Annotated in this window: 102 protein-coding genes, 1 tRNA gene and 2 CRISPR repeat arrays (2 of these 105 only partly in view); of the genes, 46 read left to right on the forward strand and 57 right to left on the reverse strand. The window is 63.9% G+C overall.

All coding sequences use genetic code 11. From position 1 onward, the window contains the following. Positions 1–985: direct repeats of the CRISPR family, unit length 29 nt; unit sequence CGGTTCATCCCCGCAGGTGCGGGGAACAC (it extends 2,410 nt beyond the left edge of the window). Positions 986–1,097: 112 nt separating this feature from the next. From cas2e to cas3, 8 genes are all read right to left on the reverse strand, one after another. Beyond that, positions 1,098–1,385, reverse strand: coding sequence for a type I-E CRISPR-associated endoribonuclease Cas2e (gene cas2e / locus ACMG4O_RS14790; RefSeq protein WP_194855081.1), 288 nt, complete (start codon positions 1,383–1,385; stop codon positions 1,098–1,100). 2 nt (positions 1,386–1,387) lie between these two features. Further along, positions 1,388–2,305, reverse strand: coding sequence for a type I-E CRISPR-associated endonuclease Cas1e (gene cas1e / locus ACMG4O_RS14795; RefSeq protein WP_414434069.1), 918 nt, complete (start codon positions 2,303–2,305; stop codon positions 1,388–1,390). 6 nt (positions 2,306–2,311) lie between these two features. Continuing rightward, positions 2,312–3,007: a type I-E CRISPR-associated protein Cas6/Cse3/CasE gene (gene cas6e, locus ACMG4O_RS14800; protein WP_414434070.1), complete on the reverse strand. Its 696-nt coding sequence runs from the start codon at positions 3,005–3,007 to the stop codon at positions 2,312–2,314. Further along, positions 3,007–3,729 (reverse strand): type I-E CRISPR-associated protein Cas5/CasD, encoded by a 723-nt coding sequence (gene cas5e / locus ACMG4O_RS14805; RefSeq protein WP_194855078.1) that lies wholly within the window; start codon positions 3,727–3,729, stop codon positions 3,007–3,009. Before cas5e ends, cas6e begins: the two co-directional genes overlap by 1 nt. 9 nt (positions 3,730–3,738) lie before the next feature. Continuing rightward, positions 3,739–4,776 (reverse strand): type I-E CRISPR-associated protein Cas7/Cse4/CasC, encoded by a 1,038-nt coding sequence (cas7e, locus tag ACMG4O_RS14810; protein ID WP_414434071.1) that lies wholly within the window; start codon positions 4,774–4,776, stop codon positions 3,739–3,741. A gap of 27 nt (positions 4,777–4,803) precedes the next feature. Continuing rightward, on the reverse strand, positions 4,804–5,406 hold the full coding sequence (gene casB, locus ACMG4O_RS14815; protein ID WP_414434072.1) for a type I-E CRISPR-associated protein Cse2/CasB: 603 nt from the start codon (positions 5,404–5,406) through the stop codon (positions 4,804–4,806). Continuing rightward, positions 5,403–7,043, reverse strand: a complete 1,641-nt coding sequence (gene casA, locus ACMG4O_RS14820) for a type I-E CRISPR-associated protein Cse1/CasA (RefSeq protein ID WP_414434073.1) — start codon at positions 7,041–7,043, stop codon at positions 5,403–5,405. Before casA ends, casB begins: the two co-directional genes overlap by 4 nt. A 464-nt stretch (positions 7,044–7,507) precedes the next feature. Next, the gene (cas3, locus tag ACMG4O_RS14825) at positions 7,508–10,234 is read right to left on the reverse strand and encodes a CRISPR-associated helicase Cas3' (protein ID WP_414434074.1); all 2,727 of its coding nucleotides are present in this window, start codon (positions 10,232–10,234) and stop codon (positions 7,508–7,510) included. Positions 10,235–10,363: 129 nt separating this feature from the next. Here cas3 and ACMG4O_RS14830 point away from each other — a divergent pair, with 129 nt between their 5' ends. Further along, on the forward strand, positions 10,364–10,657 hold the full coding sequence (locus ACMG4O_RS14830; protein ID WP_414434075.1) for a type II toxin-antitoxin system Phd/YefM family antitoxin: 294 nt from the start codon (positions 10,364–10,366) through the stop codon (positions 10,655–10,657). Then, the gene (locus tag ACMG4O_RS14835) at positions 10,654–11,082 is read left to right on the forward strand and encodes a type II toxin-antitoxin system VapC family toxin (protein ID WP_194855072.1); all 429 of its coding nucleotides are present in this window, start codon (positions 10,654–10,656) and stop codon (positions 11,080–11,082) included. The genes ACMG4O_RS14830 and ACMG4O_RS14835 overlap by 4 nt, the downstream gene beginning before the upstream one ends. A 22-nt stretch (positions 11,083–11,104) precedes the next feature. On the opposite strand, the gene ACMG4O_RS14840 is transcribed toward ACMG4O_RS14835, so the two are convergent. Further along, positions 11,105–12,067: a helix-turn-helix transcriptional regulator gene (locus tag ACMG4O_RS14840; protein WP_414434076.1), complete on the reverse strand. Its 963-nt coding sequence runs from the start codon at positions 12,065–12,067 to the stop codon at positions 11,105–11,107. 703 nt (positions 12,068–12,770) lie between these two features. Then, positions 12,771–16,645: a CRISPR direct-repeat array (repeat unit 29 nt; unit sequence CGGTTTATCCCCGCCCGTGCGGGGAACAG). A 587-nt stretch (positions 16,646–17,232) separates the two neighbouring features. On the opposite strand from ACMG4O_RS14840, the gene ACMG4O_RS14845 reads away from it, so the two are divergent. Next, positions 17,233–17,361 (forward strand): type II toxin-antitoxin system RelE/ParE family toxin, encoded by a 129-nt coding sequence (locus tag ACMG4O_RS14845; RefSeq protein WP_414434867.1) that lies wholly within the window; start codon positions 17,233–17,235, stop codon positions 17,359–17,361. Between the two features lie 9 nt (positions 17,362–17,370). Continuing rightward, positions 17,371–17,667 carry a HigA family addiction module antitoxin gene (locus tag ACMG4O_RS14850; RefSeq protein WP_194855070.1) on the forward strand — a complete coding sequence of 99 codons (297 nt, stop codon included), beginning with the start codon at positions 17,371–17,373 and terminating at the stop codon, positions 17,665–17,667. A gap of 95 nt (positions 17,668–17,762) precedes the next feature. Here the strand turns inward: ACMG4O_RS14850 and ACMG4O_RS14855 are convergent, their stop codons facing one another. The 4 genes from ACMG4O_RS14855 to ACMG4O_RS14870 all read right to left on the reverse strand — a co-directional run bounded on the left by ACMG4O_RS14855 (position 17,763) and on the right by ACMG4O_RS14870 (position 22,276). Continuing rightward, positions 17,763–19,031 (reverse strand): OmpP1/FadL family transporter, encoded by a 1,269-nt coding sequence (locus tag ACMG4O_RS14855; RefSeq protein ID WP_414434077.1) that lies wholly within the window; start codon positions 19,029–19,031, stop codon positions 17,763–17,765. 229 nt (positions 19,032–19,260) lie between these two features. Continuing rightward, complete coding sequence (locus tag ACMG4O_RS14860; protein ID WP_142948896.1) at positions 19,261–20,406, reverse strand: acyl-CoA dehydrogenase family protein; 1,146 nt, start codon at positions 20,404–20,406, stop codon at positions 19,261–19,263. Positions 20,407–20,479: 73 nt separating this feature from the next. Next, positions 20,480–21,568, reverse strand: a complete 1,089-nt coding sequence (zapE, locus tag ACMG4O_RS14865) for a cell division protein ZapE (protein ID WP_414434078.1) — start codon at positions 21,566–21,568, stop codon at positions 20,480–20,482. A 78-nt stretch (positions 21,569–21,646) separates the two neighbouring features. After that, positions 21,647–22,276 carry an alpha/beta hydrolase gene (locus ACMG4O_RS14870; protein WP_142948898.1) on the reverse strand — a complete coding sequence of 210 codons (630 nt, stop codon included), beginning with the start codon at positions 22,274–22,276 and terminating at the stop codon, positions 21,647–21,649. Between the two features lie 86 nt (positions 22,277–22,362). On the opposite strand from ACMG4O_RS14870, the gene ACMG4O_RS14875 reads away from it, so the two are divergent. Then, positions 22,363–22,881 (forward strand): YhcB family protein, encoded by a 519-nt coding sequence (locus tag ACMG4O_RS14875; RefSeq protein WP_414434079.1) that lies wholly within the window; start codon positions 22,363–22,365, stop codon positions 22,879–22,881. A 153-nt stretch (positions 22,882–23,034) separates the two neighbouring features. On the opposite strand, the gene sat is transcribed toward ACMG4O_RS14875, so the two are convergent. The 3 genes from sat to ACMG4O_RS14890 all read right to left on the reverse strand — a co-directional run bounded on the left by sat (position 23,035) and on the right by ACMG4O_RS14890 (position 26,023). Further along, positions 23,035–24,249 carry a sulfate adenylyltransferase gene (sat, locus tag ACMG4O_RS14880; RefSeq protein WP_414434080.1) on the reverse strand — a complete coding sequence of 405 codons (1,215 nt, stop codon included), beginning with the start codon at positions 24,247–24,249 and terminating at the stop codon, positions 23,035–23,037. 121 nt (positions 24,250–24,370) lie between these two features. Then, positions 24,371–25,234: a diacylglycerol/lipid kinase family protein gene (locus ACMG4O_RS14885; protein WP_194855066.1), complete on the reverse strand. Its 864-nt coding sequence runs from the start codon at positions 25,232–25,234 to the stop codon at positions 24,371–24,373. A 30-nt stretch (positions 25,235–25,264) separates the two neighbouring features. After that, positions 25,265–26,023: a Nif3-like dinuclear metal center hexameric protein gene (locus tag ACMG4O_RS14890; protein ID WP_323745326.1), complete on the reverse strand. Its 759-nt coding sequence runs from the start codon at positions 26,021–26,023 to the stop codon at positions 25,265–25,267. 63 nt (positions 26,024–26,086) lie between these two features. Between ACMG4O_RS14890 and ACMG4O_RS14895 the strand changes: the two genes are divergently transcribed. Beyond that, the gene (locus ACMG4O_RS14895; RefSeq protein ID WP_414434081.1) at positions 26,087–27,220 is read left to right on the forward strand and encodes a S1C family serine protease; all 1,134 of its coding nucleotides are present in this window, start codon (positions 26,087–26,089) and stop codon (positions 27,218–27,220) included. A 140-nt stretch (positions 27,221–27,360) separates the two neighbouring features. Here the strand turns inward: ACMG4O_RS14895 and hisC are convergent, their stop codons facing one another. From hisC to ACMG4O_RS14925, 6 genes are all read right to left on the reverse strand, one after another. Next, positions 27,361–28,419, reverse strand: coding sequence for a histidinol-phosphate transaminase (gene hisC, locus ACMG4O_RS14900; protein WP_414434082.1), 1,059 nt, complete (start codon positions 28,417–28,419; stop codon positions 27,361–27,363). After that, positions 28,416–29,720 carry a histidinol dehydrogenase gene (gene hisD / locus ACMG4O_RS14905; RefSeq protein ID WP_414434083.1) on the reverse strand — a complete coding sequence of 435 codons (1,305 nt, stop codon included), beginning with the start codon at positions 29,718–29,720 and terminating at the stop codon, positions 28,416–28,418. Before hisD ends, hisC begins: the two co-directional genes overlap by 4 nt. Next, positions 29,717–30,370, reverse strand: a complete 654-nt coding sequence (hisG, locus tag ACMG4O_RS14910; protein WP_142948909.1) for an ATP phosphoribosyltransferase — start codon at positions 30,368–30,370, stop codon at positions 29,717–29,719. The genes hisD and hisG overlap by 4 nt, the downstream gene beginning before the upstream one ends. A gap of 24 nt (positions 30,371–30,394) precedes the next feature. Next, a complete protein-coding gene (gene murA, locus ACMG4O_RS14915; RefSeq protein WP_194855062.1) occupies positions 30,395–31,657 on the reverse strand; it encodes a UDP-N-acetylglucosamine 1-carboxyvinyltransferase in 1,263 nt (420 codons plus the stop codon). Between the two features lie 30 nt (positions 31,658–31,687). Beyond that, positions 31,688–31,942, reverse strand: coding sequence for a BolA family protein (locus ACMG4O_RS14920; protein ID WP_067605985.1), 255 nt, complete (start codon positions 31,940–31,942; stop codon positions 31,688–31,690). 131 nt (positions 31,943–32,073) lie between these two features. Further along, on the reverse strand, positions 32,074–32,724 hold the full coding sequence (locus tag ACMG4O_RS14925; protein ID WP_414434084.1) for a phospholipid-binding protein MlaC: 651 nt from the start codon (positions 32,722–32,724) through the stop codon (positions 32,074–32,076). A gap of 345 nt (positions 32,725–33,069) precedes the next feature. Here ACMG4O_RS14925 and ACMG4O_RS14930 point away from each other — a divergent pair, with 345 nt between their 5' ends. The 11 genes from ACMG4O_RS14930 (at position 33,070) to mgtE (ending at position 41,611) form a co-directional block, all read left to right on the forward strand. Then, the gene (locus ACMG4O_RS14930) at positions 33,070–34,038 is read left to right on the forward strand and encodes a KpsF/GutQ family sugar-phosphate isomerase (protein ID WP_414434085.1); all 969 of its coding nucleotides are present in this window, start codon (positions 33,070–33,072) and stop codon (positions 34,036–34,038) included. Positions 34,039–34,082: 44 nt separating this feature from the next. After that, entirely contained in the window at positions 34,083–34,541 is a 459-nt protein-coding gene (locus tag ACMG4O_RS14935; protein ID WP_414434868.1) for a KdsC family phosphatase, read from the forward strand. Continuing rightward, positions 34,538–35,095: an LPS export ABC transporter periplasmic protein LptC gene (gene lptC, locus ACMG4O_RS14940; protein WP_194855059.1), complete on the forward strand. Its 558-nt coding sequence runs from the start codon at positions 34,538–34,540 to the stop codon at positions 35,093–35,095. Before ACMG4O_RS14935 ends, lptC begins: the two co-directional genes overlap by 4 nt. Continuing rightward, the gene (gene lptA, locus ACMG4O_RS14945) at positions 35,070–35,660 is read left to right on the forward strand and encodes a lipopolysaccharide transport periplasmic protein LptA (protein WP_414434086.1); all 591 of its coding nucleotides are present in this window, start codon (positions 35,070–35,072) and stop codon (positions 35,658–35,660) included. The genes lptC and lptA overlap by 26 nt, the downstream gene beginning before the upstream one ends. Before the next feature lies 1 nt (position 35,661). Beyond that, positions 35,662–36,387, forward strand: coding sequence for an LPS export ABC transporter ATP-binding protein (gene lptB, locus ACMG4O_RS14950; RefSeq protein WP_142948916.1), 726 nt, complete (start codon positions 35,662–35,664; stop codon positions 36,385–36,387). 192 nt (positions 36,388–36,579) lie between these two features. After that, positions 36,580–38,028 (forward strand): RNA polymerase factor sigma-54, encoded by a 1,449-nt coding sequence (locus ACMG4O_RS14955; protein ID WP_142948918.1) that lies wholly within the window; start codon positions 36,580–36,582, stop codon positions 38,026–38,028. A 41-nt stretch (positions 38,029–38,069) separates the two neighbouring features. Further along, on the forward strand, positions 38,070–38,369 hold the full coding sequence (hpf, locus tag ACMG4O_RS14960; protein ID WP_142948920.1) for a ribosome hibernation-promoting factor, HPF/YfiA family: 300 nt from the start codon (positions 38,070–38,072) through the stop codon (positions 38,367–38,369). A gap of 4 nt (positions 38,370–38,373) precedes the next feature. Then, positions 38,374–38,847, forward strand: a complete 474-nt coding sequence (gene ptsN, locus ACMG4O_RS14965) for a PTS IIA-like nitrogen regulatory protein PtsN (RefSeq protein WP_142948922.1) — start codon at positions 38,374–38,376, stop codon at positions 38,845–38,847. 20 nt (positions 38,848–38,867) lie between these two features. Next, positions 38,868–39,722 carry an RNase adapter RapZ gene (gene rapZ, locus ACMG4O_RS14970; protein ID WP_142948924.1) on the forward strand — a complete coding sequence of 285 codons (855 nt, stop codon included), beginning with the start codon at positions 38,868–38,870 and terminating at the stop codon, positions 39,720–39,722. Continuing rightward, positions 39,719–39,988 carry an HPr family phosphocarrier protein gene (locus tag ACMG4O_RS14975; RefSeq protein WP_414434087.1) on the forward strand — a complete coding sequence of 90 codons (270 nt, stop codon included), beginning with the start codon at positions 39,719–39,721 and terminating at the stop codon, positions 39,986–39,988. The genes rapZ and ACMG4O_RS14975 overlap by 4 nt, the downstream gene beginning before the upstream one ends. Positions 39,989–40,246: 258 nt before the next feature. Next, a complete protein-coding gene (gene mgtE / locus ACMG4O_RS14980) occupies positions 40,247–41,611 on the forward strand; it encodes a magnesium transporter (RefSeq protein WP_142948925.1) in 1,365 nt (454 codons plus the stop codon). Here the strand turns inward: mgtE and ACMG4O_RS14985 are convergent. The 3 genes from ACMG4O_RS14985 to pmbA all read right to left on the reverse strand — a co-directional run bounded on the left by ACMG4O_RS14985 (position 41,608) and on the right by pmbA (position 44,771). Beyond that, entirely contained in the window at positions 41,608–42,546 is a 939-nt protein-coding gene (locus ACMG4O_RS14985; RefSeq protein WP_414434088.1) for a BPSS1780 family membrane protein, read from the reverse strand. The genes mgtE and ACMG4O_RS14985 overlap by 4 nt on opposite strands. Beyond that, positions 42,533–43,345 carry a BPSS1780 family membrane protein gene (locus ACMG4O_RS14990; RefSeq protein ID WP_414434089.1) on the reverse strand — a complete coding sequence of 271 codons (813 nt, stop codon included), beginning with the start codon at positions 43,343–43,345 and terminating at the stop codon, positions 42,533–42,535. The genes ACMG4O_RS14985 and ACMG4O_RS14990 overlap by 14 nt, the downstream gene beginning before the upstream one ends. Positions 43,346–43,415: 70 nt before the next feature. Continuing rightward, positions 43,416–44,771 carry a metalloprotease PmbA gene (gene pmbA / locus ACMG4O_RS14995; RefSeq protein ID WP_142948930.1) on the reverse strand — a complete coding sequence of 452 codons (1,356 nt, stop codon included), beginning with the start codon at positions 44,769–44,771 and terminating at the stop codon, positions 43,416–43,418. A 52-nt stretch (positions 44,772–44,823) separates the two neighbouring features. Here pmbA and yjgA point away from each other — a divergent pair, with 52 nt between their 5' ends. Next, entirely contained in the window at positions 44,824–45,360 is a 537-nt protein-coding gene (yjgA, locus tag ACMG4O_RS15000) for a ribosome biogenesis factor YjgA (RefSeq protein ID WP_214012208.1), read from the forward strand. A 151-nt stretch (positions 45,361–45,511) separates the two neighbouring features. On the opposite strand, the gene ACMG4O_RS15005 is transcribed toward yjgA, so the two are convergent. Genes ACMG4O_RS15005 through ACMG4O_RS15040 form a run of 8 tightly spaced genes read right to left on the reverse strand, consistent with a single transcriptional unit; the run spans position 45,512 to position 55,184 of the window. Beyond that, on the reverse strand, positions 45,512–45,976 hold the full coding sequence (locus tag ACMG4O_RS15005; RefSeq protein ID WP_414434090.1) for a cyclic nucleotide-binding domain-containing protein: 465 nt from the start codon (positions 45,974–45,976) through the stop codon (positions 45,512–45,514). Further along, positions 45,976–47,439 (reverse strand): metalloprotease TldD, encoded by a 1,464-nt coding sequence (gene tldD, locus ACMG4O_RS15010; RefSeq protein WP_194855052.1) that lies wholly within the window; start codon positions 47,437–47,439, stop codon positions 45,976–45,978. Before tldD ends, ACMG4O_RS15005 begins: the two co-directional genes overlap by 1 nt. After that, on the reverse strand, positions 47,429–48,304 hold the full coding sequence (locus tag ACMG4O_RS15015; protein WP_414434091.1) for a carbon-nitrogen hydrolase family protein: 876 nt from the start codon (positions 48,302–48,304) through the stop codon (positions 47,429–47,431). Before ACMG4O_RS15015 ends, tldD begins: the two co-directional genes overlap by 11 nt. Continuing rightward, positions 48,297–52,127 carry a YhdP family protein gene (locus ACMG4O_RS15020; protein ID WP_414434092.1) on the reverse strand — a complete coding sequence of 1,277 codons (3,831 nt, stop codon included), beginning with the start codon at positions 52,125–52,127 and terminating at the stop codon, positions 48,297–48,299. The genes ACMG4O_RS15015 and ACMG4O_RS15020 overlap by 8 nt, the downstream gene beginning before the upstream one ends. 15 nt (positions 52,128–52,142) lie before the next feature. After that, complete coding sequence (locus ACMG4O_RS15025) at positions 52,143–52,721, reverse strand: Maf family protein (RefSeq protein ID WP_142948937.1); 579 nt, start codon at positions 52,719–52,721, stop codon at positions 52,143–52,145. Between the two features lie 41 nt (positions 52,722–52,762). Beyond that, positions 52,763–53,257: a rod shape-determining protein MreD gene (mreD, locus tag ACMG4O_RS15030; protein ID WP_228547871.1), complete on the reverse strand. Its 495-nt coding sequence runs from the start codon at positions 53,255–53,257 to the stop codon at positions 52,763–52,765. Continuing rightward, positions 53,247–54,128 (reverse strand): rod shape-determining protein MreC, encoded by an 882-nt coding sequence (gene mreC, locus ACMG4O_RS15035; protein WP_142948938.1) that lies wholly within the window; start codon positions 54,126–54,128, stop codon positions 53,247–53,249. Before mreC ends, mreD begins: the two co-directional genes overlap by 11 nt. 18 nt (positions 54,129–54,146) lie before the next feature. Next, positions 54,147–55,184: a rod shape-determining protein gene (locus ACMG4O_RS15040; protein WP_067604874.1), complete on the reverse strand. Its 1,038-nt coding sequence runs from the start codon at positions 55,182–55,184 to the stop codon at positions 54,147–54,149. A 207-nt stretch (positions 55,185–55,391) separates the two neighbouring features. Between ACMG4O_RS15040 and gatC the strand changes: the two genes are divergently transcribed. The 8 genes from gatC to ACMG4O_RS15080 all read left to right on the forward strand — a co-directional run bounded on the left by gatC (position 55,392) and on the right by ACMG4O_RS15080 (position 63,253). Next, positions 55,392–55,679 carry an Asp-tRNA(Asn)/Glu-tRNA(Gln) amidotransferase subunit GatC gene (gene gatC / locus ACMG4O_RS15045; protein WP_067604856.1) on the forward strand — a complete coding sequence of 96 codons (288 nt, stop codon included), beginning with the start codon at positions 55,392–55,394 and terminating at the stop codon, positions 55,677–55,679. 4 nt (positions 55,680–55,683) lie between these two features. Then, on the forward strand, positions 55,684–57,138 hold the full coding sequence (gene gatA, locus ACMG4O_RS15050; RefSeq protein WP_142948940.1) for an Asp-tRNA(Asn)/Glu-tRNA(Gln) amidotransferase subunit GatA: 1,455 nt from the start codon (positions 55,684–55,686) through the stop codon (positions 57,136–57,138). Beyond that, positions 57,135–58,583 carry an Asp-tRNA(Asn)/Glu-tRNA(Gln) amidotransferase subunit GatB gene (gene gatB, locus ACMG4O_RS15055; RefSeq protein ID WP_414434093.1) on the forward strand — a complete coding sequence of 483 codons (1,449 nt, stop codon included), beginning with the start codon at positions 57,135–57,137 and terminating at the stop codon, positions 58,581–58,583. The genes gatA and gatB overlap by 4 nt, the downstream gene beginning before the upstream one ends. Positions 58,584–58,776: 193 nt before the next feature. After that, positions 58,777–59,583 carry a crotonase/enoyl-CoA hydratase family protein gene (locus tag ACMG4O_RS15060; protein WP_370201866.1) on the forward strand — a complete coding sequence of 269 codons (807 nt, stop codon included), beginning with the start codon at positions 58,777–58,779 and terminating at the stop codon, positions 59,581–59,583. A 97-nt stretch (positions 59,584–59,680) separates the two neighbouring features. After that, the gene (locus ACMG4O_RS15065; protein WP_414434094.1) at positions 59,681–60,469 is read left to right on the forward strand and encodes a Crp/Fnr family transcriptional regulator; all 789 of its coding nucleotides are present in this window, start codon (positions 59,681–59,683) and stop codon (positions 60,467–60,469) included. Then, positions 60,466–61,368, forward strand: coding sequence for a LysR family transcriptional regulator (locus tag ACMG4O_RS15070; protein WP_142948946.1), 903 nt, complete (start codon positions 60,466–60,468; stop codon positions 61,366–61,368). The genes ACMG4O_RS15065 and ACMG4O_RS15070 overlap by 4 nt, the downstream gene beginning before the upstream one ends. Positions 61,369–61,445: 77 nt before the next feature. Continuing rightward, a complete protein-coding gene (locus ACMG4O_RS15075; protein WP_194855046.1) occupies positions 61,446–62,522 on the forward strand; it encodes a putative urea ABC transporter substrate-binding protein in 1,077 nt (358 codons plus the stop codon). Then, on the forward strand, positions 62,519–63,253 hold the full coding sequence (locus tag ACMG4O_RS15080; RefSeq protein ID WP_335629026.1) for a cysteine hydrolase: 735 nt from the start codon (positions 62,519–62,521) through the stop codon (positions 63,251–63,253). Before ACMG4O_RS15075 ends, ACMG4O_RS15080 begins: the two co-directional genes overlap by 4 nt. On the opposite strand, the gene ACMG4O_RS15085 is transcribed toward ACMG4O_RS15080, so the two are convergent. From ACMG4O_RS15085 to hemA, 4 genes are read right to left on the reverse strand one after another with little or no spacing between them, the layout of a single operon-like run. Further along, a complete protein-coding gene (locus ACMG4O_RS15085) occupies positions 63,250–64,014 on the reverse strand; it encodes a HesA/MoeB/ThiF family protein (RefSeq protein ID WP_414434095.1) in 765 nt (254 codons plus the stop codon). The genes ACMG4O_RS15080 and ACMG4O_RS15085 overlap by 4 nt on opposite strands. Next, complete coding sequence (gene prmC / locus ACMG4O_RS15090; protein ID WP_414434096.1) at positions 64,007–64,828, reverse strand: peptide chain release factor N(5)-glutamine methyltransferase; 822 nt, start codon at positions 64,826–64,828, stop codon at positions 64,007–64,009. The genes ACMG4O_RS15085 and prmC overlap by 8 nt, the downstream gene beginning before the upstream one ends. Positions 64,829–64,837: 9 nt before the next feature. Beyond that, positions 64,838–65,929 carry a peptide chain release factor 1 gene (gene prfA / locus ACMG4O_RS15095; protein ID WP_194855044.1) on the reverse strand — a complete coding sequence of 364 codons (1,092 nt, stop codon included), beginning with the start codon at positions 65,927–65,929 and terminating at the stop codon, positions 64,838–64,840. Positions 65,930–65,939: 10 nt separating this feature from the next. Next, positions 65,940–67,232, reverse strand: a complete 1,293-nt coding sequence (gene hemA, locus ACMG4O_RS15100) for a glutamyl-tRNA reductase (RefSeq protein WP_142948954.1) — start codon at positions 67,230–67,232, stop codon at positions 65,940–65,942. Positions 67,233–67,367: 135 nt separating this feature from the next. Here hemA and ACMG4O_RS15105 point away from each other — a divergent pair, with 135 nt between their 5' ends. The 7 genes from ACMG4O_RS15105 to pth all read left to right on the forward strand — a co-directional run bounded on the left by ACMG4O_RS15105 (position 67,368) and on the right by pth (position 73,076). Next, positions 67,368–69,092 (forward strand): tetratricopeptide repeat protein, encoded by a 1,725-nt coding sequence (locus ACMG4O_RS15105; protein ID WP_370201862.1) that lies wholly within the window; start codon positions 67,368–67,370, stop codon positions 69,090–69,092. After that, entirely contained in the window at positions 69,089–69,670 is a 582-nt protein-coding gene (gene lolB, locus ACMG4O_RS15110) for a lipoprotein insertase outer membrane protein LolB (protein ID WP_300526075.1), read from the forward strand. The genes ACMG4O_RS15105 and lolB overlap by 4 nt, the downstream gene beginning before the upstream one ends. Before the next feature lie 2 nt (positions 69,671–69,672). Beyond that, positions 69,673–70,566, forward strand: coding sequence for a 4-(cytidine 5'-diphospho)-2-C-methyl-D-erythritol kinase (ispE, locus tag ACMG4O_RS15115; RefSeq protein WP_370201861.1), 894 nt, complete (start codon positions 69,673–69,675; stop codon positions 70,564–70,566). 24 nt (positions 70,567–70,590) lie between these two features. Continuing rightward, positions 70,591–70,666 (forward strand) — tRNA-Gln (locus tag ACMG4O_RS15120). A gap of 55 nt (positions 70,667–70,721) precedes the next feature. After that, positions 70,722–71,681 (forward strand): ribose-phosphate pyrophosphokinase, encoded by a 960-nt coding sequence (locus tag ACMG4O_RS15125; RefSeq protein ID WP_067610391.1) that lies wholly within the window; start codon positions 70,722–70,724, stop codon positions 71,679–71,681. 121 nt (positions 71,682–71,802) lie between these two features. Then, positions 71,803–72,480, forward strand: a complete 678-nt coding sequence (locus ACMG4O_RS15130; RefSeq protein ID WP_370201860.1) for a 50S ribosomal protein L25/general stress protein Ctc — start codon at positions 71,803–71,805, stop codon at positions 72,478–72,480. Between the two features lie 8 nt (positions 72,481–72,488). Further along, a complete protein-coding gene (pth, locus tag ACMG4O_RS15135; protein ID WP_142948958.1) occupies positions 72,489–73,076 on the forward strand; it encodes an aminoacyl-tRNA hydrolase in 588 nt (195 codons plus the stop codon). Positions 73,077–73,083: 7 nt separating this feature from the next. Here the strand turns inward: pth and ACMG4O_RS15140 are convergent, their stop codons facing one another. Beyond that, positions 73,084–73,824, reverse strand: a complete 741-nt coding sequence (locus tag ACMG4O_RS15140; protein ID WP_300526083.1) for a glutathione S-transferase family protein — start codon at positions 73,822–73,824, stop codon at positions 73,084–73,086. 165 nt (positions 73,825–73,989) lie between these two features. On the opposite strand from ACMG4O_RS15140, the gene ychF reads away from it, so the two are divergent. Continuing rightward, positions 73,990–75,081, forward strand: a complete 1,092-nt coding sequence (gene ychF, locus ACMG4O_RS15145) for a redox-regulated ATPase YchF (protein WP_300526085.1) — start codon at positions 73,990–73,992, stop codon at positions 75,079–75,081. A gap of 25 nt (positions 75,082–75,106) precedes the next feature. Continuing rightward, the gene (locus ACMG4O_RS15150; protein WP_414434097.1) at positions 75,107–75,961 is read left to right on the forward strand and encodes a DMT family transporter; all 855 of its coding nucleotides are present in this window, start codon (positions 75,107–75,109) and stop codon (positions 75,959–75,961) included. Here the strand turns inward: ACMG4O_RS15150 and ACMG4O_RS15155 are convergent. The 4 genes from ACMG4O_RS15155 to ACMG4O_RS15170 are packed head-to-tail and all read right to left on the reverse strand — an operon-like array spanning position 75,958 to position 79,226. Next, positions 75,958–76,671, reverse strand: a complete 714-nt coding sequence (locus ACMG4O_RS15155) for an extensin family protein (protein WP_300526089.1) — start codon at positions 76,669–76,671, stop codon at positions 75,958–75,960. The two genes, ACMG4O_RS15150 and ACMG4O_RS15155, sit on opposite strands and share 4 nt — an antisense overlap. A 53-nt stretch (positions 76,672–76,724) precedes the next feature. Continuing rightward, positions 76,725–77,633, reverse strand: coding sequence for a bile acid:sodium symporter family protein (locus tag ACMG4O_RS15160; RefSeq protein ID WP_414434098.1), 909 nt, complete (start codon positions 77,631–77,633; stop codon positions 76,725–76,727). A gap of 10 nt (positions 77,634–77,643) precedes the next feature. Beyond that, positions 77,644–78,414 carry a serine O-acetyltransferase gene (gene cysE, locus ACMG4O_RS15165; protein ID WP_142948969.1) on the reverse strand — a complete coding sequence of 257 codons (771 nt, stop codon included), beginning with the start codon at positions 78,412–78,414 and terminating at the stop codon, positions 77,644–77,646. 2 nt (positions 78,415–78,416) lie between these two features. Continuing rightward, positions 78,417–79,226, reverse strand: a complete 810-nt coding sequence (locus ACMG4O_RS15170) for an RNA methyltransferase (RefSeq protein WP_142948970.1) — start codon at positions 79,224–79,226, stop codon at positions 78,417–78,419. Between the two features lie 153 nt (positions 79,227–79,379). Between ACMG4O_RS15170 and suhB the strand changes: the two genes are divergently transcribed. From suhB to ACMG4O_RS15205, 7 genes are all read left to right on the forward strand, one after another. Continuing rightward, positions 79,380–80,201, forward strand: coding sequence for an inositol-1-monophosphatase (gene suhB, locus ACMG4O_RS15175; protein ID WP_142948971.1), 822 nt, complete (start codon positions 79,380–79,382; stop codon positions 80,199–80,201). 319 nt (positions 80,202–80,520) lie between these two features. Further along, positions 80,521–81,975, forward strand: a complete 1,455-nt coding sequence (locus ACMG4O_RS15180; RefSeq protein WP_370185927.1) for an NAD-dependent succinate-semialdehyde dehydrogenase — start codon at positions 80,521–80,523, stop codon at positions 81,973–81,975. 115 nt (positions 81,976–82,090) lie between these two features. Further along, a complete protein-coding gene (locus ACMG4O_RS15185; protein ID WP_414434099.1) occupies positions 82,091–83,248 on the forward strand; it encodes an isocitrate/isopropylmalate dehydrogenase family protein in 1,158 nt (385 codons plus the stop codon). A 68-nt stretch (positions 83,249–83,316) separates the two neighbouring features. Then, complete coding sequence (locus ACMG4O_RS15190; RefSeq protein WP_142948976.1) at positions 83,317–84,567, forward strand: aspartate aminotransferase family protein; 1,251 nt, start codon at positions 83,317–83,319, stop codon at positions 84,565–84,567. Between the two features lie 17 nt (positions 84,568–84,584). Then, positions 84,585–85,568, forward strand: a complete 984-nt coding sequence (locus tag ACMG4O_RS15195; protein ID WP_414434100.1) for a D-2-hydroxyacid dehydrogenase — start codon at positions 84,585–84,587, stop codon at positions 85,566–85,568. Between the two features lie 24 nt (positions 85,569–85,592). Next, positions 85,593–87,011 (forward strand): amidase, encoded by a 1,419-nt coding sequence (locus ACMG4O_RS15200; RefSeq protein ID WP_414434101.1) that lies wholly within the window; start codon positions 85,593–85,595, stop codon positions 87,009–87,011. Between the two features lie 26 nt (positions 87,012–87,037). Further along, on the forward strand, positions 87,038–88,240 hold the full coding sequence (locus ACMG4O_RS15205) for a pyridoxal phosphate-dependent aminotransferase (protein ID WP_370185923.1): 1,203 nt from the start codon (positions 87,038–87,040) through the stop codon (positions 88,238–88,240). Positions 88,241–88,441: 201 nt separating this feature from the next. Here the strand turns inward: ACMG4O_RS15205 and secF are convergent, their stop codons facing one another. The 7 genes from secF to ACMG4O_RS15240 form a co-directional block, all read right to left on the reverse strand. Beyond that, on the reverse strand, positions 88,442–89,368 hold the full coding sequence (gene secF / locus ACMG4O_RS15210) for a protein translocase subunit SecF (protein WP_370201855.1): 927 nt from the start codon (positions 89,366–89,368) through the stop codon (positions 88,442–88,444). Between the two features lie 7 nt (positions 89,369–89,375). Next, positions 89,376–91,256, reverse strand: a complete 1,881-nt coding sequence (gene secD, locus ACMG4O_RS15215; RefSeq protein WP_194855030.1) for a protein translocase subunit SecD — start codon at positions 91,254–91,256, stop codon at positions 89,376–89,378. 29 nt (positions 91,257–91,285) lie between these two features. Next, positions 91,286–91,615, reverse strand: coding sequence for a preprotein translocase subunit YajC (gene yajC, locus ACMG4O_RS15220; protein ID WP_142948983.1), 330 nt, complete (start codon positions 91,613–91,615; stop codon positions 91,286–91,288). Positions 91,616–91,638: 23 nt separating this feature from the next. Further along, positions 91,639–92,769, reverse strand: coding sequence for a tRNA guanosine(34) transglycosylase Tgt (gene tgt, locus ACMG4O_RS15225; RefSeq protein WP_370201853.1), 1,131 nt, complete (start codon positions 92,767–92,769; stop codon positions 91,639–91,641). Further along, on the reverse strand, positions 92,757–93,809 hold the full coding sequence (queA, locus tag ACMG4O_RS15230) for a tRNA preQ1(34) S-adenosylmethionine ribosyltransferase-isomerase QueA (protein WP_370201852.1): 1,053 nt from the start codon (positions 93,807–93,809) through the stop codon (positions 92,757–92,759). The genes tgt and queA overlap by 13 nt, the downstream gene beginning before the upstream one ends. A gap of 21 nt (positions 93,810–93,830) precedes the next feature. Beyond that, a complete protein-coding gene (locus ACMG4O_RS15235) occupies positions 93,831–94,304 on the reverse strand; it encodes an RDD family protein (protein WP_194855028.1) in 474 nt (157 codons plus the stop codon). A gap of 294 nt (positions 94,305–94,598) precedes the next feature. Then, complete coding sequence (locus tag ACMG4O_RS15240; protein ID WP_089033085.1) at positions 94,599–95,177, reverse strand: TetR/AcrR family transcriptional regulator; 579 nt, start codon at positions 95,175–95,177, stop codon at positions 94,599–94,601. Between the two features lie 231 nt (positions 95,178–95,408). Between ACMG4O_RS15240 and ACMG4O_RS15245 the strand changes: the two genes are divergently transcribed. The 3 genes from ACMG4O_RS15245 (at position 95,409) to ACMG4O_RS15255 (ending at position 99,678) form a co-directional block, all read left to right on the forward strand. Next, complete coding sequence (locus tag ACMG4O_RS15245) at positions 95,409–96,428, forward strand: hypothetical protein (protein WP_089033086.1); 1,020 nt, start codon at positions 95,409–95,411, stop codon at positions 96,426–96,428. Between the two features lie 44 nt (positions 96,429–96,472). Further along, positions 96,473–97,501: a putative solute-binding protein gene (locus ACMG4O_RS15250; RefSeq protein WP_067606972.1), complete on the forward strand. Its 1,029-nt coding sequence runs from the start codon at positions 96,473–96,475 to the stop codon at positions 97,499–97,501. A gap of 65 nt (positions 97,502–97,566) precedes the next feature. After that, entirely contained in the window at positions 97,567–99,678 is a 2,112-nt protein-coding gene (locus ACMG4O_RS15255) for a TRAP transporter large permease subunit (protein WP_089033087.1), read from the forward strand. A gap of 164 nt (positions 99,679–99,842) precedes the next feature. Here ACMG4O_RS15255 and ACMG4O_RS15260 read toward each other — a convergent pair whose 3' ends face one another. The 5 genes from ACMG4O_RS15260 to ACMG4O_RS15280 form a co-directional block, all read right to left on the reverse strand. Continuing rightward, a complete protein-coding gene (locus ACMG4O_RS15260) occupies positions 99,843–102,296 on the reverse strand; it encodes a LuxR C-terminal-related transcriptional regulator (protein WP_158672522.1) in 2,454 nt (817 codons plus the stop codon). 196 nt (positions 102,297–102,492) lie between these two features. Continuing rightward, a complete protein-coding gene (locus ACMG4O_RS15265) occupies positions 102,493–104,097 on the reverse strand; it encodes a GMC family oxidoreductase (protein WP_089033089.1) in 1,605 nt (534 codons plus the stop codon). 27 nt (positions 104,098–104,124) lie between these two features. Further along, positions 104,125–105,579 (reverse strand): aldehyde dehydrogenase family protein, encoded by a 1,455-nt coding sequence (locus ACMG4O_RS15270; RefSeq protein ID WP_089033090.1) that lies wholly within the window; start codon positions 105,577–105,579, stop codon positions 104,125–104,127. Positions 105,580–105,622: 43 nt separating this feature from the next. Then, positions 105,623–106,147, reverse strand: a complete 525-nt coding sequence (locus ACMG4O_RS15275) for a rubredoxin (protein WP_414434102.1) — start codon at positions 106,145–106,147, stop codon at positions 105,623–105,625. A 135-nt stretch (positions 106,148–106,282) separates the two neighbouring features. Next, positions 106,283–107,497, reverse strand: a complete 1,215-nt coding sequence (locus tag ACMG4O_RS15280) for an alkane 1-monooxygenase (protein ID WP_067604797.1) — start codon at positions 107,495–107,497, stop codon at positions 106,283–106,285. A 273-nt stretch (positions 107,498–107,770) separates the two neighbouring features. Between ACMG4O_RS15280 and ACMG4O_RS15285 the strand changes: the two genes are divergently transcribed. Further along, complete coding sequence (locus ACMG4O_RS15285; protein ID WP_233918110.1) at positions 107,771–110,347, forward strand: helix-turn-helix transcriptional regulator; 2,577 nt, start codon at positions 107,771–107,773, stop codon at positions 110,345–110,347. An 87-nt stretch (positions 110,348–110,434) separates the two neighbouring features. Here the strand turns inward: ACMG4O_RS15285 and ACMG4O_RS15290 are convergent, their stop codons facing one another. The 3 genes from ACMG4O_RS15290 to ACMG4O_RS15300 all read right to left on the reverse strand — a co-directional run. Further along, positions 110,435–111,064 carry a TetR/AcrR family transcriptional regulator gene (locus ACMG4O_RS15290; RefSeq protein WP_414434103.1) on the reverse strand — a complete coding sequence of 210 codons (630 nt, stop codon included), beginning with the start codon at positions 111,062–111,064 and terminating at the stop codon, positions 110,435–110,437. A 239-nt stretch (positions 111,065–111,303) separates the two neighbouring features. After that, positions 111,304–112,536 carry an NAD(P)/FAD-dependent oxidoreductase gene (locus tag ACMG4O_RS15295; protein WP_138774251.1) on the reverse strand — a complete coding sequence of 411 codons (1,233 nt, stop codon included), beginning with the start codon at positions 112,534–112,536 and terminating at the stop codon, positions 111,304–111,306. A 75-nt stretch (positions 112,537–112,611) separates the two neighbouring features. Continuing rightward, a protein-coding gene (locus tag ACMG4O_RS15300; protein WP_414434104.1) for a GMC family oxidoreductase crosses the window boundary here: on the reverse strand, positions 112,612–113,437 show its 3' portion. The gene runs 824 nt beyond the window's last position; only the last 826 of its 1,650 coding nucleotides appear in the window; its start codon lies beyond the right edge, outside the window; its stop codon occupies positions 112,612–112,614.

Here is a 113,437-nt window from a genome sequence, read left to right on the forward strand (position 1 = left end):
GGGGAACACCTGGAGATCGTCGCGACGCTCTCGTGGAAAACCGGTTCATCCCCGCAGGTGCGGGGAACACCAAGGTCATCTGGTCGAACATCCTCGATGCTCCGGTTCATCCCCGCAGGTGCGGGGAACACGGCGCCCACGTTGTTACGGGTCAGGAACACACCGGTTCATCCCCGCAGGTGCGGGGAACACGTTCTCGGCGCCCGTCCGGGCTTTCACGGCCTCGGTTCATCCCCGCAGGTGCGGGGAACACGCGAGCATCTGGGCCTCTTTCTGCTCCATCAGCGGTTCATCCCCGCAGGTGCGGGGAACACGTGGCCGTGTCCGAGACCGCGCCACGGGCGAACGGTTCATCCCCGCAGGTGCGGGGAACACTTTAGTTTTGCCGATCTTCACCAGTCCAGAATCGGTTCATCCCCGCAGGTGCGGGGAACACTATCTGCGTGGCTATAACGGTACTGAATTCATCGGTTCATCCCCGCAGGTGCGGGGAACACGTCCAGGGCGGCCAGAACCTGGGCGCTGGATGCGGTTCATCCCCGCAGGTGCGGGGAACACCGAGAGAACATCCGAGACGAAGACGGCGACATCGGTTCATCCCCGCAGGTGCGGGGAACACCTCAGACCGCTCTGCTTTGGCTTTTGCGATAGCGGTTCATCCCCGCAGGTGCGGGGAACACGTGGGCCAGGAGATTTCGCCGCATCAGGGTTACGGTTCATCCCCGCAGGTGCGGGGAACACGTAAGCGATGCGCGGCAGCACGGAGAAAGTCACGGTTCATCCCCGCAGGTGCGGGGAACACGCGTTTTGCGCCAGCGTCAGCACGTCCTCGCCCGGTTCATCCCCGCAGGTGCGGGGAACACTCCGCTGTGTGCGTCTTGAACAGCCGGTCCACCGGTTCATCCCCGCAGGTGCGGGGAACACACCCGGTCGCTGTTGCCGTCGTGCCAGGTGTTCGGTTCATCCCCGCAGGTGCGGGGAACACTCCAAGTGTAGATGGTTGTTTTTACTAAAGAAAATGCAGGTAGAAAAATCCACCAATCACTTAGATCAATAAATGACCATATTTTAAAGGAGCGAAAACTGCGGAAGGAGGCCTACTCAGCAGGTAAGAAAGACACTAACCGCAGGCCGTCATGATCGATAGGAACGCGGCGGTTCTCGCCGCAGGTTTGGAAGTCGAACCCGGATTCCGTGTTGGTCGCCCAGCAAAGCGCGACGTTGCCGTCGTCGACCAACGCCTGTGCTTGCTCCCAGATCATCTCGCGAACCCGTTTACTGACATCGCCGACATAGACACCGGCGCGAATCTCCAGCAGCCAGACCGCCAGCCGGCCGCGCAGGCGCGGCGGCACATTCTCTGTAACGACCACTAGCATGCTCATGCCTAGCTCCGGTGACCGCTGTCGGCCATCGACTTAGGCTCAGGGATGGCGGGTGGTTGGCTATCCTCCGGTGGCGGAGGAGGCTCGGTGCCGCCGGCGGCCAGTACGTCTTCAATGGCGGGGATGATGCGTCTGAGCAGCTTGGTCTGTCGGAAAATATCCCGACAAGCAACACGCACAGCGCGATCCGGAGTGGCGGGCCGGGTAGCGGCGATGCGAAAAGCAGCCGGGACCACGGTATCGAACTTGAATAGGTCGGCGATATCGTAGACGAAGGAGAGTGGCTTCCCCGAGTGCACGAATCCAACCGCCGGTGCATAGCCCGCGGCTAAAACAGCCGCCTCGGTAACACCATACAGGCAGGCTGTGGCGGCGCTCAGGCATTGATTCGCCACGTCTGCTTTATCCCATTCCTTAGGGTCGTAACGTCGGCCTTGCCAGGGTACGCCATATTGCTTTGCCATCATCTGATAAGTCTTGCGAACCCGTGCGCCTTCGATACCCCGTAGCTGATCCACACTACGCCGCTCCGGGGCCGGCTCGCCGAAGCGTAGCTCGAACATTTTACGGACGACCTTCAGCCGTAAATCCGGATCCAGTGCCAAGTTAGCCTGGTAGAGCAGTTTATCGGAGCGAGCCCCGCCCGGCTGACCGCTGGCGTATAAGCGCACGCCAGCCTCGCCAACCCAGATCAGCAGCGTCCCAGTGACGGCAGCCAGCTTTACTGCCGCATGAGACACCCGTGTTCCCGGTTCCAGCATGATGCAGGCCACCGAACCCACGGGAATATGCATGCGCTCACCATTGACGTCATCCACCACGACGAAGGCGCCGTCTTTCACGTCAATACGGCCGTAAGACACAAACATCATGGAGACCCGCTCCTTCATTGGTATCGGCTTCAAGGGTATGAAGGGCATCGTTGGCTAGCCGCGCTTTACCATGAACAAGCCACAACCAAAGGCACGGCTTCGGCCAACGCCGTGAAACAGCGCATCCCGCAACCGGTCCGGATCGGTCACCGTCATCACACCTTCGTAATCCACCGAGGAGAAGCGGATCTCACGCTTTTTGCGCCGTAACTGGTGCTGGCGGTAGCCGCCAAGCTGAGGGGACGTGGTCAGCTCAAACCCCCAGTCCGTGCTGCGGGCCCGAAGCCATTGCTCCGCACTTTCGTCCATGGCACGGCGAATGCTCCAGGGGTCCACACCGCTCTCGTTTCGGAATCGCCACTTGGCGTCCATAAGTACATCATGGCGACGCCCTCTGGATCCCTCAGCCTCCTTACGAGTGACCGTGGGATTGGCACGCAGCCGAAACAGGAGCCGATCTCCCACCGCCAGGCGAGGATCGAAGCGTTTGGGCTCGCACTGTAAAAGCCCTGGCAGCGGGTCCGGCTTGAGCGACGACAAGACGTAGAAGAGAGGCAAGCCTCGAGGCCCCACCTCGGCATCGAGCTGCTCGTTCTCCATCTCTTGCCGGAACAAAAACGGGCGCGACTCGGCTTCCGGAAACAGGCGCCATAGTAATTGGTGGTTGGCATAGGCATCACCGGACAAAAGCTTCACCAGGGCGTGGCGATCCAGCCCCTGGGTAGCCACTCTGACTCGGGACAAGTACATCAGCTTTCCTCCCTGATCCGAGCGTGATGCTCCTGGCGGCTGCCGAATTGCCAGCGCTCACGGCTGATCACTTCATCCGTCGGTTGCCGAGTGTCCTGCACGGCAATGTCACCGGCATCGCCTTCCCAGTAAAAATCCACACTGTTTTGGAGATGGAGCCAGCGGCCCTGCTGGTCGCAGATGCGTGGCGGCACCGCCGCAAAGGCTTCACGAAGGCCATTCGCCTGGACTTTTTGCGGGGCCAGGGGCGCTGCCAGTGGGCAGGCTTTGCGGCCTAGATAAGGCATGAATACCGGGGAGCGCAAAGCGCCTCCCAGTTCGTCCAGGCTCCAATCGCTTTGTGCATTAAGCAGCACCGCCACTTGCCACAGTCCGTCCTGGCGGTATTCACGGCTGGAAAGCACCGTGTTGAGCTTGTCCTTCGGCACGGCCAATTCGTCCTTACGGGTGAAGTAGCGGGCCTTCTTGTCTCTACCGGGCACCTGCACGGTGTGGTAATCACGCATCAGGCGACCGGCACTGTGTTGCTTCACAGCAAACCGCACTGACGAGGCCAGCGCCTGCTGACCCGGTCCGTCGTCCCGGCGAATACCCAGGGCCGACGCCAGCAGGCCCAGCAAAGCGGCACGGCCCGGATGATCGGAGCTCGGGCGAGTCTCACCCACCGCCGGCGCCCCCCAACTGGCCAGAGGGCCATAAAGTTGGAAAATCAACGCTTCCATGGGCCCCTCCTAGTCGTTTTTGAGAAATGCCATCAACTCTTGGAAGCTGCCTTCACCGGCATGGGCGTTGAGACTGTATCGCTTATCGGCACAGTCGCCATACACCTGATCAAAGCGTCGCGCCTGCTCTTCCAGGCCGGCAATGGCCTCCGCCGCCTGATCCTGTCCCTGCACCGGCTTAAGAAACGCGACTGACAGCGAGCGTGGCTGTTGTGTACCCTTCTCCGCCATCACATAGGACGCATAAGCACGTGACCCAAAGCTGTTCTGTTTACCGGTTGGCGATACTTTGATAGCCGCTTCCGACAGAGCGGCAATGGCTTTATCCGCCAGTTCCGCATCGCCACGGAGATTATCGATCAGTTGATCCCGGTTGATGCACACATAGCTGTAAAACAGGCCGGCGGCAAAGCCGGTTTCGCCGATGTGAGCCGCGCCTCGGTCTTCATCGCCGCTATTGAGGTCATCTACGGCGGTGAAGTAGTCGTCCTCGATCACCACCGGATGCACGGTGATGGCATGGGCCACCTGGCAGGCGGCCTCCACGTTAAAAGCCGGATCATCCGCCAACATTCGGCCAAACAGCCCGATATCCGCCGCAGAGGGATTCTTTCTAAGTAAATTCAGTTCTTCATCTTTCGGGGCCCGCTTTTCTTCGATCAGGGCATCCGTGAGCGTATCCACGGCCTGACGCTCTTCCGGGCTGATATGAGCCAGTTGTGACAGCTCGACGCTGTCTTTTTCCAGCTTGCCGAACACATCGGCAATCTTCCCTGCCCAATCTTTTGCTTTGCCTTCGGCGACACCGCCATCTAGCAAGCGCTGCATGACTTCCAAGCCCAGCCGCTTAGTACGGATGCCCAGGTTGCCCGCCAGGGCTTCTTGAAACAGGTCAGAGGTTCTCCAATGCCGCTTGAGCGATTGTGAGGACACCCGCAGCCGCTCGGCACCGCCCATGAAAGCGGTCTTCGGTCTGCCTAAGTCATCCCGGTTCAGGTTGGCCGGCGGATAAGACGTGAGAAGGTGGAGTTGAATAAAAGTGCTCATGATTTCAGTCCTTTGTGTTTCTCTTTCTCAACTGTGGGTTTGTTTTTCGTAGGCGCTTACCGCCGTGAAATAGTCTGTCGCCCAGCGCACCGCCAGGCGATCCGTAGGCGGGGCGTTCTGGTTGTCCCTTTGCTCGTAAAACCAATGCATAATATTGTCCGACAGGGACAGCACCGGGGCGGTCTTGTTGATCAACGCCAGGGCACGACGCACACGCATCAGAAAATCATCGCCGCTACGGCTTTTTTGCAGCTGAGCGAAGCGTAGTTCGCTCATGTAGGGTCTGCCGGTTCGTTCCTTTTGCGCGCCGAGGCATTGAGCAAACGTGGCGCTCTCGTTCATTGGCTGTTGGCGTACTTCCGCCAGTGCCGCCGCAACGCAGGCCCAGGCAAGCATGTCCCGCTCCCGGCACTGTCCCGTTTCGAGCAGCGCCTGCCACAGGTTCCGAAATCCCTCGGTTAGAAGCACCGCATCCAAACTTTTGCTGCGACGTAATTCAGCGCGCGCACCGCGCTGATTAGCCTGTTGTGGAGCAGCTGACTTATTGTCGATCCCATGTAGACGTGCCCACCACGTAGCGACCACTTTCCGAACCTGGTCGTCTCTCAGGTAATAGAATTTCCTGCTCATGCGCTTTCCCCTTGTCTTTCCCTGGACGCTTTAGGCTGACCTTTTTCATCCAGGCGCCCAATCTTACGGAGATCTTTCGCCTCCCTACCGGTATGGAGTTTCTTCCGGAAGCCATTACGCGCCTTGGTGATGCGTTTCATATCAAGCTGTTCCGGTGGACCACTAAGGGCCAACTCATCGAACAGAGAGGCCGCTTGACGAGTCACGGTGCGATACCAACTTGCCGCCATTTCGGCGGGAAAACGTTGCGGGGGCGTATCACTCCTCAACAACTCCCCCAATTCCATCACGCGCTGATAAAACGCTTGCTCGGTGACTTGCCATAGGGATGCACCGATGTAGCTCACATCCCCCTTGGCATCCTTGGGCCGGCTGAACCAGGCCTCCTTGACCTGGGCTTGCAACAACCGAGCGCTACTGTCCGTCAGCTCAATCATCTGTCGCAGCCAGAGCTGCGCCAGAGCACGGGCATCCTCGTCCAGGGCCAGAAGCGGCATATGCGCGCCGTACCAACATCGAGCTTTCATGTTGTCCATGTCATAGCCGAACGCCCACAGGCCGGCGACCACCGGCAACGCGACATCCATGTCATCCGCTGTGTCACACTTGAGCGCATAGTCGAGTACCACCCGCGCAGGCAGAAAGCCTTTCTCCTTCTTGTCCTCCATGGTCAGCGCTTCCCAGTGCCGGTAGCCCAGTCCATCCGTCTGCGCTTTGCGCGAATAGGGCAATTGTTCCGGCTTCTTGGGGTCAAACCGATAGGGCGTCAGAGGGTGGGTCCAGGGGCCATCATAGTTAAAACCATAGTTCTTCGTGCGCAGCGACGAGACAGAGTATTCGCTATGCCGCCCACACAGATCACACTCACAGCTCGCCGACTCAATATTCAGTCGCATACGCCGAGGCATGGCCCAATACGAGTGCAAAGCGTGAACGTCGTCCGGATAAGTACCCTGGCCCTTGTCACTGATCTTGGTTTCCCCAAGCCAGGGAAAAACCTTGGCGTCGGAAGGGTTGGGCCTTTCGTAAGCCCAGTCCTCTGTATCCAGAACGTTGAGCCAAAGCCGATGCCAGAGAGAGCGGGTTGAGTCGGCGGGCATCACCAGAGTGGTGAGGGGGCCACCGCCTCGCAACCCGGTCCTGTGACCTTTGCCGCCGGACGGAGCATTAATTTGCAAGGTGAACAATGCTATAGCGGCGCAGTCCAGGCACAGATGCTCTACCCGGCCCGCTTTAACGAAATGATCGGTGTTATTCTTGACGGTAGAGGCGCCCGGGGAGTCAATAAGCAAGGCGGCAATATCCGTCGCTTTCTCTTCCGCTAATGCATCACGATCTTGCATGAACGCCGGGCTACCACTGTCCAGCACAAATGCTGGCGCCCACTTTTCCAGCATTTCAAGGCAGGCCTTCGCGGAGGGCGGCGTTTGATACCACGCCACCCACTCGCTCTTGTCCTCCGGTGCCATCGCCGTTTGCAGCAGGCCAACCAGAAATTGGTAGGCCGCGCCCTGAAAATCCGCGCGCGGCAAAGCCAAATCGACAATGTCAGGGTCCACCATGGCGGTGACAGGAAGAAATTCCTGGCTACCGTCGCGGCGCTTGAATGGCAGCCATGGACTGGTTAGCAAATTCATGTGCGACTCCTTTTTGAAATAGTGCCCATCCCTGGGCACCTTTGTTACTTCCGGGGCTTCCTGCCGGACTTGGCTTTACCACCTATGCGGATGGGCCATGCTTTGTACCCATAATCACGGGCATCCAACACTTCACCCTTTCGGGTGATATATCGCCTGAAAATCACTTGTGGCTTTTTACTGGCCATGTCCCTCACCTCCTTAGAAACAGAGTTTCGCTCCAACCGCGACAGGCATTGCCAGAAAAGCGCTTAAGAACTACCCTTCCGGTGCTACCAACGCGCGCTGCGGTAACGCACCTGTTCCCAGCGCGTTTTTATGGAGCAAGGAAATATTAAAGGTTTTAGCTGTTGCATTTCAAGCCCCGTCCTTTACATGCTAAACTTGCGATCTCTTCCTCAAGCACTTGGGGATGAACCTGTTTTTGCTGTTGCCAGTAAAAACAGTCACTTACGTTCCCCGCGCTAGCGGGGCTTCTTGTGCAAGCCAAGGACGGCGCTGTAAGCGATTTCCCCAACCCCGGCATCAGCCAACCACAACTGGCTGAACTTCAAGCCTGGAAAGCGTTCCACCAGCGCATCGCGCTGAGCCGCTAGCGGCTGCGGCCAGTCGGGCAGACGTCTTGCGAGGGATTCGCGGGCTTGCAGTTGGCTTCGCTCCCAGGAAAACGGCCCCGCGTCGACCCAGGGCTTCAAGGCACCATCCTCATCTTGACGTACCAAGGTGACGGTGATGCTGGGCTCCTCGTTCAGACGGGTACCGATGTCGAGATGCAGGTCATCCATCCAGCCATGGCTAGCCTGGGTGCTGTAGCCCTGGTCCATTTTCAAACGGTTGAAGCCCGCCATGGCTCGGCGGCTGCTGCGCTCGCCTTCCTGATCCAGATGGCGTTGTTGCAACCCTTCGGGAATCCAGGACTCAGCGTCTTCACCGAACACGGATTCGATCAAGTGACGGGCGCGACCGGGCATATCAATGCCGCCCTCATCGAGCAGGGTCCGCAGGGTTAGCCAGAGCTGGCCGTGGTCGCGGTATACGGCACCGGTCCCCGGCAAATGGGCGGAAAGCCAGTCAGAGGCCGGCCGGCTTTCATACGGCGGCGTGAACAGATGCAGCACCGGCGATGGGCGCTGATCGTCAGTATCCACGGGATTGCCGCTGCCATCCCGGCGATGTCGGTGCAGACGCCCGGCGCGCTGAATCAGCAAGTCCATGGGCGCCAGGTCGCTGATCATCTGATCGAAGTCCAGGTCCAGGGATTGCTCCACCACCTGGGTGCTAATCAGAATCCAGCCGGCGCGGGTTTCGGCAGTGGACGTCTTGCCGAACCGTTCCAGTGCCGCTTGTTCTATGGTCTGGCGGTCCGCTATGACAAAGCGACTGTGAAAAAGCACGACTTTGTCCGGGTCCGGCGCCCGTTCGCGGAGAGCCTGGTACGCCCAGATGGCATCGTCCACGGTGTTGCGTATCCAGCAACCGCACTGGCCGCTCTCTGCCGTATCCAGCAGATGCTCGATCACCGCCTTCGGTTTGCTGAACATTTCCACCGCCACCCGGCGAATCACGCTGTCACGGGTGGCGAGAGGCGTCTGCTCCAGGCTCTGATCGGTAACCCGGGTGGCCAGCGGGAAAGATGGCTGTTCTTCCACGACCTCCGCAGCCAGGCCCCGGCCTTTTTGGTAAGCCGCAACCAGGTTGCGCTTCATGGAGTGGGGCAAGGTAGCGGTAAGCAAAATGGCGCTGCCGCCCTGTTGGGCGTGGGCCTGCAGGACGGCTTCCAGTAATCCGGCCATGTAGTCGTCACAGGCGTGGACTTCATCCACCACCAGCACCTTGTTGGCCAGACCAATCAAACGCAGGGTCTGGTGCTTGAATGGCAACACCGCCATCAGGGCCTGATCCACGGTGCCCACGCCGACATCCGCCAACAAAGCCTTCTTGCGCGAATCGGCGAACCATTGATTACAGGCAGCGGATGCCGTTTGCTCGCCGTCGCCATAAGCATGATCCCGCGCCTGCTCGGACACCACCGAGTGAGCGAAGTCAGTGTTCAGGTGACGCGCCCCATGGGCGAGTACCAGATTGGGCACCTGTTGTTCGTCGAACCAGCGACGGTAGATATCAGCCACGCGCCCATACATGGCGTTGGAGGTGGCCATGGTGGGCAAACCGAAATACACACCCCGCGCCTGGCCGTGCTCCAGAAGACGATGCACTAATGTCATGGCGGCTTCGGTCTTCCCGGCGCCGGTAACGTCTTCCAGAACAAACAATTGCGGGCCGGGCCGCCAGGGCAGATCCTGCGCCCACTGCTGCAACGGCGTCGGCTCAAAACCAAAGAAACGTCGTACTCCCGGAAAGGAAGACGGGGCAAGCGGCGCGCCAAAACCCAGTGCTGCCAGCGCCAGCTCAGCCCTGGGCAGCGCGCTGCCCTGCCAGTAATCACCCAGCGCCTGCGGCGTGGCCTGATAGGGGAATACGGACTGATCAGACCCCAGCCAGTCCGCCAACACCGCGAAACCCGCCAGATGCCAGGTCAGCCTTCTGAACTGCTTGAGCCAATTCCTATCCTGTACAAGCTGCTCAGGCCACTGCGGACGAAGCCAGCTCGCGACTTCGCATGTATATTCCCACGCGGCCTGATGGTCTTCGGAAAACCCCGGCGACGGTGTCCTATTGTTTCCGGCGTCCACCGGCTTGCCGTGGTGCCCGAATGCCATGCCCAACAAGACACGTAGAAAGCTTTTGGCATCACTGCCCGACGCACTCCATCCCCAGGCTCGCAGCCCCTCTCGCTTGAGTTCGTCTTTCAAGAAGGCTTTTAGGAACACGGCGCCCGCTTCACTGTGATGGGGCCATTCCGCCGTACCGTAAGCCAGGGAGGCATCTGGCTTAACCAGTTCCGGCAAGTCCGGGTCGGCCAGGGACTGAAACGCCCGAGCAAATTTACCCAAGTCATGCAGAGCCAGGCTGAATACAAACAGGGACCGTAGTTGTTCCGGCTCCAGCGACATCGCTGAGGCCAGTTCTTGGCAGCGAGCCGTATGCGGCGCCAGTAAGTGATAACCCACCGCCGCCACATCCAGACTGTGGAATGGCAGCAGGTGACAAGGATTCTCACCGTTCTGGTCTCCGCTCGGCTTCGCCTTCCCCCAGTAACGGAAGAAGCACGGTGCATCTTTCCAGTCCAAGTTCACGCCTCAATGTCCGTTGGTCGACAGCAACGTAGCACTCCCTCTGCCCACCAAACGGCATCACTGGATATCCTGCCAGTATTGTGGCTACAATATCGCAAATGTAGCCACAAGAGGGCTCTGTCAATGGATGTCTCGGTACGCGACCTTAAAAACCATCTGTCCGAATACTTGCGCCGAGTACAGGCAGGCGAGGACATCCGGGTTACCTCCCGTGGCCGCGTTATCGCGCGCCTGTCAGGTGATACCCAAGAAGCCGGCGACGAGTCAGACCAAGCGTTCATTGAGCGGCTTGAGTCGCAAACCTGGGTGAACCCCGCCACGACGCCCGGCGAGAAACCGCGCGGTGTTCGGCACCCCGCGCCGGCCCGGCCCGGCACCCCTAGCAGTGACGACCTGATTGATTGGGTACGCGAATGATCGTGTATCTGGACACGTCCGCGTTCTTGAAGCTGTACCTCGACGAAGATGGCGGCGACCGGACTCGGGAGGCGATCGATAAGGCGGGCGTAATCTGTACGCATCTGATCACCTACGTCGAAATGCGGGCGGCTCTGGCCAGAGCCCACAGGATGCAGCGCATCACCGACGCGGAACTGATCCAGTATCAAGAGCAATTTGAGCGGGACTGGATCACGGTGCGCACCGTCAATATCGACATACCCATGGTCCGCCGCGCCGGAGAACTGGCCGCCCGCCACGGGCTGCGTGGGTACGACAGTGTTCACTTGGCCGGTGCGGACCGGGTAAGAAGCATTAAACCGATACGCAAACCCATGATCTTCGCCGCTTTTGATAAAAAGCTTCTCGCGGCGGCCCAAGAGCTGGGCCTGTCCTCGTTGTAGCCCCATTTCATAGCCATCGCCCCTACTTATATACGTTCAAAGCGCGATCTAAGCGATCACGCACCCCCTCTCGTAACGCCTTCGGGCCCAACACCTCCACATCCGGACCGTAACGGAGCACCTCCATAGTCAGCTCGGTCGGGTCGGAATACGGTATTCGCAGGTGGTAACCGTCATCCCGCCACTCGCCTGCCTGATCCGGATGCCAGCATTCATCGGCCACCCAGCGCGCCGCCCGAGGCGAAAAGCGCAGGTGTGCCTCGGCAGCAGGCTCACCGGAAAACAGCCCGAAACTGTCGTCCATGAACTGATCCAATCGGTCCACGGAAACCTCACGGGCAGGCTCATCCGAGACCTCAAACGCGACAATCCGGTCCAAGGAAAACAGCCGTAAATCACACGCCTGCTCGCAATCGGCAAGCAGATACCAGTTATGCCGGTAATGCAGCAACCGCTGGGGATGCACGGTCCGCTCACCGTGGTGGTCACGGCTGCGTGGCATATAACGAATGATGAGACGCTTGCTAGCCAGGGTGGCATCGGCAGCGGAAATAAAGATGTGGTTGGCTACCGCACGCTGCTGTACGGCTTGCAGCCGCACTTTGTCGCTCAAACGCTCGGCGTGATCGCCCGCATCACCCAGCAAACGACGAACCCGCTGGCGCAAGGGCGTGAGCCGGTGGCCCATCAAACCAGGTTGCACGGATTCGAGTAGCTGCTCGCAGGCCAGCAGCGCGTATAGCTCGCTGGCGTTCATCCAGAAACCGGGCAGCTCGAATTCCGGGGCTTCCGGGTCGTAGTGGTGGCCGTTGCGTTCACGATCGTAGACGATGGGCGCACCGAAGAAGTCCCGTAGATACTGAAAATCCTGGGTGACGGTATTACGAGTTATCCCCAATTCTTCGGTAAAACGCCGCATGGGTACGGGACGCCGAGCGTGACGCAACATGCCGTGAATGCGATAAAAGCGTTCAAGGCGGGTCACGGCAAATCCTTATGCGTTTTTTATTAGTGGTTTGACTCTAGCTCTTTGTGACTTATGTCACAACTCCCCTGCGGACTGATCTATTCCTGGATCAGCGGGGCGAATTTCATATAATAGCGGCGGCTTGCGCATGTGCCGCCCCCGGCATTAGGGCCACCAGGTGCGCACGCTGCCCACGGGAGCCGGCCCGTGGGGTCTCTTTCGAGCGCTGGGCCAGCAAGAACCAGCAGCGTAATCCCTCCGATCTTTCTCGGCCACCGACTCAGCCTGAGTCTTTTTCTGCTCTCCCAAGAAACCAAAAGCCCGCCGAAGAGACGGGCCAGGTGGCGCTGATAATCCGATCTACCGGCGCAATCTAATGTGCTGTGACGTGCATTCAGCGGTCGACACCGTACCGGTGAAGGAATTGAACTTCACGGCGCACTTTTCGACGTTAACGCCATTATCCCCATCGCTGGAAATGTTCGTGACATAGGGTCCAGCAGTGCTACAACCAGCCAAAACAGCGCACGACGCCAGGGCAAGCAACATCCCCCTCATTGCATCCTCCTTTCGTTTATTGATGTATCGGCTCTATGGCCGCGCGCCAGTGTAAAGGTGCGAACCGGGCTACGAAAGGTCTGCTATATCGCCACGGCTCGCCCTTACTACCCCGCAAGTGCGGGGAACAGATCCGCCTGCGGCCGCTCACTGACGGCATCGACGGTTTATCCCCGCAGGTGCAGGGAACAGTCCTCTCAGGAGTTGTGCGAGGGCTTGTAGTCCGGTTTATCCCCGCAGATGTGGGGAACAGACCCGCGACCGGGCGTTTATCCGCCGGATGTTCGGTTCATCCCCGCAGGTGCAGGGAACAGACCAGCGCCGGCCTCACCAACAACCCCAACCTCGGTTTATCCCCGCCCGCGCGGGGAACAGGGCCAGCTTTTGATCAGGCGCGGCTCGTATTTCGGTTTATCCCCGCCCGTGCGGGGAACAGATGCCCGCCGAGACCAGCACGGCCTCGGACACCGGTTTATCCCCGCCCGTGCGGGGAACAGATCTGCGCGATGAGCTGCTGGTGGAGAATCCGCGGTTTATCCCCGCCTGTGCGGGGAACAGACTGTAATCACCATCAATCTGGACCTGATCGGCGGTTTATCCCCGCCTGTGCGGGGAACAGCGCCACATCACCGCCCGGGCGATCGCCGCCGGCGGTTTATCCCCGCCTGTGCGGGGAACAGTGCATGTGGCTCACGGGGCGGAAGTGGTGGCACGGTTTATCCCCGCCTGTGCGGGGAACAGCCCACAGGAACCCACCCCGACCGGTCATGTACCGGTTTATCCCCGCCCGTGCGGGGAACAGGCTAGTGGCGCGCGGGCGTCAGGATCAGGCATACGGTTTATCCCCGCCCGTGCGGGGAACAGAACCGGTGGGATCTGAAAAGCTACCCGGGCGGCGGTTTATCCCCGCCCGTGCGGGGAACAGAGCTTTTGCCTGCGCCTCCTGGCGGGCGGTTTCGGTTTATCCCCGCCCGTGCGGGGAACAGCTCGCGGCGGTACTCGCTATACCGAAATCATCCGGTTTATCCCCGCCCGTGCGGGGAACAGCGGATCCAGTAGTAGGTCAGCGAGCCCACCACCGGTTTATCCCCGCCCGTGCGGGGAACAGCAAGTAACACCGGCTGGCGGAGCGGAGTCCTCCGGTTTATCCCCGCCCGTGCGGGGAACAGACCACGCCGCAGACGCTCCAGTCGCCGTCTATCGGTTTATCCCCGCCCGTGCGGGGAACAGCATCGCGTAGGCCTGTTCGGCGGTGCCAAATCCGGTTTATCCCCGCCCGTGCGGGGAACAGTCGGCGCAGTTGTTGTGGTAGATGCAGAGGGTCGGTTTATCCCCGCCCGTGCGGGGAACAGGCGTCACCACGCAACAGGGCGGTGACGTTGAACGGTTTATCCCCGCCCGTGCGGGGAACAGGATTCGGCCTGATGATTGAGCGCGGAAAACCGCGGTTTATCCCCGCCCGTGCGGGGAACAGGCTGATCTGTTGTTTTGCGGGGTCCGCCCCGCCGGTTTATCCCCGCCCGTGCGGGGAACAGAGAACCGACAGAGCGATGGTGATCATGCGTGACGGTTTATCCCCGCCCGTGCGGGGAACAGGCACCCGTATGCACGGTATCTGAACCGCGAACCGGTTTATCCCCGCCCGTGCGGGGAACAGGTTAGGCTCGATCCACGATGTGGCTACCGTGCCGGTTTATCCCCGCCCGTGCGGGGAACAGCGGGGGCCAGCAACAGCACCTGCGTCCGGCCACGGTTTATCCCCGCCCGTGCGGGGAACAGTTCCGGCTGCCGCTCGGCCCGCTGTCCCTCTACGGTTTATCCCCGCCCGTGCGGGGAACAGTCGCGGCTCATCTCGATGAGCGTCACGAGCATCGGTTTATCCCCGCCCGTGCGGGGAACAGCGCTTCAAGCCCTCGAAACTGTTGACCGACCACGGTTTATCCCCGCCCGTGCGGGGAACAGGAAGGCCGCGCGCGGGTCGACCGCCTCGGCCTCCGGTTTATCCCCGCCCGTGCGGGGAACAGTTCAGCGGCCTCAGCGCGCGCGTCGAGTTCCGCGGTTTATCCCCGCCCGTGCGGGGAACAGGCGCTCGGTTTTATCCAGCACGAACCAGCCGGCGGTTTATCCCCGCCCGTGCGGGGAACAGGTCCTCTACCGCCTGGCGTGTCGACGTGCTGACGGTTTATCCCCGCCCGTGCGGGGAACAGGGGCGTCTGCGCGACGAACGGCGGCGCCTGGGCCGGTTTATCCCCGCCCGTGCGGGGAACAGGCCGCGATAATTACCTTTAGTAACCACAAGGTCGGTTTATCCCCGCCCGTGCGGGGAACAGGGAAGTACCGGGAAGGCTGCCATCCTGGAAGGCGGTTTATCCCCGCCCGTGCGGGGAACAGGCGTTGTACCAATCCGCCCCCACCTGGTAGTGCGGTTTATCCCCGCCCGTGCGGGGAACAGAATACACACTGAAGGAGACCGAGTATGAACGTCGGTTTATCCCCGCCCGTGCGGGGAACAGCTGACCAAGGGTCGGATGCCGCTGTTGGCAGACGGTTTATCCCCGCCCGTGCGGGGAACAGGAAGGTGTCGCTCTCCCCAAGATCATCACCGACGGTTTATCCCCGCCCGTGCGGGGAACAGGGCTTCCCGGAGCGATCCGCCCGCGCCAGCTGCGGTTTATCCCCGCCCGTGCGGGGAACAGTTGCGCGCCAATTCCTGGGACTCGTAGGCGCGCGGTTTATCCCCGCCCGTGCGGGGAACAGGGGTTACCCTGACGGGTACCCCTTCCGTGCTGCGGTTTATCCCCGCCCGTGCGGGGAACAGATTCAGGCGATGACGCAGGGTTAAAGCCGACGCGGTTTATCCCCGCCCGTGCGGGGAACAGACGCCGGCCACGGTATGCCGGCGCCGCGCCTTCGGTTTATCCCCGCCCGTGCGGGGAACAGGGTGACCGAAAGCCAGGAGGAGCTGAACGACACGGTTTATCCCCGCCCGTGCGGGGAACAGACTCGCTGCTCATAGTCGCAGCCTCCACAATACGGTTTATCCCCGCCCGTGCGGGGAACAGTTGGAAGAACGCGGTCTTTTCGGGACCGTTCACGGTTTATCCCCGCCCGTGCGGGGAACAGCTGCCGGTTCCGGGACAGCACCCGGCGCCATACGGTTTATCCCCGCCCGTGCGGGGAACAGCGGGAAATGTGGGAGGCCGGCGAGGTCGCCGCCGGTTTATCCCCGCCCGTGCGGGGAACAGCCGCCGGCCACGGTGAATTTTACCGCCTACCGCGGTTTATCCCCGCCCGTGCGGGGAACAGGTCAGAACCCCGGACCCCGGAAGGAGCTTCGCCGGTTTATCCCCGCCCGTGCGGGGAACAGAAGCCCGCCTCCCGCAGGATGGCCAGGTCGGTCGGTTTATCCCCGCCCGTGCGGGGAACAGTAACAAGTTCAACGCCTGGATTATGAACCGCACGGTTTATCCCCGCCCGTGCGGGGAACAGAGGGTTCTCGATGGGAAGGGATAGCGCCGCCTCGGTTTATCCCCGCCCGTGCGGGGAACAGGAGATCGAACAGCGGCCCTTTCAGCCCAGGCGCGGTTTATCCCCGCCCGTGCGGGGAACAGAAAAAGCCCGCCGGGTGGCGGGCTTCGTGACGCGGTTTATCCCCGCCCGTGCGGGGAACAGGCATCACTCCACCTCCAAGACGAACGATTGGGCGGTTTATCCCCGCCCGTGCGGGGAACAGTGCTGGCCGAGGGACTTGCGCTGTTCCTTTTCCGGTTTATCCCCGCCCGTGCGGGGAACAGTACACTCAACCCGCAGGTGTTCCTCCACCAGACGGTTTATCCCCGCCCGTGCGGGGAACAGGACCCGTCCAGAAGAACAACAGCTCCGGCGTGCGGTTTATCCCCGCCCGTGCGGGGAACAGCATGCCAATGGCGGTATCGTAGTGTGTCGCCTCGGTTTATCCCCGCCCGTGCGGGGAACAGGATGTACGGCTCCATCGAGCGACGAATGACGCCGGTTTATCCCCGCCCGTGCGGGGAACAGTCTAAATGTACATGATTGTTTTATAAGGAAAAATCGGGAGCGAGATTTTCCACCAAACATCCTGTACGAATTTTGACCGCATTTTTAAAGAGCATCTAACTCGTATCTCAGTGCAGTCAATGTTCTTTTGCAACCACAGACAGGTTGCGAGCCCATTAGATTGGTTCGGTCGGTCGCTTGAAATCCACCACGCTATTTCGGAGTACCTCAAGAGGAGAGCGCTGATTCCTGCGGCACCTGCGAACCTCCACAACGGGCCTGCCCTGGTCGGTCACCACCACGGTTAAACCGGATTCCTCAATCTTACGAAACAACTCCGAGGCCCGGCTCTTGAACTGTGACTTTGTCACCTGTTGAACATCCATTGCTCTACTCACTCCTGTTTGTATCTCGACGCGTTACACGATACAGTTGAGCCGCATTGATAGGGGAAGTCAATGATTAAGAGTTTTCACCATAAGGGACTGAAGAAGTTTCTTTACCACCGGCAGCACAGTCGGTATTCAGGCAAACCATGCCCCGAAGCTCCGCCGCCAACTGGCCCGACTCAACGTCTGTGCGTCGCCGAAGGAGATGGATTCTCCAGGATGGGGGTTCACTCGCTGAAAGGTGCCTTAGCCGGTCATTACGCCGTCTCGATCAGTGGTAACTGGCGGCTAACCTTTAAATTCGAGGACGGCGACGCCATCCTCGTTGACTATCAGGACTACCATTAGGAGGTCACCATGGATATGTTCAATCCTCCCCACCCCGGAGAAACCCTGCGTGAGGATGTTCTTCCAGCCCTGGGCCTCAGCGTTACCGAGGCGGCCCGTCAGCTTGGCGTGTCCCGGGTGGCCTTATCTCGCGTCCTCAACGGCAAAGCAGCCGTTTCCATTGATCTGGCCCGGCGCCTTGAGATCTGGCTCGGCGGCCCGAAGCGTGGCGCCCGGGCAGAAACGTGGCTTCATGAGCAGATGCAGCACGATCTTTGGAAAGCCCGCCAGCAAGGGGAGCCCGAGGACATTCGCACTGCGGTGTAGACGGTACCGGCACAAACAAAAAAGGCGAACCCTCGGGTTCGCCTTTTTGGTGCCCGGCAACGAGAACGCTGCCGGGCTCTTCTCAACAGTGTCGCTTAGAACTGGTAGTTCAACTGCGCGCCGATGACGTTGGCGTCCAGCTCGTAGGTGCCGTCGAGAACGGCGCCACGGCTGTTTTTAGAGATGTCGGCGTCGTCCACGAAGATGTGCGCGTAGGCGACATCGATGCTGAGGTTGTCGGCAGGCTTGAAGCCGGCGCCGATGGTGGCCCAGATGCGGTCCGAGTCCGGAGAGATGGCGGAGCGGTTGTCACTGCTCTGGGTGGACTCTTCCTTGGCCAGGCCGAAGCGCAGCACGGTGTCGTTCTGCAGGGTGTGCCGCACGCCCGCGGAGTAGCGGTTCGTATCTTCCCAACCAAACTCTTCAACACTATCGAAAGCAAGAGCGTCCGACTCCACGACCAACCGATCCAGACTGCTCCATTCCATGCGTTCCACACCCAACAGCAGCTGGGTATTTCCTGTCAGCTCCCCAACGTAAGAGAGCTGCCATGACGCTGGCAGATCCAGTGATGCTGTACCGTCATAAGACCCTGGGGCTACAGGATTCCCATTTAAAGTCGATGCCGTAGCGCCTGCCTGCGTATACGTGATGTCACCATCAACGTCATAACGCATCTCTGACCGATAGGCCACGCCGAAGTGGTTGTAGTCGTCCGGGCTGTAGGTCAGGCCAACGTTCCAGCCAAAGGCGTCGTCGTCGCCTTCCAGACGGGTGGCGGAGTTCTCGATATCAGCGTCAATCTGCTGGTAGTTCAGGCCGACGCCGAGACGCAGGTCATCGGAGATTTGGACGCCAACCGCTGGGTTGATGTTGAGGGTTTGTACATCGGACGTCTGAGCATAGGGGTCGCCCGTCGTCGGGAAAAGACCGGCTGTGAGACCGCCATTGACGTTACCCCAGTTGTCTTCGTATTCGATCTTGGTGCCGTAGGGGGCGTTGATGCCCAGGCCGAAGGTCACGCGGTCGTTGAACGGCAGGGCCAGGAAGGCGCTGCCAACGAACGGCTCCACGTCTTCGAAATCACCGGGGCCGGAGGCGCCGTTGGCTTCAAAGGTGGTGTCGATCCACACCTGGTGGGCGGCGATGGACACCTCGGCGGTGTTCAGGCCGGCCAGGGTGGCAGGGTTGTACCATTGGTTGGTGGCGTCCTCGCTGAGTACCGCGGAGCCGGCATAGGCGGTGCCCATGGCGGATACGGACTGATAAGACACGCCAAAACCTGAAGCGGCGGCGGTACCGGATGCCAGTGACAGCACGGAACCGGCGATCAATGCGCCTCTTATTTTCATAATGTTCTCCATCAAATCGAGCCTAAAACGGTGCCCTGCCCCGTCATTCCGCTGGCGCGGGGCACCATAAAATTACCGGGTTTTACACCGGTGGCGTAAGAATAAACTCGCACCCCGGTAGGGAGAAGGCGGGGAATGTAAAACTGGTGGTTTTTGATCAAATAAAGGCGACCGGTCGGTCGCATTTTTGGAAAGGCGGTGCCGCCCGCGGCCCCGGGGCGGGGCCGTGGGCGGCGCGGCATCAACCGGCCAGCAGGGCGCGGGCGATGATGGTTTTCATGATTTCGTTGGTGCCGCCGTAAATACGCTGTACACGGGCGTCGGCGTACATGCGGGCGATCGGGTACTCCCACATGTAGCCGTAGCCGCCGTGCAGCTGCAGGCACTCGTCGATGATCTCGCACTGCAGGTCGGTGACCCAGTACTTGGCGCCGGCGGCGGTGGGGATGTCCAGCTCTTTCTTGAGGTGCATCTCCAGGCAGCGGTCCACGTAGGCGCGGGCCACGTCGAGCTTGGTGCGCAGCTCGGCGAGTTTGAACTGGGTGTTCTGGAAATCAGCGACGCGCTGGCCGAACGCCTTGCGCTCTTTGACGTAGTCCAGGGTGTGCTCAAAGGCGCTTTCCGCCATGGCCAGGCCGTTGATGGCGATGCCGAGGCGTTCCTGGGGCAGTTCCTGCATCAGATAGATGAAGCCCATGCCCTCGTCGCCGATCAGGTTTTCCGCCGGCACTTTCACGTCCTGGAAGAACAACTCCGAAGTGTCCTGGGCCTTCATGCCCACTTTCTTCAGGTTCTTGCCTTTCTGGAAGCCTTCCATGCCCTCTTCGACGATCAGCAGGCTGGTGCCCTTGGCGCCTTTGCTGGGGTCGGTCTTGGCCACCACGATCACGATGTCGGCGTTCTGGCCGTTGGTGATGAAGGTCTTGGAGCCGTTAAGGATGTAGTGGTCACCGTCCTTCACGGCGTTGGTCTTGACGCCCTGCAGGTCGGAGCCGGCGCCCGGTTCGCTCATGGCGATGGCGCCGATCAGCTCGCCACTGACCATCTTCGGCAGCAGGCGCTGCTTCATTTCCTCGGAACCGTAGTGCTCGATATAGGGCGCCACGATTTCGGTGTGCAGGCCCCAGCCGATGCCGGTCAGGCCGGCCCGGGAGATCTCCTCGCTGACCACCACGCTATAGAGGAAGTCGGCGCCGATGCCGCCGTACTCTTCGCTCACCATGGGACACAGGAAACCCTGCTCGCCGGCCTTGCGCCAGAGCGCCTTGGGCACCTGGCCGGTTTGTTCCCACTCTTCGTGGTGGGGGACGGCTTCGTTTTCCAGGAACTTGCGGACGGTGTCGCGGAACGTCTCGTGGTCGGAACTGAACAGGGTACGGGGGATCATTATGCTCTCCGGTTGACTCGAACTGGAGACAGAGTGTCTAGCCCCCGGGAACCGGGGGCAATGACCAAAACGCTCAGGCCAGGTGCTCTCGCGCTAGGTACTCCTGCGATTGCATCTCCAGCAGGCGCGAACGGGTGCGTTCGAACTCGAACTCCAGACGGCCGCCGGCGTAGAGGTCCTCGATCGGGGTCTCCGCGGCCACCACCAGCTTCACGCCGCGGTCATAGAATTCGTCGACCAGATTGATGAAGCGGCGCGCGCGGTCGTCACTGCCGGCGCCCATGCGTTCCACGCCGGAGATCAGCACGGTGTGAAACTCCCGGGCGATTTCGATGTAGTCGTTCTGGCTGCGCGGGCCGTCGCAGAGCGCCCGGAATTCGAACCAGACCACATCGTCGGTGGACTTCACCGTGGCGATCTTGCGCCCTTCCACCAGAATGTTGCCCTGGTCGCGGTGGCGGCCGTGCTCCGGCGCGAGCGCGGCGAAACGCTCGGCCATGAAACGGTCGGCCTCGGCCCCCAGCGGGCAGTGGAACAGCTCCGCCTGCTCCAGCAGGCGCAGGCGGTGATCGTGACCGCCGTCCACGTTCATCACCCGGGTGTGGTGCTTGAGCGCTTCGATGGCGGGCAGGAAACGGGCCCGTTGCAGGCCGTCCTTGTACAGGCCGTCGGGCTCGATGTTGGAGGTGGTCACCAGGGTGACGCCCTGATCGAACAGGGTCTGCATCAGGGTGCCGAGAATCATGGCGTCGGTGATGTCGGTGACGAAAAACTCGTCGAAACAGAGCACCCGGTAGCGGGACGCGAATTCCCGGGCGATGCTGGTGAGCGGGTTTTTCTCGCCCTGGCGGTCGCGCAGCTGGCGGTGCACTTTCTGCATGAAGCGGTGAAAGTGCATGCGCCGCTTTTCCTCGAACGGCAGGCACTCGAAGAACACGTCCATCAGGTAGGTCTTGCCGCGCCCCACGCCGCCCCACATGTACAGGCCCTTGTAGGGCTGGCGCTTGCTCTTGCGCAGGCGCGCCAGCAGCCCCTTGGCGGGCTGGTCTTCAAGCAGGCGGTGGTACAGATGATCGAGCGCACGGACCGCCTCTTCCTGGGCCGGGTCGCGCACGAATTCAGGGCGGGCCAGATCGGCCTGATACTTCTCGAGAGGCGTCATGATGTCCCGGGATGATGAACGGCGGGTCAATGTAGCGTTCCCGGGCACGGGTGACAAGACGGCCCGGGACGCGCCGGTTCAGGGAAGCCGCGAAGAGGCCACCTCGCGGAGGTTGACCAGCTGGCCGTGGAAGAAATGGCCGCTGTCCGGGAAACGGATCAGATCCGGGGCCAGCGCAGTGCTCTCCGCCCAGCGGAACACTTTGTCCGCGGGCACCACCTCGTCGTCCTCGCCCTGTACCACGGTCACCGGGCAGCCCACCTTCTCGATGGTCTCGAAGCCGTAGTGATGCACCGGCGGGGCCACCAGGAACAGGGCCGCCGGCGCCTCGCCGTTGGCGGCCAGCACCTCGGCGCCGCGCGCCGCCACGAAGCTGCCGAACGAGAAGCCCGCCAGCCACAGGGGGGTGCCGGGGTACTTTTTGCTGAGCCAGCGGTGCACGGCGATCAGGTCTTCCACTTCGCCGATGCCGTCGCTGTAGGCGCCCTGGCTTTCGCCGACGCCGCGGAAGTTGAAGCGCAGGGCGGCGGCGCCCGCGTCCCGGGCGGCGCGAATCAGGGTGGTCACCACTTTGTTATCCATGGTGCCGCCGAATTGAGGGTGAGGGTGGCAGACGATGGCGATCATGGCAGGGTTCTCCGTTTCCCCTTCAAGCACCGCTTCCAGGGTGCCTTCCGGACCCTCCAGGGCCAGCCGGTCACGACTCATGGTTTCCTCCCGATACAATTTCCGGGCCGCTTTTCTTGGCGCGGCAACTAGGACTGTGCTGCAATGTGCTGGCTAAGGAGTATGACATGGATATGCTGACAACCCACCTGCTCTCTTTCCTCGCCGGCCTGGTGGCCGGCGCCGGTGTTTTATACTGGCTGCTGCCCGCGCGGCGCCAGGGCAGCCAACTGATTCGCGAGCGTGATGAAGCCCGCAACGCGCTTAATCACTACCGGGACCAGGTGGACCGCCACTTCCTGGAGACCGCCGATCTGGTCAACGACCTGACCCAGTCCTACCGGGCGGTGCATCAGCATCTGTCCCAGGGCGCCCACGGTCTGTGCAGCGAGGCAGGCCGGCGCAAGGCGGCGGCGAAGAACCTGGACGCGGCGTTCGAGCCGGATACCCCGGCCTCGCAGCCGCTGGATTACGCGCCCAAGGCCCAGGGCACGCTGTCCGAGGATTTCGGTCTGGGCAAGAAGAAGGCCGACGGGCCTTACAGCCCGGTGGGCCGGGATGAGGAAGAGCCCGCCGCGGTAGTGGCGCCGCCGCGGGATTACGCGGATGTGGGCAGTGATGACGATGACAGCGATAAGCCGCGCTGAGAAGCGAGTTAAATAGGGCTCTGGGATCCTGCCGGCCGGCTTTGCCGGCCTTTCGCGGGCGGGGCCCGCTCCCACAGGGGCCGCTCCCACAGCGAAGCCATAAAAAAACCCGGCTTTGAGCCGGGTTTTTTATTTGCCTGAAGAGCGCGGGGCTTAGCGGGCCGAGTGGCCTTTCAGCTCCACCTTCACTTTTTCGTGTTCCTGCAGGCCCTGGTAGTAGTTGCGCAGCACTTCCAGCACTTCCGGGCGGCTGAAGTTGTCCGGCACGTCGCCGCCTTCGCTGAGCAGCTTGCGCAGCTTGGTGCCGCTGACCAGTACGCGGTCGTCGGCGGTGTGCGGGCAGGTGCGCATGCTGGCCATGGTGCCGCACTTGTCGCACCAGAAGGTCCAGTCGATCTTCAGCGGCTGGGTGATCAGCGCGTCGTTGGGGATCTCGTCGAAGATGTGGTGGGCGTCGAACGGGCCGTAGTAGTCGCCCACGCCGGCGTGGTCACGGCCGACGATCAGGTGCGAGCAGCCGTAGTTCTGGCGGAACAGGGCGTGCAGCAGCGCCTCGCGGGGGCCGGCGTAACGCATGTCCAGCGGGTAGCCGGACTGCACTACGGTGTTCTCCACGAAGTAGTGCTCGACCAGGGTGCTGATCGCTTCCTGGCGCACTTCCGCCGGAATATCACCGGGCTTCAGGTTACCCAGCAGCGAGTGCACCATCACGCCGTCGCAGATTTCGATGGCGATCTTGGCCAGGTGCTCGTGGGAGCGGTGCATGGGGTTGCGGGTCTGGAAGGCGGCGACGCTTTTCCAGCCGCGCTGCTCGAACATGGCGCGGGTTTCGGTGGGCGTCATGTAGATGCCCGCGTACTTCTCCGGGAAGTCGCCCTGGCTGAATACCTTCACCGGGCCGGCCAGGTTGACGTCGCCCTGGGCGAGGACCATTTTCACGCCCGGGTGCTCTTCGTCGGTGGTCTTGAACACCTGCTGGCACTCGTGGGCCTTGTCGATGGTGTACTTCTCGTTCACCAACATGGAGCCCATGATGTCGCCGTTACCGTCGACCAGCGCGACTTCCTCGCCTTCGGCCAGACTGTCGGCGGTGGCCTGGTCGGTGGACAGGGTGATCGGGATCGGCCAGAACACGCCGTTGGCCAGCGTCATGTTGTCGCACACCCCCTGCCAGTCGGCTTTCCCCATGAAGCCGTCCAGCGGCGTGAAACCGCCGATGCCGAGCATGATCAGATCGCCGCGCTCACGGGAACTGAGGGTGATTTTCGGCAGCGCACTGGCCGCGGCCAGCGCGCTTTCCCGTTCGGCGCCTTCCAGCAGCCGGATGTTCAGCGTTTCGCTGCCGTGGGGTTTCACCAATTGCGACATGTTCGCTCCCTAATGGTCGGTTGTGTCTGTGATGGCGGCGGATTATACCGGCCCGCGTCCGGGGCCCTCCACCGCTGCTAAGAACTTTCGGTTTGGTGCTTATAGCCGCAAGCTCTGCGCGTTACGCCCAGGGCACGCGCAACTTGACCGGCGCCGGCTCCAGTTCGATCTCGGCGGGCAGCCAGCCGACCGGGTCGCCGTCCGCCTGCACCGGCTCCAGGCCGGGCGCGGTGACGGTGACCTTCTCGGCGCTCAGCGAAGCGACACCGTCGACCCGCTCCATGCGCCCCACCACCAGCGCCGCCAGGCAGCGCAGCAGGAAGCCAAGGCCCGGACGCTGGAACATCAACACCTGCAGGCTGCGCTTGGCCAGGCCCGCTTCGCGGCTGAGCACGAAGCTGCCGCCGTAGTAGCGGCCGTTGGTGATCACCGCGGAAAAGCAGTCCAGCGGGCGGCCGTCCACGGTGATCCGGTACTGCACCTGGCCGTAGCGGAACAGTTGGCGGATCATGCTGATCACATAGGCGAGCTTGCCGACCCGGCGCTTGAGAATCAGGTCCACCTGATCGACCACCCAGGCGTCGTAGCCGATGCCCGCCATCACCATGAAGCGGCGGCCGTTCAGCCGCGCCGGGGTGACGTTCAGGGTGCGGCCGTCGAGCACCACCTTGGCGGCGGCCTCCGGGCGGCGCGGAATCGACAGTTCCCGGGACAGCACATTGGCGGTGCCGATCGGAAACAGCGCCAGCGCCACGCCCGGGTTGAGGCCGTTGATGACGTCGTTGGTGGTGCCGTCACCACCGGCCGCCACCACCACCTCGCCCTGATCGGCCAGGCCGCGCAGATAACGGGTGGCGTCGCCGGGCGCGCGGGTGTGGTAAAGCCGCACCTTGCCGCCGCCCTCTTCCAGCGCGCGCACGAAATGGCGCAGCCGCCGCTCCCTGCCGCCCCCGGCGGTAGGGTTGTAAATCACCGTGATGTTCATGCGTTCCCGTACTGCCGAAGAGATGCCGCCCTAGACCGGGTTATCGATATCGATGAAGGTATGTTCCAGCCCGTACTCATTGGCGAGCCACTCCCCCACCGCCTGCACCCCGTAGCGCTCGGTGGCGTGGTGGCCGCAGGCGAAATAATGAATGCCGGTTTCACGGGCGAAATGGGTGGTGGGCTCGGAAATCTCACCGCTCAAGTAGGCGTCCACGCCGAGCGCCTGGGCCTGTTCGATAAAGCCCTGGGCGGCGCCGGTGCACCAGGCCAGGGTTTCGATTTCGTCCTCGCCGTCGCCGATGTGCAGCGCCTCGCGCCCCAGCACCGACTCCACATGGACGGCGAAATCGCGCGCGCTCATCGGGTCGTCCAGACGCCCCACGTTGCCGATGGAGAGCGGGTTGCCCGCTTCCATGCCGCCTTCGACGCGCAGCCCCAGGCGACGCGCGAGTTGCGCATTGTTGCCCAATTGCGGGTGCGCATCCAGCGGCAGATGGTAGGCGAACAGGCTGATGTCGTGGCGCAGCAGGCTCTGCAGCCGCTGCTTTTTCATGCCACGAACGCGCTGGTCCTCGTTTTTCCAGAAGTAGCCGTGATGCACGAAGATGGCGTCCGCTTCTTCGACGATGGCCGCGTCGATCAGCGCCTGGCAGGCGGTGACACCGGTCACCAGCCGCCGCACCTGCTCGCGGCCTTCCACCTGAAGCCCGTTGGGGCTGTAGTCACGGAATCGGTGAGGCTGCAGCTCGTCGTCGAGCACACGCAGCAAATGATCGCGTTTCAGCATGGAGGTCTCCCTGCTACTATTGCGCGCAGTCTACATGATTCGCGGGGGCGGAGGCTTGGATAAGTGTTAACAGGCCCGTTATTAAAACTGTTTCGATTTCTGGCATTGCCGGTGGTCGCCGGCCTGGCCGTGGGCCTGTCGGTGCTGTGGTGGTACGAGCACGGGCCCGGCGCCCGCGACACCACCGGCGCGCCGGCCACCGCCACGGCGCCCCGCGCGGACAGCTACTCGGACGCGGTGGCCCGGGCGGCGCCGGCGGTGGTCAACGTCTATACCACCCAGATCGTCACCCGCGGCGGCGAGCAGCTCAGCGACGACCCGCTGTTCAACCGCTTCATGGAGCGCCCGCGCCGCGAGCGCGCCCTGGCCAGCCTGGGCTCCGGGGTGCTGGTGTCCTCCGAAGGCTATGTGCTGACCAGCTACCATGTGATCCGCGACGCCGATGAGATCCTGGTGGCCCTGCGCGATGGCCGGGACGCCCCGGCGCGGGTGGTGGGCACCGACCCGGAAACCGACCTGGCCCTGCTGCAGATCGCCCTGGAAGACCTGCCGCAAATCGAACTGAACGGCCCGCAGCCGGTGAGCGTCGGCGACGTGGTGCTGGCCATCGGCAACCCGCTGGGCGTGGGCCAGACCGTGTCCATGGGCATCGTCAGCGCCACCGGCCGCACCCACCTGGGCATCGCCACCTTCGAGAATTTCATCCAGACCGACGCGGCCATCAACCGGGGCAACTCCGGCGGCGCGCTGATCAACACCCGTGGTCACCTGATCGGCATCAACACCGCCATTCTGTCCTCGGACGGCAACTGGCAGGGCATCGGCTTCGCCACCCCGGCGTCGATCGCCAGCGAGGTGATGTCCGACCTGATCGAGCACGGCCGGGTGATTCGCGGCTACCTGGGCGTCACCGTCCAGGACATCAACCCCACCCTGGCGGAAACCTTCGGCATGGACAACGTGGTCGGCGGCGTGGTCACCGAGGTGGTGTCCGGCAGCCCGGCCCAGGACGCCGGCCTGCAAGCCGGCGACGTGCTGATCGGTATCGACGGCAACACCATGAAGGACGGTTACGAGGCGATGAACCGCATCGCCGGCACCGAGCCGGGCACCAAGCTGACCCTCAACGTGCGGCGCAATACCCAGGAGCTGGAGCTGGACGTGACCATCGGCACGCGCCCACCGGCAAACGAATAATCGTAGGAGCGGGCCTAGCCCGCGAAAGGGTGGCTTATAGCCACCCGGCGGGATACCAGAGGCCTATCTAACAGCGGCACAAACAGCGTCTCTGGGATCCTGCCGGGAGCTTCGCTCCCTTTCGCGGGCAGGGCCCGCTCCTACAGGATTTCTTCCAGGGCTTCGGTGAGCTCCCGATTCTGATCGGGGCGCCCCACCGTTATCCGCAGGTGGTCGGCGATGCGTTCGGGTTTGCCGAAGTGGCGGACGATGATGCCGCGCTCGCGCAGCGCCGCCGCCAGGTCGGCGCCGGGGCGGGTGGCGTGGCGGCAGAACAGGAAGTTGGCCGCCGAGGGCAGCACCTGGAAGTGCATCGTTTCCAGCGCGTGGCGCAGGGTTTCGCGCTCCTCGATGACCAGCTCGCGGCCGCGCTGGAAAAAATCCTCGTCCTCGAAGGCGGCCTTGCCGGCGGCGATCGCCAGCCGGTCCAGCGGGTAGGAATTGAAGCTGTTCTTGATCCGCTCCAGCCCGTCGATCAGCTCAGGATGGCCCACCGCGAAGCCGATGCGCACGCCGGCCAGTGACCGGGACTTGGAGAGCGTCTGGGTGACCAGCAGATTGGGGTACCGATCCACCAGGGCGATGGCGGTGTCACCGCCGAAATCCACGTAGGCTTCGTCGATCACCACCACCGACTCCGGGTTGGCGGCCAGCACGGCCTCAATGGCATCCAGCGGCAGCAGCCGGCCGGTGGGCGCGTTGGGGTTGGGGAAGATAATGCCGCCGTTGGGGGCGGTGTAGTCCGCCGGATCGATGGCCAGGTCGTCGTCCAGCGGCACCGGGCGGTAGTCGATGTCGTAGAGCCCGCAGTACACCTTGTAAAAGCTGTAGGTGATGTCCGGGAACAGCAGCGGCCGGTCCTGCTTGAACAGCCCGAAGAAGATGTGCGCCAGCACCTCATCGGAACCGTTGCCGACGAACACCTGGGCGCGGCTGACGCCGTGGTAGGCGGCGATGGCGTCCTTGAGCTCGGTGGCGTCCGGGTCCGGATACAGGCGCAGGCGGTCGTCGGCGGCCGCACGGATCGCCTCGATCACCCTGGGCGAGGGGCCCAGCGGGTGCTCGTTGGTGTTGAGCTTCACCAGCCGCGCCATTTTCGGCTGCTCGCCGGGCACGTAGGGCTCCAGGTCGCGGACGAAGGGGCTCCAGAATCGGCTCATAGCGGCTTCTTGATCCTCATTTCGGCGCTGCGGGCGTGGGCGGTGAGGCTCTCCGCGCGGGACAGCACCGAGGCGATTTTACCCAGCTCGCTGGCGCCCTCCGGCGAGCAGCCGATCAACGAGCTGCGCTTCTGGAAGTCGTACACGCCCAGCGGCGACGAGAACCGCGAGGTGGCGCTGGTGGGCAGCACGTGGTTGGGCCCGGCGCAGTAATCACCGAGCGCCTCCGGGGTGTGACGGCCCAGGAAGATGGCGCCGGCGTGGCGCACTTTCTTCGCCCAGACCTCGGCGTCATCCAGGGACAGCTCCAAGTGCTCCGGGCAAATGCGGTTGACCACCTCCATGGCCTGATCCAGGTCGTCCACCTGAATCAGGGCGCCACGGTTGGCCATCGAGGTGCGGATCACGGTTTCCCGCTCCAGGGTCGGCGCCAGGCGCTCCATGGCCTCTTCCACCCGGGCGAGGAAATCCGCGTCCGGGCTGACCAGGATGGATTGCGCTTCCTCGTCGTGCTCGGCCTGGGAGAACAGGTCCATGGCGATCCAGTCCGGGTCGGTCTTGCCGTCGCAGACCACCAGGATTTCCGACGGCCCGGCGATCATGTCGATGCCCACCTTGCCGAACACCTGGCGCTTGGCTTCCGCCACGTAGATGTTGCCGGGGCCGACGATCTTGTCCACCGCCGGCACCGTTTCGGTGCCGAACGCCAGCGCCCCCACCGCCTGGGCGCCGCCCAGGGTGAAGAAGCGCTCCACGCCGGCCACCGCCGCCGCCGCCAGCACCATGTCGTTGAGCTCGCCGTCCGGCGCCGGGCTGACCATGACGATTTCGCCGACGCCGGCGACCCGGGCGGGCAGCGCGTTCATCAGCACCGAGCTGGGGTAGGCGGCCTTGCCGCCGGGCACGTAGATGCCGGCGCGGTCCAGCGGGGTCACCTGCTGGCCCAGCAGGGTGCCGTGGGCGTCGCGGTAGTGCCAGGAGTCCTGCTTCTGGCGGGCGTGATAATCGCTGACCCGTTCGGCGGCCGCTTCCAGGGCCTGGCGCTGCTCGGCGGGCAGACGTTCAAGAGCCGCTTCCAGCTGCGCCCGCTCCACGGTCAGATCCGCCATGGAGGTGGCGTCGCGGCGGTCGAAGCGGTTGGTGTACTCCACCACCGCGGCGTCGCCCCGGCCGGCCACATCACGCAGGATACCGCGCACCCGCTCACCCACTTCCTCATCGCGCTCTTCGCTCCAGGCGGTGAGCGCCATCAGGCGGGGAACGAAATCCGCGTCGTTGGCGTTTAAACGGTTGGTCTTCATGCTGTTTCCCGGCGTTGCTCCACGGCCTGCTCGAGTTTATCAAGAATCGCCTGAATCGCGGCGTGACGGGTCTTCATACTGGCCCGGTTGACCACCACCCGGGAGGAAATGTCGTCGGCGATGGTTTCGGTGGGCTCCAGGCCGTTGGCGCGCAGCGTGTTGCCGGTGTCGACGATGTCCACGATGCGGTCCGCCAGCCCCACCAGCGGCGCCAGTTCCATGGCGCCGTAGAGCTTGATGATCTCGGCCTGCTTGCCCTGCTGGGCGAAATACTGGCGCGCCACGTTGACGAACTTGGTGGCCACCCGCAGGCGCCCGCTCACCGGCGGCGCGTCCTTGAGCGCGGCCACCATCAGCTTGCAGCGGGCGATTTCCAGATCCAGCGGCTCGAAGATGCCTTCGGCGCCGTTTTCCATCAGCACGTCCTTGCCGGCCACGCCCATATCGGCGCCGCCGTGCTGCACATAGGGCGGCACGTCGGTGGCGCGGATGATGATGATCTGCACGTCATCGCGGGTGGTGTCGAAGATCAGCTTGCGGGACGCGGACGGGTCCTCCAGCAGCTCGATACCGGCGTGCTTGAGCAGCGGCAGCGTCTCGTCAAGTATGCGGCCCTTGGAGAGGGCGATAATCAGCGGTTTTTCGGACATGTCGGTTTCCATCGGCGCCACGCTTCAGCCGGGTACGCGCCGAATCACGGCGCCCAGCGATTGCAGTTTTTCCTCGATACACTCGTACCCCCGGTCGATATGGTAGATACGCTGCACGGTGGTGTCGCCCTCGGCGACCAGGGCGGCGATCACCAGCGACGCCGAGGCGCGCAGGTCGGTGGCCATCACCGGCGCGCCGGTGAGGCTGGCCACGCCGCGGCAGATGGCGGTGTTGCCCTGCACTTCGATGTCGGCGCCCATGCGGTTCATTTCCTGCACGTGCATGAAACGGTTCTCGAACACCGTCTCGACAATGGTGCCGGTGCCTTCCGCCACCGTGTTCAGGGCGGTGAACTGGGCCTGCATGTCGGTGGGCATGGCCGGGTACGGCGCGGTGCGCAGGTTCACCGACTTGGGCCGGCGGCCTTCCATGTCCAGGCTGATCCAGTTGTCGCCGGTCTCGATCTTGGCGCCGGCTTCCTTGAGCTTGTGCAGCACCGCGTCGAGCAGGCTCGGGTCGGTGTCCTTGCACTTGATGCGGCCGCCGGTGATGGCGGCGGCGATCAGATAGGTGCCGGTCTCGATGCGGTCGGCGATCACGTCATGGTGGCAGCCGCCCAGCTTGGGCACGCCTTCCACGGTGATGGTATCGGTGCCGGCGCCGCTCACCTTGCCGCCCATGCGGTTGATGAAGTTGGCCAGGTCCACCACTTCCGGCTCGCGGGCGGCGTTTTCCAGCACCGTGGTGCCGTCCGCCAGCGCCGCCGCCATCAGCAGGTTTTCGGTGCCGGTCACGGTGACCGTGTCCATCACGATGCGCGCGCCCTTCAGGCGGCCGTTGGATTTGGCGTGCACGTAGCCGTTGGCCACCACGATCTCGGCGCCCATGGCCTCCAGGCCGCGCAGGTGGATGTCCACCGGCCGCGAGCCGATCGCGCAACCGCCGGGCAGCGACACCGAGGCTTCGCCGAAGTGGGCGACCATCGGCCCCAGCACCAGGATCGAGGCGCGCATGGTTTTAACCAGCTCGTAGGGCGCGGTGAGCTCCTGGATGGTGGTGGGGTTCACCTCCACGTTGAGCTTGTCGTCGATCACCACGTGCACGCCCATGCGGCCGAGCAGCTCGATCAGGGTGGTCACGTCCTGCAGGTGGGGCAGATTGCCCACCGTGACCGGCTCCCCGGCCAGCAGGGTGGCGGCCAGGATCGGCAGCGATGAGTTCTTGGAACCGGAAATGCGGATTTCGCCGTCGAGACGCCGACCGCCAGTGATGATCAATTTGTCCATGGAGCTTCCTACGCGGAAAAGACGGTACGGTCAGGCAAGGCCCATTTTCTGGGCTTTTTCCCATTCGGCACGGGTAAAGGTCTTGATCGAGACGGCATGAATGGAGTTATCGGCGATCTGCGGGTTGATGCAGCTGTACACGAGCTGCTGTTTCTTCACCGGCATCAGGCCTTCGAAGGCATCGGATATCACGCGGATCAGAAAGCGGTCGCCTTCCCCTTCCACGGCCACATCGGCATCCTCGAAACCGGCTTCCACCAGCGCCTTCACGTCTTCCGATTTCATGATCACTCCTCGTTTCAATGAACGGGTAATGATACGCGAGGGCGCGGTGGCTTGTCATTGTGACGGCCGGCCATCCGGCGGCCGGCGCTCCGGGGGCCGGCCATCCGGGGGCCGGCCGCCCGGTGGCGGGGTCAGGCGCCGCTGCCGGTCTCCACGTCCACTTTCTCTTCCAGGTCGGCGCTTTCCGCGGACCAGCTGTCGATCACCTTGTCCAGGTCACCGAGCTGCTGCATGGACTGGGCGAACTGGGCCCGGTACACGTCGCGCAGATCCAGGCCGTTGACGTAGACATTGACCACTTTCCACTGGTCGTCGGACTGGAACAGGGTGAAGAACACCGGAATCACCTTGCCGTCGTTGGTGGTGCCTTCCAGGCGCACCCGGGCGTAGTTGCCCTTGCGGTCCTCCTCGCGCATCGGCAGCACGCGGATTTCCTGGCCCTGGTAGAGGGTCACGCCGGAGGCGTAGGTGTTGATCAGGCTGTTCTTGAACACTTCCAGGAACTCGTACTTCTGGTCCCGGCTGGCCTGGTCGAAGTGCTCGCCCATCACCATGCGCGTAATGCGCTTGAAATCCACCAGCGGCACCAGCTCCTCGCGGACCAGCTCACGGGCGTAACTTTCGTCCTTTTCCAGCCGCTCGCGCTCGGCGTCGATACGGCTGGTCATCCGCTCCACGGTCTCCTGGACCAGATCGCGGGGGTCCTGGGCGGCCTGGGCGAAGCCTGCCAGACCAAGCATCACCAGCGCCATTACAGTCGCCAAGCGTTGTTTAACGGTCATACGTCACTCCCTGTCGTGTCTGAGGATGCTAGTTTTTACGGCGTTCACTCCGAACTGTCCAGCCAAGGCCTCTACGAAGCACTTTTTGTGCGAGCGGGCCTCGCCCGCGAAAGGCAAGCGGCGCTTGCCGGCGGGATACCAGAGGCCTCTTTGATACCCCTTCCGCAGTTCCGGGAGACAACCATACAGGTCTCTGGAATCCTGCCGGCCGGCTTTGCCGGCCTTTCGCGGGCGAGGCCCGCTCGCACAATCAATTGGAACATCCAAACGCTTAAGGGTTCCAAGGGCAGTCAGCGGCGCTTCGGCCAGTGTATAATCTCCGCCAGCGAGGAGACACGAATCATTATGAGTCATAACCACATCGCCACCGCCCGCCGTGTTCTGGACGTGGAAGCGCGCGCGGTGGCCGCGCTCGGCGAGCGCGTCAGCGACACCTTCGAGCAGGCCTGCGAGCTGCTGCTGACCTGCAAGGGCCGGGTGATCGTGACCGGCATGGGCAAAAGCGGCCATATCGGCAGCAAACTGGCGGCCACCCTGGCGAGCACCGGCACCCCGTCGTTCTTCGTCCACCCCGGCGAGGCGTCCCATGGGGACCTGGGCATGATCACCACCGAGGACGCGGTGCTGGCACTGTCCAATTCCGGCGAAACCGGCGAAATCCTCACCATTATTCCGGTGATCAAGCGCAAGGGCGCGGTGCTGATCAGCATGACCGGGCGCCCTTCGTCGTCCCTGGCGCAGCTCTCCGACGTGCATCTCGACGTGGGCGTGGAAGAAGAGGCCTGCCCGCACAACCTGGCGCCCACCACCTCCACCACCGCCGCGCTGGCCATGGGCGACGCCCTCGCCATCGCCCTGCTCGAGGCGCGCGGCTTCACCGCCGAGGACTTCGCCCTCAGCCATCCGGGCGGCAGCCTGGGCCGGCGCCTGCTGCTCAAGGTCGACGACATCATGCACGCGGAAGAGCGCCTGCCCCGGGTGAACCGCGACGCCAGCCTGTCCGACGCCCTGCTGGAAATGACCCGCAAGGGCCTGGGCATGACCACCGTGGTGGACGACGACGGCCGCCTGATCGGCATCTTCACCGACGGCGATTTGCGCCGTACCCTGGAAAAAGGCCTGGATATCCGCCAGGCCGGCATTGCCGACGTGATGTCGCCGCGCCCGGTGACCATGCCGCCCGGGCACCTGGCCGCCGAGGCCCTGCAAATCATGGAGACGCGCAAGATCAACGGCCTGGTGGTGTGTGACGCCGACCAGCGCCCGGTGGGCGCCCTCAACACCCAGGACCTGCTGCGCGCGGGGGTGATGTAGTGACCTTGCTGGTGTCCAGCGCCGACGCGCGCAACCTGAAACTGATGGCCTTCGACGTGGACGGCGTGCTCACCGACGGCCGCCTCTATTACGGCCCCGACGGCGAAGCGCTCAAGGTGTTCAATACCCTGGACGGCCACGGCCTCAAGAAACTGGCCGCCAGCGGCGTCACCCTGGCGCTGATCACCGGCCGCGACACGCCCATGGTGGCCCGCCGGGCCGCCGAGCTGGGCATCCAGCATGTGATCCAGGGCCGCGAGGACAAGGGCGTGGCGCTGGCCGACCTGGCCGCCTCGCTGGGCGTGACCGCCCGCGAAACCGGCTACGCCGGCGACGACGAACCGGACGTGCCGGCCCTGCAGTGGGCGCAGATCGCCTTCGCCCCCGCCAGCGGCCACGACTGCGCGCGGGCGGCGGCCGACCACGTGACCCGCAACCGAGGCGGCGAAGGCGCGGTGCGCGAGATCTGCGACGCCCTTCTCGAACACCGGGGTGACGCGTGAAACGGCAGGGCCTGCTCAGCGCCTCAGGCATCCTGCTGCTGGGCCTGATCGTGCTGATGACCCTGCACGAGTGGGACAACCCCCTGGAGGAGGATCGCGAGGCGTTTCTCAACGCGCCGATGATCATCGCCGACCGGATCGTCGCCAAGGCCTACGATGAAGAGGACGGCCGGGTGCAGTACCGCCTGGTGGCGGATCACCTGGAGCAGTACGAACGGGACGCGCTCACCACCCTCACCGAACCGGTGTTGCGCATGGACAACAGCAACGGCCTGTGGACGATCCAGTCCCGCCGTGGTGAAGTGCGCGACAACGGTGACCTGATTGTCTTCACGGACCAGGTGGAAGCGCGCAGCGAAAGCAACGGCGTCACCCTGGACACCGAGGAACTGCAGTACCACAACGACACTAACCGCGTGGTCTCCCCCGGCGAGCTCGCCATGCGCCACCGCGACGGCCGCACCCGCGCCGGCGCCATGGAAAGCGATCTGACCAGCGGCGAAATGACACTCAAGCAAGGAGTGGTAAGTGAATTCACAGGCAGCACGGAATAGGTCCGCCCTGGGCAAGGCTCTGCTGGCTCTGGCGTTGACCGCGCTGACCGCCGGCGCCGCCGCCCAGCAGCCCACCGGCCCGGTGGAGGTGAGCGCCGATGAGGCCACCTTCGAACAGAGCGCCGGCACCGGCGTGTATCGCGGCAACGCCGAGCTGATCCAGGGCAAGCGGCGCCTGAACGCGGATGTGATCCGCCTGTTCACCGAGAACAATGAACTGATGCGGGTGGAAGCCACCGGGTCGCCGGTGCGCATGGTGGAAGGCAAGGAATTGAACGCCCGCGCCGACAAGCTGGTCTACGACCTGGCGCAGCGCAGCCTGGTGCTCACCGGCAACGCCCGCGTCACCCACCAGGGCAACACCTTCGAAGGCGCCAAGGTGGAGTACAACCTGGATTCGCGCCGCGTGGACGCCAGCAGCGAAGGCGACAAGCGGGTCCGCCTGGTGATCCCGGCCAAGAACGCCGAGCAGGCCAGCGAGGACGCCGAGCCGGAGGAGCAGGACAACGGCGAACCGGCCCAGGACGCCCCGGCCGCGCAATCCGACAATGCGGAGACCCCCTGAGATGGCACATCTGAGCGCCCATAACCTGGCCAAGAGCTACAAGAGCACCCGCGTCATCGAGGACGTCTCCCTGGAAGTGGAAGCCGGCCAGATCGTCGGTCTGCTGGGCCCCAACGGCGCCGGCAAGACCACCTGCTTCTATATGATCGTGGGCCTGGTGGCCGCCGACGCCGGCCGCATCGAGATCAACGGCAACGACATCACCCACCTGCCCATGCACGGCCGGGCCAAACGCGGCATCGGCTACCTGCCCCAGGAGGCGAGCATCTTCCGCCGCCTCACCGTGGAGCAGAACATCATGGCGATCCTGGAAACGCGCAAGAGCCTCAGCAAGGCGGAGCGCAAGGAGCAGCTGGAGAAACTGCTGCAGGAATTCCACATCGACCATATTCGCGACAGCATGGGCATGAGCCTGTCCGGCGGCGAGCGGCGGCGCGCGGAGATCGCCCGCGGCCTGGCCACGGACCCGGACTTTATTCTGCTGGATGAGCCCTTCGCCGGGGTCGACCCGATCTCCGTGAACGACATCAAGAGCATCATCCGCCATCTCAAGGACCGCGGCATCGGCGTGCTGATCACCGACCACAACGTCCGCGAGACCCTGGATATCTGCGACACCGCCTATATCGTCAGCACCGGCCATATCATCGCCGACGGCGACGCCGACACCATTCTCGGCAACCAGCAGGTGCGCGACGTCTACCTGGGCGCCGATTTCCGGCTCTAGTGGCGACAAAAGCGGCGGCGGGCGCCGCCGCGCCTTGCGCACCGCCCAAACCCTTGCATATAGTGGACGCCTTCCCGCCGCATCGCCCTACACCCTTCCGCCGGACAACACAATAGCTGGCATGATTATTGCTTAATTTCGATTGATGCTGCTATGCTCCAACCCTCGGGATCGAGCAACCAGACACGCAGCATGAAACCCTCCTTACAGCTTCAAATCGGCCAGCAGCTGACCATGACGCCCCAGCTGCAGCAGGCAATCCGCCTGCTGCAGCTGTCGACGCTGGACCTGCGCCTGGAGATCCAGCAGGCGGTGGAGACCAACCCGCTGCTGGAAATGGAGGAAGGCGCCGAGGATTTCAGCGCCGATGACGGCGAGTACGACGCCGACGCCGACCTGGATGTGGAGCGCAGCGACGCCCTGGAAGACCTGGTGGACGGCCCGGTGGAGACCGACAGCGACTGGGACGACCTCTACGTGGGCCAGAGCAGCCCCGGCGGCGAGAGCGAGGACGCCGACGCCTGGCAGCAGCGCCACGCCAACCCGGACACCCTGATCAGCCACATGGAGTGGCAGCTCAACCTGACGCCGATGAGCGACCGGGACCGGGTGATCGCCCAGATCATCATTGAAGCCCTGGACGAGCGCGGCTTCGTCACCGTGCCCCTGGAAGACCTGGTCACCACCGCCCATAACGAAATCGCCGACCCGGACGACCCGGTGGAAGACGATGAAGTGGTGGCGGTGCTGCACCGGCTGCAACAGTTCGACCCGGTCGGCGTGGCCAGTCGCGACCTGGCCGAGTGCCTGGGCGTGCAGCTGGCCCAGCTGCCCGAGGACACCCCGCATCTGGACCACGCCCGGGCGGTGCTGGCGCACCAGACGCTGCTGGAAAAACACGATTACGCCGGCCTGCGGCGGGCGCTGGGCGCCACCGAGGAAGCGCTGCTGGCGGCCATGGCCCTGCTGCGCGGCCTGGATCCGGCCCCGGGCCAGCAGATCGGCGGCGAGAGCGCCGATTACGCGGTCCCCGACGTGGTGGTCAGCGCCCACAAGGGCGGCTGGCGGGTGGCGCTCAACGAGGCGGTGCTGCCGCGCGTCAACCTCCACGCCCAGTACGCGCAGATGGCCCGCCAGGTGGGCGGCGAGGACGGCCAGTACCTGCGTAACTGCATGCAGGAGGCCAAATGGTTCCTGAAAAGCCTGCAAAGCCGCCACGATACCCTGCTGAAAGTGGCCAGCCGCATCGTCGAGGTGCAGCAGGACTTCTTCAACTACGGTGAAGAGGCGATGAAACCGCTGGTCCTGGCGGACATCGCCGAGGCCGTGGGCATGCACGAGTCCACCATCAGCCGGGTCACCAACCAGAAATTCATGCTCACGCCCAAGGGCGTGTTCGAGCTGAAATATTTCTTCTCAAGTCACGTCGACACGGACGGCGGCGGTGAGTGTTCCTCCACCGCCATTCGTGCCATCATTAAGAAGCTGGTCGCCGCCGAGAGTCCTCGCAAGCCGCTCAGCGACAACAAGCTGGCGAGCTTGCTGAATGATCAGGGGATCAAGGTGGCGCGCCGCACGGTCGCCAAATATCGCGAGGCGATGCGCATCCCGTCCTCGAGCGCCCGCAAGCGTTTGGTGTAGGCGCGCGGAGGATGGGTCTTAACGAGGTATAGGAGCCAGCCATGCAAATAAACATCAGTGGTCACCACCTGGATATCACCGACGCCCTGCGTGACTATGTGGACGAAAAGTTCGCCAAACTGGAGCGCCATTTCGATCAGATCACCAGCATTCAGGTGATCCTGTCTCCGGAGCCCAAATCCCACAAGGCCGAATCCACCATCCACATCTCCGGCGCCGACGTGTTCGCCACCGCCCACGCGGACGACATGTACGCGGCCATTGATGCGCTGACCAACAAGCTGGACCGGCAAATCCTCAAACACAAAGAGAAGACGGTGGACCGTAAACACGGTCATTAACCCTATGCGAGTACGTGAATTGCTCAGCGAAGACCGCACCTATAACGACGTGTCGGTCACCAGTAAAAAACGGTTGCTCGATCAGATCGCCCAGCTGGCCGCGGCCAGCTGCGGCGGCCTCAACGAGCAGGAAGTGTTCGACGCCCTGGTGGCCCGGGAAAAACTCGGGTCCACCGGCATCGGCGAGGGCATCGCCATTCCCCACTGCCGGCTGGGCCACTGCGAGGGCGCGGTGGGCCTGCTGTTGAAGCTGGAAGACGCGGTGGACTTCGACGCCGTCGACGGGCGCCCGGTGGATCTGGTGTTCGTGCTGCTAGTGCCGGAGCAGAACCCGGAACAGCACCTCAAGACACTCAGCCATCTGGCCAGCCTGTTCAACGACGATGACTACCGCAGCGACCTGCGACGGGCCCACAGCAACCAGCAGTTGTTCCAGGTGGCGGTGGAATCGGAAGCGGAACTACGCCTCGCGTCCTAGCCCTTACCGGTTGCCCCCTTATGAAGCTCACCATTCTCAGCGGCCGCTCCGGGTCGGGTAAAACCACCGCCCTGCAGGCCCTGGAGGACCACGGTTACTATTGCGTGGACAATCTGCCCCTGGGGCTGTTGCCCACCCTCACCGAACAGCTCGACACCGAGGAACACGCCCCCGAGCGGGTGGCGGTGGGCGTGGACGCGCGCAACCTGCCCCGCCAGCTGCTGGCGTTCAAAAGCATCATCAAGGCACTGAAAAACCAGCAGGTGGAGACCGAGGTGATCTTCCTCGACGCCGACCCGGGCACCCTGCTGGAGCGCTTCAGCGCCACCCGCCGCCGCCACCCGCTGAGCGACGACGACCGCACCCTGGCCGACGCGATTGAGTACGAAGCGCATCTGCTGGCCGACATCCGCATGCTCGCCGATCTGGTGATCGACACCAGCAGCCTGGACGTGCACACGCTGCGCAACCTGATCCGGCAACGGGTGGCCCGCCGCGACGTCAATCTGTCGCTACTGATCGAATCCTTCGGCTATAAAAACGGCCTGCCCCGCGACGCCGACCTGGTGTTCGACGTGCGCGCCCTGCCCAACCCGCACTGGCACAACGAGCTGCGGCCGCTGACCGGCCGCGACGAGCGCATCGCCGAATTCCTGCGCGGGCACCCGGAGAGCGAGCTGATGCTGGAAGACATTTTCCACTTTCTGAACCGCTGGCTGCCCACCTACGCGGCCAACGACCGCAGCTATGTGACGGTGGCCGTGGGCTGCACCGGCGGCCGTCACCGTTCGGTCTATATCACCGAGCAGCTGGCCCACCGGCTGCGTAACCAGGGCGTGCCCTTGCACGTTCGCCACCGGGAGCTGGATGGATGATTGAACAGGACCTGGCCATCACCAACAAGCTGGGCCTGCACGCACGCGCCGCCGCCAAGGTGGTCAGCGTGGCTTCGCGCTACAGCTGCAGTATTCAGGTGATTCACGGAGAACGCCGCATCGACGCCAAGAGCATCATGGGGCTGCTCACGCTGGGCGCCGCCAAAGGCATCACCCTGCGGGTGTGCGTGGACGGCGAGGACGAACAACCGGCCATGGACGAACTCACCGATCTGTTCCAGCGCAAGTTCGACGAAGGCGAATAAAGCTGGGTTGAATCGCGACCTTGTGGGAGCGGGCCTTGCCCGCGAAAGGCAAGCCAGCTTGCCGGCAACGGTTGCCCCGCGGAGTTCCAGAGATTTCTCAGCGATGGCACCGGCGATGTCTCTGGTATCCTGCCGGGCGGCCTAAGCCGCCCTTTCGCGGGCGAGGCCCGCTCCCACAATGAAACACCCACCGTTTTTCAGCCTTTGATCCTCCGGTAACGCGCGGTGATGTAAACTAGCGCGCTGAAGGAGGGAACCATGACCGCAGAACAAACCCGCCACCGCCGCAACCTGAAAACCGTCAACCGGGCACTGGCCAGCGGCGCGCTGTCCGAAGTCCGTCAGGTTTTGAACAATCTGCCAGGCGCGGAAGCCGCCCACCTTCTTGAGTCCTCCCCGCCCCGCGAACGCGAGATCCTCTGGCAACTGCTCAACCAGGAGCAGGAAACCGAGGTGCTGCAGTATCTCGGCGAGGAAGTGCGCGTGGAGCTGCTGCGCGACCTGCCCACCGAAGAGCTGGTGGAGCTGATCGAGGACCTCGACACCGACGATCTGGCCGACCTCCTTCAAGAACTGCCGGAACAGGTCACCAGCCGCGTGTTGGCCGGCCTTGACGCCCAGAACCGGGAACGCCTGGAACAGGTGATGAACTACCCGGAGGACACCGCCGGCGGTCTGATGAACACGGACGTGATCACGGTGCGCCCGGAGATCACCTTCAGTGTGGTGCAGCGCTATCTGCGGCGCCTGGGCGACATCCCCAAGACCACCGACAACCTGCTGGTGGTGAACCGCAAGAACCAGTTCGTCGGCGTACTGCCGCTGACCCGGGTGCTGATTTCCGACCCCGGCACCTCGGTGCGCGAAGCGATGATCACCGATGTGGAAGCGATCCCCGCCACCCAGGACGCCCACGAAGTGGCCAAGCTGTTCGAACGGCTGGACCTGGTGACCGCCCCGGTGGTGGACGAGAACGGCATGCTGGTGGGCCGGATCACCATTGATGACGTGGTCGACGTGATCATGGAAGAAGCCGAGCACTCGCTGATGGGCATGGCCGGCCTGGGCGAGGACGAGGACACCTTCGGCTCGGTGTGGCAGACGGTGCGCCGCCGTGCCCTGTGGCTGGGCATCAACCTGCTCACCGCCCTGGCCGCCTCGGCGGTGATCAGCCTGTTCGAGGACACCCTGGAGAAGGTGGTGGCCCTGGCGGTGCTGATGCCGATCGTCGCCAGCATGGGCGGCATCGCCGGCAGCCAGACCCTGACGCTGGTGATCCGCGCCATGGCACTGGGGCAGGTGCAGGCGGGCAACACCCGCTATCTGCTGACCAAGGAGTTGGCGGTGGGCGCCTTCAACGGCCTGCTCTGGGCGCTGGTGATCGGCGCCACCGCCGCGCTCTGGTTCGACGACCCGAGCCTGGGCGTGATCATCGGCTGCGCCATGATCCTCAACCTGGTGGTGGCGGCCGGCGCCGGCGCCATGATCCCGATGGCGATGAAACGCATGGGCATCGACCCGGCCCTGGCCGGGTCCGTGGTGCTGACCACCGTCACCGACATCGTCGGCTTCATGGCCTTCCTCGGTCTCGCCACCCTGCTCTACGCCAACCTGGTGGTCTAAGCGAGTTCGGGCGTCGCTTCCGGCTCGTCGTCGGCGCCGAAGATATCCCGGAACGAGGCGTACACCGACACCGTCAGCACCGCCATCAGGAACAGGCCCAGCACCAGCGCCAGCAGGCTCAACAGCACCATGGCCAGCGCCCCGGAGACACCCGGGCCCAGCAGGGTGCTGGCCAGCACGAACAGCAGCGCGAGCGCGCCGCCCACCGCCAGCATCACCAGCAATACCACCACGCTGTACCAGAGCATCGGCGCCCAGTTCTTGAGCACCGCGATCAGGCTTTCCCCCAGCGCCTGGAAGCCGTTGCGCCCGCCGAAGTAGACCAGCGGCGCCTGGAACCAGATCAGCGCCATGTAGGGCAGCGACAGTGCCGTCACCAGCAAGCCGGTGAGCGCCATCTTTGCGCCGTCCAGACCGGCGCTGATCTCCGGCACCGGCTCCAGGGCGTTGCCGAAGGCGGCGCTGAAGAAGGCGGCGATATCCGGGCCGAACGCCACCCACACCAGGGCCGCCATCAGCGCGGTGAAGCCGATCTGCAGCAGCAGCTGCATCAGCCCGGCGAGAAACAACGCCCCGGTGCGGTTGGAAAAGCCGGCGAACAGATCGCCGAACTCGAAGTCGTCGTCGCCCCAGCGCCGCCAGGCAAGATGGAACAGCCCCGCCGCCAGCACCGGCGAAAACAGGGTCGGCACGAAGCTGCCCAACACCGGCACGAACAGGCTCAACAGGCTGATGCCCAAAATCACCGCGAAGAACACCAGCACGGCCAGGCACCAGAGCACCCAGTTGGTGGCCACCAGCGACCAGGCCCGCTTCCACCACAGCCAGCCGTGCCCCACCGGACGGCGGCGGGCGCGGCCCACCGTCGCCTCGCCGGGGCGCGGCGTCTCCAGCAACGCCGCTTGTGGCCCCTGGTAGGGGTTATTCGGGTCCATGTTCGGCACCGTCGGCGGGGTTGGTAAGCACCTGCCGGAACGACACATAGTAAGCGCCGGCCAGAATCGGCATCACGAACAGCAGACCCAGCAGCAGCGGCAGGGCCGCCACCATGATGATCAGCATCACCACGATGCCGTAGACGATCATCGGCAGCAGGTTCTTCATGCAGGCGCGGAAGCTGACCCCCATGGCGCCGCCCAGGCCCATGCCGCCCAGCATGATCAGAGGCACGGCGAAGTAGAACAGGAACATCACCAGGGTGAACACGATCAGGAACAGCGGCAGCATGATCGCCATCATCACGCCCATGCCGCTGCTCATCGCCTGCGGGTCCATGGACTGCAGCGACATGGAGCCGCCCAGGGAGATCGCCATCAGACCGCCGACCACCAGCAAGGCGCCCAGATAGACGCCGATCTGCACCAGCGCCAGCAGCAGCAAAGGCCCGGTGCGCTCGGAAAAGCCGGCGAACAGATCGCCGAAATCGGAGCGCCCGTCGGTGGCGATACGGTGGAACAGCTTCACCAGCCCGGCGTACAGCAGGGTGGTGATAAAGGGCTGCGCCAAAGGCCCCAGGAACGGGATCAACTGCAGCCCCATGGTGATCACCATCACCAGTACCAGGGCGCCGATCACCACGCCCCAGTGGCCACTGAGCATTCTCATCCCCTCACCGAGCCAGCCCAGCGCCTGGCCCACGGTGACTTTGTGCGGACCGGCCAGCGTAAAGGTCCCCTCGCCTTGCGGGCTGGTCACGTTGGTTTCCGGTCCTTGGTAAGGATTCACTTCCGTCATGAATATTCCCCTGAGTTTCAAACGAATTAACAACCAATAGAAAAAATGGCGGGTGACGCCGCCGGCGACCTCAGGCGCCGGCGATTTTCATCGGGCTCAGCAACAGCGAGCCGCACGCGATATTGCCGCGGCGGTCCACGTCCGTGCCACTGCCCTGGATGCCGGCGAACATCTCCCCCAGATTCCCGGCAATGGTAAACTCCTGAAGCGGTTTGCGTATGACACCGTTCTCAATCCAGAAACCCGAGGCGCCCCGGGAGTAATCACCGGTGACCAGATTAACGCCCTGGCCCATCACCTCGGTGACCAGAATACCCCGGTCGATGCGCCGCACCAGGGCGTCGAAATCCTCGCCGGTATCCGAGATCGACAGGTTGTGCACGCCGCTGCCGTTGCCGGTGGGCGCCATGTCGAGCCGCCGCGCGGCGTACAGGCCCAGCGCGTAGCGGCGCAGCACCCCGTCTTCCACGAACGCCTGGTCCCGCGTCGCCAGACCGTCGCCGTCGAACGGCGCCGAGCCGTTGGCGCCCGGCAGCAGCGGTTGCTCGCGCACATCGATGCCTTGCGGGAACAGCCGCTCGCCGAGCCGGTCGCGCAGAAACGAGGCGCGCCGGTAGAGGCTGCCGCCGCTGATCGCGGAGATAAAATGGCCAAGCAGGCCGGCGGCGATCTCCGGCGCCAGCAGCACCGGCAATTCTGCGGTGTCGGGGATTTCCGCGCCCAGCCGCGCCAGCGTGCGCTCGCGGGCCCGCTCACCGACCTGCTCGGCGGAGGCCAGCAAATCCGCGCGGCGGCCGGCGTCGTACCAGAAATTACGCTGCATGCCCTGGTCGTCCTCGGCCACCACCGCGCAACTGCGCGAGTGCATGGTGCCGGCGTAGCCCTGCAGGAAGCCGGCACTGGTGCCCAGCACCCGCAGGCTGCTGCCGGTGGACACCGAGGCGCCCTCGGAGTTGACGATGCGCTCGTCGTCGCGGGCCACCGCTTCGCAGCGCAGGGCGTCATCGATGGCCTGCTCGGTGCTCAGCGCCCAGGGGTGGTACAGGTCCAGGTCCGGTATCCGGTCGGCCAGCTGCTCGGGGCTGGCGATGCCGGCGTACTTGTCCTCTTCGGTGTGGCGGGCGATGGCGCAGGCGGCGGCCACCGCGTCGCGCAGGCTCTGCGGGCTGTCGTCGGAGGTGGACGCCTGACCCTTGCGCTGGCCGAAGAACACCGTCACCGCGAGGCCCCGGTCGCGGTGAAATTCCACCGTTTCCACTTCGCCCAGACGGACGTCCACGGACAACCCCTGGGCCAGGCTCAGCTGGGCTTCGGCGGCGCTGGCGCCCTGGCGTTTCGCCTCTTCCAGCACCTGTGCCACGGTGTCGCGGGCGGCCCCCAGATGCTGCGGGCCGAGATTCGCTGTCACGCTGGCGTTTTCGGACATAAAATACGTTTTCCATTCAATGCATTATTGGAAGCGCTGCTTCCCTGGAATCATGACCGAGTATAACGATACCCCCGCCAGCAAAACACGCCGCAAGCAGGATATGCAGGCACTCCAGGAAGTGGGCTTGACCCTGATGGGCCTGAAACCGGAGCAGCGCGCCCGCCTGCCGCTCACCGACGGCCTCGAGAAAGCGCTCGACGAAGCGCGCCGCATCACCAACCTGGACGCCCGCCGGCGCCATGCGCTGTTCATCGGCCGCCTGATCTACGACGCCGACAGCGACGCAATCGTCAGCGCCGTGGAAGCCCTGCAGAACCCGCTGCGCCAGCAGCGCCTGCAACACTGGACCGAGCAGATCGCCGCCTGCGACGGCCCCAAGGAGGCGGAGCCGGTGCTGCAGCAGGTGCTCACCGAATACCCGGAGGGGGATCGCCAGGCGCTGCGCAACCAGGCCCGCAATCTGATCAAGGCCCGCCCCGCCGACCCGGACGCCGCCGACGCCGACCAGCGCGCCCGCTTCAAGCGCGAGCGCAAACGCTTCCAGAGCCTACTCAACGACCTCGAAAAGAACGCCCCGCTTTACTAATTGTGGGAGCGGGCCCAGCCCGCGAAAGGGAGCGAAGCTCCCGGCAGGATGCCAGAGACTCCTCTAAGGGCAGCACCATCAGCGTCTCTGGAATCCCGCCGGGTGGCTAGAGCCACCCTTTCGCTTGCAAGGCAAGCTCCCACAAGGCTGGCTAGCCCAGCGGGGGCATGAACTGGGCGAGGCGGGAAGAAGTCTGGCGCAGGTTCTCGCACAACAGGCGGGCGATGTTTTCCATCAGCACGGCGGCGGCGCGCGGTTCCCGGCGGCGCAGCTGCTCGAAGCCCTTGCGGGTGAGCACCACCAGGGTGGTGTCCTCGGCGGCGCGCACCGTGGCGGAACGGGGCTGGTGATCCACCAGCGCCATTTCGCCGAGGGAATCACCGGGGTTGAGATGGGCGATCACGGCCGCCCCACTGGCGTTTTGCGCCTTGAGGATGTCCAGGCGGCCGCGCACCACGAAACAGAGGAAGTCACTGCGGTCGCCCTCGCGGCAAACGGTGTCGCCGGCGGCGGCGCGATTAACGAACACCAGCTTCTCCGCCACAGCCAGCTCCTCGGCGTTAAGACCGTCGAACAGGCGCATGCGCGCCAGTACTTCGGGAACCGACACCGGCATCAGGCGGTGCCGCCCACCGTCAACGCGTCCACCCGCAGGGTGGGCTGGCCGACGCCCACCGGCACCGACTGGCCGTCCTTGCCGCACACGCCGATGCCGCTGTCCAAGGCCAGGTCGTTGCCGACCATGGAGATGCGATTCATCACTTCCGCGCCGCTGCCGATCAGGGTGGCGCCCTTCACCGGGCAGACGATCTTGCCCTTCTCCACCAGGTAGGCCTCGCTGGTGGAGAACACGAAGCGCCCGGAGGTGATGTCCACCTGGCCACCGCCGAAGTTCACCGCGTAGATGCCCCGGTCCAGGCTGGCGAGAATCTCTTCCGGGTCGGATTCGCCGGGCAGCATGTAGGTATTGGTCATGCGCGGCATCGGCAGGTGCGCGTAGGATTCGCGGCGGCCGTTGCCGGTGGGTGCCACGCCCATCAGGCGGGCGTTGGTCTTGTCCTGCATGTGGCCGACCAGCTTGCCGTTCTCGATCAGGGTGTTGTAGCCGCCCGGGGTGCCTTCGTCGTCGACGGTGAGCGAGCCGCGCCGGTCCGGCAGGGTGCCGTCGTCGACCACGGTGCACAGGCTGGACGCCACCTGCTGGCCCATCATCTTGGCGAACATGGAGGTGCCCTTGCGGTTGAAGTCGCCCTCCAGGCCGTGGCCCACCGCTTCGTGCAGCAGTACGCCGGGCCAGCCCGGACCTAGCACCACCGGCATGGTGCCCGCCGGCGCCGGTTCCGCGTCCAGGTTGAGCAGCGCCTGGCGCACCGCGTCGCGGGTCCAGGCTTCCAGCCGGCCGTCCTGGCGCAGCCAGTCGTAGGCCACCCGGCCACCGCCGCCGGCGCTGCCGCGCTCGCGGCGGCCGCCCCGTTCCGCGATCACGGAAATATTGAAGCGGATCAGCGGCCGCACGTCCGCCGCCAGGGTGCCGTCGGTGGCAGCCACCAACACCACGTCCTGCTCGCCGCTCAAACTGACGGTGACTTCCTTCACCGCCGGGTCCAGGGAGCGGGCCAGGCGGTCCATCTCCTGCAGCAGCGCCACCTTCATTTCGCTGCTCCAACCGGGCAGCGGGTCCAGCGCCGGATAGCGGGCGGGCATGGTCTTGGCGGCGCCGATGCGCACCGATTGGTCCTTGCCCTGACGGCCGATGGCGGCGGCGGCACTGCCCGCCTGGGTGAGCGCGTCCAGGGAAATGTCGTCGCTGTAGGCGAAACCGGTTTTGTCGCCACTGACCAGACGCACACCGGCGCCACGCTCCAGGTTGAAGCTGGCGTCGCGCACCAGGCCGTCCTCGAGAATCCAGGCCTCGTGGCGGCTGTGCTGGAAGTAGACGTCGGCGTAGTCGGCGCGCCCGGCCAGTTTGCCGCCCAGCAGGCTCTGCAGCTGGTCGGTGCCCAGTTGGGCCGGGGCCAGCAGAATGTCCGAGGCCAGGGAAAGCCGTTCGCTGTCGGAGGTCCGTTGGTTAGAGATCATAAGGACCGTTCACCTTGAATCGTTGATGGGTGTGCACCGGCAGGCCGGAGCGTACTTGATCGAGCACGGCGGGGTCGACGGTGCCGAACACCACGCCGGGGCGGTCCGCCTGGTCGCCTTCGGAGCCGGCCACCACCCGGCCCCAGGGGTCCACCAGCATGGAATGGCCGAAGCTGGCGCGGGTCTCGCTGTGCCGGCCGCACTGGTTGGCGCCCAGCACGTAGCAGCCGTTCTGCACCGCGCAGGCGCGCAGTAACAATGCCCAGTGCGCGGCGCCGGTGGTGGCGGTGAAGGCGCTGGGATAAACGATAAGACCGGCGCCCCGGTCCGCCAGCACCCGCGCGTGCAACGGAAAACGCAGGTCGTAGCAGATCGCCAGGCCCACCTGCAGGCCGGCGGCGGTGGCCACCACCGCCTGGTCGCCGGGCTCGAACACGTCCGATTCCCGGTACCGGCCCTGGCGGTCGCTCACGTCCGCGTCGAACAGGTGCAGTTTGTCATAGAGGGCGGTGATCTCGCCGTCAGGGCCGGCCAGCACGCTGCGGGTGCGCACCCGGGGCGCCGGCACCGGTTCGCCGCCGGGCCGGGTCAGCGCCGGGATGCTGCCGCCGATCACCCACAGGCCCAGGGTCCGGGCGCGCTCGATCAGCCAGCCGCACAGTTCGCCGTAGCGCTCGCCCAGGGCGCGGTAGTCGACGCCGTAGCCGGCGAAGTTCTCCGGCAGCACCGCCAGCTCGGCGCCGCCCTCGGCGGCGCGGGCCAGGGCCTCGCCGGCGGCGCGCAGGTTGGCGTCGGTGTCGGCGCCGCTGGTCATCTGCACGGCGGCCACGCGACAACGCGCCGTTGCGTCCTGCCTGTTACTCAAGAAAGCCCTCCGTCTCCTTCACCTGGGGATCCTGCCAGGGGCCGGATACCTGGTATGTGATGGTGGTGGTCTTATCCAGCTTATCACCCCAAAGGCGTTCCACCACAAAGATACCGGCGCACACCGCCGGGCCGGCGATGCAGCCGGCGTAGAGGTTACTGGACAGCGGCAGCGTCATGGCCACTTCCTGATTGAGGGTCTGCGCGGCCAGATCGGCCTGGCCGTTGATCTCGAAGGCGGCGGACGGCGATTCGATGGACACGTCGCGGGCGGTGAGCGCGGCGCCGTCGAACACGAAGTCGCCCTTGATGGAATCGCAGCTCAGACCCTCCTGGTAGAGATCGGAGAAGTCCAGACGCAGCCGGCGCTGAATATTGGCCACATTAAGCACCCCCAGCACGCGCAGCACCGAGGTGCGCTTTTGCGGATCGGGAATCAGGCACTCGCCGATGTCGAGCCGGGCGTCGCCGGTCAGGGCCAGATAGTCCGGGCTCAGCGGCCAGTCCGGCCAGGACAGATCCAGGGTGGCGCGGGCGTCGTCGCTTTCCAGCAACACCGGCAGGCCCCAGGCGGTGAGGGTGTCCTTGAGATCGCCCGAAACCACGCTGCCCTGGTAACGGGTACGCTGGGCGCCCGCGCCGGTCTCGGTCCAGGTGAGGTTGCCGTCCACCTGGACGCCGCGCCATTCGCCGCGCAGGGCCTCGGCGCGCGCGCCGCCGTCCACCGGGCGGATGCGGGTGGACCAGTCGCCCAGCACTTCGCGCCCGATGCGGGCGTCGGTAAGGGTCACGTCCATCACCGGTACGTCCGTGGGCGACGGGCGCCGGCCGTTGTCGCCCGCCTCGCCGTCGGCGCCACCGGTGAGCGGATTATCCGGCAGCCGCAGCCGGCTGATGGACAGCGTCATCGGCCGGTCGCCCCGGGGCCGATAGTTGGCGGGCAGGCGCAGCGTGCCGGCCAGAGCCGGCGCCGCCATATTGAATTCCCAGCCGCTCTGGTGGGGCGCGGCGATAAACCGGGCGTCCGACAGGGCCACGCCGAACAGGTCCAGATCGGCCACCGTGACCGCCACGCGGCGGACCAACGACGGCGACACGGGGCCACCGTCGCCCTGCCCGCCGCCTTTGTTCAGGCCCTGCACGAAGTCCAGCCAGTCGGCGGCCCTGGCGCGCTCCGCCCGGCCTTCGATCACCAGCCCCCGCTCGGGCAGCGACGGCGGCGCCACGCCGCCCAGGCCCAGGGCGCCGGCGAAGTTGTCGCCGGTGCGGAAGCGGCCGCGCGCCACCTCGCCGTAGTCGACGCTCAGGCTCTGCTCGCGGCCGGCGCGCCACACCAGCCGGCTGCCGCGCACGCTGCCGGCGCTTTTGCCCAGGGGCGCGGGGGCGTCCACCTTGACCCCTTCCAGGGTGGAACGCGCCTCCACGCGCAGCGGCATGCCCCGCCAGGGCATGCCCAGGTCCAGCTCCAGCGGCAACCGCCCGCTCACCGGCACCGGCCAGTCCATCCCCGACCAGTCGCGCAGCCGCGCCACCGGCAAGGCGCCGGTGAGCTGCATTTGGCTGTCCGGCCCCCGCGTCAGCCAGGAGCCGGTGAAGCGGCCGCCCAACGCCTTGCCCTCCAGGCTGGGCATGTTGATGCCTTCGCGCAGGTGGAAATAGACCGGCGCGGTGACATCGGTGACGGTGAGATCCAGGGACTCATTGGCCAGCGTGACGCCGTCGCCCCGGCCGTCGACAATCACCATCGGCTCGCTGCCGTTTTTGGTGAGCGGCAGATCCAGCAGCAGGTGCCCGCCCACCTGGCCGGCGCGGAACCGCCAGCCGAGCAGCCCGTCGGGCAGTTGCCCGGCGAGCGGCGTGTCGTGGAAAACACGGTCCAGATCGGTGGCCGGGCCCTGCACCTGCCCCTGGATCACCAGGTGCCGGCGCGAGGGATCGTCCACCGCCGGCAGGTCCACGGTGACCCGGCTCAGTTCGCTGTCGAACAGGCGTCCACCGGCGACCCGGCCGCTGACTTCGCGGCCGTCGATCAGCACGTCCGCCTGAATGCCGGTGGCCACCGGCCAGTCGGGCAGGAAGGACAGGGCCATATCCCGGCCCTGGAAGCGCATCTGGAAGGTGCGGTCCTGCTGCCGTTGCGGGTCGATTTTAATCGGCCCCCGGTAGAGGAAACGGCCTTCGTCCAGTTGCCCGCCACGGAACGCCTGGGCCAGCCATTCACTGAGCGGGTCGGGCAGCCTTTCCATGGGAATGTAGTGCGCCGCCCGCGCCGCGTCGCCGTCGTGCAGGTCGGCGAGCAGGCGCAGCTCCGGCACCGGCAGGCCGTCGCCGCCCTCCAGCCGGAACATGGCGACGCCCCGGGCGTCGGCGTTGGCGGCCATCAGGGTGCCGGTCTCCACCGACCAGCGGCCGGCGTCGCTGAACCAGCGCAGCACGCCGTTGAACCGGGTGCTCAGGGGGTGATCGTAGAGCCGGGGCACGGTGAGCTGCAGCGGGTCGCCGTTGACGCGCGCCACGCCGTGGCGGGGGCCGCCGGCCACCCAGCCGTTCAGCCCGCGGGCGCCGGGCACCCGGTCCAGGGCGTCGCCGGCGAGGCCGGCGAAACGGGCCTGGATGGCGTCCACGCGGCCTTCCACGCCGGCCAGATAGAGCTGCTGCAGCACGCCCCGGGGCTGATGCTCGCGCAACCGGTCGCGGATGGTGCCCAGCCCCTCGGGCAGCACGAATGGCCACTCCGACAGTTGCCGGCTGAGCGCGTGGATCGCCAGATCCTCGCCCTGGAAACGCCAGTGCGCGCCGCCTTCGCCGATCCGCCAACGGAGCGCCACCGGGCCCGGTGCCACCGCGCCGGCCGGCGTCTGGCCGCTCAGCGCGGTCACCGACAGCTGGCCGTCGCCGTTGGGCCGCCGGCTCAGCTGCGCGTCCAGATTGATATCGGTGAGCGGCCACGGCTGGTCGCCGTCGGTAAGGGTGACGGACGGCGCGCCCAGGCGCACCTGGGCGGAGCGCACCTGCCCCCCGGAAATGGCGGTCCAGGCGCGCACCCGGCCGTCCAGCCCGGCCAGATCCAGCGGCCAGTCCCGCGCTTCGGGCAACCATTCGTGCAGGCGCTCGCCGTTGACGTCCAGATAGCCGCGCGCATTGAGCTGGTCCAGGCTCAGCGGGTCGCCATCCACGCGCAGGCGGGCGTCCACCGAGAACGGCCGGTCGCGGGCTTCCACCCGCACCGACACCGCATGGCCGTCACCGCTGTTGTCCACGGCCAGGGTCAGGGATGACGCCGCCAGCGGCGGCAGGCCGGGCCAGTCCAGCGAGAAGCGCGCGTCTTCCACCAGAATGCGCTGCTGCCGGTAGAGCGCGCGCAGGCTGTCGGCCGGGTCGCCCTGCTCCCGGTCCTGCAGCGCTTCCAGGCCGCGCAGGCGGATGCCGCCGTCCTCGCCCCGGACCAGGTGCACGTCCACGCCCTTGATGCGCAATTCCCGCAGGTAGAGATCGCGGTGGAACAAAGTGGGCAGAATCGACACGCTGGCGGACACCTGGTCCAGGCGCAGCGCCGGCTCCCCTTCCGCGTGCGGCAGGGTCAGGCCGCGCACTTCGAAGCGCGGGGTCAGGCCGTCCATGCTGCCGTCCAGCTGCTCGATTACGATGGCGAAGCCGAGGTGCTCCTCGAGCACCGCTTCCAGCTCCTGGCGGTAATCGGGCACCAGCAGCATCAATTGGCGCGCCACCACCACGTAGGCCGCCAGCAACAGCACCGGAACCGCCACCAGCCACCATAGCCGGCCACGCAGGGGGGATCTCCAGCGAGGGCTTTCGTTTTTCACCGTGGCCTCAGTCGATCAACAGGGTTGCCAGTAGGGCACGCCGGCCCATTCCAGGAGCGGCACCGTTTCTTCCAGGGGTAAGCCGACCACCCCACTGTAGCTGCCGCTCAGCGACGCCACCAGGGCCGCGCCCAGGCCCTGGATGCCGTAGGCACCGGCTTTATCGCGCCCTTCGCCGGTGGCCACGTAGGCGCGCAGGCGCTCATCGTCGAGCGCGCGCAGCCGGACCCGGGTCTCGGAGAGCGCCAGGCGCGGGGTGTCGCCGGCCATCACGCAGACCGCGGAGAGCACCCGGTGTTCCCGGTCCTGCAGGTCGCGGAGCATGGCCAGGGCCTGGTCGTCGTTGTCCGGTTTGCCCAATACCCGCTCGCCGAGCACCACCGCGGTGTCGGCGCCCAGCACCGGCTCCGGGCCGGGCGCGGCGGCCCGGCCGGCGGCGGCTTTTTCCCGCGCCATGCGGGCGACATAGTCGCGGGGGGCTTCGCCGGCGTGGACGGTTTCGTCAATGCCCGGTGCTTTCAGCACCGTGAAGGGCACGCCGATTTGCGCCAACAGTTCCGCCCGCCGGGGCGAGCCGGATGCGAGGTAAAGCATGGAGCGCTCCTTGGTTCCGGGGGCTCAACGGGGCCGCGCTGTCAGCGCACCAGAAAGCGGTGCTGGGTCCAGCGCAGCGCCGTGCACAGCGGCCGCCAGAGCACCGCGCTGGCGGCGGCGGAATAGAGAATCGTATAGGGAGGATACAGGGTCCGGCCGACGGACTCCTGCACCAGGTAGGCGATCAGATTGGCGGAGCCCACCAGCAGGAACACCACGGCGCTTTGCTGCAGCAGCGGAAACACCCGCATGCGCTTGTAGGCGGCCAGCATGAAGTAGGCGCCGAAGGCGTAGGACAGGGCCCACTGGCCGAGGGTGGCGCCCACCAGCACGTCCAGGTAGAGCCCCACCAGAAAGCCCCACAGCACGCCGATGCGGTGCGGCAGCGACAGCACCCAGTACAGCAGCACCAGCAGCATCCATTCCGGGCGCACCCAGTCCAGCGTCTGGTTAAGGGGGATCACTTCCAGCAGGGCGGCGACCACGAAGGTCACCAGAATCACGCCGGTGCCGGCCGGCCGCTCGTTATTCATCATCGGGCAGCTCCTCGGGCGTCGGCTCATCGGAAGGCGACTCGGGGGCCACGTCCGGGATCGACACCGGTTCCATGGACTGCACCAGCAACACATGGCTGACCCGGTCCAGGCGGGCGGTGGGGCGCGCCTCGATGTCGGCGAAGGCGGCGCCGGACTGGTGGCTCACCCGGCTCACCCGGGCCACCGGGTAGCCGCGCGGGTAGAGCTGGCCGAGGCCGGTGGACACCAGCAGGTCACCCTCCTTGATGTCGGCGGTATCGGGCACGTACAGCAGCCGCAGCCGGCTGCCCTGCCCGGTGCCGGCCAGAATCGCGCGCACCCCGTTACGGTTCACCTGCACGCTCATGGCGTGGCTGGCGTCGGTGATCAGCAGCACCCGGGCGGACAGCGGCCCGGCTTCCACCACCTGGCCGATCAGCCCCTGGGATTCCAGCACCGCCTGACCCTGCAGCACGTCGTCCTGGCCGCCCTTGTTGATCACCAGCTCCTGGCGGTTGGGGTCCGGGTCGACGCCGATGATCTCCGCCACCAGCACCGACGCGTCCAGATTGGCGGAGGAGTTGAGCAATTCCCGCAGGCGCACGTTTTCCGCCTGCAGCACCGCCAGACGCTGGACCTTCTGCTCCAGGATCAGCACCTGGCGCTCCAGGCGCTCGCGGGATTCCATCAGGTTGGAACGGGTTTCGGACAGGCGCCCCAGCCAGCGGGCGGAATCCACCGGCAGGTGGGCCAGGTAGTGGACCGGGGCGGTCAGATAGCCGACGCCGTAACGCAGCGGCTCCACCCACTTACTGCGCTGGTCCAGGGCCATCAGAACGACGGCCAGCACCAGCGCGATCAGCAGGCGGTAGGTGGGGTTGGCGGAATACATGGGCGGCGGTGGGAACCGTTAGCCCATGGCCAGCATGTCCAGACCCTGGGTATCCATCAGCTCAAGGGCCTTGCCGCCGCCCCGCGCCACGCAGGTCAGCGGGTCGTCGGCGATGATCACCGGCAGGCCGGTTTCCTCGGTGAGCAGGCGGTCGATGTCGCGCAGCAGCGCGCCGCCGCCGGTCAGCACCAGGCCGCGCTCGGCGATGTCCGACGCCAGCTCCGGCGGCGAGGCTTCCAGCGCGTTCTTGACCGCGTTGACGATCACCGAGAGGGGGTCCTTGAGGGCTTCCAGGATCTCCTCGGAGTTGAGCGTGAACTGGCGCGGCACGCCCTCGGCCAGGTTACGGCCGCGCACGTCGATCTCGAGGATCTCGCCGCCGGGATAGGCGGTGCCGATCTCGTGCTTGATGCGCTCGGCGGTGGATTCGCCGATCAGCGAGCCGTATTCCTTGCGCACGAAGGCGACGATGGCCTCGTCGAAGCGGTCGCCGCCGGTGCGCACGGATTCGGAATAGACCACGCCGTTGAGGGAGATCAGGGCGATTTCGGTGGTGCCGCCGCCGATATCCACGACCATGGAGCCGCGCGCCTCTTCCACCGGCAGGCCGGCGCCGATGGCGGCCGCCACCGGCTCTTCGATCAGATAGACGTCACGGGCGCCGGCGCCGAAGGCGGAATCCTGGATCGCGCGGCGCTCCACCTGGGTGGATTTGCAGGGCACGCACACCAGCACCCGGGGCGCCGGCGGGAAGAAGCCGGTGTCGTGCACCTTCTTGATGAAGTACTGCAGCATCTTCTCGGTGACGTCGAAGTCCGCGATCACGCCGTCCTTCATCGGGCGGATGGCGGTGATATTGCCGGGGGTGCGCCCCAGCATCCGCTTGGCGTCGGCGCCCACGGCGGCGACGCTTTTCTGCGCGCCATGATGACGAATGGCCACCACCGAGGGCTCATCCAGTACGATACCGCGCCCGCGAACGTAAATAAGGGTGTTGGCGGTGCCAAGGTCGATGGAAAGATCGGTGGAGAACATCCCCCGAATGCGCTTAATCACGGACATCCTGGCCTGTTTCCTGAGGGTCGTGGAGAAAAGAGGGTGTTGCCGGCGGGCCTGTTCACGCCCTTGCAACAGAATGGCGCAACTCTAGCAACGGCGCCGGGTTTCGGCAAGCGAACCCGGTCCCATACGCTCTTCACGGTTTGTCCGCGCCCCGGTCTGTGGTAATTTTGCGCCCTTCCCCAGCCTTTGCGGAGAACGCCCATGGCCATTGATTCCAAGGTGGTGGCGCGCGCGGCCCACCTGGCCCGCCTGCGGGTGGACGACAGCGAGACCGCGGAGCTGTCCGCCCGCCTTAACGACATCCTCGGCATGGTCGACCAGCTCCAGCAGGCGGACGTGGACCAGGTCGAACCCCTGGCCCACCCCCTCGAGGTCAGCCAGCCCCTGCGCGACGACCGGGTCACCGAACCGGACGTGCGCGACAAGGTCCTGCCTCTCGCGCCGGCCAGCGAGGACGGCTGTTTCCTGGTACCCCGGGTGATTGAGTAACCACATGCACGATAAAACACTGACCGAACTCAAAGCCGGCCTGCAAGCCGGGGACTTTTCCTCCCGGGAGCTCACCGAGCACTTCCTGGAGCGCATCAAACGGCACGACGGCGAGCTCAACAGCTTTATCACCGTCACCGAGGAGCAGGCCCTGCGGCAGGCGGACGCCGCCGACCAGGCCATCGCCGCCGGCGACCATCGCCTGCTCACCGGCCTGCCGATCGCGCACAAGGATATTTTCTGCACCGAGGGCGTGCGCACCAGTTGCGGCTCGCGGATGCTGGATAATTTCATCGCCCCCTACACCGCCACGGCGGTGGAAAAAATGGCGGCCGAAGGCGCGGTGATGCTGGGCAAGACCAATATGGACGAATTCGCCATGGGCTCGTCCAACGAAACCAGCTTCTACGGCCCGGTGAAAAACCCCTGGGACACCGAGCGGGTGCCCGGCGGTTCGTCCGGCGGTGCCGCCGCCGGCCTGGCGGCGCGGCTGGCCCCCGGCGCCACCGGCACCGACACCGGCGGCTCGATCCGCCAGCCGGCGGCGCTGAACGGCGTCACCGGCCTCAAGCCCACCTACGGCCGGGTGTCGCGCTGGGGCATGATCGCCTTCGCCTCCAGTCTGGATCAGGCCGGCCCGCTGGGTCTGTCCGCCGCCGACTGCGCGCTGATGCTGCAGGCCATGGCCGGCCACGACGAGAAAGACTCCACCTGCCTGAACGAACCGGTGGACGATTACCTCGGTGCTCTGGATCAGAGCGTGGACGGCTTGAAAATCGGCGTGCCGGAAGAATTTTTCCCCGACAATCTGGACGGCGCGATCGCCGATAACGCCCGCGAAGCCATGCGCGAACTGGAAAAACAGGGCGCCAAGCTGGTCAAGCTGTCGCTGCCCAGCATCAAGCTGTCGGTGCCGGCTTATTATGTGATCGCGCCGGCGGAAGCCAGCTCCAACCTTTCGCGCTTCGACGGCGTGCGCTTCGGCTACCGCTGCGAGGATCCCAAGGACCTGGAAGACCTGTACAAGCGCTCCCGCTCGGAAGGCTTCGGCGCCGAAGTGAAGCGCCGCATCCTGGTGGGCACCTATGCGTTGTCCGCTGGCTATTACGACGCTTACTACAAGCGCGCGCAGAAAGTACGCCGTCTGATCCGCGATGATTTCTCCCGGGCGTTCAAGGACGTGGATGTGATCATGGGCCCCACCTCGCCGGAAACCGCCTTCAAACTGGGCGCCAAGGCGGACGACCCGGTCAACATGTACATGGCCGACGTGTTCACCATCGCCGTGAACCTGGCCGGCCTGCCGGCGCTGTCCATGCCCAGTGGCTTTATCAACGGTCTGCCCGCGGGCACCCAGGTGATCGGCAACTATTTCCAGGAAGGTCGCATACTGAACGTGGCGCACCGCTATCAAATGGCCACGGACTGGCATCAACAGGCGCCGGGAGGTTTCGCATGAGCCATTCAGGAAACTGGGAAGTGGTGATCGGCCTGGAAGTGCACGTGCAACTGGCCACCCAATCAAAAATCTTTTCCGGCACCAGCACGCAAACCGGCGACGACCCCAACCGGCACGCCAGCCTGATCGATCTGGGCATGCCCGGCACCCTGCCGGTGGTGAACCGGGAAGCGATCCGCAACGCTATCCGGTTCGGCCTGGCGGTGAACGCGGACATCGCCCGCCGCTCGGTGTTCGAACGGAAAAATTATTTTTATCCGGACCTGCCCAAGGGCTACCAGACCACGCAGCTGGCGGAGCCCATCGTCGGCGCCGGCGAAGTGGAAATTCAACTGGAAAGCGGTGACAAGAAGCTGGTGCGTATTCACCACGCCCACCTGGAAGAGGATGCCGGTAAATCCCTGCACGAGGACTTTCACGGTCAGACGGGGATTGATCTCAACCGCGCCGGCACGCCGCTGATCGAAATCGTGTCGGAACCGGACATGAGCGGCGCCGAAGAGGCGGTGGCGTTCGCCCGCAAGCTGCATTCCATCGTCACGTCTCTGGGCATCTGCGACGGCGACATGTCCCAGGGCAACATGCGTTTCGACGTCAACATTTCCGTGCGCCGCCCCGGCGAGCCGCTCGGCACGCGTACCGAAACCAAGAACCTGAACTCGTTCCGCTTCATGGAAAAAGCCATCGCCCTGGAAGTGGCGCGGCAGATCGACGTGCTCGAGGACGGCGGCGAAATCGTTCAGGAAACGCGGCTCTATAACGGCGAGACCAACACCGCCCGCTCCATGCGCACCAAGGAAGACGCCAACGATTACCGTTACTTCCCGTGCCCGGACCTGTTGCCGGTGATGGTCAGCGAAGAGGACATCCAAACCCTGCGCGATGAGCTGCCGGAACTGCCGGACGCCCGCAAGGCGCGCTACATCGAGCAGTATCAGCTGTCGGCCTACGACGCCGACCTGCTGTCCGGCTCCATCGCCACGGCGCGCTACTTCGAAACCGCCGCCGAGCACGGCGGCGACGCCAAGCTGGCCGCCAACTGGGTGATGGGCGAACTGGCCGCCAAACTCAACGCGGAAGACAAGGACATCGCCGACAGCCCGGTGTCCGCCGAGCATCTCGGCGAGCTGATCCAGCGCCTCAAGGACGGCACCATCAGTTCCAAGATCGCCAAGCAGGTGTTCGAAGCCTGCTGGAACGGTGACGGCAGCCCGGACCGGATCATCGAGGCGCAGGGCCTCAAGCAGATGAGCGACAGCGGCGAGCTGGAAAAAATCGTCGACCAGGTGATCGCCGACAGCCCCGCCCAGGTGGAGGACTACCGCAACTCCGACGACGCCAAACGGAAAAAGAAAATCGGCTTCTTCGTCGGCCAGGTCATGAAGGCCACCCAGGGCAAGGCGAACCCGCAGCAGGTCAACCAACTATTGCAGCAAAAGCTGTAGCTGAATGTGGGAGCGGGCCTTGCCCGCGAAAGGGCGGAGACCGCCCGGCAGGATACCAGAGACGTCGTTGAAGCCATTGCTATAGACGTCTCTGGTATCCTGCCGGCAAGCTGCGCTTGCCTTTCGCGGGCAAGCCCGCTCCCACAGGCGCGCCCTTTCAGCTTTGAACTTGCCGTCCCCAACAGGAACTGCCATGAACGAATCCCGCGTCACGCTCTCGATCAACGACCACATCGCGACGGTATCGCTGAACCGCCCGGAAAAGTACAACGGTCTTGATCTGGAGACGCTCCAGGCGCTGGTTCGCACCGCCAAGGTCGTGAAGAAAAACCGCGACGTGCGGGTGGTGATTCTGCGCGGTGAAGGCAAGGCGTTCTGCGCCGGGCTCGACTTCGCCACCGTTACCAAAACGCCGCTGAAAATGCTGCTGGCGTTCACCAAGTTCGGCGTCAAGAAAACCAACCTGTTCCAGCAGGCCTGCTGGGCCTGGCGGGAACTGCCGGTGCCGGTGATCGCAGTGCTGCACGGCTACTGCTACGGCGGCGGCCTGCAGCTGGCGTTGGCGGCGGATTTCCGCATCGCCACGCCGGACTGCGAGCTGTCGGTGATGGAAAGCAAATGGGGGCTGATCCCGGACATGACCGGAACCGTCACTTTGCGCGAATTAGTGCCCATGGATGTGGCCAAGGAACTGGCCATGACCGGCCGCCGTTTCGACGCCGTGGAAGCCAAAACCCTGCACCTGGTCACGCAGGTGGCGGAGCAGCCCGAACAGGCGGCGCGGGCCCTGGCCGACGCCATCCTCACCCGCTCGCCGGACGCGGTCAGCGCCACCAAGGCGCTGTTCCACAGCACCCGCCATGCCGCCGAGGACCAGGCTTTCGACCGGGAATCCAGCCTGCAGTTCAAGCTGCTGCGCGGCCGCAATCAGGGCGAGGCCATGGCCGCCAACCTGAAAAAGCGCGAGCCCCGCTTCCGTCCCCGCCAGCGGGACTACTGACGCCCAGCCCGTCACCGCGCCGCACCCGGGTCATCAAGATGGCATAATCTCTGCTTAGCCTTTTCAACCCGTCGCAAGCCGTGGAAGTACGCAACGCATGATACCCCTGGGCGAACCGCTGGAAGGCCTGCCCGCTCTGGCCCGACACTACAAACAACTGGGCGACGCCGTGATCCGCGGCCTGCGCCAAACACCACGGAGCCTGTCGCTGCCCGCCACCACCGACGCCCGCCGCGATGGCCTGGCCGCGCAGCGCCTGTACGTGGTGCGCGGCGGCACCCTGGCGGCCTGCTGCCAGGGGCGGCGCCTGTTGCTGTGGGACGAAGGCGACGTGATCGTCCCGGACCCGGACGACGGCGTCACCTTTCAGGCGGACGGCGCGGTGCTGCTGGCCGGCTATGATTTCGTCGACCTGCTCGAGGAAATCCTCGCCGTTCCCGAACGGGCGCGTCGCTGGAGCGAGTTGCTGATCACGCAGCAGGCGCTGCTGACCCGCTGCCTGGCCGCGCTGACGCCGGAGGAAAACCACACCGGCTCGCGCTTCGCCTATTTCCACCCCGGCGATCTGATACTGCGCCAGGGCGACCGCGCCGACGGCGTCTACAACCTGTTCGAGGGCGAAGCCGATGTGCTGGTCGACGACGTGGTGGTGGGCCGGGTCACCGAGGGCGAGCTGCTGGGCGCCATCGCGGTGCTCACCGGCGCGCCCCGTGGCGCCACCGTGCGCGCCCGCAGCCGCTGCGCGGCGATGCACATTCCCAGCGACGGTTTCCATCACCTGATCCGCGCCAAGCCGTCGCTGATCCACGGCCTGATGACCGACATGGCGCGCCAGATCACCGAACTGAACGCCCAGGTGGTGACGCTTTCCGGGAGAACGCCATGAAACTGGCCGGCGCCGACCTGAATTCGCTGCAGATTTTCTTCGCCGTGGTGGAAGCCAACGGCATCGCCAATGCCCAGGGGCCGCTCAACAAGGACGCCTCCACCATCAGCCGCGCGCTCAGCCAGCTGGAAAGCCGCCTGGGCGTGCGCCTGTGCGAGCGGGGCCGCCAGGGCTTCCGGCTCACTCCGGAAGGGGAAACCGTGCACCAGCAGGCGCTGCGGCTGTTCACCTCGCTGCGCGGCTTCGAACAGACCGTGGAGGGGCTGCGCGGCGTGGCCAGCGGGCAACTGCGGCTGGGCATTATCGACAACATCATCACCGACCCGAACTGTCCGCTGGTGCCGGCGCTGCGCGCCTTCCAGAGCCCGCCCCGCGATGAGGTGCGCCTGGGCCTGGAGGTGCTGGCCCCGGAAGAGATGGAGCGGCAGTTGCTGGAGAAACGGCTGGACCTGGCGATCAGCGTGTTTGAAAGCCGCCACGACCAGCTTCACTACCAGCCGCTCTATCAGGAAACCGACAACCTCTATGCCGCCGCCGACCACCCGATCGTCGGCGTGCCCGCCGGCCGGCGCCGCGACGTCCTGGCGAAAAGCCGCCTGGTGTCCCGGCGTTTTCTGCACGACCAGGAAATGGCGTTGCTCAATCTCGGCGAGCGCGAGCGCATTACCTTCACCGCCAACCTGGAAGCGATCGCCGTGCTGATTCTCAGCGGCGGCCACCTGGGCTTTTTGCCGGATCATTACGCCGCGCCCTGGGTGGCCCGCGGCGAGCTGGTCGCGCTGGACACCGAACGCCTGCGCCACGCCAGCGATCTGCAGGTGGCGATGCACCCGGACAGCGCCAGCCGGCCGGTTATCCAGGCGTTCGTCGAGGCACTGCTGGCGGCGGTGCGCACGTGAACCTGCAAGCTCCGTCATGTTAGCCGGGCCGCCCGCTTTTTATGGTGGAGGCTCGCTTACACTTTCGGGAGATCGTCATGCACGTTAGCGCCAAGCGCCTGACCCGGGGCCCCGCCCTGCTGCTTACCCTGTTGCTCGTGGCCGTCACCGGCCCGACCCAGGCCCGCGAATCCTACAGCGTCGCCTGGACCCTGTACGCCGGCTCCATGCCCCTGGCCTACGCCGAGGAAAACGGCATTCTGGAGAAATGGGGCGACCGCTACGGCTTCGATCTGGAAGCGGTGCAGATGAACGATTACGTGGAAGCCATCACCCAGTTTTCCCTGGGCCAGTTCGACGCGGTGATCGCCATGTCGCTGGACGCGCTCACCATTCCCGCCGCCTCCGGCGTGGACACCACCGTGATCATGCCGCTGAGCACCTCCAACGGCAGCGACGGCATCGTGCTGCGCGGCAAGGACAAAAGCGTGGCCGACCTGGAGGGCACGCGGATCAATCTGGTGGAGCTGTCCGGCTCCCACTACATGCTGGCCCGGGCTCTGCAGACCCAGGGCCTGAGCGAGCGGGACGTGACCGTGGTCAACACCTCGGACGCGGACATCGCCAGTGTGTTCGAGTCCTCGGATACCCAGGCCGTGGCCACCTGGAAACCGCAGCTCAGCGAAATTCTCGCCCAGTACCCGGACACCACCCTGGTGTTTGATTCCTCGGACATCTACGGCGAATTGCTGGACACCATGATCCTGCGCACCGAGGCAGTGCGGGATAACCCGGACCTGGGCCGCGCCATCGCCGGCGCCTGGTACGAAGCCGCCGCCCTGCTGGACCCGGAACACCCGCGCCACGACGCCCTGATGGCGTTCACCGCCGACACCCTCAACACGGACCTGGCCGGGGCCCGCAGCCAGCTGCGCACCATCGACTTCCTGGACCCGGAGCAGGCACAAGCTCTGATTACCGGCGAAGAGTTCGTCGCCACGCAGAAGCAGATCACCGGCTTCGCGTTCGAGCACGGCCTGCTCGGCGAAGGGGTGCCCAGCGCCGGTTTCGTCGGCATCGAAAGCGGCACCGGCGCCGTCATCGGCAACGCGGATAACGTCAAACTGCGCTTCCCCACCACCTGGCTGGAAGAGGCCGAGGGGAGCGACCAATGAACAGCGTCTCCGCTCCGAAGATACCGCTGGACGCGTTCGACAGCAGCCGCTGCAGCGTGCCCTACCCCTGGCCGGTGGCGGGCCGGTGGCGCGCCGACGACACCGCGCTGCTGGCCATCGACATGCAGAAGGACTTTCTTGATCCGCGCGGCTACTTCGCCAGCCTCGGTGAATCGCTGGAACACACCCGGCGCAGCGTGGCGCCGGCCCGCGACGCCCTCGCGGCGGCCCGGGAACTGGGCCTGACGGTGGTCCATACCCGCGAGGGCCACCGCCGTGACCTGTCCGACCTGAACGACTGCAAGCGCCTGCGCGCGGCCCGCGCCGGCGCCGCCATCGGCAGCCCCGGGCCGCTCGGCCGGCTGCTGGTGCGCGACGAGGAAGGCTGGGATTTTATTGACGAGATGCGGCCGCTGGACGGCGAGCCGGTGGTGGACAAGTGCGGCAACGGCGCTTTCTACGCCACCGACCTGGAGCAGATATTGCGCAGCCGGGGGATTCGCCATCTGCTGCTGCTCGGCGTCACCACCGACGTGTGCGTGTCCTCGACCATGCGTGAAGCCAATGATCGCGGGTTCGATTGTCTGCTGCTGGAAGATTGCTGCGGCGCCGCGCGCCCGGACCTGCATCAGGGAGTGCTGAACAGCCTGGAGCGGGAGGGCGGTATTTTCGGCGCCTACGCCGACAGCCGGGCTTTTTTTGAACAGTACCGGTCGGCCACCGCCGGCTAGCCAGCGCCGCACACCGGGCAGCCCGGGTCCTTCTTGAAGGCCACTTCGCGCCAGCCCAGGGTGCGGCCGTCGAAAACTCTCAGCACCGGCGCCACCGGGGTACCGGTGAGCAGATGAATGGCGAGCAGCGCCTGCAGGGTGCCCACGGTGCCGACCACCGGCCCGAGGATGCCCGCTTCGCTGCAGGCCAGGTCGCCGTCGGTGCCGGCGCCGTACACGCAGGCGTAGCAGGCGCTGTCCGGACGGCGCAGATCAAATACCGCCAGCTGGCCGTCGAGACGGATGGCGGCGCCGCTCACCAGCGGTTTGCGGTGCGCCACACAGGCGGCATTGGCGGCCTGGCGGGTGGCGAAGTTGTCGCTGCAGTCGAGCACCAGATCGACGTCGGGCACGTGCCGGTCCAGCCATTCACGGTCGGCGCGGGCGGCGTGGGGCTCGACCAGCACGTCCGGGTTGAGCGCGCGCAGCTGCGCCGCCAGCGCCCCGGCCTTGCCCTCGCCCACCTGGTCGCCGCGAAAGGCGATTTGCCGGTGCAGGTTGCTGGCGTCGACCCGGTCATCGTCCACCAACAGCAACCGCCCCACCCCGGCGCCGGCCAGATACAGCGACGCCGGATTGGCCAGGCCGCCGCAGCCCACCAGCAGTACGGTGGCGCCGGCCAGCGCCTGCTGGCCGTCGAGATCAAATTCCTGAAGCAGCAGCTGCCGGCTATAGCGCAGCAGCTGATCGTCGTTGAGGGCGTCGCCGTGGTAGTCAGACATGGCCCAAGGTTACCCTGTCGCGGCCTTCCAGGTCCTGCCGGGTGGTCACGTCCTGGAAACCCCGTTCGCCGAGCAAAGTGCGCACCGCGCCGCCCTGGTCGAAGCCGTGCTCGAGCACCAGCCAGCCGCCCGGCGCCAGGGTGTCGTGGGCCTGGGCGGCGATCACGCGCAGGTCGGCGAGGCCGTGATCGTTGGCGGCCAGCGCCGAGCGCGGCTCAAAGCGCAGGTCGCCCTGCTCCAGATGCGCGTCCTGCGGATCGATGTAGGGCGGGTTGCTGACGATCAGATCGAAGGGGCCGCCCAGGCCGTCGAGCCAGTCGCAGCACACCAGGCCGACCCGGGCGCCCAGGCGCTCGGCGTTGTCCCGCGCCACCGCCAGGGCCGGCCGGCTGGCGTCGGTGAGGGTCAGGCTCCAGGCCGGGCGTTCCAGCGCCAGGGTGACGCCGATGGCGCCGCTGCCGGTGCCCAGGTCCACCGCCCGCAATTCGCTCTCGGGGAGGGTTTCCAGCACCGCTTCCACCAGGGTTTCGGTGTCCGGGCGCGGGATCAGGGTGTGCGGGTTGACCAGAAACGGCCGGCCGAAGAATTCCCGCTCGCCGGTGAGGTGGGCCACCGGTTCGCCCTCGGCGCGGCGCCGCACCAGGGCCTGGAACACCCGCTGCTGGCTGTCGCTGAGGGTGCGCTCCGGCCAGGTGCGCAGGTAGGTGCGCGATTCACCGATCACGCGGCAAAGCAGCAGTTCCGCGTCCAGGCCCGGGCTGGGCGAAGCGGCCAGCTGTTCGCGGGCCTGGCGCAGGGCGTCGTCCAGTCGCACGGCGACCGCCTAGCCCTGCCCGTCGGCGAGGGCGGCGAGCTGGCCGGCCTGGTGCTCGGACAGCAAGGCACCAATCACTTCGTCCAGGTCGCCGGCAATGATCTCGTTGAGCCGGTACAGGGTCAGATTGATGCGGTGGTCGGTGAGCCGGCCCTGGGGGAAATTATAGGTGCGGATGCGTTCGGAGCGGTCCCCGGAGCCGACCATGGATTTGCGCTCGGCGGCCTGTTCGGCGTGGGCCGCGGTTTCGCGGGCGTCGAGCAGCCGCGCCTTGAGCAGCGACATGGCCTTGGCCTTGTTCTTGTGCTGGCTGCGCTCGTCCTGGCACTCCACCACCACGCCGGTGGGCAGGTGGGTCAGGCGCACCGCCGAATCGGTGGTGTTGACGTGCTGGCCGCCGGCGCCGGAGGAGCGGTAGGTGTCGATGCGCAGATCCTCGTTACGGATCTCGATGTCGCCGGCGTCCTCCGCCGCCGCCAGCACCGCCACCGTGCAGGCCGAGGTGTGGATGCGGCCCTGGGATTCGGTGGCCGGCACCCGCTGCACCCGGTGGGCGCCGGACTCGAACTTGAGGCGCGAATAGACGTCGTCGCCGGACACCTGGGCGATCACTTCCTTATAGCCGCCGTGTTCGCCCTCGCTGGCGCTGACGATCTCCACTTTCCAGCCGCGCTGGTCGGCGTAGCGGGAGTACATCTTGAACAGATCGCCGGCGAACAGCGCCGCCTCGTCGCCGCCGGTGCCGGCGCGGATTTCCAGATAGACGTCGGCGCCGTCGCGGGGGTCGCGGGGCAACATCAGGCGCTGCAATTCTTCGTCCAGCTCGTCGATGCGCTGCTGGGCGTGGCGGGCTTCCTCGGCGCCCATCTCGCGCATTTCCGGGTCGCCGTCGTCGAGCAGGGCGCGGGCGCTTTCCAGTTCCTGTTCGCTGGCCCGGTAGGCGCGGTAGGCCTTCACCACCGCTTCCAGCTCGGCGTACTCCTTGGACAGGCTCCGGAATTGCTTCTGATCGGCAATAATATCCGGATCGGAAAGCAGGCCGCTGACCTCCTCGAACCGCTCCATCAGTTTTTCCAGTTTGCCGTTCAGCGATGCTTGCATGGGGTTCCCGCTATTCTTGATCGGATTCCTGATCGGATGGCTGATCGTCCAGGTTATCCTGGTCGAGCAGTATTTCCCGCGCCATGGCGAGCGCCTCGGCGCGGCCTTCGGCGGCCAGCCGGCGCAGGCCCACGCTCGGCTGGTGCAGCCATTTGTTGACCAGGCTGTGTTTGAAGCGGCGCAGCACCTGTTCCGGGTCGCCGCCCTTTTCCAACTGCGCCAGGGCCCGCTGCAGCTCCTGGTCGGCCAGCTCGGTGCCCTGGCGCCGGTAGTCACGCAGCACCCCCACGGCCCGCTGTTCGCGGCGGCTGCGGTGGTGGCGGCGAATCGCCTCGTCGATCAGGGCGCCGGCCTGCTCGGCGGCTTCCTGGCGGGCGCGCACGTTTTCCTGGATCGCCTCCTGGAGGTGATCCACGGTGTACAGATAGACGTCGTCCAGTTCGCCGACTTCCGGCTCGATGTCGCGGGGCACGGCGATATCCACCATGAACATCGGCCGGTGGCGGCGGCGCTTGAGCGCCCGCTCCACGGTGCCCTTGCCCAGCACCGGCAGCGGCGAGGCGGTGCAGGAGATCAGAATGTCCGCGTGCTCCAGCGCCACCGGCAGCTCTTCGAGGCCGATGCCGCGTCCGCCCACCTGGGCGGCCAGGTCGTCGGCGCGGCCCTGGGTGCGGTTGGCGATCACGATTTCGTGCACCTGCTGTTCTTCCAGGTGCCGGGCCACCAGCTCGATCATTTCGCCGGCGCCGATCAACAGGGCGCGGCTCTGCTTCAGGTCGGCGAAGATATGCCGAGCGAACGACACCGCCGCGTAGGCCACCGACACCGGGTTGGCGCCGATGCCGGTTTCCGTGCGGATGCGCTTGGCCACCGAGAACACGTCCTGGAACACCCGGCCCAGCTCGCCGTTGATCAGCCCCGCCTCGTGGGCGCGGGCGTAGGCCTCGCGCAGCTGGCCGAGAATCTGCGGTTCGCCGAGCACCATGGAATCCAGGCCGCCGGCCACCCGCATCAGGTGCTCCAGGGCTTTTTCGTCCCGGTGGGTATAAAGGACCCGCCGCAGGGTCTCCACCGGCATGCGCCGGGCCTGCGCCAGCCACTCCCCGAAATCCGGCGTTTCGCCGTCGATCAGGCAGTACACTTCGGTACGGTTGCAGGTGGACAGCAGCGCCGCTTCGCGGATACCGGGAAGCTCGCGCAGGGCAACCAGGGCGTCATCCGCTTGAGCGGCGGAAAATGCCAGCTGCTCGCGCAGCTCCACATCCGCGGTGGTGTGATTAACGCCGACTGCGATGAGATTCATAAGAAATGATGACGACCCGATGGGGTTAGGCCCTGATACGCGCAAGGGTGTCGCATTTTGCGCGAAAGCGCCCCGCAAAACAACGTCGCCCCCGCCCTTGGGGCCGGCGCGCGGCTGTGCGATAGTAGCGGCTCAATGTCCTTTGATAGCCAGCCGATGAAATCACGCCCATCGCTCCTCGCCGCCGCCCTGTTCGCCCTGGCCGGCTGCTCGCAGATGCCATCCACACCGCAAGACCCCGCCCCGGCCGCGCCGCCCCGGGACCTCCCGCCGATCGAATACGACGGCGAAACCCTGGGCGATCTGCTGGTGGCGGAAAGCGCCGCCCAACGGCAAAGCCTGCGGGTCACCATGGCCTATTACGCGCGGGCGGCGGAAACCACCCACGACCCGGAAATCATCGCTCAGGCCACCAAGCTCGCCACCTATCTGGAAGAGCATGAGCAGGCCCGGCACCTGGCCGGCCTGTGGCTGGAGCGCCAGCCCGATAATGCCGACGCCCTGCGCCTGGCGGCGCTGGCCGACATCCAGTTGGAACGCCCGGAACAGGCCACCGAATCCATCGACCGGCTGCTCGCGGTGCACGGCAGCGAAGCGCTGATCCCGCTGGTGGCGGAGGCGCGCGGCCTGGACGAAGGCGCCAACCAACGGCTGCTCAACGCCCTGTCCGGGCTCGCCGAGCGCTACCCGGAGCAGGCGCCGCTGTGGTACGCCCGGGCCCTGGACCGGCGTCAGCAGAGCGACCTGGACGGCGCCCTGGAGGCGGTGGACACCGCCCTGGACCAGGACCCGGACCACGGCGAAGCCGCGCTGCTGCGCACCCAGATCCTGTTTGAGCAGGGCCGCCGTGACAAGGCGCTGAGCGAGCTCAGCGATATCGTCGACGACGCCCCCGAAGCGCGCCGCCCTCGGGTGGCCTATGTGCGCCTGCTGCTGGCCGCCGGCCGTTACGGCCAGGCCAACGAGCAACTGACCACTCTGGCCGAGCAAAATCCCCGCGACCTGGATCTGCAGTATTCCCTGGCTCTGCTGGCGCTGGAATCCGGCGCCATGGATTCCGCCGAGGCCATTCTGCAGCGGCTGCTGCGCCAAGGTTACCGCCCCAATGAAATGCGCCTGCATCTGGGCCAGGCGGCGGAGCAGCGCGGCAATACCAAAAGCGCGATCGATTACTACCTGAAGGTGAAAGGCGGTGAAAGCCTGCAGGCGCAGGTGCAGGCCGCCCGGCTGATGTACGCCGAGGGCCGCGGCGAGCAGGCCCACGCACTGATCACCAGCCTGACCCATCAATACCCGGAGCAGGCCACCCTGCTGTGGATCAGCGAGGCCGATATGCGCGCCGCCAACGGCGACCCGCAATCCGCCCTGGCCCTGCTCGACCGGGCACTGGAAACCGCCCCGGACAATCCCGAACTGCTCTACGCCCGGGCGATGACCGCCGGCAACCTGGACGATTATCAGGCCATGGAAGCGGACCTGCGCCGGGTGCTGGAACAGCAACCCGACGACCCCGCCGCGCTGAACGCCCTGGGTTACACCTGGGCGGATCAGGGCGTGCATCTGGAGCAGGCCCACGAGATGATTCGCCGCGCCCTGGAACAGCAGCCCAACGACCCGGCGATTCTCGATTCCATGGGCTGGGTGCTCTACCGGCTGGGCCGGCCTGAGGACGCTCTGCCGTTCCTGCGCCGCGCCTACGCCCAGTTCCCGGACCCGGAAGTGAGCGCCCACCTTGGCGAGGTGCTGTGGGTGCTGGGTGAAGAAGACGATGCGCGCCGGGTGTGGGCCACGGCGCTGGAGCAAAGCCCGGACGCCGAGCGGATACTGGAAACCCTGCAACGCCTGGAGGTAACACTTTGAGCAACGCGAGCCGTTTTTGGTGGCTGCCTTTGGCGCTGTTTCTGAGCGCCTGCCAACAAGCCCCGCTGGCCCCCACCGACTTCACCCGCGCCGAGCAGATCCAGCGCTGGGAAATGAGCGGCAAGCTCGGTTACCGCACCGCCGACGACGGCGGCTCCGCCAGCTTCGACTGGCAGCAGGCCCCGCGCTACGGCGAAATCCGCTTCTCCGGCCCGCTCGGCTTCGGCAGCGCGGCACTGACCTGGCAGCCGGGCATGGCCCGCCTGGAAACGTCCCAGGGTGAATGGCAGGCCCGCACGCCCGGCGAACTGGCCTGGCACCTGACCGGTTTCTGGCTGCCGGTATCGGCGCTGGAATACTGGAGCCGCGGCCTGGTGTGGCCGGGCGCACCGGCGCAGTCACAGGAAAACGACGAGGGCCGGCTGATCCAGCTGAGCCAGCTGGGCTGGGATCTGGAATTCGACCGCTACGAGACCGTGGGCCGGGTGGCGCTGCCCCACCGCATCAAGGCGCGCCAGGGCGCCGACAGCTTTACCCTGCTGATCCGCGAGTGGCAGCCGCTGCCCAGCCAGCCCTGATCATGGCTCCGTTTTCCCTGCCGGCGCCGGCCAAACTGAACCTGTTTTTGCACATCAACGGCCGGCGCCAGGATGGCTACCACCTGCTGCAGACCCTGTTCGTGCTGCTCGACCACGGCGACACCCTGGATTTCGCCCCCGCCGACACCCTCAGCTTGCGTTGCGACAACCCGGCGCTGCCGGTGAACGACGACAATCTGGTGCTGCGCGCCGCCCGGCTGCTGCAACAGGAGACCGGCCACACCGCCGGCGCGCGCCTGCACCTGCGCAAGAGGCTGCCCGCCGGCGGCGGCGTGGGCGGCGGCTCCTCCGACGCCGCCACCGCGCTGTGGGGGCTGAATCTGCTCTGGGGGCTGGACCTGGACGTGGACACCCTGGCGCGGCTGGGGCTGAGCCTGGGCGCGGACGTGCCGGTGTTCGTGCGCGGCCGCAACGCCTGGGCGGAGGGCGTGGGCGAGCGCTTGCAAGCCGTTGAATTGCCGCCACTCTGGTTTCTGGTGGTCGATCCCGGGGTCTCCGTTTCAACCGCTCGAATTTTCGGCGACGGGGAATTGACAAGGCACACCCCCGCCATTACATTACCGGCCTCGCTTGGGGCGGCCACTTTCGAGGCCTTCCTGAAGGAAGGGCACAACGACTGCGAAGCCGTGGCCCGGCGCCTTTTTCCCGCCGTGGATAAAGCGCTCGACTGGCTCCAAAGCGAAGCGGGCAACGCCCGCATGACCGGTACCGGCGCTTGTTGTTTCGCACACTTCGCCGACCAGCAAGACGCGCATAACGCACTGCGGCACTTGCCGGAATACTGGACAGGTTTTGTGGCTCGAAGCACTGAAATCTCACCTCTCCATGAGGCACTGGCGACGCTTCGAGCCAGACAGAATTCAGGGCCGGCGTGACACGCCACCTGAGCAAGTTAGTGTTGGGGTATAGCCAAGTTGGTAAGGCAGCGGGTTTTGATCCCGTCATTCCCAGGTTCGAGTCCTGGTACCCCAGCCATTTCTTTCCGTAAGGACAAACCCTAAATTCATTACTTGAAAGCCAGGGGACGCCAGTGTCCAAACTCGTTATTTTCGCCGGCAACGCCAATCCCGAACTGGCCAGCTCCATGGCCGAGCAGATCAACATTCCCCTCGGCGATGCCGACGTCGGCGTTTTCAGCGACGGCGAAGTGGCCGTGGACATTCAGGAAAACGTGCGCGGCAAGGACGTGTTCATCGTCCAGTCCACCTGCCAGCCCACCAATAACAACCTGATGGAACTGCTGGTGATGGCCGACGCCCTGCGGCGCTCTTCCGCCGGCCGCATCACCGCCGTGATCCCCTACTTCGGTTACGCCCGCCAGGACCGCCGGGTGCGTTCCGCGCGGGTGCCGATCACCGCCAAGGTGGTCGCCGACATGATCACCGCCGTGGGCATCGACCGGGTGGTGACCGTGGACCTGCACGCCGACCAGATCCAGGGCTTCTTCGACATCCCGGTGGACAACGTCTACGGCACGCCCCTGTTCGTGGCCGACATCGAGCGTCAGAAGCACGACGACCTGATGGTGGTGAGCCCGGACGTGGGCGGCGTGGTCCGTGCCCGCGCCCTGGCCAAGCAGCTCAACGACGCCGATCTGGCGATCATCGACAAGCGCCGCCCCAAGGCCAACGAATCCCAGGTGATGCACATCATCGGTGAGGTGGAAGGCCGCACCTGCGTGCTGGTGGACGACATCGTCGACACCGCCGGCACTCTGTGCAAAGCCGCCCAGGCCCTCAAGGACCACGGCGCCGCCAAGGTGATCGCCTACTGCACCCACCCGGTGCTGTCCGGCCCGGCCATCGACAACATCAGCAACAGCGCCATGGACCAGTTGGTGGTCACCGACACCATCCCGCTGTCCGAGCAGGGCCGTCAGTGCGACAAGATCCGCGTGCTGCGCCTGGCGCCGATGCTGGCGGAAACCATCCGCCGGGTGAACAACGAGGAATCGTTGTCCGCCATGTTCGACCGCCTGGAACTGGTGTAGCCCGGGGATTTCCGGCATAATCCGCCCCCTCCCCGTTCCGGGGACGCCCGTTTCGGGCTTATCGCAACCTTTTCGGTGCGCCTGGTCGCGGGGTGCCGGAGAGCTTAATGGAGACAGGACCATGTCCAACGAATTCGAATTGACCGCTGAAAGCCGCAGCGACACGGGGAAAGGTGCGAGCCGCCGCCTGCGTCGTCTGCACGGTCGCGTACCGGCCATTATCTATGGCGGCCACGCCGACCCCGTGATGATTTCACTGGAGACCCGTGAGCTGAAGAAAGCCCTGGAAACCGAGGCCTTCTACAGCCACATCCTGACGCTGAAGCTGGACGGCAAGAAGCAGCAGGCGGTTCTGCGCGATCTGCAGCGCGATCCGGCCCGCGGTTTCCCGATTCACGCTGACTTCATGCGCGTGGAAGCCGGCCATGAAATCACCATGACCGTGCCGCTGCACTACACCAACGAAGAAGCCTGCATCGGTGTGAAGAAGCAGGGTGGCGAAATCCACCGCAACATTTCCGAAGTGGAAATCAGCTGTCTGCCCAAGGATCTGCCGGAATACATCGAGGTGGACCTGATCGCCGTGGAGCTGGACCAGGTGCTGCACCTGTCCGACATCAAGCTGCCCGCCGGTGTGACCCTGACCCAGCTGGCCTACGGTGAAGACCACGACCAGCCCATCGTTGCCGTACACACTCCGAAAGTGCGTGCCAGCGACGACGATGAGGACGAGGACGGTCAGGAAGACGCCGCCGAGAAAGACGGCGGCAAAGGCGAAGAGAAGCCCTCCGAAGACTGAGCGCGATGATGGCGGAACCGGTACGACTGATCGTGGGCCTGGGCAATCCGGGCCCCGAATACGACGCCACCCGCCACAACGCCGGAGTCTGGTATGTGGATGCCCTGGCCCGTGCCCAGGGCATCTTTCTTAACGAAGACAAGAAATACTTCGGTGCCACCGGCACCTTCACCTTCGAAGGCGAAACCATCCGCCTGCTGGTGCCCACCACCTATATGAACCGCAGCGGCCAATCCACCTCGGCCCTGGCGAACTTCTTCAAGATTCCCGTCACGCAGATGCTCGTGGCCCACGATGAACTGGACCTGCCCCCGGGCGTGGCCCGCTTCAAGCAGGGCGGCGGACACGGCGGCCACAATGGTCTGCGCGATATCGTTGCCCGCCACGGCAACAGCAAGGACTTCTACCGTCTGCGTATTGGTATCGGCCACCCGGGCAGCGCCCAGCTGGTCACCCCCCACGTATTGAACAAACCCTCCGCCGCCGACCGTGAGCTGATCGAACGGGCCATCGACGAAGCGGTGCGGTTTACCCCGGACATGCTGCGCGGCGAATTCAGCCACGCCATGAACGGCCTCAACGGCTTCCGCGCCTGAGCCAGGTTTACCGGTCCTCGGCGTAGCGTGCCAGCACCCATTGGCCCGCCGGGCGCTCGCGCAAATCGTCGAGCTGCTTCTGCAGCGCCGCCGGCAGCGTGCCTTCCTCGAAAATGTCCCAGGGCGTACCGGCCGGGCTGACCAGCGGCGCCAGCAGCCCGGCGGCGGTGATGTCCGCCAGGGTGAGCCGCTCGCCCACCAGGTAGCGGCCGTTGCCGCGCCGCAAGGTCTCCTCCACCAGTTCCAGCCCCTCTTCCAGCCGTTGCCCGGAGTGGGCCACCGCCTTGGGTTCGATGCGGTACAGGCGGCGAACGCCTTCCCGGGTGACCGGCGCCAGGACCTTCTGCACCGGTGACGGCAACCGGTAGGGATCGAGCATGGCGTCCATCACTTCCGGACGGTCGATAATCTGGCCGTAGAGCCAGCGGCGCACGTGCACCGCCACCCGGTCGAGTTGCTGTTCCAGCTCGATGACCCGGGCGCGGGACTCCGCGTCGGTGGGAATCAGCGAGCGTTCCGGGTAATGCTTTTCCAGGTAGTAGGCGATTTTGGTGGAATCCCCCACCACCCGCTGGCCGTCACGCAGTACCGGCAGAGTGTTAATGCGCGCCATCCACTGGGTGCGCAGCCGGTGCGGCCCCGGCAGCAGGTTGCGGGTGCGGTATACCAGGCCTTTATAGTCGAGCTGCCAGCGGGACTTTTCGCAGTAATGGGATATCGGAAATTGATAGAGGATGCGTTCGGTCATGGTGTCCTTCCCTCCTTTATGGCGCCAGTCTAGCGGTGCCCCCGGCCGCGCTGAGCGGCGGCAGCGCCCCCCGGAGCCGGCTCCCTGGCAACCCGTCGTTTCTCGCCTGTCGCATTTTGGCCCGCGCTTGAGTAGCATTGCGCCCTCGAAAACGGAGGTGCAGTTATGGGTATTCAGTGCGGTATCGTGGGCCTGCCCAATGTGGGCAAATCCACCCTTTTCAACGCCTTGACCAAGGCCGGCATCGACGCCGAGAACTTCCCGTTCTGCACCATCGAGCCGAACACCGGCGTGGTCCCGGTGCCGGACCCGCGGCTGGACAAGCTGGCCGCCATCGTCAGCCCGGAGAAGGTGATTCCGGCGACCATGGAGTTCGTCGACATCGCCGGTCTGGTGGCGGGCGCCTCCAAGGGCGAGGGCCTGGGCAACCAGTTCCTGGCCAACATCCGCGACACCGACGCCATCGCCCATGTGGTGCGCTGCTTCGACGACGAGAACGTGATCCATGTGGCCGGCAAGGTATCGCCGCTGGATGACATTTCCGTGATCAACACCGAGCTGGCGCTGGCCGACCTGGACTCCGTGGACCGCGCCCTGCAGCGCGCCCAGAAAGCCGCCAAGGGCCAGAACAAGGACGCCCAGGCGCTGATCCCGGTGCTGGAAAAGCTGCTGCCGCTGCTCAACGAGGGCGAACCGGCGCGCGCCGCCAACCTCAGCGATGACGAGCGCAAGGCAATCCGCAGCCTCAACCTGCTCACCCTCAAGCCCACCATGTACATCGCCAACGTGGAAGAGGACGGCTTCGACAACAATCCGTTGCTGGACCTGGTGCGCGAGCAGGCGGCGAAGGAAAACGCCTCGGTGGTGCCGATCTGCGCCAAGATCGAATCCGAGATCGCCGAACTGGACGACGAGGAGAAAGCCGACTTCCTGGCCGACCTGGGCATGGAAGAACCCGGCCTCAACCGGGTGATCCGCGCCGGCTACGAGCTGCTCGGCCTGCAGACCTACTTCACCGCCGGCAAGAAGGAAGTGCGCGCCTGGACCATCAAGATCGGCGCCACCGCGCCGCAGGCGGCCGGCGTGATCCACACCGACTTCGAGAAGGGCTTCATCCGCGCGCAAACCATCGCCTACGACGATTACGTCGCCGGCAACGGCGAACAGGGCGCCAAGGAAGCCGGCAAGATGCGCGCCGAAGGCAAGGACTATGTGGTCAAGGACGGCGACGTGCTGAACTTCCTGTTCAACGTCTGACACACCCCATTCCGGAGGGCGGGGCATGGCTTCCGACACACAAAAAGGCACTGCCCTCGCCCTGCTCGCCAGCGCCCAATGGGGCGCCACTGGCATCTGGGTGGCGCTGCTGCGCGACCTGCCCACCGGCACCACCCTGGTGTTCCGGTTTCTCACCGCCGCGCTGCTGCTCACCGTCCTGCTCACCCTGACCCGGGGTTTTCAGCGTCCCAATCAGCGGACGCTGTACGGCGGTGTGCTGCTCGCCGCCTACTATGTGCTGGCCACGGTGGGGTTCTATCTCAGTGACGTGGTGAGCGTGTCGTTGCTGGTCTCCACATCGCCGTTCTTCGTGATGCTGCTGAGGGTGCTGCGCCGCCAGCCGGTGGCCGGCCGCGAGGTGCTGGGCGGTCTGCTGGCGTTCGCCGGGCTGGCGGTGGTGTTGCTGGGCGGGCCGGTCACGGCCCCTGAGGCCGACCAGGGCCGCCTGATCGGCGACGCCTGCGGGCTGGCGGCGGCCCTGGCCATGGCGCTCTACTCGCAGGCCGGCACCCGGCTGCAGGGCCAGGGCTGGAGCGTGGTGCTGATCGGCTGCGTGCTCGGCCTGCTGGTGAGCGTGCCGTTCGCCAGCCCGGCGGCGGCGGTGCCCGATGCCGGCCAGTGGGGCCTGTTCCTGGGCCTGGCGGCGGTGTCGACGCTGGCGCCGGGCTATCTCTACCCGCTGGCGTGCCAGCACATCACCCCCACCGCCGCCACCGTGGTGCGCCTGTCCACGCCGTTCTTCACCGCGCTGTTCGCGTTCCTGGTGCTCGGCGCCGCGCTCGGCGGGCACCATCTGCTGGGCGCGCCGCTGCTGATTGTCGGGGTGTACCTGACGCTGCCCCGCGAACGGCACGGCTAGCGGCAGATCCGGAAGCCCCGCAGGCCCAGGTGGAAGTGGTCCGCGTGGGCCTGGTTGTAGTCCGGCCCCAGCACGGTACCGAAGTACTCACAGGCCCGGTTTTGCAGGCTGCGCAGGAACGCGGCCTTGTCGCCCTCCCCGTCCCAGTCGTCCTGCACTGAAATGCGGGTGCCGTCGGCCAGGGTCAGCGCGGCCAGGTCCAGCGCCGAGGCGGTGGCGTGATCGCTGCGCCGGTCCTCTTCCCGGTTGTAAATATTGCGGCAGGAAAAGGTGCCGTAGTGCCACACCGTCCGGACCGGCTGATCGAACTGTTCGCGGGCGGCGGGCTGCAGGCCGTGGCGCTCGAACATCACCCAGGCCAGCGCCAGCGGGCAGCGGGCCACGAAGCTGTTGTTGAAGGTGACCCCGGTGCGGCGCACCCGCACCACGTTGGTCAGCGGGCAGCTCTCCACCGGGGTGTAGTCCTCCAGCGGCAGGTGGTCGAGGGCGTCCTCCGGCGCGGTGTTTAACGCGTCCAGGCAGGCCTGCGGCCGGCCCTCCAGTCGCGACAGCTTCCAGCCGGTCACCGGCGTCACCGGATCGGTGACGTGCAGCGGCATGAAGGGGTTCCAGTGACGCGGCTCCGACCACCACTGCTGGTGCAGGCCGAGCACGAACAGCGGCGCGGCGATCAGCAGCAACAGCACGAGGATTTGGGAGAGACGTTTCATTAAGGGTCAGTCTGCCAGCCCGACGGCGCTCCGGCAGGCCGCATTACCGTCTTTTACGGTTGCCGGCGCCGCCAGTACCAGGCCAGCACCGACCCGGACAGATTGTGCCAGACGCTGAACAGCGCCCCGGGCAGCGCGGCACCGGCGGAGAAATGCTTCACCGCCAGCGCCACGCCCAGGCCGGAATTCTGCATCCCCACTTCGATGGCCAGCGTGCGGGCGCGACGCGGGTCCAGACGCATCAACCGCGCGCCGCCGTACCCCAGCGCCAGCCCCAGCCCATTGTGCAGCACCACCGCCAGCATCACCGCCGCGCCACCCACCGCGATGCGGTCCCGGTTGAGCGCCACGATCACGCCGATCACCAGCACGATGGCGGCCACCGACAGCAGCGGGAATACCGCCCGCACCGGCTCCAGCGGGCGATGAAACAGGGAGTTCAGCAAGGTGCCGGCGATCACCGGCAGCAGCACGATCTGCACCAGGGAGCCGAGCATGGACATCACCGGCACTTCGATGCTCTGGCCCTGGTAGACCCACACCAGCAGCGGCGTGGCCACCACCGCCACCAGGGTGGACACCGAGGTCATGGTGATGGACAGCGCCACGTCCGCCCGCGCCAGATAGCAGATCACATTGGACGCGGTGCCGCCCGGGCAGGCGCCGACGATCACCAAGCCCAGCAGCAGCTCCGGCGGCAGCGCCAGCAACAGACCCACCGCCAGCGCCACCAGCGGCATGACCAGGAACTGCAGCAGCACGCCCAGGCCAATCACCGCCGGGCGCCGCGCCACATCCGCGAAATCCGCCCAGGTGAGCGTCATGCCCATGCCGAACATGATCAGCATCAGCAGCGGCACGATCGCCCAGGACAGCTGCGCCAGCCCACCCGGAAACAGAAACGCGAATACCGAAAACAGCACCGCCCACAGCGGGAACAAGCGCGTCAGAGTCTGAATCATCCAGGTGTCTTCAGTCGGTGCCGCCGCGCGCCTTCACCGGCTCGAAGTCCTCGGCGTTGAGCTCTGGCAGTTTCTCGTCGCAACCCTGGATGCCCTGGCGCTTGAGGTTGTCGCACACCCGGTCGAGCTTGCCGTCCACCGCGTGCATGTGGTCCAGCAGCGCGCCGATGGCCTCGGCCACCGGGTCGGGCATGTCGTTGCTGACGCCATAGGCCTGGAAGCCGATTTTCTCAGCCATTTCCTGGCGGTTCTTCTCCTGCTCGCTGACCGGCCGGCCGATCACGCGGCCGGGGATGCCGACCACGGTGGCGCCTTCCGGCACCTCCTTGGTGACCACGGAGTTGGAGCCGATCTTGGCGTTCTTGTGCACGGTGAACGGGCCCAGCACCTTGGCGCCGGCGCCGACCACCACACCGTCTTCCAGGGTCGGGTGGCGCTTGCCCTTGTCCCAGCTGGTGCCGCCCAGGGTAACGCCGTGGTAGAGGGTGACATCGTCGCCGATTTCCGCGGTTTCACCGATCACCACGCCCATGCCGTGGTCGATGAAAAAGCGCCGGCCGATCTTGGCGCCGGGGTGAATCTCGATGCCGGTGAGCCAGCGGCTGAAGGTGGACAGGACCCGGGCCAGCTGTTTGAGGTTGTGGTGCCACAGCCAGTGCGCCAGACGGTGGAACAGCACCGCGTGCAGGCCCGGATAGTTGAGCAGCACTTCTAGGGTGTTGCGCGCCGCCGGGTCGCGGCTGAAAACCGATGCGATGTCCTCTTTCACTTGCTTGAACATAATTACCTCTGCCTGGTCCCCGGCTCGTCGTCGCGGGGCGTGTCCGCCGCCTGGCGAGCGGCGTGCTTCTGTATCGCCACCAGCGTACCGCGCAGGATGCTGATTTCCATTTTGTCCGGACGAGCGCGCAGGAACAATCGCCGCATGCGCGTCATCACCTGACCGGGCTGCTCCGGGTTCAGGAAGCCGCTCTCGGTCATCACCTGTTCCAGGTGATCCAGAAAGCCGGCCACCGCCTGGTTACTGGCCGGCGGCTCATCCCAGAACATTTCCGGCAGCGGCATGGCCTCGCGGCGGGCGCGGGCCTCGGGCAGGTCGGCGTCCTCGCCGACCAGCGCCAGCCGCAGTTCATAGGCGATCAGCTGCACCGCCGACGCCACGTTGAGCACGCCGTAGTCCGGGTTGGCGGGCACCGTCACGTGCAGGTTGCAGCGGCGCAGTTCGTCGTTGGTCAGGCCGCGGTCCTCGCGCCCGAACAGCACCGCGATGCGGGTGCTTTCCGGCTCGCGCTGCAGCTGGGCGCTCAGTTGGCGCGGCGTCAGGCAGGGCCAGGGAATGCGCCGCTGGCGCGCGCTGGTGCCGATCACCAGGGTGGCGCCTTCGAGGGCTTCGTCCAGGTCGGCGCAGACCCGCGCGGCGCTGAGCACATCGCCGGCGCCGGAGGCGCGGGCGGTGGCCTCGGCGCTGGGATAGACCGCCGGGCTGACCAGACGCAGGTCCGCCAGCCCCATGGTCTTCATGGCTCGGGCGGCGGCGCCGATATTGCCGGGGTGCGTGGTTTCCACCATCACCACGCGCACGTTCTCTAACATGAGGTATCCGAATCCGGGAATGGAGAGCGCGTTAGTCTAGCAGATTCTGATCTGCCCTCCTCCCTCCGGCTCTGTTACAATCCGCCTCCCGAAACGCCCGCCGGCCCCGCCGCAGCGGGTGATCGCGCTCTTTGAACCCGACAGGATGATTGCATGCACGCGCCGCAAGTGAACATTGCCCTGCGAGCCGCCCGCCAGGCCGGCAACCTGATCCGCCGCGCGGCGGAGAACAACGACCCCCTGTCCGTGGACCGGAAGGCGGCCAACGACTTCGTCACCCAGGTGGACCGGGCCGCGGAAGCACGCATCATCGACGCCATCCGCAAAGCCTACCCCGAGCACGGCATTCTCGCCGAGGAAAGCGGCGAGCAGCCGGGCACCGGCGCCGGCGCCGATTACCTGTGGGTGATCGATCCGCTGGACGGCACCACCAACTTTATCCACGGCCTGCCGCAGTACGCGGTATCCATCGCCTTGAAAGTCAAAGGCAAGGTGGAGCACGCGGTGGTCTACGATCCGCTGCGCGAGGAAGAATTCACCGCCAGCCGGGGCCGTGGCGCGGCCCTCAACGGCCGCCGCCTGCGCGTCACCAACCGGGCCGGCCTGGATGGCGCCCTGATCGGCACCGGTTTCCCGTTCCGCAACGACCAGATGGCCTACATGGACGCCTACATGGGCATGTTCCGGGCGGTGGCGGAATCCACCGCCGGCCTGCGCCGGCCCGGCGCCGCGGCGCTGGACCTGGCCTGGGTGGCCGCCGGCCGCCTGGACGGCTTCTTCGAGCTGGGCCTGCAGGAGTGGGACATGGCGGCGGGCACGCTGCTGATCACCGAGGCCGGCGGCCTGGTGGGCGACGTGGCCGGCGGCCACAGCCACCTGCAGCGCGGCAACATCGTGGCCGGCACCCCGAAAGTGTTCAAAGGCCTGCTGCAGAAGATCAAACCCCACCTGACCGACAGTCTTAAGCGCGGCTGAGCCGGGCCTGTGGGAGCGGGCTGTGGGAGCTTGCTTGCAAGCGAAAGGCCGGCAAAGCCGGCCGGCAGGATCCCAGAGGCGTCTCTAACGGTGGTGCCAACAAGGCCTCTGGTATCCTGCCGGGTGGCCAAGGCCACCCTTTCGCGGGCAAGGCCCGCTCCCACCAGGCCACTCCGTAGCACGGCCTGCTTGCAGCTGTTTCTTCCTCTCGCCCCGATGCGTAAAACCCATCCATAAGGGATAGGCCTGGGCGCCGAGCTCTGCTAGCGTTGAAGCATTGATTTCTTTTGCGCTAAGAACGCTTTCAGGAGAGCTCCCGATGACCCAGTTCAACCTCAAGGATCCGTCCCTTTTCCGCCAGCAGTGCTTTATCAACGGCCAGTGGTGCGACGCCGAGGACGGCGCCACCATCGACGTGGACAATCCCTCCAACGGTGAGATCATCGGCACCGTGCCGCGCATGAAGGAAGCGGACACCCTGCAAGCGATCGCCGCCGCCGACAACGCGCTGCCGGCCTGGCGCGCCAAGACCGCCGGCGAGCGGGCCGACCTGCTGTACGCCTGGTACAACCTGATGATGGAGCACCAGGACGACCTGGGCGCGCTGATGACCCTGGAACAGGGCAAGCCGCTGGCGGAATCCAAGGGCGAGATCGCCTACGCCGCGTCGTTCATCAAGTGGTTCGCCGAGGAAGCCCGCCGCGCCTACGGCGACACCATCCCCGGCGCCAAGCCCGGCCAGCACATCATCGTGATCAAGCAGGCCATCGGTGTGACCGCCGCGATCACGCCGTGGAACTTCCCGGCGTCGATGATCACCCGCAAGGCCGGCGCCGCCCTGGCGGCGGGCTGCACCATGGTGGTCAAACCCGCCAGCGCCACGCCCTATTCCGCCTTCGCGCTGGCCGAGCTGGCCCAACGCGCCGGCATCCCCGCCGGTGTGATCAACATCATTACCGGCTCCGCGGCGGCCATCGCCGACACCATCACCAGCTCGCCGGTGGTGCGCAAGGTGAGCTTCACCGGCTCCACCGAGGTGGGCAGCCAGCTGATGGCCAACTGCGCCGAGCACATCCAGAAGGTATCCCTGGAACTGGGCGGCAACGCGCCCTTCCTGGTGTTCGACGACGCCGATCTGGACAAGGCCGTGGAAGGCGCCATCGCCAGCAAGTTCCGCAACACCGGCCAGACCTGCGTGTGCGTGAACCGTTTCCTGGTGCAGGACGGCGTGCACGATGCGTTCGTGGAAAAACTCAAGGCGGCGATGGAGAAACTGAAAGTCGGCGACGGCTTTGAAGAGGGCGTCACCCAGGCGCCGCTGATCAACGCCGGCGCCGCCAAGAAAGTGCTTGAGCATATCGAGGACGCCAAATCCAAGGGCGCCAAGGTGGTGCTCGGCGGCGGCGCCCATGAGCGCGGCGGCAACTTCGTTCAGCCCACACTGATCACCGGTGCCACCGCCGACATGGAATTCTGCCACGAGGAAACCTTCGGCCCGCTGGCGGCGGTGATCCGTTTCCAGGACGAGCAGGAAGGCATCCGCATCGCCAACGACACGCCGTTCGGTCTGGCCTCCTATTTCTACAGCGAGAACATCCACCGCGTGTGGCGCGTGGCCGAAGCGCTGGAAGCCGGCATGGTGGGCATAAACGAAGGCCTGATTTCCAACGCGGCGGCACCGTTCGGCGGCGTCAAGGAGTCCGGCCTGGGCCGCGAAGGCTCCCACCAGGGCATGGAAGAGTACATGGAGGTGAAGTACCTCTGCATGGGCTGAAAAAACGATGCAGGTTGCAGGATTCAGGATACACAGGAGTCCCCTGTATCCTTCATCCTGAATCCTGTATCGCATTTGGCCCACCACGAACGGACAGCCATTTGGGGAGAGGCGCATGGTCAACACATTGCGAGTAGCGCTGCTTCCTGGCGACGGCATCGGCCAGGAGGTGATGGCCGTAGCCGAGGCGGTGCTCAAGACGCTGATCCACGGCCACGACCTGCCCCTGGCGTACGACGTGCTGCCGTGGCCGGCCACCGACTGGCACCGGCGCCACGGCGCCATGATGCCGGAGGACGCGCTGCCACGGCTGCGTGAGTACCAGGCCCTGCTGCTGGGCGCCCTGGGCGACCCGGGGCCGCTCAGCGACCCGCAACGTTACTGTCTCCCCGACGGCGTCTCCCTGGCGCCGCTACTGACCCTGCGCAAGGGTCTGGACCTGTGGGCCTGCGAACGGCCCGCCCGCTTCTACCCCGGCACCGTTCAGTACCTGGCCGACGACCGCGCCCGCGATCTGGACATGCTGGTGATCCGCGAAAACAGCGAAGGCGAGTACGTCGGCCAGGGCGGCCGGCTGCGCGCGGACACCCGTGAGGAAATCGCCACGCAGCTGGAGGTGTTCACCTACACCGCCACCGAGCGGCTGATACGCCACGCCTTCGAACGCGCCCGGCAACGGGCGGCTGAACGGGCCGACTCAAACAGCCCGCGCCGCTTCGACGGCGCCGACGGCGAGCCCCGTGAATCGCAGGTATGCCTGATCACCAAACGCAACGCCCAGGCGTTCTGGGGCACCCTCTACGACCGGGTGTTCGAGGAAGTGGCCGCCGACTACCCGGACGTGGCCACCCACCACGAGCTGGTGGACGCGGCGGCGATGAAGTTCGTGCAGGCGCCGTGGCGCTTCGACGTGGTGGTGGCCAGCAACCTGCACGGCGACATTCTCACCGACCTGGCGGCGGTACTGGCCGGCGGGCTCGGGGTGGCACCGTCCGCCAACCTGAACCCGGCGGACCCGTCCCAGCCGGCCCTGTTCGAGCCCACCCACGGTTCCGCGCCGGACATCGCCGGCCAGGGTATCGCCGACCCGCGCGCGACCCTTTTCAGCCTGGCGTTGATGCTCGACTGGCTCGGCGAAAAAGAGCCGATTTTTTATGGCGCGGCCCGGCATTTGCATGAGACGCTGGTGTCGGACCTCGCCGCCGGGCACCCGGCGTGCGGCACCGACCAAATCGGTGCGCGGATTCAAGGCGCCCTGGGCGGGGGCCGCTGAACCGGTCTTGATCACAAGGCGGGTCCAGCGCGTACCTCCCCCGGGAATCGGGTATGGAGGAGCAAGCCATGAATCATCTGTCTCCACTTTTGGTGCAGTCCAGCGGGATCTGCGCGGAACGGGGCGAAGGAAGCTGGTTGTTTGACGGCGAAGGCCGTCGCTGGCTGGATTTCACATCGGGCATCGGCGTTACCGCCACCGGCCACTGCCACCCCAAGGTGGTGGAAGCCGCCCGCGATCAGGTCGGCAAGCTGGTGCACGCCCAGTACGCCACCGTCACTCACCCCAATATGCTGCGTCTCACCGACCGGCTCTACGAGCATCTGCCCCGGCACCTCGACGCGGTGGCATTCTCCAACTCCGGCAGCGAAGCGGTGGAGACCGCCCTGCGTCTGGCCCGCCAGGCGACCGGCCGGCCCAATATCATCGCCTTCACCGGCGGCTTTCACGGCCGCACCCTGGCGGCGGCCTCGATGACCACCTCCACCACCAAGGTGCGCACCGGCTGGCAGCCGCTGATGGCCGGCGTCAGCTTCAGCCCCTTCCCGCACAGCTACCGCTACGGCTGGAGCGAGGACGACACCGTGGACTTCTGCCTGCGCGAGCTGGACCACGTGCTGATGACCCAGTCCGCGCCCTCGGACACCGCCGCCATGATCATCGAGCCGGTGCAGGGGGAATACGGCTACTACCCCGCCACCAAGCGCTTCATGCAGGGCCTGCGCGAGCGCTGCGACAAGCACGGCATCCTGCTGATCGCCGATGAAATCCAGGCCGGCTACGGGCGCACCGGGCGGTTCTGGAGCCACGAGCATTTCGACGTTCAGCCGGACATGCTGATCACCGCCAAGGGGCTGGCCAGCGGCTACCCGCTGTCCGCCGTGGCCGCCAGCCGGGCCCTGATGTCCAGCGGCGCGCCGGGTTCCCAGGGCGGCACCTACGGCGCCAACGCGGTGGCCTGCGCCGCCGCCCTGGCCACCCTGGACGTGATGGAACAGGAGGAGCTGGTCAGCCACGCGGCCACCGAGGGCGCCTACCTGTTCGAACGTCTGCGCACGCTGCGGGACAGTCACGATTGCATCGACGAGGTGCGCGGCATGGGCCTGATGCTGGGCATGGAAATCGTCAAGGCGCCGGGCCAGCCCGACGGCGAGCGCGCCGCCGCCCTGCTCAAGGCCTGCGAACAAAGCGGCCTGCTGCTGCTGCGCTGCGGCATCCACGGCCAGGTGGTGCGCTGGCTGCCGCCGCTCACCGCCAGCCGGCAAGAGATCGATCAAGCGGTGAACCTGTTCCAGGACGCGCTCGAAGAAACACGCTGATTTGAGAAGGAGACGCCATGAGCGCAGGCGCATTGCATGAACCCCGGGTCACCGTCCTGTTGGCGGAGGACGAACCCGCCCTGCCCGGCCTGGACCGGCTGCGCGGGGACATCACCCTCCGCGAGGTGCGGGGCGACAACGGTCTCGCCGAGGCGTTGGCGGAAACGGACATCCTGGTGGTCACCGATTTCCGCGTCGAGGCCCTGGAAGCCGCCTGGCCCGACCCCTGCCCGATACGCTGGGTGCACGCCACCAGCGCGGGCGTGGACGCCCTGATGATTCCACCGATCAAGAACGGCGATTTCCCGGTCACCAATGCCTCGGGCATTTTCGACCGGGGCATCGCCGAATACGTGCTCGGCGCGGTGCTGCTGTTCGCCAAGGACACCCTCACCAATCTGGCGCTGCAACGGGAGCGGCGCTGGCAGCACCGGGAAACCGCCATGATCCGTGGCGCCCGGGCATTGGTGGTGGGGGCCGGTTCGATCGGCCGGGAAATCGCCACCGTGCTGGGCGGCCTGGGCATGGAGGTGGTCGGCACCGCGCGCCGGGCCCGCCAGGATTCGGCCTTTGCCCGGGTACACCGCCAGGAAGACCTGCCGGCCCTGCTCGGCGACGCGGATTACGTGATCGTGGCGGCGCCGCTCACCGACGACACCCGTGGTCTGTTCGACGACCGCCATTTCCGCTTGATGAAACCCGGCGCGGTCTTCATCAACGTGGGCCGCGGCGCCGTGGTCCGCACCGGCGCCCTGCTCGGGGCGCTGGACAGCGGCCGGCTGGCCGGCGCCGCCCTGGATGTGTTCGAGGAAGAACCGCTGCCGCCGGAGCACCCGCTGTGGCGCTACCCCAACGTGATGCTGTCCGCGCACATGGCCGGCGATTTCGTCGGCTGGCGGCGGGCCCTGGGCGACCAGTTCGTCGACAACTTTCAACGCTGGCGGCGCGGGCAGCCGCTGGCCAACCCGGTGGATAAGGCACGCGGCTACGGTCGCCGCTGAGAGGCTGAGAGAGGAGGCACATCCATGAGTGAGGAACTGCGGACCCTGAGTGCGCTGGAACTGAAGAAGGCGTTCGAACGCCGGGAGCTGTCACCGGTGGAGGTGGCGGCGGATCTGCTCGATCATGTGCAGCATCACGACCATGCCCTGAACGCCTGGTGCCTGATCGACCGCGAGACCACGCTGGAGATCGCCAAGGCCTCCGAGCAACGCTATCTGAAAGGCGAGGCTCAGGGGTTGCTGGACGGCATCCCGGTGGCGGTCAAGGATGTGTTTCTCACGCCCATGTGGCCCACCCTGAAAGGCTCGCGCACCATCGACGGCGCCAGCACGCTGAACAAGCGCTCGCCGGCCACCGCCGCTTTGGAGCGCCACGGCTATGTGCCGCTGGGCAAAACCACCACCCCGGAGTTCGGCTGGAAGGGGGTCACCGACAGCCCGTTGTGCGGCCCCACCAACAACCCCTGGGACCCTTCCAAAACCGCCGGCGGCTCCAGCGGCGGGTCCGCCGCGGCGGTGTCCGCCTGCATGGCGCCCCTGGCCCTGGGCACCGACGCCGGTGGCTCGATCCGTATTCCGGCCGGGTTCTGCGGCATCGTCGGCCACAAACCCACCTTCGGTGAAGTGCCGCACTGGCCGGCCAGCCCGTTCGGCAGCCTTGCCCATGCCGGGCCCATGACCCGCACGGTGGCGGACGCCGCCCTGATGATGCAGGTGCTCAGCGAAACCGACCCGCGCGATTCCCAGGCGGCGCCACGGCGCGGCACCGATTATCTGGGCGCCCTGGAGGGCGACCTGTCCGGGCTGCGCATCGCCTACAGCAATAACCTGGGTTACGTGGACGTGGACCCGGACATCGAACGGGCCTGCGCCGCCGCCGTGGAGGTGTTCCGCGACCTGGGCGCCACCGTGGTGGAAGTGGACCCGGGCTTCAGCAACCCGCTGGCCGCCTTCGGCCACCTGTTCTACGGCGGCGCCGCCAACGCCTGCCGCGACCTGACGCCGCGCCAGCGCGAGCAGATGGACCCGGGCCTGATGCAGGTGGTGGCCAAGGCCGAGCGCCTGTCGATGCTCGACTATCTGGCGGCGGTGAACGAACGCATGGCGCTCTCGGAGCGGATGGCCGTGTTCCACCAGAAGTACGATCTGCTGATCACCCCGACCCTGCCGATCACCGCCTTCGAGACCAACCGGGAGGTGCCGCCGGACTGGCCCAACACCCGCTGGCCCACCTGGACGCCGTTCACCTACCCTTTCAACATGACCGGCCAGCCGGCGCTGTCCGTGCCGCTGGGGCTGGCCGGCGACGGCTTGCCCATGGGGCTGCAGATCGTCGGCCGCCGTTTCGAGGACGAGCAGGTGCTCAAGGCCGGGCATCTGTTCGAACAGCTCCGTCCGTTCACCGACCGTCCATCGCTGGCCCTGGCCGGCGCGACCGCATGAACCGTCTTTAACAAGGGAGCGGTGATATGAGCAGCATCAACCTGGACACGGACTTCTACGAAACCGAAGACCCGATCTGGAACCCGGCCCTGCTGACCATCCCGGTGCCGGGCATCCGCCGCATGGTGAACCTGGCGTCGACCATGGAGGACGTGATCCATTTGTCCATCGGGCAGCCGGACCTGAAGCCGCCGGAACATGTGGTGGAAGCGGCGGTGGACGCCCTGCACGCGGGCCAGACCGGCTACACCATGGACGCCGGCCTGCCCGAGCTGCTGGAAGCACTGGCGGAATACTACGGGGAACGCTACAACCGCACCCTGGTGCCGGAAAACATCATGATCACCACCGGCGCCACCGAGGCGCTGTACCTGGCGCTCACCGCCACCTCGGCGCCGGGGCGGGAATTCATCGTCCCGGAGCCCTCGTTCATGCTCTACGCGCCGCTGATCCGCATGAACGGCGGCGTGGTAAAATCGATCCCCACGCACGCGGAGAACCAGCACCAGCTGGACCCGCAGGAGGTGATCGACGCCATCGGCCCGAACACCTACGCCATCGTGCTCAACTCACCGAGCAACCCCACCGGCACCATCTATCCCCGCGACACCGTGGAAGCGATCGTGCAGGAAGCGGCGTACCGGGGCGTGTACGTGATCAGCGACGAGGTCTACGACCACCTGGTGTACGACGGCAAGGAGTACCCGAGCGTGCTGTCCTGCTGCTCGGACCTGGACCATGTGATGGTGATCTCCAGCTTCTCGAAAACCTTCAGCATGGCGGGCATGCGCATCGGCTGGTTGATGGCCAGCCAGGGCGCGATCAAGAAATTGCGCCGCTACCACATGTTCACCACCACCGTGGCCAACACGCCCTGCCAATGGGCCGGGGTGGCGGCGCTGCGCGGCGAGCGCACCTTCATCGACAACATGCTGGTGGAGTACCAGCGCCGCCGCGACCGGCTGGTGGACCTGGTGAAGGCCACACCACACCTTACCGGTTACCGGCCGGACGGCGCCTTCTACCTGTTCCCGTCGCTGCCGGAGGGCGTCAACGGCGGCAACGTGGCGCTCAAACTGCTGCGCGAAACCGGCGTCTGCACGGTCGCCGGGGAAACCTTCGGCGACAGCTGCAGCAACGCCCTGCGCATCAGCTACTCCACCTCCCTGGACCAGATCGAAGCCGCCTTCGAACGCATCATCCCCTGGATGGAAAAACAAGATTGGTGAGGAGGGCAGTTAATAGTTAACAGTGAACAGTGAACAGTGAACAGTGAACAGTGAACAGTTAATAGTTGGCCGGCATAGCCGGCCCTGGGGAAAACAAAAAGGCCGTGCCAGCGTTCATTCGCGGGCACGGCCTTTTCGTTGGTAACGACGCTCGTCGCGTCTTTTAGCTGTTAACTATTCACTGTTAACTATTAACTGCTTTTAGGGCATTTCGTCGATTTCTTCTTTTTCGACGACCAGGAAGTCTTCCTTGGTGACGTTGAGGGTGAAGATCAGGTTGGCGACCACGTAGATGGACGAGTAGGTACCCACAACGATGCCCACCAGCAGCGCTTCCGAGAACGAGCGCATTACTTCGCCGCCGAAGAAGAACAGCGCCAGCAGCACCAGGGCGGTGGTCAAGGAGGTGTTGATGGTGCGGTTGAGCATTTCGTTGATGGCGTCGTTGACGATTTTTTCCGGGTCGGTTTCCCGGGTGTTGCGGAAGTTCTCGCGTATCCGGTCAGCGACCACGATGGAGTCGTTCAGCGAGTAGCCGATCAGGGCCAGGATCGCCGCCAGCACGGTCAGATCGAAGTGCCACTGCAGCAGGGAGAACAGGCCCAGCACGATGATCACGTCGTGCAGCAGCGCGGCCACGGTGGCGACCCCGAACTTGTTGGTGAACCGGAACCACACATAGACCAGCATCAGGCCCAGCGCCATCAGCATGGCGAGGCCGGACTGGTCACGCAGCTCGTCGCCCACCTGGGGGCCGACAAACTCCACCTTGAGCAGTTCAAGGTTGTCGATCTCGGCGTTCACCGCTTCGAACACCATGCCGCCCACCTGGTCGGCTTCCACGCCTTCGGTGGGCGCCACGCGGATGCTGACTTCCCGGGCGGAGCCGTACTGCTGAACTATGGCGTCGCTGAAGCCGCGCTCGGCGACGGCGCCGCGCACCTGGTCGAGGTCCAGATCCTGCTCGCTTTTCACCACCACCGAGGTGCCGCCGGTGAAGTCCAGGCCCAGGTTCAGACCGCGGGTGGCGAGCAGCGCGATGGAGATCACCACCAGGGTGATCGACAGTATGCCGAGCACCTTGCGCGGCGCCATGAAGTTGATGTGCTTCGCGGGAGCCTTACTCATAACCGCCTCAGATACTCAGTTTGGCCGGCGCGCGGGCGCCCCGGCCGTAGGTCATTTCCACCAGCGCGCGGGTACCGATGATGGCCGTGAACATGGAGGACAGAATGCCGATGAACAGCGTCACCGCGAAGCCCTGCACGGAGCCGGTGCCCGCGGAGAACAGGATCACCGCCACGATCATGGTGGTGATGTTGGCGTCCAGAATGGTGGTGAAGGCGCGGCCGTAGCCCTCTTCGATCGCCTCGCGCGGGCGCCGGCCGTTACGCAGCTCCTCGCGGATACGCTCGTAGATCAGCACGTTGGCGTCCACCGCCATGCCCACGGTCAACACGATACCGGCGATACCCGGCAGGGTGAGCGTGGCGCCGGGAATCAGCGACATCACGCCGACGATGATCACCAGGTTGCCGAGCAGCGCCACATTGGCGAACAGGCCGAACACCTTGTACCAGATCACCATGAACAGCAGCACCAGGGCCATGCCCAGCGCCATCGACTTGAGGCCGGCCTCGATATTTTCCTGGCCCAGGCTGGGGCCGATGGTGCGCTCTTCAACGATGGTCACCGGCGCCGCCAGGGAACCGGCGCGCAGCAGCAGGGCCAGCTCCGAGGCTTCCGCCGGGCTGTCCAGACCGGTGATCCGGAAGCGGCTGCCCAGGGTGTCCTGGATGGTGGCCACGTTGATCACGTACTGGTCGGTGGTGCTTTCCGGCACCTGACGGCGCTCGCCGTCCTCGTCCTCGACGGTTTTCATCACCGTCTTGGTCTCGATGAACAGCACCGACATGGGGTTGCCCACGTTCTTGCTGGTCACCCGCTGCATGCTGCGCGCGCCGGTGGAGTCCAGCTCCACGTTCACCTGGGGCGTGCCGCTTTGCTGGTCGAAGCCCATCTGCGCGTTGGTGACCTGATCACCGGTGGCGATCTTGGATTTCTCCAGAATCACCGGCCGGTCGTTCTGGGATTTGAACGGGAAAATCTCGGTGCCCGGCGGCGCGATGCCGGTGCTGGCCCGGCTGGAGGAGTACTGGTCGGCGACCAGACGGAATTCCAGGGTCGCGGTGCGGCCGAGAATACGGCGCGCCTGGGAGGCGTCCTGCACACCGGGCAGCTGCACCACGATGCGGTCGGCGCCCTGGCGCTGCACCACCGCGTTGCCCACGCCCAGCTCGTTGACCCGGTTGTTCAGCGCGGTGCGGTTCTGGTCGACGGCGTAATCCTGCAGCTCATCCAGCGTGCTCTGGTTCAGCGTCAGGGTCAGCCGGGGCCGTTCCTCGGACTGGTCCAGGGTGAACTCCGGCAGCGCGGTGCGCAGCGGCGCCCGCGCCGCGTCGGCGGCGATCTGGTCGTCCAGGGTGATGACCAGCTTCTGGCCTTCGATGTCCACGCTGCGGTAGCGGATGCCCTCGTTGCGCAGCGTCAGCTTGGCCTGGCCGGACCAGGCGTCCATGCGCTGCTCGATCACCGTGGCCATGTCCACCTGCAGCAGGAAGTGCACCCCGCCACGCAGGTCCAGGCCCAGGTTCATGGGCGAGGCGCCCACCGCGCGCAGCCAGTCCGGCGTGGTGGGGGCCAGATTAAGCGCCACCACGTACTCTTCGCCGAGCAGGCTGGAAATACGCTCGCGGGCCCGCAGCTGCGCGTCCGTGCTCTCCAGGCGCACCATCCAGGAATTGTTGATGGTTTCGCCTTCGCCGTGTTCGATGCCGGCGTCGTCGAGGGCGCCCAGCACCCGGTCACGAACCGGCACCGGCACCTGGCCGCCGGCGTCGTTGGCACTGATCTGAATGGCCGGAACGTCCGGATAAAGATTGGGCAGCGCATAGAGGCCGCACCCCAATAGCACGGCCAGGAGCAGGAAAAATTTCCAGCGCGGATAGCGGGTCATAATGGTCTTCCGGTTCGGCCGGCGAGGACTTATATGGATTTAATGGTGCCTTTGGGCAACGTGGCCTGGACACTCTGTTTCTGCAGTTTGATCTCGAGGTTGCCGCTGATTTCCAGTACCACGAAATCGTCGGTGACCTTGGTCACCCGGCCGAGAATGCCGCCGCTGGTGATCACTTCGTCGCCTTTGTTCAGGCTCTGGACCAGATTCTTGTGTTCCTTGGCGCGCTTTTGCTGCGGACGGATCAGGAAGAAGTAGAACACCGCTACCATTACCACCAGCATGATCAGCTCGATACCGCCGCCGCCAGGAGCGGCCCCACCGGTTTGAGCGTGCGCGGGTGAAATCAACCAGTTCATGACGTTACTCCACGTTATCGTCGTTAAATCGCGGGTACGGGACGGCCCAAAGCCGCGTAGAAGTCGCTAATAAAGGCGCTCAATGTACCCGCTTCGATAGCCCCCCGCAATCCGGCCATCAGCCGCTGGTAATGGCGCAGATTGTGGATGGTATTGAGTTGCGCGCCGAGCATCTCGTTGCAGCGATCCAGATGGTGCAGATAGCTGCGCGAAAAATGCCGGCAGGTATAGCAATCACAGTTTTCGTCCAGCGGCCCCAGGTCGTGCCGGTGCCGGGCGTTGCGGATCTTGAGCACGCCTTCGCCGACGAAAATATGGCCGTTGCGCGCGTTGCGCGTGGGCATCACGCAGTCGAACATATCCACGCCGCGCCGCACCGCTTCGACGATGTCCTCGGGCCGCCCTACCCCCATCAGATAGCGGGGCCGGTCCTCGGGCATGTGCGGGGTCAGCGCGCCCAGGGTGCGCAGCATCTCTTCCTGGGGCTCGCCCACGCTCAGGCCGCCCACCGCGTAGCCGTCGAAGCCGATATCCACCAGCCCGTCCAGCGATTCGCGGCGCAGGGCGTCGTACATGCCCCCCTGTACGATGCCGAAACAGGCCGCATCGTTCCCCAGATCGTCGAAATGGGCCTGCTTGGAGCGTTTCGCCCAGCGCAGGGAGAGGCGCATGGAGTCGGCGGCCTCGGTCTCGGTGGCCGGGTACGGCGTGCATTCGTCGAAAATCATGCAGATGTCGCTGTCCAGATCCGCCTGCACGCGCATGGCGACTTCCGGATTCAGCTCAATGCGGTCGCCGTTGATCGGGCTCTGGAATACCACGCCCTGCTCGGAAATCTTGCGCATCTCGCCCAGGCTGAACACCTGGAAGCCGCCGGAATCGGTGAGGATCGGCCGCTGCCACTGCATGAAGCCGTGCAGCCCGCCGTGGGCGCCGATCACTTCGGTGCCGGGGCGCAGCATCAAATGGAAGGTATTGCCGAGGCAGATTTCCGCGCCGATGTCCTCCAGGTCCCGGGGCAGCATGCCCTTGACCGTGCCGTAGGTGCCCACCGGCATGAACGCCGGGGTTTCCACACTGCCGCGCGGGAAGGTCAGCCGCCCGCGCCGGGCGGCGCCGTCACTGGCCAGATGCTGGAAGGTCATTCGGGACATGAAAAGCCTCGCTGCGCGTCGGGCGCTCTTTCAATGAACATGGCGTCGCCGTAACTGAAGAAGCGGTAGCGTTCACGGATCGCCTCCTCATACGCCGCCAGCACCCGCTCACGGCCGGCGAAGGCGCTCACCAGCATCAGCAGGGTGGAGCGCGGCAAATGGAAGTTGGTGACCAGCGCGTCCACCTGGCGGAACCGATAGCCCGGATAAATAAAGATGTCGGTTTCCGATTCACCGGCCTCCAGCGCGCCGCCGGCCGAGGCCGCCTCCAGGGTGCGCAGGGCGGTGGTGCCCACCGCCACCACCCGGCCGCCGCGGGCGCGGGTGGCGGCGACCTGCTCCACCAGGGTGGGCTCGACGCGGAACCGTTCGCTGTGCATGGGGTGGTCCTCGACCCGCTCCACGCGCACCGGCTGGAAGGTGCCGGCGCCCACGTGCAGGGTCACGAAGCCGGTTTCCACCCCCATTGCCTGCAGATGCTCCAGCATCGGCTGGTCGAAGTGCAGGCCGGCGGTGGGCGCCGCCACGGCACCGGGCTCGCGGGCATACACGGTCTGGTAGCGCTCCTGGTCCGCGCCCTCGTCGGGGCGGTCGATGTAGGGCGGCAGCGGCACATGGCCGATGCGTTCCAGCGCCTCCAGAGCGGTCTCGCAGCCCGTGAAATCCAGCTCGAACAGCTCACCACGGCGGCCCTCGACCCGGGCGCCGATGCCCTGCTCGAACACCAGCCCGGTATCCGGCTTGGGCGACTTGGAGGCGCGCACATGGGCCAGCGCCCGGGTGCCCTCCAGCAGCCGCTCGATCAGCACTTCCACCCGGCCGCCGGAGCTTTTGTGGCCGAACAGGCGGGCCGGAATCACCCGGGTGTCATTGAACACCAGCAGGTCGCCGGGGCGCAGATGATCGGCCAGATCGGGAAACCGCTGGTGTTTCAGGGCGTCCACGGTGAGCGCCAGAAGGCGGGCGTCGCGGCGCCGCTCCGGGGGATGGCGGGCGATCAGCGCTTCCGGCAGGTCAAAATCAAAGTCGTCGACTCTCACGCGGTTATTCCTCCACCCCGGTCAGACCGCCTTGGCGCCCTTGGGCAACACCACGGTGGCGGTGAGCGACAGGCGGTCATGCAGGGTCTGGTGCGGGTGCACCAGCACCACCAGATAGCCGGCGCCGAGGGTCAGCCAGGACAGCCCGGCGGCGGCGAAACGGGCCACCGTCTGCCAGAAACGCATGGGGCCGCCCCGGTAGTCGCGCACCTGCAGGCGCCAGGCGCGCATGCCCAGGGTCTGGCCGCCGTGCAGCCAGAACCAGGCGTAGAAGGCCCAGGTTTCCAGGATCAGCAGCGGGAACAGCACGCCGCGCAGCACCATCGGGTCGGCGCGGGTGACGCCGTTGATGTCCTGCACCGGCAGGCCGGTGTGGTTATAGAGAAGCACGAACAGGCCGGCGCTGACGAACCAAAGGGCGATCACCAGGAAGCCGTCGTAAACCAGGGCCATAAAGCGTTTGAGCAAACCGGCGGGTTTGGCGTCTTCAATCATGGGGGCTCCGACGGGCGGACCAGCGTCTGGCGACGAACGGATACGGAATAAAAAGCCCGCGTTTAGCGGGAGCTTCGTTTCATGCTGGGTAGCAGAGCGGGACTTGGCCCAATGCGCGAGTGTAGCAGAAACCGATTCAAAACCGCCAATGATCCGCCACCGGGCGCCTCTTGCCCAGACCCACTTCTGGCGAACTTTCTGTCGTGATCAATCCAAAGACCGCGCCTTGCCGGAGCGGGGTTCACCGAGGCGCCGATGCTCCGGGGCCTGACGTTAGAGCCATAGGGGCGCCGATCAACCGTATTCAGTCCGCACATCGTGCCGGCGCTCCTTTAGCACCGCGTCCCGGATCATGCGCCAGACAAAATCACCTATCTCCTCTAGCGTGTAGCGACCATCGTCGCTAAACCAGGTGGCTACCCAGTTGAGCGCGCCGAGGCCTATAAGCCGCAGCAAATCAAGATCCACTTCCTTTCGAATTACCCCTTTCTCCGCCAGTGACTTGAGCATAGTCGCCCAGAGGGACTCATAACGGTCGCGCAACTTGATCATCTCCTTACGTGCCTCGCCGCGCAGAGAACGCCACTCAAACAACAGTACATAGACCATGTCCGAGCCGCTGACCAGCATCTGAAGGTGCGCATTGATGCCTCTACGCAACTGCTCCACGGGTTCCGCCGCACCGGCCACGGCTTCGGAGACAGCAGTCGAGGTTTGCTCCAAACCAAGGCGCATCAGATCAACAAGAATATCCTCCTTGGCCTGATACCGGTAATGAAGGCTGCCGGGCAGCAAATTACACGCTTTTGCGATTTCCTTCACCGTGGTCCGGTCATAGCCCTGCTCACGAAACAGTCGAGCGGCGGATGTCAATACAAACTGACGATCAGACCGGGCCGGACCGGCCGGGCGCTTTTAGTGGCACTGCACGCCGCGAACCAGGATCACCGTCACCTTCTTTACAAATCACCCACACAGACCCAACTTTTGATAGGCTCCCCGTCCCCTACCCGCTCTTATACTATGTCCTCGCATGGCCTGCCATGCTGGCGGGTTATATCCGCCTCCAACAATAAAAACACACCTATTTCCGGAGCGTGCATCATGAAGGTCCCACTCCTGTCGCTGTCCCGTGTTATCACCCTCGCCGCCACCCTGGTCCTGTCCGGTTGTGCCACCGTGTACCCGCCGCTTGGCTGGACGCTGGGAGCTTATGCCGAAGACGAGGTGACGCCCTATGTCCTCAGTGAGGATGACCCCAATCTGGCGGCATGCGGTACCGGCAATGGCCTGACGCAGCTGATGGCCTCCTTCAGCCGCGTGGTGGAGAGCCCAGATTACGTATTGTTTTACACCCATCTACTAACTGGTCTGTGCGCAGAAGAGCATGCCTACGAAGCAGATCGGCGATATTGGCGTGCACGCCAGCAGGGCCAACCCGTGATCGCTCGCGACGAGCTGTTGCAGGCCCAGCGCTGGCATGCGTTGGCTGCGGAACGCCGCATGAATTCAGTAACTGCGCTGACCCGCCGTTACGGTGATCTGGATGAGCCCCGCTGCCCACGCCTGCGCAGCCGTAATGACGAGCTAGCGTACATGGTGGGCTTGGTCACGGCGCTGCAAGCAGTGCGCAGTGATCTGTTGTCCGGCGGGCAAGTAGGCGTGCCGCGTGATCTGGCAGTGCAGGCCATGCGCGCGTCCACTTGCCTGGACAACGAAAGATGGTGGGGTGTGCCGCAGGCAATCCGCGCCACCGTGTGGTCCTTCGTGCCGGGCAGCGCGCCGGACGGTGCAGACGTTTGGCAGGCCTACCGTCAGGCCGGCGCCATCGCCGCACGCAATGGTGCCACACTGCCTCTGACGCTGTTTGCTCTAGGAGCGGGCAACCAGGGCCATGACGATGAACTGCGCGAGGCGCTGCGCCAGGCCGCTGCCATCCTTGATGCGGAAATGGCGCCGCCGAAACCTTACGCGCTGGTTGATTTCATTTCCCGTGGACAATTGCTGTACCTGTCTGACCAGATCTGGATCGAACAGACAGGTGCGCGGACACCCGCCGGTGCGCTGGGGACTTTCCCAGGAGAGAGCCGCCGCCCGGCCCCCAACATTCAGGATTTGCTGTAACTGTGCCCGGCTTTTGCCACTTAAGAACAAAAAGGAGAAAAGACATGCTGAAAAAATTGACCCTCGCCGCCCTGCTCACCGGTGCTCTGGCGCTCTCCAACAGTGCTGCGGCCATGGTTGATCGGACCCTATGCGTGTTCGATGTGGTGGGTGCCAACGGCGACACATACCAAATGATGAAACAGTACGTGTTGGCTGCCCAGCAATGGGGCGTGAACTTCGAACTCAAGCCCTACACCGACGAAGCGTTGGCAAAGAGTGACTTCAGGGCAGGTCACTGTGACGCGGTGGAGCTATTCGGCCTCGCCACCCGCAGCATTCTGAAATTCCCAGGATCGTTGGACATGATGGCGGCGCTGCCGAGCTACGACGGCCTCAGCACCGCCGTCGCGGCTCTATCGGACCCAAACGCGGCGCCGCTGATGAAGGAAGGCAGATACGAGAACGCCGGCATCATTCCCGGCGGGAAGGTATACCTGTTTTCCCATGATCGCAACATTCTGGACGACTGGGAAAAACTGGCCGGCAAGCGCATCACGGTGATCTCTGAGGATGAGCAGGCAGTAGAGATGATCAAGTACATCGGCGGCACCGTGATGCCGGCGTCGGTTAGCACCTTCGCCGGCATGTTCAACAGTAATAGCGCCGACCTTTCCTACGCACCGGCCTTTGCCTACCAAGCGCTGGAAATGTACAAGGGCCTCGGCGAGAACGGCGGCATCCTGCGCTACAATCTAGGCATCCTTACTTTCCAGGTAACATTGAACCACGACCGCTTCCCCACTGGCTTCGCCCAGCACTCACGCGCCTGGGTTTACGAAAACATGTGGGATGTTGGCATGCGCTTGGTGAAAAAGGCGGAAGCTACCATCCCCACAAAATACTGGGTAAACCTGAGCACCAACAAAGAAGCACGCTACAACGAGATGTTTTCCAACGTGCGCCAGCGACTATATGACGCCGACAGAGTCTACTCACGGCGCATGCAGCGCATGCTCAAGACCATCCGCTGCCGCGAACTACCGGATAACGCTGAGTGCACCCAGGACACCGAAGGCGGCCCGGCAATCTGAGCCCCGGCCCTACTGCATACGCAGCGGGGCTCTGCCCTGCCCCTACGTCTGTCAGGATTTTCCCGATGCTAGCCACCCATCAAACTTACACCCCCAAGAACGGCTACAGTGCGCCGCGTTCACACCCCTTGTGGTCGGTATTGCCCACTTCATTAATTCTATTGTTGGCGATCACTTTCGGCACCAGCTCTTACCTGCATTCCCAATTGCTGACGTTAGGCCAGTCGATCTGGAACGACTACGGCATGCTGCGACACGCCATGCAGGAGCCCAGCTGCGACGTTGATTTCGATGTAGAGCGACGCATAGCTGCCCAGATCGCTCGCGCAGAAGAACAGACGACGAACAGCATCTTGCCGCCTCGTCCACCCAACCCAAACAGCATCCGCCGGTCGCTGGAAGCCCAGCGGCTGCAATGCGCCGAGCGGCATCAGACCTACTCCCACAACCAATCTCTGCGCCAATCGTCATTGCTTCTGGTCTCCTACAGCAAGGTGGAGTCGGCGGTGGGCGGCGTGGCGGAGATGGGTCTCGATGCCCAGAAATACCTGTTGGTAGGCATCATCCTGTTGTGTGCTCTTGTGGGTACGTTGCAGCACAGTCACATCTCCCTACGCGCCATCCGTACCCGGCGTGACGCCCAAGTGTCCGCGCTGTTCCAAGTGGGCGCCAACCTGTTATTGTTGCTCAGCGCCCTGCATTGGCGTTCGGTGGCGATGACTTCGAGCGATACTGCCACGCCCTGGATACACTGGTTCTGGATTATTGGCTTCAGTGGATTGGCGCTGGCGGCGATATGGCAACTGCTACACCGCGACCGCTATTTACCGGTTGGCGGCAACTGGCTGGGGACCCTGCTGACAATTCCAGTGTATACCTACATGGCACTGATTTCCGGCCTCTATTTCCTGCTTGCCGAGCATTATGAAGCCGGCATGGCAGTACAGCTGATCAAAATGGTTAAGTATGCCGACCTCTACATCAACGTGGCGCTGTATGTATGGGTGGGTATGTTGCTCAAGCAGACCCGACTGGCGCATTTGCTCTTCGACGCTATCCGGCCTTGGAAGCTGGCGCCAGAGCTAATCACCATTGTTGTGGTGCTCCTGGCGGCGCTGCCCACCGCTTTCACCGGCGCGTCGGGAATCTTTCTGATCGCCGTTGGCGGTCTTATCTACCACGAGATTCGCATGAGCGGCGCCCGCCGGCCGCTGGCGTTTGCTGCCACTGCCATGTCCGGCAGCATGGGCGTGGTGCTCAACCCCTGTCTGATGGTGGTAATCATTGCGTCACTTAACAAACAGGTGACCACCACCCAGCTGTTCGATACCGGCCACAACGTGTTCATACTGACCGCAATACTGTTCTCGGCCATGGTACTGCTCACCCGCCGCAGTCCGCTGGGCTGCGCACCAGCCCGGGAAGCGCTACCAGCGTCGCTGAAGGCACTGATCCCGCTGCTGCCTTATGTGGCCATTGCCACCGTCAGCCTGATTTTCTTCCACATCGCGTTGAACCAAAGCTTCAACGAATTCTCGGCACCCACTATCCTGCCGGTGACACTGATCTTCCTGCTGGCCTACGACGTCTGGAGTTGCAAGCGCCAGCCGCAAAAACAAGCTGCGGCCAGCGATCAAGCTCCCACGGTACCCACCCAAGGCGGCTTCTGGCAACGAATGATTGCCGGTACCGCCGAATCCAGCATCCACATCGGCGCGCTGCTGATGTTAATGGCACTGTCGGTGGTGCTCGGCGGGGTGATGGAACGCGCCGGCGTGATGGAGCTGTTTCCCACCGGCTTCACCTCGGTATGGATAGCGATGACCTTTTTGGTAGCGGTGCTGGTGCTGATAGGGATGTTCATGGAACCTTACGGCGCCATTATCCTGGTGTCCGCCACTATCGCTAGTATCGCCTACCAGAGCGGCATCGATCCGGTGCACTTCTGGATGGTGGTTCTGTTAGCATTCGAACTGGGCTACCTAACCCCGCCGATTGCCCTCAATCAAATCCTCACCCGCCAAGTCGTTGGCGACGAGGAAATGGACCAGACCCAGGCCGAAAGCCAGGCAGGAAACACTTGGTGGCAGCGTCATGAGCGCTTAGTCATGCCGGTGACGGTGATGGCCATCGCTCTGTTGCTCGTGGCTTACGTCCCCTTAGCGCTAGGGAATTGAACGACGTTACCGCGCCTGACGGATATCCGGTCAGGCGCGGCTTTATTGTGTTTCTTCCCAACGTTCCTCTTTTAACTCGACGCCATGACACCGTTAGCATGATCCCTCCACTCTGAAACCCACATTCTGGAGACACACGTTCACAGGCCCGCAAACCAGCATTTTTACACCAACCGCAACGCCCTTGCCCGCGCCACTGCCTGGGTGCGGGTTGCCGCATCGAGTTTTCGGTACATGTTATGTAGGTGCCACTTCACCGTACCTTCGGAAATATGCAGCCGGCCGGCGATGTCGCCGTTGCGCTCGCCATTGGCTAAGTGTTCAAGGATGTGTTGTTCCTGTACCGTAAGCAGACCGCTGCTGCTATGGGGCGGTGCGTCGAGCAACTGTGCCAATAGTGCGGTGACGGGAGGCGAGGCGTTTCCCTCATCGGCCAATCGCTGGTACAGCGGTTGCAGGCTGGCCTCATCGCGTAGGCATTGCAAGCCGCCGTGGTTGGCCACCTGCTCCAGCGCCTGCGCCACGGTGCTCAGCGCAACAGCAGACTGACCACGGCATTGGGCGGCCAGCGCGCCAGCCAACAATACTGACAACCGTCCAACCTCGCTGCCCCGGGGCAGTGATGGCGGTTGGTCATTGTCGGGTTGGCGTAGCCGCGCGCACTGGGCGCGCAAAGTCAGCAGGCGGCTTTCGCAGCGATTCGGCAAGGTCAGGAAGTCTTGGCTGAGGCCGCGCAGTACGCGCTCAACTTGCAGTTGCCAAGACAACCGCTGCAGCCCGCGCCGAGCCGCTAGCGCCAGGCCCTGCTGAAAAATGGGTTGCGGGTCGGCGCCATCCCACATCGCCAGCCCCACCTGAGCGCCATACCACAGCGCCGCCACGTCCACAGTGGCATGCAGTTCCAGCCCCGGACGCACGCGGCTAAGCGTGGCACGGGCGGCGTTGCCGTCGCTCTGAGCCAGCTGCGCCGCGGCACGCAGCACCAGCACCTGCTCCAGCGTGTCTTTCTGATCAGCGGGCAACGGGCCTTCATTATTCAGCAAAGCAGCGGTATCAGACAGTACGTTGAGATAATCGTCCTGCGCGAGTTGCACCATAGCGCGAAGCAGCGCCACCCAGCTAAGGCCGTAGGCGGAGCTTTCCTGCCGGAACCATTGCTGAGCACGGTCAAGTCTTCGCAGCGCCACACTGGCATGGCCCTGATGCAGCAGTGCAAAGGCGGAAACACACAATACTGTGCCGGTCTCCATGGCGCCGGCATCGCTCCAACACAGTAGCCAAGCTTCACTCAGCCGCCCGGCCTCCGTCAATGCGTCGGCCAGCGCGGCGTTGACGCAGCGTTGTGCCTCCAACTGCGATTGCAGCACCGGCTGGTTGCAGGCGGACGCCACTTCTGCCACGATCTGTTCAGACTCCTTCACGCGGTTAGTGAACGCCAGCGACCAAGCGAACAGCGCGCCCAGTTGGGGTACCTGCTGGCGCACCGTCGTCGGTAGTCGGTCGATCCAAGACAGCAGTCGATGGTGATCGCCCCGGCGTCGCACTAGCTCGTGGCCGTACTCGGCCATCAACGTTGCCGCTTGGCGGTATTCCTGTCCCAGCAAGGCGTAACGCACGACTTCTTCCAAGCAGCCCTGCCGTCGAAACAGGCGCATGGCGCGGCGATAACACATGACCGCCTGATCCGGGTGACGGCAAAGAAATCGTTGGTGCAGAAAGGTGCGAAAGGGCGCCAGCAGCCGGTAGTTGCCGTCGCGGCCTTCGTGGGGCTCCAGGAACAGGTTTCGGCGACGCAGGGACTCCAACAACGGACCGCTGTGGGGGCGGCCACGCAGCGCGTCCAGTTGGGCCGCCGACACGCTGTCCAACAACGCCACCAGGGTCAACAACTGGCGCTCCTCGGCGCTGCAGCTGCTCTGCAACAGGGATTCAAAGTAATGCTCCAGTAGCGGTGCAAGCTGCTCGCGAAGCTCTTCCACACCGCTCAATTGGTCGCTCCGCAAGGCACGCAGGCCGTACATCAGCGGCAGCGGCCAGCCCTCCATCTGCTGACGCAGCTGCTGCCACAAGTTGCGCTCGGCGGCGCCCAGCGACGACGGCAACAGTCGGTCGAGTTCCGCAGCGCCGAGCAGCAGCTGCGAGCTGTCGAGCCGTTGCAGCTGATCATCGAACACCCATCTGGCCAGCGGCAGCGCCGGTTCGCAGCGGGCGGCCATCACAAGAGACCAACCCGGTGGGTGCTGAGTCAGTAACTGTTCTAACAACGCAATGGCGTTCCGGCTGCACAACTCCTCAACGTTGTCGAGGAAAAGTACCACGCGCGGGATCATGGCGGCGCGTTCCGTCAACAGGATTTCAAGGCTATCGCAGGGAGGCACGCCCAACGCCTGACACAGCGCCTTCAGCAGGGCAGGCGGGTGGTTGTCGGCGGCGGTAAGGGTTAGCCAAGCCACCGGATCGCCACGGCGACAGTGCCACTGATAGCCGCTGCGCATCAGCGAGGTCTTGCCGTAGCCGGGCGGAGTCACTATCAGAATCAGAGGCACAGTGCGGTGGGACCAGCCACCTAGTAACGCGATGTTGCGCGCAAACAAGGTACCGCCTTGCGGCGGTGCCATCCTGGCTCTTTGCGCCAAGCGCTTCATGGGAGGTTGGGTTATCATAACGGCCTTTCGGTATTAATTGTCTTTAAATAAAGCACGGGTTTGGGTGGTAAAATATTTTTTTATTCTAGCTTGCCGCATGCCCGAACGTATCCACGCTCTTCATTTCTGTTGCACGTCAGATGTCTGCGGTGGGCATGATAACCGGAGTCTAGGTCTTGACGCTTCCCAGTAGGATGTCAGCTGCATTTTCCGCAATCATCATAGTGGGCGCATTGGTGTTACCGGCAACCAAACTGGGCATTATCGAGGCATCGACCACTCTCAGCCCTTCAATGCCTCTGACTTTCAACTCTGGATCAACAACTGACTCCGGATCCGCGCCCATACGGCAAGTACCAACGGGGTGGTAGATAGTCTCTGCATTTTCCCGGATGTAGTCCGCAATCTGATCGTCCGAGGACACAGAGTTTCCGGGTATGACCTCTCGCTTACTATGCAAGGCCATTGTCGGCGCCGCCAGTACTCGTCGTCCAAATTTAACGGCGGAAATCATTGTCTTGAGGTCTTCGGGGTCACTCAGATAATTGGGCTGAATCAACGGATCGGCTAATGGATCCGGGCTTTTCAGTCCAATAAAGCCCCGGCTTTTGGGCAGCAGATCGCAAATGTGTAAGGTGTAGCCATACCCGGTCATCACTTTTCGCCCATGATCCTTCAAAAAAGTTGGCAAAAAATGGAATTGCACATTCGGCCGTTCACCCGAAGGGCTGGATTTAACAAACCCCCCTGCTTCGGCTACATTACTGGTGAGAAACCCGCGTCGCGCGAAAATATAGAAAAAAAGTGCGCTCACTCCCCGAAGCAGGAAGCTGGGGGCAACACCAATAGGCAAACGTGAGTTCGCCGCGTGCATCAGCGTAATATCCAAATGATCAACCAGATTCTTGCCCACCTCAGGAAGATGATGGACCAGAGGGATTCCGTGTTTCCGAAGCTCTTCACGATCACCGATTCCGGAAAGCAAAAGTAGCTGTGGTGAATTAACCGCCCCGCCGGACAAAATGACTTCACCGCCGTTGTTGAGTCTGAGCTGGCGATATTCGCCCTCCTGGTTCAGTGTCACCCCAACCGCCCGCTGGCCATCCATTACCACCCGGGTTACCCGTGCGTCCGTCAGCACATCGAGGTTAGACCGTTTCTCTGCGCCACGCAGAAACGCCTGCGCCGAACTCCAGCGCCGACCATTTTTTTGTGTCACCTGGTAGGGGCCCAGCCCCTCTTGCGTTTCTCCATTGAAATCCGTGTTCACCGGGAGCTCTACATGAGGAGCCGCTCGAACAAAATCTCGACTCAACGGATTGACTGATTTGAGTTCGCTTACGCTGAGTTCACCGCCTTTGCCATGGTAAGCATCCGGACCGAAACGTTCGTTATCTTCCAGTCGGCGAAACAATGTTAATGCGCGGTCCCATCCCCAAAGTTCGGTTTCGGCAGCCTGACCCCAGTGTTCATAGTCGGCTTTGTGGCCTCTCATATAGACCATGGCGTTGATGGAGGAGGAGCCGCCAAGAGTTTTACCCCGGGGCCAGAACAGACGGCGCCCCTTGAGATGTTCCTGAGGCTCGGTTTCGAAAGCCCAGTTCACCTTCTTGCTATTGGCAAGAAGTGCAATACCCACAGGCATATGTATGAGCGGGCTCCTATCCTTTGGCCCTGCTTCAAGCAACGCTACTCGCTTCGAGGGATCGGCAGTCAGCCGGTTAGCCAACACACAGCCCGCCGACCCGGCGCCGACAATAATGTAATCGTACATAATAACTCACCTATTATTTGATTATGCTCAGCCCAGAATGCGAACAGCAGTATCTATAAGACGCCGGACCCAAGCTGTATAGGGCGGGAAAAGAAGATGTATAAGAGAATGTTGATCCTCCATCAACGCCTTTTCATGCGAAAAAGCACGGAACCCGTATTCACCGTGTGCCGACCCTATCCCCGAATTGTTCACTCCACCAAAAGGCAGGTCCGGATGCAGGAAGTGCACGACTGTAAGGTTAATCCCTACAGCGCCGGAACTCGTCCGTTCGACAATATTTCTGGCAAAAGCTTTGTTCTGGTCGAATACGTAAAGCGCCAGCGGCTTGGGGTTTTCGTTTATTTTATTGATAACCGAATCAATATCATCAAACTCAATAACCGGTAATATCGGGCCAAATAACTCCTCACGCGAGATATCCATGTCGCTGGATACGTTGGCAATCAAAGTCGGAGCAATAAAATTCTCTTCGGCATCTGTAACACCACCTTCAAAGACTCTTGCGCCTTTGCTTTTGGCATCATCTATCAGGCTTAACAAGCGCTGAAAATGACGGGCATTTACAATCCGGCAATAGTCAGCCGTCAATTTCCGGGCTTCGGGTGTTTTTCCGTAGGTGCGTCGGATTTGCTGTTTAAGTGCTTCATTGAATTGATCCGCGATACTTCTGTGTACAAAAACATGGTCCGGAGCGATGCAGGTCTGGCCGTTATTGGCAAACTTCCCCCAGACAATGTATCTGGCAGCCTTCTTTACGTTGGCATCTGATCCTACAATGGTTGGGGATTTTCCGCCCAGTTCCAGTGTCACCGAGGAGAGGTTCCTGGCCGCAGCCTCCATGACCAGCTTGCCGACCGCAGGGCTGCCAGTGAAGAATATGTGATCGAAAGGTAAGGCCAACAGTTTCTGTGCTACCTTGGCATCGCCCTCAACCACCGAAACCAGGTCGGGAGGGAAGGTTTCGGCCACAATACTGGCAATCACCTCCGAGGTGTGAGGTGTCATTTCCGAGGGTTTTATGATCGCACCGTTTCCCGCAGCCAACGCTGAGACCAGAGGCCCCAGCGCGAGATTGAGCGGATAATTCCACGGCGCAATAATCAGGCACACCCCCTTTGGCTCTGGCCGGACATAAGATTTGGTGCCCAGAACGCCAACGGAGGCAGCCACCCGTTTCGGGCGCATCCATTTACGCAGGTGTTTTTTGGCATGTCGAATTTCCTGAAGCACCGGCAGGATTTCGGTTAATTTGACTTCCGGAACGGGTTTCCGGAAGTCTGCCGCGCACGCTGCAATGATTTTTGATTCGTGGCGTTTAACCGCGTCCCGCAGTTGGTCGAGCTGCGCTACCCGGGCTTCCAGGGTGAAGCTGCCGCGACGTGCAAGCTGTGCCCGCTGCAGGGCCGAAAAAGTTGCTTCAATTGTATCGGTGGTTGGTCTGTTGGTGGCCCCGACCTCAGCCAGGCTGGCAGTGTGCATTATGAAATTACCTCTTGCTAAACGGGATTATGATTATTTTCGATCAGAGGTTCTCTTCTTTATAGAGGACATAGTCCTCTTTTGCGGCACCGCAGTCCGGACAGCACCAGTCGTCCGGAATATCCTCAAAACGGGTGCCGGGCGGGAACCCTTCGGCTTCATCTCCAAGCGCTTCATCATAGATATGCCCGCAGGTAGCACAGATCCACTTCCGGTAGGGGGTATTTTGCGCCGGGTCTTTCGGGGAGTTGGTAGGTCTGGCTTTTGCTTTGGAGTCTGATTTATTTTTAGCGGAAGGCCTGGATGCCTTGGTTGCTTTCCGGGATGCCTCCCCGGCGCTGCTCTGGCCGGCAGGGCGGGCCGCTGGCATATCGGATTCGGAGGCCGAAAGTTCGGAATCGGCTCTCCCGAGCGTTACGAAGTCAATTTTATCCCTTACTGCGCAGTCCGGACAAGCCCAGTCTTCGGGAATGTTTTTCCATGTCGTCCCTGGAGGAAAGCCCTCGTGCGGATCACCAGCCATTTCATCGTATAAATAGCCACAATCCGGGCATTGATATTTAGCCATTTGGCACACCTTTCAAACGATATTATTGTCTTTGTTTTGGTAGCGACCGACGCGCACCCTCTTTCAAGGGCACGTCAGAGGCTCTTTTTGCAACATAAATAAATCAAATGAGGTATATAAGTTTCGACTAGCCGATCATTTATGCGCTACGGTATCGGCTGATTCAGAACCAGCCACACCAAATTTACGCTCATAGAATTCACGCTTACCCGTCTGGATCTGAATCTGGTCGAGATCTCCTTTCGCCCATTCCACCACCCGGTGGTCCATCATCGAGCGAAACCATGAGGGAAACATTGCGGCCAGAAACATTCCAGGGTAACCCGAAGGTAAGGACGGCAGGTCTTTGAAATCGCGAAGCGACTGGTAGGACCTCGTAGGATGGGCGTGATGGTCGGAATGTCGTTGCAAATGAAACAGAATCAGGTTCGACATAATATGGTTCGAGTTCCAGGAGTGGTACGGTTGCTGACGCTCGTAACGTCCATCCGGCATCTTCTTACGCAGCAGGCCATAATGCTCAATATAGTTCGCGCTGGTCAGCTGCCACCAGCCGAAGGCCATCTGAATGGGCAAGAAGATCAGCATTAACGGACCAAAAAACGCCAGCAATGTGGCATAGAGTACAACTGTTAGAAGCATGGGCTGAAGAACTTCGTTATCCAGACTCCAGACACTTTTGCCACATCGGTTGAGGCGCTGTCCCTCCAACGCCCATGCCCGCTTGAAAGCACCGGGAATTTCACGCAGTGAAAACGAGTAGATGGACTCACCCATGCGGGATGTCGCCGGGTCCATCGGCGTAGCCACATCACGGTGATGCCCCTTATTGTGCTCAATGAAGAAATGACCATATCCGACCACGGCGAGGACAAGCTTGGCCATCCAACGGTCAAACGTTTCTTTTTTATGGCCGAGTTCGTGGCCTGTGTTCAGAGCCAGGCCATTGATGATACCCAGGGAAAAGGCCAGTGCGAGGAACTCGAAAACATTCATCGAATGCGTGGCCACCCACCAGCAACTGACAATCAGGGATGCGTAGTGAATAGGAACGGTCAAGTAGGTCAGCACCCGATAGTAACGATCCTGTTCAAGCCGAGGCACAGCCGACTCAGGGGGGTTTGAAAAATCTTCTCCGAACATGGCATCCATCAAGGGAACTGCGCCATACCAAAAGATTAACACCAACCCGTACCAGATGCTCCATCCAGTCTGGGATACCAAATAAAGGCCAATAAGAGGCGTCGCTGGCCACAGCACAGAAAGAACCCACAGATGGCGTTTCCTGTCCACATAACCCTCGGTATCAGGATCTTTCTGTGGAGACTCCGTTAAAACATTTTCCGGCATTGACATTGGGGTCACCTTTTATTTTCAGGATAAACATTTTTTATACTGTACGAACACGCATGATTCAGGTGAACGGACTAGTTGTACGCATCTACAGGCTTCGCCAGAGCTGACGATCATACAACTACTCCAATGGGTAGTTTTTGCCCTAGACATCTGTCAATATGCTTTCATTCCGAAGCGCCTTCCACGTTTCGGGGAGACAAAGCAGGAGACTGGATTGTGATGACACACCATAGCTTGGAGAACTGGTGTCGAAGGATGTCTGACAGGATGTGGGCTCGTCAGTGTTTCATTACTCAAGGGTGTATAGACCGCTATCGTCTGAGCGCTTCTGCTACGCCTGAATCAAAGGTCGTTCTTTATCGGGCCCCGTTCGGCTATGGAAAATCTGTACAGGTGGCCTTGGCAGCAAACACTCGCGACCCGGAACTTGAAAACGCCGTCTACATCAATGCTCGCTCCTACCCTGATTCAGGCGAAGTTATTGACGGTTTGTTTGCTGCGTTGGTTTTATATCAAATCAAAGGTCTTGAATCCTGGCGCAGGCTAAAAAATGGCATCGACACCATCGAAGCTCTTCGAAACGCACTGTGTAGTGCAAAAAAGACAATAAGAATTTGCCTTGATGGGATTGATAAGGCTAAACATACTGCGGATCTGATCGAGGATTTAATATGTGAAACTCCCAGCAATGTAAAATTTTTCATTGCTCCACGTAGCGCTGGGGCGTTGGCACGTCTGTCTATGATGGTAGGTGTAGTAAGGTACGGCGCTAATGAGCTTGCATTTACAGAAGAGGAGGTTAGTGAATTATCGGGCATAGGTGACCTCGAAGCCAGCAACATCATAAAAGCTACCGATGGATGGCCAGCACTTGTCAGGCTTATGTGCCAAACCTCAAGCCCAAATCTTCCCGTAGCGACCTGGCCGGAAACTTGCTCCTACTTCAGAGAAAACCTCCTGACAGTGTTGCCAAATAGTACGAGGACCTTTCTTTTCAATGCGGCGATGCTCGAGGTGATCAGTGCGGAATGTTATGGCTATGTATTTAAAACAGAGGAGGCCGATCAGGAAATTTCGTTTCTTGACGAAAATTATGCTCTTTTATCTCCCATCGGATCTTCCGGCGACTACAAGATTGTGCACCCCGTGTTGCGAGAGTATCTACGTGGTTTATTTAACACCACTCAACGAGACCGTTGCTCGTATGTGCTGAAACGCGTCGCGTTCTGGCATTGGCGTAGAGGCGAGTACCTCCATTCAATCAACGCAGCTCTGGAGGCCAGCGACCACCGCTGGGCTCACGTGATGAGCGATAGTATCATCTTGGACGTGGCACTCAGACAAGGAGAAATCGAAGCCCTTCGCACATGGTTTAAAAAAGTACCGGTTCGTACGATAAAAAAAATTGCGTCTCTGAGTATAGGTTATGCGTGGGTCCTGTATTTCAACCAGCAATCTTGTCAAGCAGATGAAATACTAGTTAATTCGATCCATCCGAACTCCAGGGGACTGGACGACCTCGATAAGGAAGGATGGCGGGAATTGGTTAATGCGATAGGCAAAGCTACACAGGATAACATGCAGCTGAGCCAGACTCTCTGTCAAAAATGGATCGACTCTTATGGTGAGCGCAATATAGTCGGTAAAGGTGCGGCACTTACGTGCCAGACATTCATTGCCTCCAGTGACCACCGCTTCGAGGATTTTAAGCGATTATCGCATAAAGCGGCTGTGGCCATTCAATCGTCCAATCAGCTTTATGCCTTTATCTGGCTTAAAACCGCGGAAGTTCAGGCTGAACTTTTTAGAGGTGACATGGTCCGAGCGACGAGTGTGCTGCTTCAGGGAAAGAAGGAAGCAGAATATATTCAACTGTCAAATGTTTTCTTAAGCAAGATATTTGGTGTTCTTGAGTTACAGATTCTACACGAAAAGAACCATCATCTGGTTACCCACGAATCCGCGCAGGCTTCGTTCGATTTCGCTTTGAATTATGGCGTTACAGATATTCTGTGGGGATATACACAAACCTACAGTCGTTTTCTATACCACCAAGGGTTCCGAGATAGAGCCATGGCCTTGTTGGAACAATCTCGCTTAGCCGCCCGCCAGCGAGGTCTCTCCCGCCTCAACATCCTGGCAAGGATTCAGTTAGCTGAGCTTGCTCTCCTGAACAACGAGGAATTGGATCTAGCCACCCTTCCCGATGAGGGTGAACTGACATTTCTGCCGAATCAGAATCAGGTCATTCGAGCACGTATTACCTTATTAAAAGCAATGCATAGATTAAGGCTTGGTAAACAGTTCGGTGTGGCCGAGAAATATGCCAGACAAGCACTACAAAGCGCCAGTGCAGTTTCAGATGCTAGAACCAAAGTCGCCGCCCAATATTGCCAGGCACTGGCAGCCTTTGCCCTTGGTTCGTCAAAATTAGCGAAGCGCATGATCCTTGATGCCAACCTACTTGCGGAACATCTGAATTGTCACTTCACGAGGCTCTGGATTAAAGAAGCGCTACTTTCTCTTAGCCCCATTGCTCAGGATCTTTTTGATCAGGTCCCAGACGACCTAGGCTCTGAGTCTAAAACCACAACGGAACTCGAAGCCAAGACAGAGAACCACAGTACGCGCCCGATACTAGATAATGGCCACTCAAGCATCACGATGAAACAGATTTCCGTGCTGAAATGTGTAAGCAACGGAATGACAAACAGAGAGATCGCTGAGCGGCTTTATGTGACGGAGGATGCAGTAAAATGGCATATGAAGAAAATTTTTATCAAACTTAAGGTAACCAACCGGGTTCAGGCAGTTACTGAAGCTCGGCTGCACGGACTGTTATAGGCTGTAATACCTGCCAGCATAATGATGAAACTTCTTGGGGAGCCTTCTTATGGAAGCGCTCGCAGATGTCACTGGTCTGCGGTAATACTATGAATCACACACCTGAATATCGTGCAGGCGCTCCTTTAGCACCGCGTCGCGGATCATGCGCCAGACAAAATCACCTATCTCCTCTAGCGTGTAGCGACCATCGTCGCTAAACCAGGTGGCTACCCAGTTGAGCGCGCCGAGGCCTATAAGCCGCAGCAAATCCAGATCCACTTCCTTTCGAATTACCCCTTTCTCCGCCAGTGACTTGAGCATAGTCGCCCAGAGGGACTCATAACGGTCGCGCAACTTGATCATCTCCTTGCGTGCCTCGCCGCGCAGAGAACGCCACTCAAACAACAGTACATAGACCATGTCCGAGCCGCTGACCAGCATCTGAAGGTGCGCATTGATGCCTCTACGCAACTGCTCCACGGGTTCCGCCGCACCGGCCACGGCTTCGGAGACAGCAGTCGAGGTTTGCTCCAAACCAAGGCGCATCAGATCAACAAGAATATCCTCCTTGGCCTGATACCGGTAATGAAGGCTGCCGGGCAGCAAATTACACGCTTTTGCGATTTCTTTCACCGTGGTCCGGTCATAGCCCTGCTCACGAAACAGTCGAGCGGCGGATGTCAATACAAACTGACGATCAGACCGGGCCGGACCGGCCGGGCGCTTTTTTCTCATGGTTTTTCTCCTCCGGCCTCGGGGTACGGCGCGAATCCGAATTGCGAGAGTCCATTGCCTGCGTCAGACCGACGACTTCCCCGTAATGGCTCGTCACGCCGAAGATCCGCGCGGCCCGCTGATTTTCTCACAAGTCATCGGCTAAGCACCACCGGCCTTGGTCAGCTGGCCAGGGAGGAGGTCCGGGCCGTGTACGGTCTGCGTCGCACCGAATGCCGATGCTGCTTCGGTATCATGCCTTATACCAACGATTTCAATTCGGTGCTCGGATCTTTCAATGCTTCAACATCGACGTCCTTGCCTTGATATACAAGCTTCTTCCCGACCATGAAGGCCATGGGCAGATTTACCGCGTCAACGGCCACCAGCCGGCTTCCGCGTAAATAGAATACCACAAACGCTTCATCCGAGGGATCACCGCGAACCACCCGCTGATCGTGGTTTTGAGATAACCCCACCATTTGTAAGCGTACGTTAAACTGGTTCGACCAGAACCACGGCACGCTTGTGTAGGGCACGCGCTCACCCATAAGCGTCGCCGCCGCAGTACGAGCCTGATCGACGGCATTCGCCACGGACTCAAGTCGTTGCATCTTTTCAAATAACAGATTCCGGTGGCGGGTACAGTCGCCGATCGCCAGGACAGCGGGATCCGCGGTACGAGTAAACTCGTCAACGACAATACCGTCATCACAGGGCAAGCCCGCGGCCTCGGCTAGAGCGGTTTCCGGAAGAACACCGATGGAAACAAGCACGATATCGGCCGGCACGATACCGCCGTTCGCCAATCTCACGCCCGTCACACAACCTTGCTCTCCCGCTTCGAAGCCGGTAACCGCGGTGTTCAAACGTACGTCCACGCCGGCGTCAGTATGCTTGGCGTAAAAGAATGCGGACATTTCCGGCCCAGTAACCCGTTGCATAAGCCGATCAGCGGCTTCCAGTACGGTGACATCGACGCCGCTCTTGTTTGCGCTGGCGGCGACCTCGAGACCGATATAGCCGCCACCCACGATGACCAAACGTTTCCCTGCAACTAATTGTTGGCGCAAGTTATCCGCATCGGCTATATCATGCAAATAGTGAATGCCTTTCAAGTCCGCTCCCGGCGCATTCAAACGCCGAACACGCGATCCCGTGGCCAGGACAAGTTGATCGTATTTCAAGGTGCTCTGGTCCGACAACCGGATGATTTTGTTGTTTCGATCGATTTGCACGACTCGCACACCGAGCCGCAACTGATGACCCGCCTTTTCATATATTGAACTTGGCTTCAAATACAGTGAACCCTGATCAACTTCGCCTGTCAGGTAATTCTTGGACAGAGGCGGGCGCTGATAGGGTGGGTGGGGCTCTTCGCCCACCAGAATCACTTTATGCTGATATTTCTTTTGCAACAGTGTTGTCAAAAGCGCTCCCGCCGCGTGCCCGCCGCCAACGATGACCGTCGTTTGTTTCTGATTGTTCGTCATAGCCTATCTCTTTTCTACTGTGCCTTGGGGTCCGATTTCACGATTACAAACGCCATGGGGACGAGCACGCCGCACTCAATACCGCGATCGGCCGCGGGAAACCTTGAAATCCTCGAGAATCATCTCGGCCCCCTTCTCGCCAATCATGGTCGCCGGCTGATGAGTATTTCCGCCCACCAGGGTCGGCATAACGGAAGCATCAACCACCCGCAGGGACCGGAGGCCATGCACGCGCAGTCGGGGATCGACCACCGCCATTGGATCCAACCCCATCTTACAGGTACCTACAGGGTGGTAGGCCGACTCGCCGCTACGCCTCACCCATCTGGCGAGGTCTTCGTCACTGCGCAGCGTCGGTCCCGGCGATATCTCGACCTCGTGGTGAGACGCGAAAGCCGGCTGCTCCAGAATCCTGCGGACTAAACGCACCCCCCGAACGAGTCTCTCGACATCGGCGGGCTCAGCCATATAATTGGGGTCTATCAGCGGTGCCGCGAAGGGATCGGCACTGTGCAAACCGACGTGGCCGCGCGACAAAGGCCGGAGCCCATAAATCATTACGATGTAACCATAACCGCTCATCGCGGTCTTCATGTCCCGCCCGTGATCAGCGTACAACATCGGCCCGAAATGCAGTTGCAAGTCGGGGATCGGCTCCTCCGCGCGGGAACGAATAAACCCACCGGCCTCGGCGCCGTTACTCGACAGTACACCGCGGCGACCGCTCAGATACTGCAGCAGGGCCCGAAGGCCCTTGAACCAGTAGCTCGGATGCATGGAAATGCTCTGGCGGTCGCGCGCTCTGACACGCACGAACACGTCGATGTGATCCTGCAGATTCCGTCCCACGCCCTCCAGCTCATGACGCAGTTCAATCCCGTGCCGGGACAGTTCACCGCGC

It is taken from the genome of Alloalcanivorax venustensis (assembly GCF_047495515.1).
GTDB classification, from domain to species: domain Bacteria; phylum Pseudomonadota; class Gammaproteobacteria; order Pseudomonadales; family Alcanivoracaceae; genus Alloalcanivorax; species Alloalcanivorax venustensis.

What these genes read in the sequence shown, in the direction of transcription:
- ACMG4O_RS15295 (WP_138774251.1), bottom strand. Translation starts at nt 112,536, where the DNA reads ATGACGAACAATCAGAAACAAACGACGGTCATCGTTGGCGGCGGGCAC.
- secF (WP_370201855.1), bottom strand. Translation starts at nt 89,368, where the DNA reads ATGAGTAAGGCTCCCGCGAAGCACATCAACTTCATGGCGCCGCGCAAG.
- cysE (WP_142948969.1), bottom strand. Translation starts at nt 78,414, where the DNA reads ATGTTCAAGCAAGTGAAAGAGGACATCGCATCGGTTTTCAGCCGCGAC.
- ACMG4O_RS15005 (WP_414434090.1), bottom strand. Translation starts at nt 45,976, where the DNA reads ATGCCGGTGTCGGTTCCCGAAGTACTGGCGCGCATGCGCCTGTTCGAC.
- ACMG4O_RS15190 (WP_142948976.1), top strand. Translation starts at nt 83,317, where the DNA reads ATGAATCATCTGTCTCCACTTTTGGTGCAGTCCAGCGGGATCTGCGCG.
- tgt (WP_370201853.1), bottom strand. Translation starts at nt 92,769, where the DNA reads ATGTCCCGAATGACCTTCCAGCATCTGGCCAGTGACGGCGCCGCCCGG.
- cas6e (WP_414434070.1), bottom strand. Translation starts at nt 3,007, where the DNA reads ATGTACTTGTCCCGAGTCAGAGTGGCTACCCAGGGGCTGGATCGCCAC.
- mreC (WP_142948938.1), bottom strand. Translation starts at nt 54,128, where the DNA reads ATGTATTCCGCCAACCCCACCTACCGCCTGCTGATCGCGCTGGTGCTG.
- ACMG4O_RS15205 (WP_370185923.1), top strand. Translation starts at nt 87,038, where the DNA reads ATGAGCAGCATCAACCTGGACACGGACTTCTACGAAACCGAAGACCCG.
- ACMG4O_RS15250 (WP_067606972.1), top strand. Translation starts at nt 96,473, where the DNA reads ATGCTGAAAAAATTGACCCTCGCCGCCCTGCTCACCGGTGCTCTGGCG.
- casA (WP_414434073.1), bottom strand. Translation starts at nt 7,043, where the DNA reads ATGAATTTGCTAACCAGTCCATGGCTGCCATTCAAGCGCCGCGACGGT.
- ACMG4O_RS15265 (WP_089033089.1), bottom strand. Translation starts at nt 104,097, where the DNA reads ATGTACGATTACATTATTGTCGGCGCCGGGTCGGCGGGCTGTGTGTTG.
- ACMG4O_RS14860 (WP_142948896.1), bottom strand. Translation starts at nt 20,406, where the DNA reads ATGATCCCCCGTACCCTGTTCAGTTCCGACCACGAGACGTTCCGCGAC.
- ACMG4O_RS14850 (WP_194855070.1), top strand. Translation starts at nt 17,371, where the DNA reads ATGGATATGTTCAATCCTCCCCACCCCGGAGAAACCCTGCGTGAGGAT.
- ACMG4O_RS14870 (WP_142948898.1), bottom strand. Translation starts at nt 22,276, where the DNA reads ATGAGTCGTGACCGGCTGGCCCTGGAGGGTCCGGAAGGCACCCTGGAA.
- rapZ (WP_142948924.1), top strand. Translation starts at nt 38,868, where the DNA reads ATGAAGCTCACCATTCTCAGCGGCCGCTCCGGGTCGGGTAAAACCACC.
- ACMG4O_RS15150 (WP_414434097.1), top strand. Translation starts at nt 75,107, where the DNA reads ATGGCTTCCGACACACAAAAAGGCACTGCCCTCGCCCTGCTCGCCAGC.
- ACMG4O_RS15155 (WP_300526089.1), bottom strand. Translation starts at nt 76,671, where the DNA reads ATGAAACGTCTCTCCCAAATCCTCGTGCTGTTGCTGCTGATCGCCGCG.
- gatC (WP_067604856.1), top strand. Translation starts at nt 55,392, where the DNA reads ATGGCCATTGATTCCAAGGTGGTGGCGCGCGCGGCCCACCTGGCCCGC.
- ACMG4O_RS15280 (WP_067604797.1), bottom strand. Translation starts at nt 107,497, where the DNA reads ATGCCGGAAAATGTTTTAACGGAGTCTCCACAGAAAGATCCTGATACC.
- secD (WP_194855030.1), bottom strand. Translation starts at nt 91,256, where the DNA reads ATGACCCGCTATCCGCGCTGGAAATTTTTCCTGCTCCTGGCCGTGCTA.
- ACMG4O_RS15070 (WP_142948946.1), top strand. Translation starts at nt 60,466, where the DNA reads ATGAAACTGGCCGGCGCCGACCTGAATTCGCTGCAGATTTTCTTCGCC.
- gatB (WP_414434093.1), top strand. Translation starts at nt 57,135, where the DNA reads ATGAGCCATTCAGGAAACTGGGAAGTGGTGATCGGCCTGGAAGTGCAC.
- lptB (WP_142948916.1), top strand. Translation starts at nt 35,662, where the DNA reads ATGGCACATCTGAGCGCCCATAACCTGGCCAAGAGCTACAAGAGCACC.
- hpf (WP_142948920.1), top strand. Translation starts at nt 38,070, where the DNA reads ATGCAAATAAACATCAGTGGTCACCACCTGGATATCACCGACGCCCTG.
- ACMG4O_RS14955 (WP_142948918.1), top strand. Translation starts at nt 36,580, where the DNA reads ATGAAACCCTCCTTACAGCTTCAAATCGGCCAGCAGCTGACCATGACG.
- ACMG4O_RS15130 (WP_370201860.1), top strand. Translation starts at nt 71,803, where the DNA reads ATGTCCAACGAATTCGAATTGACCGCTGAAAGCCGCAGCGACACGGGG.
- ispE (WP_370201861.1), top strand. Translation starts at nt 69,673, where the DNA reads ATGGCTCCGTTTTCCCTGCCGGCGCCGGCCAAACTGAACCTGTTTTTG.
- hisC (WP_414434082.1), bottom strand. Translation starts at nt 28,419, where the DNA reads ATGAGCCGATTCTGGAGCCCCTTCGTCCGCGACCTGGAGCCCTACGTG.
- ACMG4O_RS14855 (WP_414434077.1), bottom strand. Translation starts at nt 19,031, where the DNA reads ATGGAGAACATTATGAAAATAAGAGGCGCATTGATCGCCGGTTCCGTG.
- ACMG4O_RS15085 (WP_414434095.1), bottom strand. Translation starts at nt 64,014, where the DNA reads ATGTCTGACTACCACGGCGACGCCCTCAACGACGATCAGCTGCTGCGC.
- mgtE (WP_142948925.1), top strand. Translation starts at nt 40,247, where the DNA reads ATGACCGCAGAACAAACCCGCCACCGCCGCAACCTGAAAACCGTCAAC.
- yjgA (WP_214012208.1), top strand. Translation starts at nt 44,824, where the DNA reads ATGACCGAGTATAACGATACCCCCGCCAGCAAAACACGCCGCAAGCAG.
- ACMG4O_RS14835 (WP_194855072.1), top strand. Translation starts at nt 10,654, where the DNA reads ATGATCGTGTATCTGGACACGTCCGCGTTCTTGAAGCTGTACCTCGAC.
- hisG (WP_142948909.1), bottom strand. Translation starts at nt 30,370, where the DNA reads ATGTCCGAAAAACCGCTGATTATCGCCCTCTCCAAGGGCCGCATACTT.
- ACMG4O_RS15140 (WP_300526083.1), bottom strand. Translation starts at nt 73,824, where the DNA reads ATGACCGAACGCATCCTCTATCAATTTCCGATATCCCATTACTGCGAA.
- ACMG4O_RS14920 (WP_067605985.1), bottom strand. Translation starts at nt 31,942, where the DNA reads ATGAAATCGGAAGACGTGAAGGCGCTGGTGGAAGCCGGTTTCGAGGAT.
- ACMG4O_RS15200 (WP_414434101.1), top strand. Translation starts at nt 85,593, where the DNA reads ATGAGTGAGGAACTGCGGACCCTGAGTGCGCTGGAACTGAAGAAGGCG.
- ACMG4O_RS15255 (WP_089033087.1), top strand. Translation starts at nt 97,567, where the DNA reads ATGCTAGCCACCCATCAAACTTACACCCCCAAGAACGGCTACAGTGCG.
- cas2e (WP_194855081.1), bottom strand. Translation starts at nt 1,385, where the DNA reads ATGAGCATGCTAGTGGTCGTTACAGAGAATGTGCCGCCGCGCCTGCGC.
- ACMG4O_RS15260 (WP_158672522.1), bottom strand. Translation starts at nt 102,296, where the DNA reads ATGGCACCGCCGCAAGGCGGTACCTTGTTTGCGCGCAACATCGCGTTA.
- ACMG4O_RS15075 (WP_194855046.1), top strand. Translation starts at nt 61,446, where the DNA reads ATGCACGTTAGCGCCAAGCGCCTGACCCGGGGCCCCGCCCTGCTGCTT.
- cas5e (WP_194855078.1), bottom strand. Translation starts at nt 3,729, where the DNA reads ATGGAAGCGTTGATTTTCCAACTTTATGGCCCTCTGGCCAGTTGGGGG.
- ACMG4O_RS14885 (WP_194855066.1), bottom strand. Translation starts at nt 25,234, where the DNA reads ATGAACATCACGGTGATTTACAACCCTACCGCCGGGGGCGGCAGGGAG.
- ACMG4O_RS14985 (WP_414434088.1), bottom strand. Translation starts at nt 42,546, where the DNA reads ATGGACCCGAATAACCCCTACCAGGGGCCACAAGCGGCGTTGCTGGAG.
- ACMG4O_RS15170 (WP_142948970.1), bottom strand. Translation starts at nt 79,226, where the DNA reads ATGTTAGAGAACGTGCGCGTGGTGATGGTGGAAACCACGCACCCCGGC.
- ACMG4O_RS14990 (WP_414434089.1), bottom strand. Translation starts at nt 43,345, where the DNA reads ATGACGGAAGTGAATCCTTACCAAGGACCGGAAACCAACGTGACCAGC.
- ACMG4O_RS15270 (WP_089033090.1), bottom strand. Translation starts at nt 105,579, where the DNA reads ATGCACACTGCCAGCCTGGCTGAGGTCGGGGCCACCAACAGACCAACC.
- ACMG4O_RS14930 (WP_414434085.1), top strand. Translation starts at nt 33,070, where the DNA reads ATGAGTCATAACCACATCGCCACCGCCCGCCGTGTTCTGGACGTGGAA.
- prfA (WP_194855044.1), bottom strand. Translation starts at nt 65,929, where the DNA reads ATGCAAGCATCGCTGAACGGCAAACTGGAAAAACTGATGGAGCGGTTC.
- pmbA (WP_142948930.1), bottom strand. Translation starts at nt 44,771, where the DNA reads ATGTCCGAAAACGCCAGCGTGACAGCGAATCTCGGCCCGCAGCATCTG.
- ACMG4O_RS14925 (WP_414434084.1), bottom strand. Translation starts at nt 32,724, where the DNA reads ATGACCGTTAAACAACGCTTGGCGACTGTAATGGCGCTGGTGATGCTT.
- ACMG4O_RS15245 (WP_089033086.1), top strand. Translation starts at nt 95,409, where the DNA reads ATGAAGGTCCCACTCCTGTCGCTGTCCCGTGTTATCACCCTCGCCGCC.
- pth (WP_142948958.1), top strand. Translation starts at nt 72,489, where the DNA reads ATGGCGGAACCGGTACGACTGATCGTGGGCCTGGGCAATCCGGGCCCC.
- ychF (WP_300526085.1), top strand. Translation starts at nt 73,990, where the DNA reads ATGGGTATTCAGTGCGGTATCGTGGGCCTGCCCAATGTGGGCAAATCC.
- suhB (WP_142948971.1), top strand. Translation starts at nt 79,380, where the DNA reads ATGCACGCGCCGCAAGTGAACATTGCCCTGCGAGCCGCCCGCCAGGCC.
- ACMG4O_RS14935 (WP_414434868.1), top strand. Translation starts at nt 34,083, where the DNA reads ATGGCCTTCGACGTGGACGGCGTGCTCACCGACGGCCGCCTCTATTAC.
- tldD (WP_194855052.1), bottom strand. Translation starts at nt 47,439, where the DNA reads ATGATCTCTAACCAACGGACCTCCGACAGCGAACGGCTTTCCCTGGCC.
- ACMG4O_RS15160 (WP_414434098.1), bottom strand. Translation starts at nt 77,633, where the DNA reads ATGATTCAGACTCTGACGCGCTTGTTCCCGCTGTGGGCGGTGCTGTTT.
- ACMG4O_RS14975 (WP_414434087.1), top strand. Translation starts at nt 39,719, where the DNA reads ATGATTGAACAGGACCTGGCCATCACCAACAAGCTGGGCCTGCACGCA.
- murA (WP_194855062.1), bottom strand. Translation starts at nt 31,657, where the DNA reads ATGGACAAATTGATCATCACTGGCGGTCGGCGTCTCGACGGCGAAATC.
- gatA (WP_142948940.1), top strand. Translation starts at nt 55,684, where the DNA reads ATGCACGATAAAACACTGACCGAACTCAAAGCCGGCCTGCAAGCCGGG.
- ACMG4O_RS14830 (WP_414434075.1), top strand. Translation starts at nt 10,364, where the DNA reads ATGGATGTCTCGGTACGCGACCTTAAAAACCATCTGTCCGAATACTTG.
- ACMG4O_RS15290 (WP_414434103.1), bottom strand. Translation starts at nt 111,064, where the DNA reads ATGAGAAAAAAGCGCCCGGCCGGTCCGGCCCGGTCTGATCGTCAGTTT.
- ACMG4O_RS15105 (WP_370201862.1), top strand. Translation starts at nt 67,368, where the DNA reads ATGTCCTTTGATAGCCAGCCGATGAAATCACGCCCATCGCTCCTCGCC.
- ACMG4O_RS15195 (WP_414434100.1), top strand. Translation starts at nt 84,585, where the DNA reads ATGAGCGCAGGCGCATTGCATGAACCCCGGGTCACCGTCCTGTTGGCG.
- ptsN (WP_142948922.1), top strand. Translation starts at nt 38,374, where the DNA reads ATGCGAGTACGTGAATTGCTCAGCGAAGACCGCACCTATAACGACGTG.
- hemA (WP_142948954.1), bottom strand. Translation starts at nt 67,232, where the DNA reads ATGAATCTCATCGCAGTCGGCGTTAATCACACCACCGCGGATGTGGAG.
- ACMG4O_RS15275 (WP_414434102.1), bottom strand. Translation starts at nt 106,147, where the DNA reads ATGGCTAAATATCAATGCCCGGATTGTGGCTATTTATACGATGAAATG.
- cas1e (WP_414434069.1), bottom strand. Translation starts at nt 2,305, where the DNA reads ATGCCCTTCATACCCTTGAAGCCGATACCAATGAAGGAGCGGGTCTCC.
- ACMG4O_RS15080 (WP_335629026.1), top strand. Translation starts at nt 62,519, where the DNA reads ATGAACAGCGTCTCCGCTCCGAAGATACCGCTGGACGCGTTCGACAGC.
- ACMG4O_RS14845 (WP_414434867.1), top strand. Translation starts at nt 17,233, where the DNA reads ATGGGGGTTCACTCGCTGAAAGGTGCCTTAGCCGGTCATTACGCCGTC.
- ACMG4O_RS15065 (WP_414434094.1), top strand. Translation starts at nt 59,681, where the DNA reads ATGATACCCCTGGGCGAACCGCTGGAAGGCCTGCCCGCTCTGGCCCGA.
- sat (WP_414434080.1), bottom strand. Translation starts at nt 24,249, where the DNA reads ATGTCGCAATTGGTGAAACCCCACGGCAGCGAAACGCTGAACATCCGG.
- zapE (WP_414434078.1), bottom strand. Translation starts at nt 21,568, where the DNA reads ATGACGCCTCTCGAGAAGTATCAGGCCGATCTGGCCCGCCCTGAATTC.
- cas7e (WP_414434071.1), bottom strand. Translation starts at nt 4,776, where the DNA reads ATGAGCACTTTTATTCAACTCCACCTTCTCACGTCTTATCCGCCGGCC.
- ACMG4O_RS15025 (WP_142948937.1), bottom strand. Translation starts at nt 52,721, where the DNA reads ATGCTTTACCTCGCATCCGGCTCGCCCCGGCGGGCGGAACTGTTGGCG.
- ACMG4O_RS15285 (WP_233918110.1), top strand. Translation starts at nt 107,771, where the DNA reads ATGTGGGCTCGTCAGTGTTTCATTACTCAAGGGTGTATAGACCGCTAT.
- yajC (WP_142948983.1), bottom strand. Translation starts at nt 91,615, where the DNA reads ATGAACTGGTTGATTTCACCCGCGCACGCTCAAACCGGTGGGGCCGCT.
- ACMG4O_RS14875 (WP_414434079.1), top strand. Translation starts at nt 22,363, where the DNA reads ATGGATATGCTGACAACCCACCTGCTCTCTTTCCTCGCCGGCCTGGTG.
- ACMG4O_RS15185 (WP_414434099.1), top strand. Translation starts at nt 82,091, where the DNA reads ATGGTCAACACATTGCGAGTAGCGCTGCTTCCTGGCGACGGCATCGGC.
- mreD (WP_228547871.1), bottom strand. Translation starts at nt 53,257, where the DNA reads ATGATGAATAACGAGCGGCCGGCCGGCACCGGCGTGATTCTGGTGACC.
- hisD (WP_414434083.1), bottom strand. Translation starts at nt 29,720, where the DNA reads ATGAAGACCAACCGTTTAAACGCCAACGACGCGGATTTCGTTCCCCGC.
- ACMG4O_RS15180 (WP_370185927.1), top strand. Translation starts at nt 80,521, where the DNA reads ATGACCCAGTTCAACCTCAAGGATCCGTCCCTTTTCCGCCAGCAGTGC.
- ACMG4O_RS15235 (WP_194855028.1), bottom strand. Translation starts at nt 94,304, where the DNA reads ATGATTGAAGACGCCAAACCCGCCGGTTTGCTCAAACGCTTTATGGCC.
- casB (WP_414434072.1), bottom strand. Translation starts at nt 5,406, where the DNA reads ATGAGCAGGAAATTCTATTACCTGAGAGACGACCAGGTTCGGAAAGTG.
- ACMG4O_RS15060 (WP_370201866.1), top strand. Translation starts at nt 58,777, where the DNA reads ATGAACGAATCCCGCGTCACGCTCTCGATCAACGACCACATCGCGACG.
- ACMG4O_RS14890 (WP_323745326.1), bottom strand. Translation starts at nt 26,023, where the DNA reads ATGCTGAAACGCGATCATTTGCTGCGTGTGCTCGACGACGAGCTGCAG.